Annotated in this window: 106 protein-coding genes; 52 read left to right on the top strand and 54 right to left on the bottom strand. The window is 71.2% G+C overall.

Features of this window, described 5'->3' with window-relative positions:
- Positions 1-123: 123 nt before the first annotated feature.
- Positions 124-1,050 (bottom strand): SGNH/GDSL hydrolase family protein, encoded by a 927-nt coding sequence (locus AB0H93_RS23445; RefSeq protein WP_358575176.1) that lies wholly within the window; start codon positions 1,048-1,050, stop codon positions 124-126.
- Positions 1,051-1,297: 247 nt separating this feature from the next.
- On the opposite strand from AB0H93_RS23445, the gene AB0H93_RS23440 reads away from it, so the two are divergent.
- The 3 genes from AB0H93_RS23440 (at position 1,298) to AB0H93_RS23430 (ending at position 5,075) form a co-directional block, all read left to right on the top strand.
- On the top strand, positions 1,298-2,665 hold the full coding sequence (locus AB0H93_RS23440) for a cystathionine beta-synthase (protein ID WP_358575174.1): 1,368 nt from the start codon (positions 1,298-1,300) through the stop codon (positions 2,663-2,665).
- Between the two features lie 102 nt (positions 2,666-2,767).
- Entirely contained in the window at positions 2,768-3,832 is a 1,065-nt protein-coding gene (locus AB0H93_RS23435; protein ID WP_358575172.1) for a hypothetical protein, read from the top strand.
- 103 nt (positions 3,833-3,935) lie between these two features.
- Positions 3,936-5,075: a cystathionine gamma-synthase gene (locus AB0H93_RS23430; RefSeq protein ID WP_358575171.1), complete on the top strand. Its 1,140-nt coding sequence runs from the start codon at positions 3,936-3,938 to the stop codon at positions 5,073-5,075.
- A 54-nt stretch (positions 5,076-5,129) separates the two neighbouring features.
- Here AB0H93_RS23430 and AB0H93_RS23425 read toward each other — a convergent pair whose 3' ends face one another.
- Positions 5,130-5,369 carry a hypothetical protein gene (locus tag AB0H93_RS23425; protein ID WP_358575170.1) on the bottom strand — a complete coding sequence of 80 codons (240 nt, stop codon included), beginning with the start codon at positions 5,367-5,369 and terminating at the stop codon, positions 5,130-5,132.
- Between the two features lie 237 nt (positions 5,370-5,606).
- On the opposite strand from AB0H93_RS23425, the gene ilvA reads away from it, so the two are divergent.
- Positions 5,607-6,818, top strand: coding sequence for a threonine ammonia-lyase (gene ilvA, locus AB0H93_RS23420; protein WP_358575168.1), 1,212 nt, complete (start codon positions 5,607-5,609; stop codon positions 6,816-6,818).
- Between the two features lie 153 nt (positions 6,819-6,971).
- Here ilvA and hppD read toward each other — a convergent pair whose 3' ends face one another.
- Entirely contained in the window at positions 6,972-8,180 is a 1,209-nt protein-coding gene (gene hppD, locus AB0H93_RS23415; protein ID WP_358575167.1) for a 4-hydroxyphenylpyruvate dioxygenase, read from the bottom strand.
- 153 nt (positions 8,181-8,333) lie between these two features.
- On the opposite strand from hppD, the gene AB0H93_RS23410 reads away from it, so the two are divergent.
- Positions 8,334-8,834 (top strand): Lrp/AsnC family transcriptional regulator, encoded by a 501-nt coding sequence (locus AB0H93_RS23410; RefSeq protein WP_358575165.1) that lies wholly within the window; start codon positions 8,334-8,336, stop codon positions 8,832-8,834.
- A 69-nt stretch (positions 8,835-8,903) separates the two neighbouring features.
- Here the strand turns inward: AB0H93_RS23410 and greA are convergent, their stop codons facing one another.
- Together greA and AB0H93_RS23400 are read right to left on the bottom strand one after the other, a co-directional pair.
- Positions 8,904-9,392, bottom strand: coding sequence for a transcription elongation factor GreA (gene greA, locus AB0H93_RS23405; protein ID WP_207954845.1), 489 nt, complete (start codon positions 9,390-9,392; stop codon positions 8,904-8,906).
- A 194-nt stretch (positions 9,393-9,586) separates the two neighbouring features.
- Positions 9,587-10,024: a DUF4307 domain-containing protein gene (locus AB0H93_RS23400; RefSeq protein WP_358575164.1), complete on the bottom strand. Its 438-nt coding sequence runs from the start codon at positions 10,022-10,024 to the stop codon at positions 9,587-9,589.
- Between the two features lie 200 nt (positions 10,025-10,224).
- Between AB0H93_RS23400 and mca the strand changes: the two genes are divergently transcribed.
- Together mca and AB0H93_RS23390 are read left to right on the top strand one after the other, a co-directional pair.
- Positions 10,225-11,106: a mycothiol conjugate amidase Mca gene (gene mca / locus AB0H93_RS23395; RefSeq protein ID WP_358575163.1), complete on the top strand. Its 882-nt coding sequence runs from the start codon at positions 10,225-10,227 to the stop codon at positions 11,104-11,106.
- Positions 11,103-11,417: a hypothetical protein gene (locus AB0H93_RS23390; protein ID WP_358575162.1), complete on the top strand. Its 315-nt coding sequence runs from the start codon at positions 11,103-11,105 to the stop codon at positions 11,415-11,417. Before mca ends, AB0H93_RS23390 begins: the two co-directional genes overlap by 4 nt.
- A 59-nt stretch (positions 11,418-11,476) precedes the next feature.
- Here the strand turns inward: AB0H93_RS23390 and eccCb are convergent, their stop codons facing one another.
- The 3 genes from eccCb to AB0H93_RS23375 form a co-directional block, all read right to left on the bottom strand.
- On the bottom strand, positions 11,477-14,116 hold the full coding sequence (gene eccCb, locus AB0H93_RS23385; protein ID WP_358575160.1) for a type VII secretion protein EccCb: 2,640 nt from the start codon (positions 14,114-14,116) through the stop codon (positions 11,477-11,479).
- Positions 14,117-14,358: 242 nt separating this feature from the next.
- Positions 14,359-15,744, bottom strand: coding sequence for a xylulokinase (xylB, locus tag AB0H93_RS23380; protein WP_358575159.1), 1,386 nt, complete (start codon positions 15,742-15,744; stop codon positions 14,359-14,361).
- A 67-nt stretch (positions 15,745-15,811) separates the two neighbouring features.
- Complete coding sequence (locus tag AB0H93_RS23375; protein WP_358575158.1) at positions 15,812-15,955, bottom strand: hypothetical protein; 144 nt, start codon at positions 15,953-15,955, stop codon at positions 15,812-15,814.
- Between the two features lie 270 nt (positions 15,956-16,225).
- On the opposite strand from AB0H93_RS23375, the gene AB0H93_RS23370 reads away from it, so the two are divergent.
- Complete coding sequence (locus AB0H93_RS23370) at positions 16,226-18,250, top strand: thioredoxin domain-containing protein (RefSeq protein ID WP_358575157.1); 2,025 nt, start codon at positions 16,226-16,228, stop codon at positions 18,248-18,250.
- A gap of 221 nt (positions 18,251-18,471) precedes the next feature.
- Positions 18,472-19,065 carry a hypothetical protein gene (locus AB0H93_RS23365; RefSeq protein WP_358575156.1) on the top strand — a complete coding sequence of 198 codons (594 nt, stop codon included), beginning with the start codon at positions 18,472-18,474 and terminating at the stop codon, positions 19,063-19,065.
- Between the two features lie 81 nt (positions 19,066-19,146).
- Here AB0H93_RS23365 and AB0H93_RS23360 read toward each other — a convergent pair whose 3' ends face one another.
- Complete coding sequence (locus AB0H93_RS23360; protein ID WP_328592445.1) at positions 19,147-19,824, bottom strand: hemolysin III family protein; 678 nt, start codon at positions 19,822-19,824, stop codon at positions 19,147-19,149.
- Between the two features lie 176 nt (positions 19,825-20,000).
- On the opposite strand from AB0H93_RS23360, the gene AB0H93_RS23355 reads away from it, so the two are divergent.
- A complete protein-coding gene (locus AB0H93_RS23355; RefSeq protein ID WP_132483056.1) occupies positions 20,001-20,777 on the top strand; it encodes an isoprenyl transferase in 777 nt (258 codons plus the stop codon).
- Between the two features lie 64 nt (positions 20,778-20,841).
- Here the strand turns inward: AB0H93_RS23355 and AB0H93_RS23350 are convergent, their stop codons facing one another.
- Together AB0H93_RS23350 and AB0H93_RS23345 are read right to left on the bottom strand one after the other, a co-directional pair.
- Positions 20,842-21,087, bottom strand: a complete 246-nt coding sequence (locus AB0H93_RS23350; RefSeq protein WP_358575154.1) for a hypothetical protein — start codon at positions 21,085-21,087, stop codon at positions 20,842-20,844.
- A gap of 311 nt (positions 21,088-21,398) precedes the next feature.
- Positions 21,399-21,644 carry a hypothetical protein gene (locus tag AB0H93_RS23345; RefSeq protein ID WP_358575153.1) on the bottom strand — a complete coding sequence of 82 codons (246 nt, stop codon included), beginning with the start codon at positions 21,642-21,644 and terminating at the stop codon, positions 21,399-21,401.
- Between the two features lie 259 nt (positions 21,645-21,903).
- On the opposite strand from AB0H93_RS23345, the gene AB0H93_RS23340 reads away from it, so the two are divergent.
- Positions 21,904-23,118: a DUF885 domain-containing protein gene (locus AB0H93_RS23340; protein ID WP_358575152.1), complete on the top strand. Its 1,215-nt coding sequence runs from the start codon at positions 21,904-21,906 to the stop codon at positions 23,116-23,118.
- Positions 23,119-23,578: 460 nt separating this feature from the next.
- The gene (locus AB0H93_RS23335) at positions 23,579-24,955 is read left to right on the top strand and encodes a PhoH family protein (protein ID WP_358575151.1); all 1,377 of its coding nucleotides are present in this window, start codon (positions 23,579-23,581) and stop codon (positions 24,953-24,955) included.
- Positions 24,956-24,997: 42 nt separating this feature from the next.
- Here the strand turns inward: AB0H93_RS23335 and AB0H93_RS23330 are convergent, their stop codons facing one another.
- The 3 genes from AB0H93_RS23330 to AB0H93_RS23320 form a co-directional block, all read right to left on the bottom strand.
- Complete coding sequence (locus tag AB0H93_RS23330; protein WP_358575149.1) at positions 24,998-26,437, bottom strand: GuaB1 family IMP dehydrogenase-related protein; 1,440 nt, start codon at positions 26,435-26,437, stop codon at positions 24,998-25,000.
- A gap of 275 nt (positions 26,438-26,712) precedes the next feature.
- Positions 26,713-27,126 (bottom strand): DUF4288 domain-containing protein, encoded by a 414-nt coding sequence (locus AB0H93_RS23325; protein ID WP_132483071.1) that lies wholly within the window; start codon positions 27,124-27,126, stop codon positions 26,713-26,715.
- Positions 27,127-27,138: 12 nt separating this feature from the next.
- Positions 27,139-28,653 (bottom strand): ATP-dependent DNA ligase, encoded by a 1,515-nt coding sequence (locus AB0H93_RS23320; protein ID WP_358575148.1) that lies wholly within the window; start codon positions 28,651-28,653, stop codon positions 27,139-27,141.
- A 139-nt stretch (positions 28,654-28,792) separates the two neighbouring features.
- Here AB0H93_RS23320 and AB0H93_RS23315 point away from each other — a divergent pair, with 139 nt between their 5' ends.
- Positions 28,793-30,616, top strand: coding sequence for a VWA domain-containing protein (locus tag AB0H93_RS23315; RefSeq protein ID WP_358575146.1), 1,824 nt, complete (start codon positions 28,793-28,795; stop codon positions 30,614-30,616).
- A 53-nt stretch (positions 30,617-30,669) separates the two neighbouring features.
- Here AB0H93_RS23315 and AB0H93_RS23310 read toward each other — a convergent pair whose 3' ends face one another.
- On the bottom strand, positions 30,670-32,064 hold the full coding sequence (locus AB0H93_RS23310; RefSeq protein ID WP_358575144.1) for a class II fumarate hydratase: 1,395 nt from the start codon (positions 32,062-32,064) through the stop codon (positions 30,670-30,672).
- A gap of 178 nt (positions 32,065-32,242) precedes the next feature.
- Positions 32,243-33,004 (bottom strand): serine protease, encoded by a 762-nt coding sequence (locus AB0H93_RS23305; RefSeq protein ID WP_358575255.1) that lies wholly within the window; start codon positions 33,002-33,004, stop codon positions 32,243-32,245.
- Positions 33,005-33,202: 198 nt separating this feature from the next.
- Here AB0H93_RS23305 and AB0H93_RS23300 point away from each other — a divergent pair, with 198 nt between their 5' ends.
- Complete coding sequence (locus AB0H93_RS23300) at positions 33,203-34,186, top strand: NAD(P)/FAD-dependent oxidoreductase (protein ID WP_358575143.1); 984 nt, start codon at positions 33,203-33,205, stop codon at positions 34,184-34,186.
- A 77-nt stretch (positions 34,187-34,263) separates the two neighbouring features.
- Here AB0H93_RS23300 and AB0H93_RS23295 read toward each other — a convergent pair whose 3' ends face one another.
- Positions 34,264-35,010, bottom strand: coding sequence for a serine protease (locus tag AB0H93_RS23295; protein ID WP_358575141.1), 747 nt, complete (start codon positions 35,008-35,010; stop codon positions 34,264-34,266).
- 211 nt (positions 35,011-35,221) lie between these two features.
- Entirely contained in the window at positions 35,222-36,256 is a 1,035-nt protein-coding gene (gene glpX, locus AB0H93_RS23290) for a class II fructose-bisphosphatase (RefSeq protein WP_358575140.1), read from the bottom strand.
- Positions 36,257-36,435: 179 nt separating this feature from the next.
- Between glpX and AB0H93_RS23285 the strand changes: the two genes are divergently transcribed.
- A complete protein-coding gene (locus tag AB0H93_RS23285; RefSeq protein ID WP_358575139.1) occupies positions 36,436-37,029 on the top strand; it encodes a DUF4245 domain-containing protein in 594 nt (197 codons plus the stop codon).
- A 166-nt stretch (positions 37,030-37,195) separates the two neighbouring features.
- Here AB0H93_RS23285 and AB0H93_RS23280 read toward each other — a convergent pair whose 3' ends face one another.
- The 4 genes from AB0H93_RS23280 to AB0H93_RS23265 all read right to left on the bottom strand — a co-directional run bounded on the left by AB0H93_RS23280 (position 37,196) and on the right by AB0H93_RS23265 (position 39,628).
- On the bottom strand, positions 37,196-37,450 hold the full coding sequence (locus tag AB0H93_RS23280) for an exodeoxyribonuclease VII small subunit (protein ID WP_358575138.1): 255 nt from the start codon (positions 37,448-37,450) through the stop codon (positions 37,196-37,198).
- Positions 37,447-37,866, bottom strand: coding sequence for a hypothetical protein (locus AB0H93_RS23275; RefSeq protein WP_358575137.1), 420 nt, complete (start codon positions 37,864-37,866; stop codon positions 37,447-37,449). The genes AB0H93_RS23280 and AB0H93_RS23275 overlap by 4 nt, the downstream gene beginning before the upstream one ends.
- 14 nt (positions 37,867-37,880) lie before the next feature.
- On the bottom strand, positions 37,881-39,107 hold the full coding sequence (gene xseA / locus AB0H93_RS23270; RefSeq protein WP_358575253.1) for an exodeoxyribonuclease VII large subunit: 1,227 nt from the start codon (positions 39,105-39,107) through the stop codon (positions 37,881-37,883).
- 74 nt (positions 39,108-39,181) lie between these two features.
- Entirely contained in the window at positions 39,182-39,628 is a 447-nt protein-coding gene (locus AB0H93_RS23265; RefSeq protein WP_358575135.1) for a lipid droplet-associated protein, read from the bottom strand.
- A gap of 119 nt (positions 39,629-39,747) precedes the next feature.
- Between AB0H93_RS23265 and AB0H93_RS23260 the strand changes: the two genes are divergently transcribed.
- The gene (locus AB0H93_RS23260; RefSeq protein WP_358575133.1) at positions 39,748-40,767 is read left to right on the top strand and encodes a 4-hydroxy-3-methylbut-2-enyl diphosphate reductase; all 1,020 of its coding nucleotides are present in this window, start codon (positions 39,748-39,750) and stop codon (positions 40,765-40,767) included.
- A 57-nt stretch (positions 40,768-40,824) separates the two neighbouring features.
- Here AB0H93_RS23260 and AB0H93_RS23255 read toward each other — a convergent pair whose 3' ends face one another.
- Positions 40,825-41,700, bottom strand: a complete 876-nt coding sequence (locus AB0H93_RS23255) for a DUF6542 domain-containing protein (RefSeq protein ID WP_358575132.1) — start codon at positions 41,698-41,700, stop codon at positions 40,825-40,827.
- 239 nt (positions 41,701-41,939) lie between these two features.
- Here AB0H93_RS23255 and AB0H93_RS23250 point away from each other — a divergent pair, with 239 nt between their 5' ends.
- The 4 genes from AB0H93_RS23250 (at position 41,940) to AB0H93_RS23235 (ending at position 48,334) form a co-directional block, all read left to right on the top strand.
- Entirely contained in the window at positions 41,940-43,532 is a 1,593-nt protein-coding gene (locus tag AB0H93_RS23250) for a sugar ABC transporter ATP-binding protein (protein WP_358575131.1), read from the top strand.
- Positions 43,529-44,557, top strand: coding sequence for an ABC transporter permease (locus tag AB0H93_RS23245; protein WP_358575130.1), 1,029 nt, complete (start codon positions 43,529-43,531; stop codon positions 44,555-44,557). Before AB0H93_RS23250 ends, AB0H93_RS23245 begins: the two co-directional genes overlap by 4 nt.
- 25 nt (positions 44,558-44,582) lie before the next feature.
- Positions 44,583-45,587 carry a substrate-binding domain-containing protein gene (locus AB0H93_RS23240; RefSeq protein WP_358575129.1) on the top strand — a complete coding sequence of 335 codons (1,005 nt, stop codon included), beginning with the start codon at positions 44,583-44,585 and terminating at the stop codon, positions 45,585-45,587.
- Between the two features lie 398 nt (positions 45,588-45,985).
- A complete protein-coding gene (locus tag AB0H93_RS23235) occupies positions 45,986-48,334 on the top strand; it encodes a DUF2961 domain-containing protein (protein ID WP_358575127.1) in 2,349 nt (782 codons plus the stop codon).
- Positions 48,335-48,401: 67 nt separating this feature from the next.
- On the opposite strand, the gene AB0H93_RS23230 is transcribed toward AB0H93_RS23235, so the two are convergent.
- The gene (locus AB0H93_RS23230; RefSeq protein ID WP_358575126.1) at positions 48,402-49,397 is read right to left on the bottom strand and encodes a LacI family DNA-binding transcriptional regulator; all 996 of its coding nucleotides are present in this window, start codon (positions 49,395-49,397) and stop codon (positions 48,402-48,404) included.
- Positions 49,398-49,635: 238 nt separating this feature from the next.
- On the opposite strand from AB0H93_RS23230, the gene AB0H93_RS23225 reads away from it, so the two are divergent.
- The 3 genes from AB0H93_RS23225 to AB0H93_RS23215 all read left to right on the top strand — a co-directional run bounded on the left by AB0H93_RS23225 (position 49,636) and on the right by AB0H93_RS23215 (position 53,792).
- Positions 49,636-51,051, top strand: a complete 1,416-nt coding sequence (locus AB0H93_RS23225) for an L-fucose/L-arabinose isomerase family protein (protein WP_358575125.1) — start codon at positions 49,636-49,638, stop codon at positions 51,049-51,051.
- A gap of 222 nt (positions 51,052-51,273) precedes the next feature.
- Entirely contained in the window at positions 51,274-52,773 is a 1,500-nt protein-coding gene (locus AB0H93_RS23220; RefSeq protein ID WP_358575123.1) for an FGGY-family carbohydrate kinase, read from the top strand.
- Positions 52,774-52,853: 80 nt separating this feature from the next.
- Positions 52,854-53,792, top strand: a complete 939-nt coding sequence (locus tag AB0H93_RS23215; protein WP_358575122.1) for an alpha/beta hydrolase — start codon at positions 52,854-52,856, stop codon at positions 53,790-53,792.
- 285 nt (positions 53,793-54,077) lie between these two features.
- Here AB0H93_RS23215 and AB0H93_RS23210 read toward each other — a convergent pair whose 3' ends face one another.
- Positions 54,078-55,064, bottom strand: a complete 987-nt coding sequence (locus AB0H93_RS23210; RefSeq protein WP_132483106.1) for a DNA recombination protein RmuC — start codon at positions 55,062-55,064, stop codon at positions 54,078-54,080.
- A 263-nt stretch (positions 55,065-55,327) separates the two neighbouring features.
- Here AB0H93_RS23210 and AB0H93_RS23205 point away from each other — a divergent pair, with 263 nt between their 5' ends.
- A complete protein-coding gene (locus tag AB0H93_RS23205; RefSeq protein ID WP_358575121.1) occupies positions 55,328-56,512 on the top strand; it encodes an exonuclease SbcCD subunit D in 1,185 nt (394 codons plus the stop codon).
- On the top strand, positions 56,509-59,460 hold the full coding sequence (locus tag AB0H93_RS23200; protein WP_358575120.1) for an SMC family ATPase: 2,952 nt from the start codon (positions 56,509-56,511) through the stop codon (positions 59,458-59,460). Before AB0H93_RS23205 ends, AB0H93_RS23200 begins: the two co-directional genes overlap by 4 nt.
- 470 nt (positions 59,461-59,930) lie before the next feature.
- Here the strand turns inward: AB0H93_RS23200 and AB0H93_RS23195 are convergent, their stop codons facing one another.
- Genes AB0H93_RS23195 through AB0H93_RS23175 form a run of 5 tightly spaced genes read right to left on the bottom strand, consistent with a single transcriptional unit; the run spans position 59,931 to position 64,817 of the window.
- Positions 59,931-60,428, bottom strand: coding sequence for a methylated-DNA--[protein]-cysteine S-methyltransferase (locus AB0H93_RS23195; protein WP_358575119.1), 498 nt, complete (start codon positions 60,426-60,428; stop codon positions 59,931-59,933).
- A gap of 31 nt (positions 60,429-60,459) precedes the next feature.
- Positions 60,460-61,938, bottom strand: a complete 1,479-nt coding sequence (locus AB0H93_RS23190; RefSeq protein ID WP_358575117.1) for an AlkA N-terminal domain-containing protein — start codon at positions 61,936-61,938, stop codon at positions 60,460-60,462.
- A 33-nt stretch (positions 61,939-61,971) separates the two neighbouring features.
- Positions 61,972-62,622 (bottom strand): response regulator transcription factor, encoded by a 651-nt coding sequence (locus AB0H93_RS23185; protein WP_358575115.1) that lies wholly within the window; start codon positions 62,620-62,622, stop codon positions 61,972-61,974.
- A gap of 58 nt (positions 62,623-62,680) precedes the next feature.
- Entirely contained in the window at positions 62,681-63,880 is a 1,200-nt protein-coding gene (locus tag AB0H93_RS23180) for a histidine kinase (RefSeq protein ID WP_358575114.1), read from the bottom strand.
- 7 nt (positions 63,881-63,887) lie between these two features.
- Positions 63,888-64,817 carry a hypothetical protein gene (locus AB0H93_RS23175; RefSeq protein ID WP_358575112.1) on the bottom strand — a complete coding sequence of 310 codons (930 nt, stop codon included), beginning with the start codon at positions 64,815-64,817 and terminating at the stop codon, positions 63,888-63,890.
- 153 nt (positions 64,818-64,970) lie between these two features.
- On the opposite strand from AB0H93_RS23175, the gene AB0H93_RS23170 reads away from it, so the two are divergent.
- From AB0H93_RS23170 to AB0H93_RS23160, 3 genes are all read left to right on the top strand, one after another.
- Complete coding sequence (locus AB0H93_RS23170) at positions 64,971-65,183, top strand: hypothetical protein (protein ID WP_358575111.1); 213 nt, start codon at positions 64,971-64,973, stop codon at positions 65,181-65,183.
- Between the two features lie 95 nt (positions 65,184-65,278).
- Complete coding sequence (gene ychF, locus AB0H93_RS23165) at positions 65,279-66,358, top strand: redox-regulated ATPase YchF (RefSeq protein ID WP_358575109.1); 1,080 nt, start codon at positions 65,279-65,281, stop codon at positions 66,356-66,358.
- 167 nt (positions 66,359-66,525) lie between these two features.
- A complete protein-coding gene (locus AB0H93_RS23160) occupies positions 66,526-66,951 on the top strand; it encodes a VOC family protein (RefSeq protein WP_358575107.1) in 426 nt (141 codons plus the stop codon).
- 110 nt (positions 66,952-67,061) lie between these two features.
- Here AB0H93_RS23160 and AB0H93_RS23155 read toward each other — a convergent pair whose 3' ends face one another.
- Together AB0H93_RS23155 and AB0H93_RS23150 are read right to left on the bottom strand one after the other, a co-directional pair.
- Positions 67,062-67,643 (bottom strand): Uma2 family endonuclease, encoded by a 582-nt coding sequence (locus tag AB0H93_RS23155; protein ID WP_358575106.1) that lies wholly within the window; start codon positions 67,641-67,643, stop codon positions 67,062-67,064.
- 68 nt (positions 67,644-67,711) lie between these two features.
- Positions 67,712-68,062: a MerR family transcriptional regulator gene (locus AB0H93_RS23150; protein WP_358575252.1), complete on the bottom strand. Its 351-nt coding sequence runs from the start codon at positions 68,060-68,062 to the stop codon at positions 67,712-67,714.
- A gap of 59 nt (positions 68,063-68,121) precedes the next feature.
- Between AB0H93_RS23150 and AB0H93_RS23145 the strand changes: the two genes are divergently transcribed.
- Positions 68,122-69,303, top strand: a complete 1,182-nt coding sequence (locus tag AB0H93_RS23145) for an MFS transporter (protein ID WP_358575105.1) — start codon at positions 68,122-68,124, stop codon at positions 69,301-69,303.
- Positions 69,287-70,036, top strand: coding sequence for an alpha/beta hydrolase (locus AB0H93_RS23140; protein WP_358575103.1), 750 nt, complete (start codon positions 69,287-69,289; stop codon positions 70,034-70,036). The genes AB0H93_RS23145 and AB0H93_RS23140 overlap by 17 nt, the downstream gene beginning before the upstream one ends.
- 45 nt (positions 70,037-70,081) lie before the next feature.
- Here AB0H93_RS23140 and AB0H93_RS23135 read toward each other — a convergent pair whose 3' ends face one another.
- The 3 genes from AB0H93_RS23135 to AB0H93_RS23125 all read right to left on the bottom strand — a co-directional run bounded on the left by AB0H93_RS23135 (position 70,082) and on the right by AB0H93_RS23125 (position 72,153).
- Positions 70,082-70,729 (bottom strand): DUF6461 domain-containing protein, encoded by a 648-nt coding sequence (locus AB0H93_RS23135; protein WP_358575102.1) that lies wholly within the window; start codon positions 70,727-70,729, stop codon positions 70,082-70,084.
- Between the two features lie 109 nt (positions 70,730-70,838).
- Positions 70,839-71,174 (bottom strand): hypothetical protein, encoded by a 336-nt coding sequence (locus AB0H93_RS23130; RefSeq protein WP_358575101.1) that lies wholly within the window; start codon positions 71,172-71,174, stop codon positions 70,839-70,841.
- Between the two features lie 43 nt (positions 71,175-71,217).
- Complete coding sequence (locus AB0H93_RS23125) at positions 71,218-72,153, bottom strand: NADP-dependent oxidoreductase (protein ID WP_358575100.1); 936 nt, start codon at positions 72,151-72,153, stop codon at positions 71,218-71,220.
- A gap of 106 nt (positions 72,154-72,259) precedes the next feature.
- Here AB0H93_RS23125 and AB0H93_RS23120 point away from each other — a divergent pair, with 106 nt between their 5' ends.
- Positions 72,260-72,655 (top strand): helix-turn-helix domain-containing protein, encoded by a 396-nt coding sequence (locus AB0H93_RS23120; RefSeq protein WP_358575099.1) that lies wholly within the window; start codon positions 72,260-72,262, stop codon positions 72,653-72,655.
- 213 nt (positions 72,656-72,868) lie between these two features.
- Positions 72,869-73,828, top strand: a complete 960-nt coding sequence (locus tag AB0H93_RS23115) for an FAD-dependent oxidoreductase (protein ID WP_358575098.1) — start codon at positions 72,869-72,871, stop codon at positions 73,826-73,828.
- A 5-nt stretch (positions 73,829-73,833) separates the two neighbouring features.
- Here AB0H93_RS23115 and AB0H93_RS23110 read toward each other — a convergent pair whose 3' ends face one another.
- The 7 genes from AB0H93_RS23110 to AB0H93_RS23080 form a co-directional block, all read right to left on the bottom strand.
- A complete protein-coding gene (locus tag AB0H93_RS23110) occupies positions 73,834-74,130 on the bottom strand; it encodes a 4a-hydroxytetrahydrobiopterin dehydratase (RefSeq protein WP_358575097.1) in 297 nt (98 codons plus the stop codon).
- Positions 74,131-74,179: 49 nt separating this feature from the next.
- Positions 74,180-74,590, bottom strand: a complete 411-nt coding sequence (locus tag AB0H93_RS23105) for a GNAT family N-acetyltransferase (protein ID WP_358575096.1) — start codon at positions 74,588-74,590, stop codon at positions 74,180-74,182.
- Between the two features lie 143 nt (positions 74,591-74,733).
- The gene (locus AB0H93_RS23100; RefSeq protein ID WP_358575095.1) at positions 74,734-75,843 is read right to left on the bottom strand and encodes a serine hydrolase domain-containing protein; all 1,110 of its coding nucleotides are present in this window, start codon (positions 75,841-75,843) and stop codon (positions 74,734-74,736) included.
- Positions 75,843-77,612 (bottom strand): ABC transporter ATP-binding protein, encoded by a 1,770-nt coding sequence (locus tag AB0H93_RS23095; RefSeq protein WP_358575094.1) that lies wholly within the window; start codon positions 77,610-77,612, stop codon positions 75,843-75,845. The genes AB0H93_RS23100 and AB0H93_RS23095 overlap by 1 nt, the downstream gene beginning before the upstream one ends.
- A gap of 112 nt (positions 77,613-77,724) precedes the next feature.
- The gene (locus tag AB0H93_RS23090; protein WP_358575092.1) at positions 77,725-78,627 is read right to left on the bottom strand and encodes an ABC transporter permease; all 903 of its coding nucleotides are present in this window, start codon (positions 78,625-78,627) and stop codon (positions 77,725-77,727) included.
- The gene (locus tag AB0H93_RS23085; protein WP_358575090.1) at positions 78,624-79,577 is read right to left on the bottom strand and encodes an ABC transporter permease; all 954 of its coding nucleotides are present in this window, start codon (positions 79,575-79,577) and stop codon (positions 78,624-78,626) included. The genes AB0H93_RS23090 and AB0H93_RS23085 overlap by 4 nt, the downstream gene beginning before the upstream one ends.
- Before the next feature lie 10 nt (positions 79,578-79,587).
- Positions 79,588-81,177, bottom strand: coding sequence for an ABC transporter substrate-binding protein (locus AB0H93_RS23080; protein ID WP_358575089.1), 1,590 nt, complete (start codon positions 81,175-81,177; stop codon positions 79,588-79,590).
- A gap of 691 nt (positions 81,178-81,868) precedes the next feature.
- Here AB0H93_RS23080 and AB0H93_RS23075 point away from each other — a divergent pair.
- From AB0H93_RS23075 to AB0H93_RS23065, 3 genes are all read left to right on the top strand, one after another.
- Positions 81,869-82,555, top strand: a complete 687-nt coding sequence (locus AB0H93_RS23075) for a response regulator transcription factor (RefSeq protein WP_358575088.1) — start codon at positions 81,869-81,871, stop codon at positions 82,553-82,555.
- Positions 82,555-83,928, top strand: a complete 1,374-nt coding sequence (locus AB0H93_RS23070; RefSeq protein ID WP_358575250.1) for a HAMP domain-containing sensor histidine kinase — start codon at positions 82,555-82,557, stop codon at positions 83,926-83,928. Before AB0H93_RS23075 ends, AB0H93_RS23070 begins: the two co-directional genes overlap by 1 nt.
- A gap of 150 nt (positions 83,929-84,078) precedes the next feature.
- A complete protein-coding gene (locus AB0H93_RS23065) occupies positions 84,079-84,927 on the top strand; it encodes an NUDIX domain-containing protein (protein ID WP_358575087.1) in 849 nt (282 codons plus the stop codon).
- 164 nt (positions 84,928-85,091) lie between these two features.
- On the opposite strand, the gene trpS is transcribed toward AB0H93_RS23065, so the two are convergent.
- Positions 85,092-86,057, bottom strand: a complete 966-nt coding sequence (trpS, locus tag AB0H93_RS23060; protein WP_358575086.1) for a tryptophan--tRNA ligase — start codon at positions 86,055-86,057, stop codon at positions 85,092-85,094.
- A 209-nt stretch (positions 86,058-86,266) separates the two neighbouring features.
- On the opposite strand from trpS, the gene AB0H93_RS23055 reads away from it, so the two are divergent.
- Positions 86,267-86,578 carry a YciI family protein gene (locus tag AB0H93_RS23055; protein ID WP_358575084.1) on the top strand — a complete coding sequence of 104 codons (312 nt, stop codon included), beginning with the start codon at positions 86,267-86,269 and terminating at the stop codon, positions 86,576-86,578.
- Between the two features lie 52 nt (positions 86,579-86,630).
- Here the strand turns inward: AB0H93_RS23055 and AB0H93_RS23050 are convergent, their stop codons facing one another.
- Complete coding sequence (locus AB0H93_RS23050; protein WP_358575082.1) at positions 86,631-86,828, bottom strand: hypothetical protein; 198 nt, start codon at positions 86,826-86,828, stop codon at positions 86,631-86,633.
- Positions 86,829-87,106: 278 nt separating this feature from the next.
- Between AB0H93_RS23050 and typA the strand changes: the two genes are divergently transcribed.
- The 7 genes from typA (at position 87,107) to dapC (ending at position 94,918) form a co-directional block, all read left to right on the top strand.
- Positions 87,107-89,026 carry a translational GTPase TypA gene (gene typA / locus AB0H93_RS23045; protein ID WP_358575081.1) on the top strand — a complete coding sequence of 640 codons (1,920 nt, stop codon included), beginning with the start codon at positions 87,107-87,109 and terminating at the stop codon, positions 89,024-89,026.
- Positions 89,027-89,360: 334 nt separating this feature from the next.
- Positions 89,361-91,112 carry an ABC transporter family substrate-binding protein gene (locus AB0H93_RS23040; protein WP_358575079.1) on the top strand — a complete coding sequence of 584 codons (1,752 nt, stop codon included), beginning with the start codon at positions 89,361-89,363 and terminating at the stop codon, positions 91,110-91,112.
- Between the two features lie 195 nt (positions 91,113-91,307).
- Entirely contained in the window at positions 91,308-92,219 is a 912-nt protein-coding gene (gene mshB, locus AB0H93_RS23035) for an N-acetyl-1-D-myo-inositol-2-amino-2-deoxy-alpha-D-glucopyranoside deacetylase (RefSeq protein ID WP_358575078.1), read from the top strand.
- Entirely contained in the window at positions 92,216-92,584 is a 369-nt protein-coding gene (locus tag AB0H93_RS23030; protein WP_132483156.1) for a hypothetical protein, read from the top strand. Before mshB ends, AB0H93_RS23030 begins: the two co-directional genes overlap by 4 nt.
- A complete protein-coding gene (locus tag AB0H93_RS23025) occupies positions 92,577-93,335 on the top strand; it encodes a hypothetical protein (protein WP_358575076.1) in 759 nt (252 codons plus the stop codon). Before AB0H93_RS23030 ends, AB0H93_RS23025 begins: the two co-directional genes overlap by 8 nt.
- 141 nt (positions 93,336-93,476) lie before the next feature.
- Positions 93,477-93,797, top strand: coding sequence for a ferredoxin (gene fdxA, locus AB0H93_RS23020; RefSeq protein WP_093273442.1), 321 nt, complete (start codon positions 93,477-93,479; stop codon positions 93,795-93,797).
- Positions 93,794-94,918, top strand: coding sequence for a succinyldiaminopimelate transaminase (gene dapC, locus AB0H93_RS23015; RefSeq protein ID WP_358575075.1), 1,125 nt, complete (start codon positions 93,794-93,796; stop codon positions 94,916-94,918). Before fdxA ends, dapC begins: the two co-directional genes overlap by 4 nt.
- A 96-nt stretch (positions 94,919-95,014) precedes the next feature.
- Here dapC and AB0H93_RS23010 read toward each other — a convergent pair whose 3' ends face one another.
- The 7 genes from AB0H93_RS23010 to AB0H93_RS22980 form a co-directional block, all read right to left on the bottom strand.
- The gene (locus tag AB0H93_RS23010) at positions 95,015-95,956 is read right to left on the bottom strand and encodes a CHAD domain-containing protein (RefSeq protein ID WP_358575074.1); all 942 of its coding nucleotides are present in this window, start codon (positions 95,954-95,956) and stop codon (positions 95,015-95,017) included.
- A gap of 113 nt (positions 95,957-96,069) precedes the next feature.
- Positions 96,070-97,056: a 2,3,4,5-tetrahydropyridine-2,6-dicarboxylate N-succinyltransferase gene (gene dapD / locus AB0H93_RS23005; RefSeq protein ID WP_358575072.1), complete on the bottom strand. Its 987-nt coding sequence runs from the start codon at positions 97,054-97,056 to the stop codon at positions 96,070-96,072.
- Between the two features lie 99 nt (positions 97,057-97,155).
- Entirely contained in the window at positions 97,156-97,593 is a 438-nt protein-coding gene (locus AB0H93_RS23000) for an LppA family lipoprotein (protein ID WP_358575070.1), read from the bottom strand.
- A 37-nt stretch (positions 97,594-97,630) separates the two neighbouring features.
- A complete protein-coding gene (locus tag AB0H93_RS22995; protein WP_358575069.1) occupies positions 97,631-99,250 on the bottom strand; it encodes an alpha/beta hydrolase in 1,620 nt (539 codons plus the stop codon).
- Between the two features lie 87 nt (positions 99,251-99,337).
- On the bottom strand, positions 99,338-99,868 hold the full coding sequence (locus AB0H93_RS22990; protein WP_358575067.1) for an LppA family lipoprotein: 531 nt from the start codon (positions 99,866-99,868) through the stop codon (positions 99,338-99,340).
- Positions 99,865-101,640 (bottom strand): alpha/beta hydrolase, encoded by a 1,776-nt coding sequence (locus tag AB0H93_RS22985; protein WP_358575066.1) that lies wholly within the window; start codon positions 101,638-101,640, stop codon positions 99,865-99,867. Before AB0H93_RS22985 ends, AB0H93_RS22990 begins: the two co-directional genes overlap by 4 nt.
- A gap of 8 nt (positions 101,641-101,648) precedes the next feature.
- A complete protein-coding gene (locus tag AB0H93_RS22980) occupies positions 101,649-101,954 on the bottom strand; it encodes a hypothetical protein (RefSeq protein WP_358575065.1) in 306 nt (101 codons plus the stop codon).
- Positions 101,955-102,089: 135 nt separating this feature from the next.
- Here AB0H93_RS22980 and dapE point away from each other — a divergent pair, with 135 nt between their 5' ends.
- On the top strand, positions 102,090-103,166 hold the full coding sequence (gene dapE, locus AB0H93_RS22975) for a succinyl-diaminopimelate desuccinylase (protein ID WP_358575063.1): 1,077 nt from the start codon (positions 102,090-102,092) through the stop codon (positions 103,164-103,166).
- A gap of 18 nt (positions 103,167-103,184) precedes the next feature.
- Here the strand turns inward: dapE and AB0H93_RS22970 are convergent, their stop codons facing one another.
- A complete protein-coding gene (locus AB0H93_RS22970; protein ID WP_358575062.1) occupies positions 103,185-104,171 on the bottom strand; it encodes an SPFH domain-containing protein in 987 nt (328 codons plus the stop codon).
- A gap of 235 nt (positions 104,172-104,406) precedes the next feature.
- On the opposite strand from AB0H93_RS22970, the gene AB0H93_RS22965 reads away from it, so the two are divergent.
- The 3 genes from AB0H93_RS22965 (at position 104,407) to folP (ending at position 106,719) form a co-directional block, all read left to right on the top strand.
- Complete coding sequence (locus AB0H93_RS22965; RefSeq protein WP_358575061.1) at positions 104,407-105,192, top strand: TIGR00730 family Rossman fold protein; 786 nt, start codon at positions 104,407-104,409, stop codon at positions 105,190-105,192.
- Complete coding sequence (locus tag AB0H93_RS22960) at positions 105,189-105,773, top strand: TIGR00730 family Rossman fold protein (RefSeq protein ID WP_358575060.1); 585 nt, start codon at positions 105,189-105,191, stop codon at positions 105,771-105,773. The genes AB0H93_RS22965 and AB0H93_RS22960 overlap by 4 nt, the downstream gene beginning before the upstream one ends.
- Positions 105,774-105,849: 76 nt before the next feature.
- Positions 105,850-106,719 carry a dihydropteroate synthase gene (folP, locus tag AB0H93_RS22955; RefSeq protein ID WP_358575059.1) on the top strand — a complete coding sequence of 290 codons (870 nt, stop codon included), beginning with the start codon at positions 105,850-105,852 and terminating at the stop codon, positions 106,717-106,719.
- 61 nt (positions 106,720-106,780) lie between these two features.
- Here folP and AB0H93_RS22950 read toward each other — a convergent pair whose 3' ends face one another.
- The gene (locus tag AB0H93_RS22950; RefSeq protein ID WP_358575058.1) at positions 106,781-107,113 is read right to left on the bottom strand and encodes a hypothetical protein; all 333 of its coding nucleotides are present in this window, start codon (positions 107,111-107,113) and stop codon (positions 106,781-106,783) included.
- A 204-nt stretch (positions 107,114-107,317) separates the two neighbouring features.
- Between AB0H93_RS22950 and AB0H93_RS22945 the strand changes: the two genes are divergently transcribed.
- The 3 genes from AB0H93_RS22945 to AB0H93_RS22935 are packed head-to-tail and all read left to right on the top strand — an operon-like array spanning position 107,318 to position 108,506.
- Positions 107,318-107,650: a helix-turn-helix transcriptional regulator gene (locus AB0H93_RS22945; RefSeq protein WP_093273407.1), complete on the top strand. Its 333-nt coding sequence runs from the start codon at positions 107,318-107,320 to the stop codon at positions 107,648-107,650.
- A 43-nt stretch (positions 107,651-107,693) separates the two neighbouring features.
- On the top strand, positions 107,694-108,044 hold the full coding sequence (locus AB0H93_RS22940; protein WP_358575057.1) for a DivIVA domain-containing protein: 351 nt from the start codon (positions 107,694-107,696) through the stop codon (positions 108,042-108,044).
- Between the two features lie 3 nt (positions 108,045-108,047).
- On the top strand, positions 108,048-108,506 hold the full coding sequence (locus AB0H93_RS22935; RefSeq protein WP_358575056.1) for an SRPBCC family protein: 459 nt from the start codon (positions 108,048-108,050) through the stop codon (positions 108,504-108,506).
- Between the two features lie 159 nt (positions 108,507-108,665).
- Here AB0H93_RS22935 and AB0H93_RS22930 read toward each other — a convergent pair whose 3' ends face one another.
- Complete coding sequence (locus AB0H93_RS22930) at positions 108,666-109,454, bottom strand: enoyl-CoA hydratase-related protein (protein ID WP_358575055.1); 789 nt, start codon at positions 109,452-109,454, stop codon at positions 108,666-108,668.
- Positions 109,455-109,836: 382 nt separating this feature from the next.
- On the opposite strand from AB0H93_RS22930, the gene AB0H93_RS22925 reads away from it, so the two are divergent.
- On the top strand, positions 109,837-110,004 hold the full coding sequence (locus AB0H93_RS22925) for a DUF3117 domain-containing protein (protein ID WP_009949794.1): 168 nt from the start codon (positions 109,837-109,839) through the stop codon (positions 110,002-110,004).
- Positions 110,005-110,321: 317 nt separating this feature from the next.
- Complete coding sequence (locus AB0H93_RS22920) at positions 110,322-111,902, top strand: leucyl aminopeptidase (protein WP_358575054.1); 1,581 nt, start codon at positions 110,322-110,324, stop codon at positions 111,900-111,902.
- Positions 111,903-112,258: the final 356 nt, after the last annotated feature.

Genomic DNA, 112,258 nt, shown 5'->3' with positions numbered 1-112,258 from the left:
CCGCCTCGGGGCGACATGGCCGTACCAAGCGGTCACTTTAGATCCGGTACCGCCATCTTCGCGGTGATGACGGTCACCGGGCAAGACCCAAACCGACCGGTCAGTACGCCGCTTCGGGTGAGCTCAGGAGTTCCCGCGCTGGTGCAGCCTGCGGTTGAGCCGGGCCACGATCCGGCTGGTCGGGCGGCGTGCCTCGGCCGCCTTCGACCTGGTCGGGGCGGGCGGCAGCGGGCCGCCCCGCCACTCGCCGATCACCGAGCACATCGCGGGCAGCAGGATCGCCGCCGCCGCCTCGTAACCCGCCGCCGAGGGGTGGAACCGGTCCGGGCTGAAGAACTCGCCCGGCCGCGCCAGGAACTCCGGCGACAGCAGGTCCGCCAGCGGCACCGCGCGCCCACCGGCCGACTCCACCACGCGCCGCTGCGCGCGGCCGAGCGCGAGGCTCCAGTGCCGCGCGATGGAACGCAGCGGCTGCGGGATCGGCCGGATCGCGCCCAGGTCCGGGCAGGTGCCGACGACGACCGCGATCTCCGCGTCGACCAGCCGCCGCACCGCGTCGCCGAGCAGCTCCGCGCAGGCCGACACCGGCAGCTTCGAGGTGACGTCGTTGGCCCCGATGATGATCAGCACCAGCTTCGGCGGGCGCAGCAGCGCGGCGTCCACCTGCGCGGCCAGCTCCTGCGACGTGGTGCCGACGATCGCGTGCGTGGTCAGCGCGACCGGCCGGTCGAGCTCCTCGGCCAGGCCGCGGGCCAGCCGCACCCCGGGCAGATCCGCCTGGAAGTCGACGCCGAGCCCCGCCGCGGCGGAGTCGCCGAGCACGGCGAACTCCAGCGGCTCGGAGCCGTCGGAGAGGTCACCGCGCGGCACCGGGCCGATGCCGCTGGGCAGGTGGATGCCGTCGGCGCGCAGGGGATCGTTGGCCGGTGGGCCGATCACCCGCCGCGCGTAGCCGGCCTGCCCGTTGAGCAGCCCGTACGCCGCGCCGGAAAGTCCGCCGGCGGTGCCCGCCGCCAGCAGTGCGAGCCGGAATGCCTTCGCCGCGATCATTCGGCCCTCCCTCACCAGTCCTGCGGCCGGGTCGCGGCCGCGCCAACGGGGATGGGGAATGGTCACCCACATCGCCCCGGATCCGCGCGCCGAACACGCCCGTCACTAGGCAAGACGCGGCGCGGACCGAAATCGTTCCCTGACGGTGTGTCGCGTTCCAGGTCCCTTGAGTTAGCCGGTGACCAGGCGATTAGGCTCGACGTCACACACCCGGCGAGCAGCAGTCACGAAGGATCGAGGACCGGACGTGGACTACGTCGAGCACGTCACCGAACTGGTGGGCAACACACCCCTGGTGCGGCTTAACGCGGTGGCCAGCGGGCAGACCCCGGTGCTGGCCAAGGTCGAGTACCTGAACCCCGGCGGCAGCGTGAAGGACCGCATCGCGCTGCGCATGATCGAGGCCGCCGAGGCATCCGGCGAACTGCGCCCCGGTGGCACGATCGTGGAGCCCACCTCCGGCAACACCGGCGTGGGCCTGGCGATGGTCGCCCAGCGCAAGGGCTACCGCTGCGTGTTCGTCTGCCCGGACAAGGTCAGCGAGGACAAGCGCAACGTCCTCAAGGCCTACGGCGCGGAGGTCGTGGTGTGCCCGACGGCGGTGCCGCCGGAGCACCCGGACTCCTACTACAACGTCTCCGACCGCCTGGTCCGGGAGATCGACGGCGCCTGGAAGCCGAACCAGTACGCCAACCCGGCCAACCCGGAGTCGCACGTGCACTCCACCGGCCCGGAGATCTGGGAGCAGACCGGCGGCAAGGTGACGCACTTCGTGGCGGGCATCGGCACCGGCGGCACCATCTCCGGCACCGGCTCGTACCTGAAGAAGGTCTCCGACGGCCGCGTGCAGGTCATCGGCGCCGACCCGGAGGGCTCGGTCTACTCCGGCGGCAACGGGCGGCCCTACCTGGTCGAGGGTGTCGGCGAGGACTTCTGGCCCACCACCTACGACCGGGACGTCTGCGACCGGATCATCGCGGTCTCCGACGCCGACTCGTTCGAGATGACCCGCCGGCTGGCCCGCGAGGAGGCGCTGCTGGTCGGCGGCTCCTGCGGGATGGCGGTCGCGGCGGCGCTGGAGCTCGCCGAGACGACCGGCCCGGACGACGTGATCGTCGTGCTGCTGCCCGACGGCGGGCGCGGCTACCTGACCAAGGTCTTCAACGACTCCTGGATGGCGTCCTACGGGTTCCTCTCGCCGGACCACGGCGGCGGTTCGGTCGGCGACGTGCTGCGCCGCAAGGACGGCACCATCCCGGACCTGGTGCACGTGCACCCGAGCGAAACCGTGGCCGACGCCGTCGCGATCCTCCGCGAGTTCGGCGTGTCGCAGATGCCCGTGGTCAGCGCGGAGCCGCCGATCATGGCCGCCGAGGTGGTCGGCGCGGTCAACGAGCGGGACCTGCTCGACGCGCTGTTCGCCGGCCGCGCGAACCTCGCGGACCGGGTGGAACTGCACATGTCGCCGCCGCTGCCGACCATCGGCGCGGGCGAGGAGATCAGCGCGGCGATGTCCGCGCTGGCCGGTGCCGACGGGGCCATGGTGTTGATCGACGGCAAGCCCGCGGGCGTGGTGACCCGGCAGGATGTGCTTGGATTCATCGCCGGCCGATGACGACTTGTTACGGAACGGCACTACGCTGCAGGTCGATCAGCTAGCGTGTGTGATCGCATGCCCCAGACTTCGCATTACGCCCCGAGGGAGTAGGACAACCCGATGAGCTCTCCGCAGCCGCCGGACGGCGGTCAGCAGGGTTCGGACCCCATCTCGAACCGGATGGACCCGCAGGACCCCAACCAGGCCGGCAGCGACGCGACGCAGGTCGTGAGGCCTGTCCAGCCGCAGGGCCAGCAGCCACCGTCCGACTCGACCCAGGTCGTGCCGCCGTCGATGCAGCCGCCGCAGCCGATGTACCAGCAGCCCGGCCTCGCCGGCCAGGGCGCTAGTGCCGAGACGACCGCGATGGTGCCGCCGTCGATGCAGCCGCCGCAGCCGATGTACCAGCAGCCGGGCACCCAGAGCCAGCCGGGCGGCTTCCCCTCGCAGCCGCAGGGCACGCCCAGCGGTGGCTTCCCGGCACCGCAGGCCCAGGGCGGCTTCGGCGCCCAGCCTCCGCAGGCCGGCTACGGCCAGCCCGCGGCCCAGGGGCAGGGCAGCAAGGGCCTGGCCCTGACCGCCGGTTGGGTCGCGACGGTCATCGGTGGCCTCGGTGTCATCTTCAACGTGATCGGCCTGATCAGCCTCGGTGCGGCGTACGCCTACCTGGAGACCAGCACCGCCGAGCTGGAGCAGTACAAGGAATACGGCATCGAGATGCCTGAGATCAGCCTCCCGCCGTACGGCCTGATGCTCACGCTCTACATCGGGTTCGTGATCGCCAGCCTCGTGCTGCTGGCCGGCGGGATCATGGTCATCCTCAAGAAGAACATCGGCCCGATCCTGGTCGTGGCCGCTTCGGGTCTGTACGCCATCTGCCAGCTGGTGACCCTCTTCACCGGCTTCGTCAGCGGCATCTCGATCGTCGGCACCATCGTGGGCATCCTGATCGCAGCCGCCATCGGTGTGCTGGCGTTCCTGCCGGGCACCCGGCAGTACATCGCCGCCGGTTCCGGCGTGCCGGCTCCGGCCGCCGCCGGTGGCTTCGGCCAGCCGGGCCAGCCCGGTCAGCCGGGTGGCTTCGGCCAGCCGGGCCAGCCGCAGCAGTTCGGCCAGCCGGGCCAGCAGCCGGGTGGCTTCCCGCCCGCCGGCGGGCAGCAGCCGCCGCAGCCCCCGCAGTGGTGACGCGCTGATCCACGGAAGCGGCCCCCGACCTGCCCGGGCGGGGGCCGTTTCGCATCGCGGACCCGAGTCGGCGGATCGGCCGCCGGGTCGTACGCTGCTCCACATGAGTGACGGCTTCGCCACCCGCGCGATTCACGCGGGCCAGGAGGCAGACCCGACGACCGGTTCGGTGATCGTGCCGATCCACGCCACGTCGACCTACGCGCAGGACGGCGTGGGCGGCATGCGCGGCGGCTACGAGTACTCCCGCACCGGCAATCCGACCCGCACCGCGCTGGAGGAATGTCTGGCCGCGCTGGAGGGGGGCCGGCACGGGCGCGCGTTCGCCTCGGGCATGGCGGCCACCGACGCGGTGCTGCGCGCCACCCTCAAGCCGGGCGACCACCTGGTCATCCCGGACGACGCCTACGGCGGCACGTTCCGGCTGGTGGACAAGGTGCTCACCGCCTGGGGCGTCGAGTACACGCCCGCCCCGGTGTCCGATGTGGACGCGGTGCGGGCGGCGATCCGGCCGAACACCAAGGTGATCTGGGTCGAGACGCCCACCAACCCGCTGCTCAACATCGGCGACATCGCCGCCCTGGCGCAGGTTTCCCGCGACGCCGGCACGAAGCTGGTCGTGGACAACACCTTCGCCTCGCCGTACCTGCAGCAGCCGCTGGAGCTCGGCGCGAACGTCGTGGTGCACTCGACCACCAAGTACCTGGGCGGGCACTCCGACGTGGTCGGCGGCGCGGTGATCACCTCCGACGACGAGCTCGCCGAGCAGGTCGCGTTCCTGCAGAACGGGGCGGGCGCGGTGCCCGGGCCGTTCGACGTGTTCCTGACGCTGCGCGGCATCAAGACCCTCGCGGTGCGGATGGAGCGGCACAGCGCCAACGCCGAGCGCATCGTCGCCGCGCTGACCGGCCACCCGAAGGTCTCGAAGGTGCTCTACCCGGGCCTGCCGGAGCACCCCGGCCACGAGGTGGCGGCGAAGCAGATGCGCCACTTCGGCGGGATGATCTCCTTCCTGCACGCCGACGGCGAGGAGGCGGCGCTGGAGGTCTGCTCGCGCACCCGGCTGTTCACCCTGGCCGAGTCGCTGGGCGGTGTGGAGTCGCTGATCGAGCACCCGGGCCGGATGACGCACGCGAGCACGGCCGGTTCGATGCTGCAGGTCCCGTCCGACCTGGTGCGGCTGTCGGTCGGCATCGAAGAGGCCGACGACCTGGTCGAGGACCTCCTCACGGCCCTCGGCTGACGACGAAGCACCTGGGGAGGCCGCGATTCCACGGGAATCGCGGCCTCCCCGGGTTCAGCGTTCGAGGGCCGGGTCGCCGCTGCCGAGCGGGCGGGTGTCGGCCGGTTGGCGGGGGTTGACCGGGAGGTCGTCCGGTTTCAGGCAGCCGCCGATCAGCTCCACCACGCCGTCGCGCGATCGGTAGGAGCCCGGTTCGTCGCAGCCGGACTGGAGCACCGCGAACACCGCCGCGCCGGACAGGGCCGCGGCCGTGACGAATCCGGTGACCAGCGGGAACGCGCCATTCGTTGGCATCAGCCGCGCCATGCTTCCTCCCGTGTGCAGCCCCGGCACCGACGTCGGGCAGCGGACCTCGCGACACCTGGCCGGTGTACGCCGATGATCGCTGATCGTTCGAATCCCCGCCGCGACAGCTCGCCCCCCAGCAGCCTTCGTCGCGGTGCCGTCCGGTTGCGGGTGACCGGCCGCTCCTCCGAGGGTACCGAACGTGTTACCCGGGTCGCCTGCGTTTCGCGGTGGCACGATTGGCCCATGCGGCTGGTCGATCTGGACCGAATCCGCGGCGCCGGCGAGCAGCTCGCCGGGATCGCGCGGCGCACGCCGCTGGAGCACTCCCGGGTGCTCGGCGAGCACTGCGGCGGCGAAGTCTTCCTGAAGTGCGAAAACCTCCAGCGCACCGGCTCGTTCAAGCTCCGCGGCGCCTACGTGCGGTTGCTGGCGTTGGACGAGGCGCGCCGGGCCGCCGGGGTCGTCGCGGCGAGCGCCGGGAACCACGCGCAGGGCGTTGCGCTCGCGGCATCGTTGCTCGGCATCCACGCCACGGTGTTCATGCCGGTGCGCGTGCCGCTGCCGAAGCTCGCGGCCACCAGGTCCTACGGCGCCGACGTCCGGCTGCACGGCGCGGTCCTGGAGGAGACGCTCGCCGCAGCCCGGGAGCACGCGAAGCAGACCGGGGCGGAGTTCATCCACCCCTACGACCATCCCGACATCGTCGCCGGTCAGGGCACCGTCGGGCTGGAGATCCTGGAGCAGCTGCCGGAGGTCCGCAGCATCGTGGTGCCCACCGGGGGCGGTGGGCTGGTCGCGGGCATCGCCGCGGCGGTGAAGGCGGAGCACCCGCACGTCAGGGTGCTCGCGGTGCAGGCCGAGCAGGCCGCGGCGTGGCCGGTTTCGCTGGCGGCGGGCAAACCGGTGCGGCTGGCCGAAACCCAGACGATGGCCGATGGGATCGCGGTCGGCGAGCCCGGCCCGGTGACGTTCGCGCACGTCGCGCAGCTGGTCGACGGGGTGCTGACGGTCAGCGAGGAGGCCCTGTCCAGGGCCCTGCTGCTGTGCCTGGAGCGGGCGAAGCTGGTGGCCGAGCCCGCCGGGGTCGCCTCGGTCGCGGCGCTGCTGGAGCACCCCGAGCAGGTCCGCTCGCCGACCGTGGCGGTGCTCTCCGGCGGCAACATCGACCCGCTGCTGCTGCTCCAGCTGATCCAGCACGGCATGGGCTCGGCGGGCCGCTACCTGTCGCTGCGGGTGCGGCTGCCGGATCGGCCCGGCTCGCTGGCGAGCCTGCTGGCGAAGCTGGGCGAGCTGTCGGCGAACGTCCTCGACATCGAGCACTCGCGGATCTCCGGCGCCCTTGGGCTGGGCGAGGTGGACGTGGAGATATCGCTGGAAACCCGCGGCCCCGAGCACCGCCACTACGTGGTCGAGGAGCTCGGGGCCGCGGGCTTCACCGTCGCCGCCGAAGGCTGACGCCCGGCCGTGGGTGCGGTGGGTTGGCCGGGCCGGCCTCCGGAGCGGCGTTCCGGCAGGTCCGCAGGCCGTGGGTCTATGGGGCGCGATGGCGGCACAAAGACTCACGGACCCGTGACCGGCGGAAACATCGAACCGTGGAATTCCGTGAGGTCAGAGGTTGCCGCGGCGTTCCTGTTCGCGCTCGATCGCTTCGAAGAGCGCCTTGAAGTTGCCCTTCCCGAAGCCCAGCGAACCGTGCCGCTCGATCAGCTCGTAGAACACCGTCGGCCGGTCGCCGATCGGCTTCGTGAAGATCTGCAGCAGGTAGCCGTCCTCGTCGCGGTCGACCAGGATGCCGTGCTCCTTCAGCGTCTCGATCGGCACCCGCACCTGGCCGATCCGCGCCCGCAGCTCCGGGTCGTCGTAGTAGGCGTCCGGGGTGTTCAGGAACTCCACGCCGGCGGCCCGCATCGCGGTGACGGTCTTGATGATGTCGCCGGTGGCCAGCGCGATGTGCTGGCAGCCGGAGCCCCGGTAGAACTCCAGGTACTCGTCGATCTGCGACTTGCGCTTGCCGACGGCCGGCTCGTTGAGCGGGAACTTGACCCGGTGGTTGCCGTTGGCCACCACCTTGCTCATCAGCGCCGAGTAGTCGGTGGCGATGTCGTCGCCGACGAACTCGGCCATGTTCACGAAGCCCATGACCCGGTTGTAGAACTCGACCCAGCTGTCCATCTGGCCGAGCTCGACGTTGCCGACGCAGTGGTCCACGGCCTGGAACAGCCGCTTGGGCGCGTCGGCGGGCTTGACGTAGCTGCCCTGCTGAACGACGTATCCGGGCAGGTAGGGGCCGGTGTAGCGGCTGCGGTCGAGCAGCGTGTGCCGCGTCTCGCCGTAGGTGGCGATGGCCGCCGTCCGGATCGTGCCGTGCTCGTCGGACACGTCGTGCGGCTCTTCGAGCACCGTGGCGCCCTGGGCACGGGCGTGCTCCACGCACTTGTCGACGTCGAGCACCTCCATCGCCAGGTCCACCACGCCGTCGCCGTGCCGGCGGTGGTGGTCGGCGAGCGGGCTGTCCGGGTCCACCGCGCCCTTCAGCACGAACCGGGCCGACCCGGACTTCAGCACGTAGGCCTTGTGGTCGCGGTTGCCGTGCTCGGGACCGGAGTAGGCGATCAGCTCCATGCCGAACGCGACCTGGTAGAACAGCGCGCTCTGGGTGGCGTTGCCGACGACGAACACCACTGCGTCGAGCGCCTTGACCGGGAACGGGTCCTTCGAATCGTCGTGTTCGACGAGGCCGACGAGGCGCTTCATCTGGTCGAACGTGACGTCGTCGAGCTGCTCGGTCTGGCTGCCGTGGTTGACGGTGCCGGTCACGATGTCCTCCCGTTGTTCGCCGAAGCGGTGACGAGGCTCAGCGTGCGCTGGGCAGGTCATCCTGAGCAACACTCGTTGATTTCGCTGCGCAACCTGTTCAGTATTCAAGCCGAACCGCTGGCTGGATTGGTCAACCTGAACAAGGGGTGTGACATGGCTCCCAATGCCGAGGGTCTGGACGCGTTGGACGCCAGGCTGCTGCTGTTGCTGTCCGACGAACCCCGCCTCGGGGTGCTGGAGTGCTCGCGGCGGCTCGGCGTGGCGCGCGGCACCGTGCAGGCGCGGATGGATCGGCTGGTGCAGCGCGGAGTCCTGCTGGGCTTCCCGCCGGAGCTCGACCTGGCGGCGATGGGCTACGGCCTGACGGCCTTCGCGGTGCTGGAGATCGCCCAGGGGCACCGGGGCCTGGTGGCGGATCAGCTGGGGGCGATCGACGAGGTGTGCGAGGTGCACGCGACGACGGGGCAGGGGGACCTGTTCGTGCGGATGGTCGCGCGCTCCAACGCCGACCTGCAGCGGGTCATCGACGAGATCGTCGGAGTGGCCGGGGTGCGGCGCACCTCGACCTCGATCGCCCTGTCCACGCCGGTCGCGCCGCGCGTCCGCCCACTGCTGGAGCGGCTGGCCGCCGAGGACGACCGGCCGGAGGCCTGAGGCCCGGCGGGCGAAAAACCGCGGGCGCCCCCTGGATCGGGGACGCCCGCGGTCGGAGTCGGTTCGAGCTCAGCCGGCGAAGGGCTCGGCCTTGACCAGGGTCACCGACATGGTGCCGCCGTTGGGGAGCTCGTACTCCCGGGTCTCGCCCTCCTTGGCGTCCAGCAGCGCGCGGCCCAGCGGCGAGTTCGGGGAGTAGACCTCCAGCTCGCCGTGCGCACCCTCCTCGCGGGTGGCCAACAGGAACTTCTCGGTCTCGTCCTCGCCGTCGTAGCGGACCGTCAGCACCGAGCCGGGCCGGGCGATGCCGGACTCGGTGGGCACGTCGCCGACCTTGGCGGTGCGCAGCAGTTCCTGCAGCTGGCGGATGCGGGCCTCGATCTGCCCCTGCTCCTCGCGGGCCGCGTGGTAGCCGCCGTTCTCCCGCAGGTCGCCTTCCTCGCGGGCCTCGTTGATCTTCGCGGCGATCGCCGGGCGGTTGGCCACGAGCTCGTCCAGCTCTCCCTTGAGCCGGTCGTAAGCATCCTGGGTCAGCCAGGTCACCTGGGTCTCGCTCACGGTCACCACTCCTCGTCGACTGCGGCCCGCGTTTCCCCACGGGCGAATTGCATTTCCGCGCCTTTGATTTCTCGGCCATTGGCCAAGTAACGGAAAAACACGGCCCGCGCGGGACCGTGCTGAAGTCGACAATAGCACGAAGCAACACACCCCGGGGCGGGATTTTCCCTGCACCCGGCGTGGTACGCCGGTGTTCACCCAGTTGGCCGTAGGTGGGTGGACAAATATTCAGGAACGTTGTAAGTGCAGCCGTACACCTCCCCCGTGCCCGCTGGGGCGGAGGTCCGCAGCACAGTCTCCTGTCTGGTGGTGCCGTCCGCAGGTTGGATCAGAACTTCTTTGCGACCGACTTCCACGCCGGATTTGGCGCGGGCGCGCACCACGCAGTCGGCGGGCCGCTGCGGCTCGTCGCGCTGCACTTCGAGCACGATGCGCACGGAGTGGTCGTCGATCGTTTCGAAGGCGATCTGCTTGCCTTCGATCGGCGCGCTGCCGAGGTTGCGGTAGCCCACGATCGCCACGCCCACCAGGGCGACCAGCACGACCGAGATCAGCGCCCAGCGGAGGGCCGGGCGCGGGCGCGTGCGAGCACGCGATCCGTACCGGTCCTGCGGGATCTGCTGGTTCGTCACCGGGGCTGGACGGCCTTTCGACTTCGGGCTTCGCCACCGCCCGCGGACGGGTGATGCGGGGGCTGGCGCCGAGCAAGTCGGACCCACCGGGAACAATGGGACCCGACATCCACGTTAAGTATCCCTGGGGTGTCCCGCGGCCTGTCAGCGGGGCCGTGTTCATGAGAGATGCTTGCAAAGCAGGAGGGGATTACCCGGCGATGGCGGACAAGCTGCGGCTGATGACGGTGCACGCGCACCCGGATGACGAGTCCAGCAAGGGTGCCGCGACGACCGCGCGTTACGTGGCCGATGGGCACGAAGTGATGGTTGTCACCTGCACCGGCGGTGAAGCGGGCAGCATCCTCAACCCGGCCATGGACCGGCCGGAGATCGTCGAGAACCTGACGGAGGTCCGCCGCGCGGAGATGGCCGAGGCGGCCAAGATCCTCGGCGTGCAGCACCGGTGGCTCGGCTTCGTCGACTCCGGGCTGCCGGAGGGCGACCCGCTGCCTCCGCTGCCGGACGGCGTCTTCGCGACCGTGCCGATGGAGGTCTCGACCCGCGAGCTGGTCAAGGTGGTGCGGGAGTTCCGCCCGCACGTCGTGATCACCTACGACGAGAACGGCGGCTACCCGCACCCGGACCACATCCGGTGCCACGAGATCTCGGTGGCGGCGTTCGACGCGGCCGGTGACCCCGACCTGTACCAGGACGCGGGCGAGCCGTGGCAGCCGCTGAAGCTGTACTACTCGCACGGCTTCTCCCGCAAGCGCATGCAGCTGTTCCACGAGGCGCTGCTGGCCAGGGGCATGGAGTCCCCGTACGGCGAGTGGCTGGCCAAGTGGGACTCGACCCGCCCCGATCCGGACGAGCGGGTCACCACGCGGGTCGAGTGCGGCGAGTACTTCGAGCAGCGCGACGACGCGCTGCGCGCCCACGCGACCCAGATCGACCCGACCAGCCGCTGGTTCGCTGTCCCGCTCGACATCCAGCGCGAGCTGTGGCCGACCGAGGACTACGAACTGGTGCGCTCGCTGGTCGATACCACGTTGCCGGAGGACGACCTGTTCTCCGGTGTGCAGGAGAAGGTATGCGCATGAGTGCCACGGAAGCGGTCACCTACGTGCTCGCGCAGACGCCCGTCCCCGTGACGCCGGACCCGGGCGGCCAGGGCGAGGACTTCGGCAAGTCCTCCCCGGTGGGGCTGGTGCTGCTGGTGGTGTTCGCCATCGCGGTGGTGTTCCTGATCCGCTCGATGACCAAGCACCTGAAGAAGGTGCCGGTGGTCTTCGACGAGCAGAAGGCCGCGGCGGCGGCCCCGGCGAGGGTGAAGCGAGCCGAAGCGGAGCCGGCGGAAGAACCCGAAGCCGGGCAGGGCGAGGCGAAGCCGGGCAAGGGCGAAGCCTCCTAGCGAGGCGAAGCAGGAGCGGGGCCATCCGGAGTGCCGGATGGCCCCGCTCGCTTTCCGGGTCAGGTTTCCAGCGGATGCGGGATCCAGGCCACGCGGAGCGCGATCTGCTGGTACTGCTGGTCGATCCGGGCGGTGAGCACCGCTTCGCCCGGCTCGCGGGGTTGATCGCCGCGCTCGCCCTTGAGGCTGGCCGGGCAGAGCGCGTCCTTGAGGACCAGCTTGGTCGCGCTGTTCGAGGCGAACGGGATGATCGTGTCGCTGTTGGTGTAGCGGTGGCCTTCGCACGCCAGGACCAGGTGCAGGCCGATCTCAGCGGCGTAGGGCAGCAGCTCCGACATCCCGCAGAGCTTGGCCAGTTCGCCGGTGAACAGGTCGTAGTCGTCGATGACGACGAACGCCTCCGGTCCGGACCAGTCCGGCTTCCCGGTGGCCGGGTCGGGCAGCCGCTTGCGCAGCGCGGCCACCGTGTCCCTGAGCGCGGACTCGGCTTCCTTCGGCGAGCGGATGTAGGCCAGCAGCAGGTCGTCCAGGTCCGTCAGGTGGTATTCGCGGCGGAAGTCGATGCACAGCACCATCGCCTGCTCTTTGGTGTAGGCATTGGAGATGCCGCGGAGCACCGTGCGAACCGCCGTGCTCCGCCCGGACTTCTCGCCGCCCATGATCAGCAGGTGGTGCTCGGCGCTGTTGGCCACCGAGCAGTGCACCGGCCTGCCGCTGCTGTCGAGGCCGAGCGGGATGGTGCCCGGTTCGGCGCTGGGGAGCTCGTCGTAGCCGACGATGGCGGGTAGTCGGCGAAGCTGTGGAGGTCGGTAACCGAACCAGGAATCGTCGATGCGCTTGACGAGCTCGCGGGTCTTCGCGTCGATGTCCTCCGGCAGGGGCTCGTCGGAACAGGCCGGTAGTTCGTCGCCCAGCACCGGGATGTTGATCGCGCAGCGGAGTCCGCTGCGGAGTCCGCAGCCGGGCTTGTCCGGCGGGACGGAGTCGGCGTGCTCGGGGGAGATCAGCGAGTCCCGCGGGTCCGCCAGCCGCAGCTCGATGCGGCCGCCCGCGAGGTCGCGCAGCTCGCGGGGCAGGTCGTCCCAGCGGTTGGCGGTGACGACCACGTGGATGGCGTAGGACAGGCCGCGCCGGGCGAGGCGCAGGACCCGATCGGCGAGGCCGGGGTGCTGGTGCACTTCGGGCCAGCCGTCGACGACGAGGAAGTGGTCGGTCGCGGCCTCGCCGAGCGGCTCTTCGCGGCGGCGCCGGCGGAACTCGTCGGCCGAGTCGACGCCGTGCTGCGCGAAGGACTTCTCCCGCTTGGCGAGCAGCGTTTCGAGTTCCTCGACGGCAAGTGCCACGAAGTCCGAGTCGTGGCTGGCGGTCACCACCCTGGTGTGCGGCAGGTCGCGCAGCGAGGCCAGACCGCCGCCGCCGAAGTCCAGGCAGCGGAAGCGGACTTCGGCCGGGGTGTGGGTGAGAGCCAAGGTCAGCAGGGTCGTTCGCACGGCGGTCGACTTGCCGCTGCGCGGGCGGCCGACGATCGCGAGGTTGCCATCCGAGCCGGCGAAGTCCAGCAGCAGCGGCTCGTGCCGGTGGTGGAAGGGGTTGTCGAGCACGCCGACCGGAACGCTCAGCGAAGTTTCCGGCTTGGCGTTGAAGCCCCGGTCCTCGGTGGCCTTCAGCGGCAGGTCGATTCCGGCCGGGGGTTCGCCCGGCGGCGGCAGGATGAGCTGCCGGGCCGGTGGGCCCTGGCCCCGGATCCGCTCGGCGAAGATCTGGGGAATCGTCTGGAAGTAGTCGCTCTGGGGCGTCCCGTGCGGCAGGTCGGTGTAGGCGGCGCGGAAGCGGAGCGGCTCCTGGCGCGGACGAGCCAGGTGTCCGTGGCCCGGGGAATCGGGCAGTTCGCGAGCGCGGCCGATGAGCTTGACCGCGTCCGCTTCGCTGGTCCGCAGCACGATGCGGGTCGAGGTTGCGCCCGCGAGCTCCGGGAGCTGCTCCGTCGAGGTCGCGGTGTAGACCAGCTTGATCCCCGAGCGCCGGTGGCGGACCAGCCGGTCGATGGTCGCCGCGAACCCGGGGCGGTCGCGCAGGACACCGGGCAGGTCGTCGATCGCGACCAGCAGCATCGGCATAGGCTCGGCATCGGACTCCGGCTGGAGGCGTTGGTAATCGGCGAAGTTCCCGACGTCCAACCGGTTGAACTGCTCGACCTGCCAGGCGAGCAGGCCGGCCAGCGCCTCGTCGAACCGCCGGCCGGTGAGGTCGTTCGAGCGCATCGGTTCGGCGAGCGCAGTGTGCGGGATCGGGTAGAGCGAGCGCCAGACCTGGTCGTCGTGCTCTCGGCTGATGCAGGCGAAGTTGACCGCGGCCGAGGAGTGCGTAGCGGCCAACCCGAACAGGATCGTGCGCAACAGCTCGGACTTCCCGGACCCGGCGGAGCCGAAAACGCCGACGCCGCTGCCGGTTTCCTTGAAGTCCAGGTGCACCGGCCGACCGTGGTCGTCAACGCCGATGGCGACCCGGAAGCGATCCTCGGAGCCGCGAGGCTGCCAGGCCTGGTCGAGCTTGGCCTGGGCCGGATCGCCGAATCCGACGAGGTCGAACAGGTTGATCGGTTCCTCGGTCTTCGCCGAGGTGCGGAGCACCTGCGTCGCTTCGGCGTTCGGAGCCGGCGGCGCGACCGGTCGCGGAGCGGGCGGCGGAGGCGGCGGCATGGGAGGCCGACCGGCGGGAGGGCCGGGCGGCATGCCGGGGTGCGGCGGCGGCATGGGGCGGTGAGGCGGCTGGAACGGCGGATGCCCTGGCTGCAAAGGAAACTCCCCCTGATCGATCACCTGCGCGCAAAGGCACCGTATCCGACTGGGCGACCGTCCTCGGCCGGACGAGCGGCTTCGCCATGACGTCGTGAGCGTTCATTCCGGTGAGAACCGGAATGAACGCTCACGAGCATTCCCGGTCAGGCGCCGTGGACCTGGGTGAATGCGGCGGTGTGCCGGTCTCGGATGCGGGCTCCCGCTTCCGGGTCGGTGACGTCGAGTTCCGCCGTTCCAGGTAGCAGCCACTCGGGCGGTTCCGGCGTTCCCGCCAGCGCCCATGCCGCCTGGCGGGCCGCGCCTCGGGCGACGTACTCCGCCGGTGCGGGCACCGTCACCGGCACGCCGAAGATCAGCGGCGCCGCAACCTGCACCGCCCGCGACTGGGCCGCGCCGCCGATGAGCAGCACCCTGCCCACCTCGACGCCGTCCGCGCGCAGCGCGTTGACGCCGGCCGCAAGCCCGCACAGCATTCCCTCCACTGCGGCCCGCGCGAGGTTCTCCAGTGTCATGTTGTCCCGCCGGAGCCCGGTGAGAGTTCCGGCGGCGTCCGGGAGGAACGGCGTGCGCTCGCCGTCCAGGTACGGCAGCAGCGCAAGGCCGCCCGCACCGGGCTCGGCCCGGCGCGCCAGCTCGTCGAACTCGGTCATCTCGACACCGAGCATCGCCGCCGTCGCGGTGAGCACCCGGGCCGCGTTGAGGGTGCACACCAGCGGCAGAAAACCGCCCGTCGCGTCGGCGAATCCGGCGATCTGGCCGGTCGGGTCCGCGCTCGGCCGATCCGCCCGGGCGAACACCGTGCCGCTCGTGCCCAGCGACACCACGACGTCGCCGGGCCTGACGTCCAGGCCCAGCGCGGCGCCCATGTTGTCGCCCGTTCCGGCCGACACCAGCTTGCCGTCCCGGGTGTGCCCGGCTGCTTCCGCCGGGCCGAGGACCCGCGGCGTTCGGGGCGTCCGGCCGCCGAAAGCGGTGGCCAGCACGTCCTCCCGGTAGCGGCCTTCGCGGGGCGACCAGTAGCCGGTGCCGGACGCGTCGCCGCGGTCGGTGACGAACTCGCCGGTCAGCCGCCAGGTCAGCCAGTCGTGCGGCAGCAGCACGTCGGTCACCCGGTCGGCCAGGTGCGGCTCGTGCTCGGCCAGCCACCGCAGCTTGCTGGCGGTGAAGCTGGCGACCGGCACCGAGCCGATCGCCTCCGCGCACGCCTGCGGCCCGCCGAGCTCCTCGGTCAGGTCGATCGCGGCCTGCGCGGAGCGGTTGTCGTTCCACAGCAGGGCGGGCCGCACCGGCACGCCCTGCTCGTCCAGCGCCACCATGCCGTGTTGCTGGGCCGCGATGCCGATGGCTGCGACGTCGTCGAGGAGGCCATCGGAAGCCTCGGCCAGCGCTCGCCGCCAGTCCTCCGGGTCGGCGACCGTGCCGTCCGGGTGCGGCGCGCGGCCCTCCCGCAGCACCGTTCCGGTGTCGGCGTCGCAGACCACGACCTTGGTGGACTGGGTGGAGGAGTCGATTCCGGCGACCAGGTTCATCGCGCCGCTCCCAGGTTGTCCACAGTGGAATTCCTTGCTCGCATCGTTTCCTCGGATGGTTCTGCCGTCACGGCGGGGGCATCGACACGAGCCGCACCTCGGTGCCGGAGGCGCGGATCGTGGCGAGTTCGTGCTCGGGCGTGGCGTCGTCGGTGGCGACGAGATGTCGCGGTGCAGTGGTCGAGCAGCGCAGGCAGGACGTACACGTCATCGAGCACGGCGCGGCCCGACGGCCGCACGGTTCCCATCGCTACTCCGGCGGGCGGGCGACGGCATCCACCGTGGTCTCGTCGCGCGTTCGCACAGCGCCGAGGCGCATGGTCGTCATCCGCCGCTCCTCAAGATCCGCGAGTGGCCGTAAGTATTAGCAGAGATGCCGTCGGTTGTAACACGTTTTGTGAGAAATCGGCGAGGTCGCGGCCGGGGCGTCCGCAGGGCGGGGCTGGGTGCGCCCGGTTCGGCGAAGTGGGAGGCTGGGCGCATGGCGAACCGGCTTGCGAACGCGACCAGCCCCTACTTGCTCCAGCACGCCGACAACCCGGTCGACTGGTGGCCCTGGTCGCCCGAGGCGTCCGCCGAGGCGCGGCGGCGGGACGTGCCGGTGCTGCTGTCCGTCGGCTACGCCGCCTGCCACTGGTGCCACGTGATGGCGCACGAGTCGTTCGAGGACCCGGAGATCGCGCGGGTGATGAACGAGCACTTCGTGAACATCAAGGTGGACCGCGAGGAACGGCCGGACATCGACGCGGTCTACATGGAGGCCACCCAGGCGATGACCGGGCAGGGCGGCTGGCCGATGACCTGCTTCCTCACCCCGGAAGGCGAACCCTTCCACTGCGGCACCTACTACCCGACGGCGCCCATGGGCGGCATGCCGTCGTTCGGCCAGCTGCTGGACGCCGTGGCGCAGGCATGGGAAGGCCGCGGCGAAGAGGTCCGGAAGGCCGCCGCCCGGGTGGTGGAGCAGCTGGCCGCGCAGCGCGCGCCGCTGCCGGAGTCCATTTTGGACGAAGAGGTGCTGGCCGGATCGGTCTCCCGGCTGCACGCGGAATTCGACGCGGCCCACGGCGGATTCGGCGGCGCGCCGAAGTTCCCGCCGTCGATGGTGCTGGAGTTCCTGCTGCGCCACCACGAACGGGTCGGCGTGCCGGACGGCGAGAACGCCGCGCTGGAACTGGCCGAAGCGACCTGCTCGGCGATGGCCCGCGGCGGCATCTACGACCAGCTGGCGGGCGGCTTCGCCCGCTACAGCGTCGACGCCGCGTGGGTGGTGCCGCACTTCGAGAAGATGTTGTACGACAACGCCTTGCTGCTCCGCGTGTACGCGCACCTCGCCAGGATCGGCAGCCCGCTCGGCGAGCGGGTCGCCCGCGAGACGGCCGAGTTCCTGCTGCACGACCTGCGAACGCCGGAAGGCGGCTTCGCGGCATCGCTGGACGCCGACACCGAAGGCGTCGAAGGGCTCACCTACGTGTGGACGCCGGACCAGCTGCGCGAGGTGCTCGGGCCGGTGGACGGGGACTGGGCGGCGGAGCTGTTCGAGGTGACCGAGACGGGCACCTTCGAGAACGGCGCATCGACGCTGCAGCTCAAGCAGGACCCGGACGACCACGCCCGCTGGCGCCGGGTGCGCGACAGCCTCCGCGAAGCGCGCGACCGGCGCCCGCAGCCGGGCAAGGACGACAAGGTCGTCACCGCCTGGAACGGCATGGCGATCACGGCGCTCGCCGAGGCCGCGGCGGCGCTCGACGAGCCGAGCTGGGTCGAGGCGGCGGCGCAGGCGGCGGATCTGCTGCTGGAGCGGCACTTCATCGACGGCAGGTTGCGGCGCACGTCCCGCGACGGCGTGGTCGGAACGGCCGCGGGGGTGCTGGAGGACTACGGCTGCTTCGCCGACGGGCTCCTCGCGCTGCACCAGGCGACCGCCGAGCCGCGATGGCTCGATGCGGCGTGCGAACTGCTGGACACGGCCCTGCAGCAGTTCGCCGACGCCGACCACCCGGGCATGTTCCACGACACGGCGGCCGACGCCGAGTCCCTCGTCCGGCGCCCCTCCGATCCCACCGACAACGCCAGCCCCTCCGGGGCCTCGGCGCTCGCCTCGGCCCTGCTCGCCGCTGCCGCGCTCGCCGGCGCGGACGCCGCCGGGCGCTACCGCGCGGCGGCGGAGCAGGCGCTCGGCCGCGCCGGGCTCCTCGCGCAGCGCGCTCCCCGCTTCGCGGGTCACTGGCTCAGCGTCGCCGAGGCTCGCGCACACGGCCCGCTGCAGGTCGCGGTGGTCGGCGAAGCCGACGACGCCGACCGCGCGGCGCTGATCGCCGCGGCGCGACGGCACGCCCCGGGCGGAGCCGTGGCGCTGGCGGGGGAGCCGGAGGCGACCCGGGTGCCGCTGCTGGCGGAGCGGCCGCTGGTCGGCGGAGCCGCGGCGGCGTACGTGTGCCGGGGCTACGTGTGCGACCGCCCGGTGACGACGACCGAGGACCTCGTCGATTCCCTCACCCGCTGAGCCATCGCGCCTGGCAGAAAGGCCGCGAACGGCCCGTTCACCTCGATGGATGAGGTGAACGGGCCGTTCGCTCGAGCCACCCGAAGCCGCCGCGCGCTGACCGGCCTGTTCGCTCCGTCCGCCTGCCCGCGGAAGGGTGCCCGGGTTTCGCCGCGAGCCGAACGACGGCCCTACCCACCTGCAATGTAAGCGTGTAATCCTGTAATCGGGAGGTGGGAGTCATGCATTCGAGATTCGGACGAACGGCTCGCGGCCGAGGCAGGGGCGGGCCGCCGTGGGCGGGCGGTGGCCGGCGCAGCGAGCCGCCGACCGCCGCCGACGCCACGGCGTGGTTCACCGGGCGGCTGCCCGAGGGTTGGTTCGCCGGCGGCCCGGCGGTCACCGTCGATCGCGAGGAGATCCTGGTGGTCGGCGAACTGCCGCCGGTGGACGGCGAGTTCGCCGACGACGCCGAGCGCGCCGCAGCGGAGAGCGGGCGGATCGCCCGGTTCCGCGAGGAGACCCGCGAAGAGCGGATCGAGATCGCCCGCCAGGCGGAGCACCGCTACGGGCGCAAGGTCGCCTGGGGCGCCAGCCTCGGCGGCACCGAGGAACTGTTCACCACGCTGTCCGTGCCGGTGATGACCAGGCTGCACCAGCCCGAGCGGATGGTGCTGGACACGCTGGTGGACGCCGGGGTCGCCCGGTCCCGGTCCGAGGCGCTGGCCTGGGCGGTGCGGCTGGTCGGCAGGCACACCGAGGACTGGCTGGGCGAATTGCGCGAGGCCCTGTCCAAGGTCGACGAGCTGCGCAACCGCGGCCCCGAGAGCGGCTGAGCAAGCGAAAGGGCCCGTGCGCACTTCGTGCTGCCATAGCGGCACGAAGTGCGCACGGGCCCTGACCTGGTGGAACGCGCGTCAGGCGTAGAGTGCGAGCCAGATCGCGATGTGGTGGCAGATCGCCGCCAGCGACACCGCCGAGTGGAAGAACTCGTGGTAGCCGAAGGTCTTCGGCCACGGGTCGGGCCACCGGGTCGCGTAGAAGATCGCGCCCGCCGTGTACATCAGCCCGCCGGCGATCAGCAGCACCAACGCCGCCACCCCGGCGTTCTGCAGCAGGTCGGGGAACACGAACACGGCGACCCAGCCGAGCGCGATGTAGACCGGCACGCCGACCCAGCGCGGCGCGTTGGGCCAGGCGAGCTTCAAGATCACGCCGCCCAGCGCCCCGCCCCAGACGACGGCGAGCACCACCGCGCCCGTCGTGGGCTGCATGGCCACCATCGCGAACGGGGTGTAGGTGCCCGCGATGAACAGGAAGATCATCGAGTGGTCGAGCCGCCGCATCCAGGTGCGCGCGCCGATCGTCTTCCAGGTCTTGCGGTGGTAGAGGGCGCTGACGCCGAACAGCCCCAGCACGGTCGCGACGTAGATGGAGGTGCCCACCGCGGCGGCGGCCGACACGGTCGAAGCGGCGAGGGCGATCAGCGTGGCACCGGCGGCGACGGACACCACCAGCGACCAGAAGTGGATCCAGCCGCGCATCCGCGGCTTGACGAATGCCGTCGGGCGGCGAGCGGTGAGGGCGCTAGTCACACCTCGAGGTTACGGGACCGTAGGTTCGGTGCGGAGACCTCGCACCCGCCCCTGTGATCGGAAGTGTCCAACGGCACTCGAAGGCGGGGTGTCGCGCATCCCGTCCGTGACCTGCGCGGCACGCTGAGCTGAGGTGGAGGCCACGGCCCGCCGGCATCCGCGTAGGCTCATCGGGCGTGGCGCTCAAGGTTCGGTTGAAAGAACTCATCTACGACGTCTACGAGCGGCGGCTGCGCCGCAAGCTCGACGGGGTGGAACACCCCAGGCACGTCGGCGTCATCCTGGACGGCAACCGCAGATGGGCCAAGGAAGCCGGCCTGGACGCCGCACACGGACACCGCGCCGGCGCCCGCAAGATCGCCGAACTGCTCGGCTGGTGCGATGAGGCCGAGGTCGAGGTCGTCACGCTGTGGCTGCTGTCCACCGACAACCTCAACCGCACGTCCGAAGAGCTGAACGCGCTGATGGAGATCATCGCCGGGGTGGTGGACGAGCTCACCGACCCGGCCACCCCGTGGCGGGTGCGGATCGTCGGCGCCCTCGACGTGCTGCCCACCGAGACCGCCGCCCGGCTGTCCGCGGCCGCCCTGCGGACCAAGGGCCGCACGGGCATGCAGGTCAACGTGGCGGTCGGCTACGGCGGGCGCCGGGAGATCGCCGACGCGGTTCGCAAGCTGCTGCAGCAGCACGCCGAAGCGGGCACCACGATCGAAGAGCTCGCCGAGGTGCTCACCGTCGACCACATCGCCGAGCACCTCTACACGTCCGGGCAACCCGACCCCGACCTGCTGATCCGCACGTCGGGGGAGCAGCGGCTGTCCGGCTTCATGCTGTGGCAGTCCGCGCACTCCGAGTTCTGGTTCACGGAGGCGTACTGGCCCGCCTTCCGCCGCGTCGACTTCACCCGCGCGCTCCGCGACTACGCGGTCCGGCACCGCCGCTTGGGCCGCTGACCCCGGGACGGCGAAAGGGCCAGGTCTCGCAGGACCTGGCCCTCCCGACGCGATTCGCCCTGGGTCAGTGGCCCTTGGGGTGGTCGACGATCGGGGCGTTGACGCAGTTGTTCAGCTGCGGCGACAGGATCGGCACGACGGCGCCTGCCACGGCGACGTTGTTCCCGCAGGCCTGGACCGGCAGGACGCTGACGTTGTTGTCGTTCAGGATGTTGATGCCGTCGTTGTCCGCGCTGTCGGCGTTGGCAACGGGGGCGAGGGCCAGCAGGCCGGCGGCGGCACCGGCGACGATCGCAGCCTTCTTCAGCACTTGGGTTCACTCTCCTTTGATTACCGCGGTATTCGGAGTTCACACCGGGGACTTCGGAAAGCCCGCGAGGTGGCCATCGAGTCTGGCGCGTTCCGGCAGAGAAGCTAACCCGGCGCGGGCCGGATTCCCAAACTCCGTAACACTATTGTGTGAACGCCAATCTCGTTTCCGCTCGTCGCGGCCCGGAATTCCGATGGCGAGCGGACTCCCGGCCCGTTTTCCGACGCGCAAAAAGGAGCGCCGGGGCAGGCCCGGCGCCCTTTTCGTCACCTAATTCCGCGTACCAGATCCAGGTGATCCGCCCCGCTGGCTCAGTAGCCCTTGGGGTGGTCGACGATCGGCGCGTTGACGCAGTTGTTCAGCTGCGGCGACAGGACCGGCACCACCGCACCGAGGACGGCGACGTTGTTGCCGCAGGCCTGAATCGGCAGGACGCTCAGGTTGTTGTCGTTCAGGATGTTGATGCCGTCGTTGTCCGCGCTGTCGGCGTAGGCGACGGGGGCCAGGGCCAGCAGGCCGGCGGCGGCACCGGCGACGATCGCTGCCTTCTTGAGCACTTGGGAACTCCTTGTTGGATGGGATGAAGAGCGCGATCGAATTCCCGGCTGCGCACCCCAATGTTCAGCCGGGGTGATGCGCTCGGCGTGAAAGGTATCCAGCCAAAGTGGAAAAACGACACCTTGTTAACACCATTGTGTGATCTTCAGGTGTCGCGACCGTCCTTTTCGTTGCGTCGGCAAATGCGCACGGTTTCGGCGGACGCGGAAACGGGGACCACCGTTCCGAGCTCGCGAGCGCGCGGCGTAGTGTCCGGATGTGGACTCCGAAGCGCTCGTGGCCGAATACGTGCTCCTCGGGCTCAGATTCGACCGGCTCGTCCAGGGATTCGTGGATTCCTACACCGGTGACCCGGCGCTGCGGCGGCGGGTGCAGAACGAGACGAGTCCCGACCCGGCCCGGCTGACCGCAGACGCGCGCAGGCTGCTCGCCGCGCTGCCGGAGTCCGGCCTGGCCGAATCGCGCCGCCGGTTCCTCGCCGCGCAGCTCACCGCGCTGGAGTGCTCCGGGCGCAAGCTGGCCGGCGAGCAGGTGCCGTTCCGGGCGGAGGTGGAGGCGTACTTCCAGGTCACGCCGGCGCTCGGCGATCAGGACGAGTACCGCGAGGCGCACCGCCTGCTGGCCGAGCTGCTGCCCGGCCGGGGCTCGATGCCCGCGCGCCTCGCCGCCGTCCGCAGCCGGGACGCGGTGCCCGCCGACCGGCTCAAGGTCTGCGTCCAGGCGCTTTCGAGCGCGCTGCGCGATCGCGTGCGCCGCCGCTTCGGCCTGCCGGTCCAGGAGGTCGTCGAGTACCAGATCGTGACCGACAAGCCCTGGAGCGGTTTCAACCACTACGTCGGCGACTACCGGTCGCGGGTGGCCGTGAACGCCGACGTCGGGCACCGGGCCGCGAACCTGCCGCAGCTCGTCGCGCACGAGTCCTACCCGGGCCACCACACCGAGCACTGCCGCAAGGAGGCCGGCCTGGCGATCCGGGACGCCCAGGCCGAGCACACGATCTTCCTGGTCAACACCCCGCAATGCCTTATGGCCGAAGGCCTCGCAGATCTGGGCCTGCAGGCGGTCGTGGGGCCGGGCTGGGGCCCGTGGGCGGCGGAGATCTTCGCGGACCTGGGCATCCGGATGGAAGGTGAGCTGTCGGAGCGGCTGGAGCTCGCGATGAGCCGCCTGCTGACGGTCCGCCAGGACGCCCTGCTGATGCTGCACGCCGACGGCGCGGACGAGGCGGAGGTTGCCGCGTACCTGCAGCGCTGGCTGCTGATGCCGGACCAGCGGGCGCGGCACCTCGTCCGGTTCATGCGCGATCCGCTGTGGCGCGCCTACACCACCACCTACGTCGAGGGCTACCGGCTGTTGCGGCGCTGGCTGGAGAACCGCCCGGCGGGCACATCGAGCGCCGATCGTTATCGCCGGTTGCTTGACGAACCGCTGGTGCCCGAGACCGTCCGGGCCGAGCTGGCGGCCCGCGTCTGAGCCGTTCACCCGGTGAAGATCACCCGAATGGCGTAGTCATGATCACGTGGCGTGCCGGATCCGCGCCGGGCCGCAGAGGTGTCCTGACCTGCTGCCGGACCCGGATCGACCTCGGCCCTGATCCGCCGGCGAATCCGTGACCTGGGCGAATCCCGTGCCATGTGAAGAAAAGTTGACCAATCGGCGAATCACCTGTGTGGCTGCCTGCCGAGACGCAATCCCGCCGGTAGCGTCGCTGATGACGGGCCGTTCCCAGTGCAAGTCCGAACGCGGCCCGTCCGGGAGGCCCTGATCGTGCCTGATGGCTGGAGCGGACGGTTACCACGTCCACCTTGGTCGCGAAGGGCCGGTGCCCGGCCCCTGCGGCCACGGCGGACTACCGGTCCGGCCGGGGCGCGACGGGGGCAGGCCCGGCCCGCCGACGAGCGGGTGTGCATGCCACGCCCGCGAGGGAGTAGCCGTGACCGCACGACGTTCCCAGCCCCAAGCGGAGATCCCAGCCCGTAGCGGCGAGTCCGCGAGCAGCGCGCAATCCGGTGACACCGAAATCCGCACCTACGTGCTGGACACCTCGGTGCTGCTGTCCGATCCGTGGGCGTTGTCCCGCTTCGCCGAGCACAACGTCGTGCTCCCGGTGGTGGTGATCGGCGAACTGGAGGGCAAACGCCACCACCCCGAACTCGGCTGGTTCGCCAGAGAAGCCCTCCGTGCCCTCGACGACCTGCGAATCCAGCACGGTCGGCTCGACGAGCCGGTTCCGGTCGGCGTGTCCGGCGGCAGCCTGCACGTCGAGTTGAACCACTCCGACCCGCAGGTGCTGCCGCCGGGGTTCCGCACGGACTCCAACGACGCCCGGATCCTGGCCTGTTCGCTGAACCTGGCCGCCGAGGGACACCGGGTCACGCTGGTGACCAAGGACATGCCGCTGCGGGTCAAGGCGGCGGCGGTCGCCCTGGACGCCGAGGAGTACCGCGCGCAGGACGTGGTGTCCTCGGGTTGGACCGGGATGGCCGACGTCGAGGTTCCGTCGGATTCGGTGGACGTCCTGTTCAAGGAAGGCCTCGCCGATCTCGACGAGGCCCGGGACCTGCCGCCGAACACCGGGGTGCGGCTGCTCTGCGGCTCGCAGAGCGCGCTGGGCCGGGTGACCGCGGACAAGCAGGTCCGGTTGGTGCGCGGCGACAGGGAGGCGTTCGGCCTGCACGGCCGCTCCGCGGAGCAGCGGATCGCCCTGGAGCTGCTGCTCGACCCGGAGGTCGGGATCGTGTCGCTGGGCGGCCGGGCCGGGACCGGAAAGTCCGCGCTCGCGTTGTGCGCGGGCCTGGAGTCGGTGCTGGAGCGGCAGCAGCACCGCAAGGTCGTGGTGTTCCGGCCGGTGTACGCGGTCGGCGGTCAGGAACTCGGCTACCTGCCGGGAACCGAGAACGAGAAGATGGCGCCGTGGGCGCAGGCGGTGTTCGACACCCTCGGCGCGCTGGCCAGCGAGAACGTGCTGGACGAGGTGATCGATCGCGGCATGCTGGAGGTCCTGCCGCTGACCCACATCCGCGGCCGGTCGCTGCACGACGCGTTCGTCATCGTCGACGAGGCGCAGTCCCTGGAACGCAACGTGCTGCTCACGGTGCTGTCCAGGCTGGGCGCGAACTCCCGGGTGGTCCTGACCCACGACGTCGCCCAGCGCGACAACCTCCGGGTGGGTCGCCACGACGGCATCGCGGCGGTGATCGAGAAGCTCAAGGGCCACCCCTTGTTCGCCCACGTGACCCTGACCCGCTCGGAGCGTTCTCCGATCGCGGCCCTGGTCACCGAACTCCTGGAAGGGGACTTCACGCCCTGATCACGAGGTGGGGCGCCGCTCGCCGAGCGGCGCCCCGCTCGATCACCAGCCGGCGGGCAGCGGCCTGCCCTCGGCGAAGCCGGCGGCGGACTGGATGCCGACCAGCGCGCGGTCGTAGAAGTCCTCCAGGCTGCGTGCGCCCGCGTAGGTGCAGGACGAGCGCAGGCCGGAGGTGATCTCGTCCAGCAGGTCCTCGACGCTCGGCCGCTGCGGGTCCAGCCGCATCCGCGAGCTGGAGATGCCCTCCTCGAACAGCGCCTTGCGGGCCTGGTCGAACGCGTTGTCGCTGCGGGTCCGGGCGGACACGGCGCGCTTCGACGCCATGCCGAAGGACTCCTTGTACGCCCGGCCGTGCTCGTCGCGCTGCAGGTCACCGGGCGATTCGTAGGTGCCCGCGAACCACGAGCCGACCATCACCGACGCCGCGCCGGCGGCCAGCGCCAACGCCACGTCGCGCGGGTGCCGGACGCCGCCGTCGGCCCAGACGTGCTTGCCGAGCCGCCGCGCCTCGGCGGCGCATTCGGCGACGGCGGAGAACTGCGGCCGGCCGACGCCGGTCATCATCCGCGTCGTGCACATCGCGCCCGGCCCGACACCGACCTTGATCACGTCGGCGCCCGCCTCGACGAGGTCGCGCACGCCGTCGGCGGTCACCACGTTCCCGGCCACCACCGGAACCCGCGGGCCGGCCGAGCGGACCGCCTGCAGCGCGGAGATCATCTTTTCCTGGTGGCCGTGCGCGGTGTCCACGACCAGCGTGTCGACCCCGGCCTCCAGCAGCGCGGACGTCTTCGCCGCGACGTCGCCGTTGACCCCGACCGCCGCCGCCACGCGCAGCCGGCCGGCGTCGTCCAGCGCCGGGGTGTAGATCTCGGCGCGCAGCGCGCCGCGGCTGGTCATGATCCCGGCCAGCCGACCGTCGGCGTCGACCGCGATCGCGACGTTGCGCGCGTGCTGGTCCAGCTGCTCGAACACCTCGCGGGGCTTGGTCTCCAGCGGCAGGACGACCGGGTGCCGGTCGGCGACCTCGCCGACCCGCGTGAACCGGTCGACGCCGGTGCAGGCCGCCTCGCCGACGACCCCGAGCGGCCGGTTGTCGTCGTCGACGACCACGACGGCACCGTGGGCGCGCTTGGGCAGGAGGTTGATGGCGTCGGCGACGGCGTCATCGGCGTGCAACACCAGCGGGGTGTCCCACACGGGGTGCCGCGCCTTGACCCAGGCGGTGATCTCGGCGACCGCGCTGGGGTCGACGTCCTGCGGCAGAACGACCAGGCCGCCGCGCCGGGCGACGGTCTCCGCCATCCGGCGGCCGGCCACGGCGGTCATGTTGGCGACCACGATCGGCAGGGTGGCGCCGGTCCCGTCGCTGGTGGCGAGGTCCACGTCGAAGCGGGACTCGACGCCGGAGCGCCGGGGCGCCAGGAAGACGTCGTCGTAGGTCAGGTCGGTGGAGGGCTGCTGCCCGTTCAAGAACTGCACGTTTCACCACCATACGGGGTCGGACGCCCCCAGTCGCCTCCCGAAGCCGGACGGCCCAATCTGTCTTCAGCCGTGCTCTGCTGGGGCGCGGAAGTACGCCGGGACCCCGGCCTCTGCGATTTCCGGGCCGGAATTCAAGATCCCCGGATTGGTTGACGGTTCTGGAGTTGATGTCCTGGCGGTTCCCATTGCCACACTCACCGTGGCTGCGTACCGAGGTACGTGGAAGTACGCCGGGACTCCCCGCCGGAGGCGGGACCCCGGCCTCTGCGTTTTCAGGCTTCTTCTTCCGTTAGGGGTTCGAAGGAGCTGTAGGCCTGGTAATTGCGGAAGAAGCGGCCGTAGAGTTCCGTGCCGTCGTCGAAGGTGGCGTCTTCGAGGGGTTTCACCTCGATGATCTGCTTCAGCTTCCAGGTGATCAGTTCGTGGTTCTCGTTCTGGTAGCTGGTCTCCTGCTGCTTGCCGTGCTCGACGGCCTTTTCCTTCGCCTCTTCTTCGGATTCCGCCTTGAGCAGCACGAAGGATTCCTCGTACAGCGGCTCGTGGTCGGCCGCGTCCGAGGTGGCCTCCAGGACCAGGACCGCGACGTAGTAGTCCAGCTCGACCGCGTCCGCCTGGAAGTCGCGCGGGCTGATGGTGCCCGGTCCGATGTTGATCGAGCCGATCTCGTCGAAGTCGTTGCCGCTCATGCCGTCAGGATCTCACCCGCCCGGCAGCATGGCGCGAACCGCCTCGATGCTGTCGGCCGACGCCGCGTCCTTGTCGGGCCGGTAACGCAGCACGCGGGCGAAGCGCAGCGCGACGCCGCCGGGGTAGCGGGTGCTGGTCTGCACGCCGTCGAGTTCGATCTCCACGACGAGTTCCGGCGCGATGTGGACGGTCCAGTCGTCGCGGTGGGACTCACGGCGCTGGAACTCCGCGGTCTGCCAGGCCAGCAGTTCGTCGGTGAGGCCCTTGAACGTCTTGCCGACCATGATCGGCGGGCCGCCGTCGGGATCCCGCGCGCCCAGGTGCAGGTTCGACAGGAAGCCGCGCCGCCGGCCGTGACCCCATTCGGCGGCGAGCACGATCAGGTCCAGGGTGTGCTCGGGCTTGACCTTCCGCCACGAGCGGCCGCGCCGTCCCGCCGCGTACGCCGAGTCCAGCGCCTTGACCATGACGCCTTCGTGCCCGGCGTCCAGCGCCTCGTCGAACAGCGCGGCCGCGCGATCCGCCGACGGCGACAGGGCCGCGGGGATCCGGTGCTGCGGCGCGACCCGTTCCAGCGCGTCGAGGCGCTGCCGCAGCGGCAGGTCGAGCAGGTCTTCGCCGTCGAGGTGCAGGCAGTCGAAGAAGTACGGGTGCAGCAGGAGATCGCGCGAGTTCTGGGCGCCGAACCGGCCCATCGTTTCCTGGAACGGCCTGGGGCGCCCGGCGTCGTCGAGCGCGAGCGTCTCACCGTCCAGCACCACCGGCCGGCAGTTCAGGCCGCGCACCAGCTCGACGAGTTCGGGCACGTTGCCGGTGATCTCGCGCAGCGTCCGGGTGTAGACGTGCACGTCCTCGCCGTCGCGGTGCACCTGGATGCGCGCACCGTCCAATTTGTACTCGACGCTGACCTCGCCGAGTTCGTCGAGCGCGGCGTCCAGGGTTTCCGCGGGCGAGGCCAGCATCGGCCGGACGGGCCGCCCCACCTCCAGGCGGAACTCGGCGAGCGCCGGTTCGCCGCCGCGCAGCGCGGCCTCGGCGGTCGCGGGCAGCCGGCCGGAGAGCATGAACGCCCGCCGCACCGCCTCGGTCGGCACCCCGGCCGCGGCGGCGATGGCCTCGATCATCACGCCCTCCAGCGCACCCTGCCGGAGCTCGCCGCCGAGGAGCCGCACCAGGAACTCCTGCTCGTCGGCGGGTGCCTTGCCGAGCAGCCCGGACAGCGCCTCGGTCCGGCGCTGACCGGAGCCGGCGCCACTGATCAGCCGCACCGCGCTGATCGCCGAGTCGACATCGATGATCGTCAGGGTGGGCTCGGGAGCCGGTTCGACGTCGAGCGCGGCCAGCGTGGACCAGCCGACGCCGGCCCGTCCGCCGGGCAGCTCACCGGCCAGCAACGCCGCCGCCGGGCGGACCTCCTCGGCGTCGAGCCGCGCGAGCAGCCCGGCGATCGCGGCGGTCTTCGCCTTGCGGGAACGCGTCGCCGAGACCTCGCGCGAGGTCGTCACCACATCCGCGAGCAGCACCATGCGCCCATGGTGCGCACGACCCCCGACAGCGCGCACCCGCGTCGCGGCGGACAGGCCCGTCCAGATCGGCTGGAACCCGATGTCCGCCATGTTCGTCCGAACGGGTGGTCGGGCCCCGACGAGCGAAGAGGTGGTCGCATTGCGCGGACTGGGAGTGCTGTGCGCGGCAGCGGTGGCCGCCGTTCCGCTGCTGCCGGCGACGGCGGTCGCGCAGGAGGCACCGCGGCCGGCGCCGGTGATGGTGTCGCTGGACGCCTCCGGGTCGATGACCGAGCAGCTCCCGACCGGCGGCACCCGGATGGACGCCGCCAAGCACGCGCTGAACTCCCTGGTCGACGGCCTGCCCGCGGACACTCAGCTGGGCCTGCAGGTCTACGGGACGCAGACCGGCAGCAGCGACGCCGAGAAGGCGCGGGGCTGCCAGGACATCGTCACCGCCCAGCCGGTCGGCCCGTTGAACGCCGCCGAGCTGAAGCGGAAGGTCGACGGGATCCGGCCGTCCGGGTACACGCCGATCGGGCAGGCGCTGCGCGCGGCGGCCGAAGCGTTGCCGAAGGAAGGTCCGCGCGCCATCGTGCTGATCTCCGACGGCCTCGACACGTGCGCGCCGCCGGACCCGTGCGAGGTCGCGAAGGAGCTCGACGCCGCCGGTGTGGACCTCAGCGTGCACACCGTGGGCTACCAGGTGGACGACCAAGCGCGGCAACAGCTTTCGTGCATCGCCGAAGCCACCGGCGGCACCTACACCGACACCGACGCGGGCACGCTGGAGCAGAAGCTGCCGACCGTGGTCGAGAGCGCCCGGCGCAGCTACGAGGTGCGGGGCACGCCGGTGACCGGCACCCCGTCACCGGGCAATGCGCCGGAGGTCCGCGCGGGCCAGTACGTCGACACCATCGCGCCGGCCGAGATCAAGCACTACCGCGTGAAAGTGCCGCAGGGCTTCACCGTGCACTTCGCGGGCAGTGCGATCGTCCCCAACGACGAGACCTCCGGCGCGCCGGACATCACGGCCAAGATCATGGACTGGAACGGCGAGACCTGCGCTCGTGGCTGGGAAGGCGTCGCCCTGTGGCGGGCGCACCTCACCGCGGCCGCGGAGTGGACCCAGGGCCAGGGCAAGGACTGCAAGGGTGCCGAAGAGGTCGTGCTGAGCCTCGAACGCTCCAACGACGCCGGGCGGACCACCGGCAAGCCCTGGAAGACCGAGTTGCTGATCGTCCTGGAGCCACCGGTGACCGGGAACGCGGGACCGCTCGGCGACCCGACCGCCGTGCCGTTCGCCGCACCGGGCGGCGCGGAGCAGCCGGTGACCGGCGGCGGGAGCTTCAACGACGCGCTGGAACTGCCCGGCAGCGGGGTCTACCTGGACACCCTGCACACCGGCGAGATGGCGACCTACAAGGTCAGGCTGAACTGGGGCGAGTCCCTGGCGGTCATGACCACCGCCGACAGCAACGCGGTCGACGGCGCGGCGGAACTGACCACCTCGGTGTTCGACTCGACGCGGACCCGCGACGACTCGTGGGAGAAGACCATCTTCCTGGCCCACGAGACCGAGACGTCGGAGGCGATCACCACTCCGCGGGTGCTCTACAACAACCGCACCACGAAGACCAAGGCCGATCACCTGCCGTCGGTGGCGGGCTGGTACTACATCACGCTCGAAGGCTCCAGCAGCCGGGAGCAGGGCGACATGCCGATCAGGCTCGCGGTCAGCAAGGTCGGCCAGCCGGCCGCCGGTCCGCAGTACGCGCAGGTCGGCAACCTGCCGGCGGCGCCGATCGCGGATGCCGGTGAGCCGGTCGGCGGTTCCGGGCTGGCGTCGCTGGAGGAGCAGGATTCCTCCGGCGTGCCGGTGTGGGCCTGGGCGGCGATCGCCGCCGTCGTGGTCCTCGGCGGCGGTGGCGCGGCGACGCTGATCCTGTTGCGGCGCAAGCAAAGCACGACGCCGCAGCAGTGATGCGGCCGTGAGCGGTCCGGGGCGCCCCGAACCGCTCACGGCTCACGACGAGATCAGCCGCCGTTGGCCATGCGGAGGACGTCGAGGGCTTCGTCCAGCTGCTCCAGGGTGAGCTTGCCCCCGTCGACGTGACCGCGTTCCAGGACCACCTCGCGGATCGTCTTGCGCTCCTTGAGCGCCTGCTTGGCGACCGCGGCCGCCTCCTCGTAGCCGATGTAGCGGTTCAGCGGCGTGACGATCGACGGCGAACCCTCGGCGTAGGCCCGGGCCTGCTCGACGTTGACCTGCACGCCCGCGAACACCTTGTCGGCCAGCAGCCGCGACACCGCGGCCAGCAGCCGCGCCGACTCCAGCACGTTGCGCGCGATCACCGGCAGCATCACGTTGAGCTGGAAGTTGCCCTGCGAACCGGCGAACGCCACCGCCGCGTCGTTGCCGATCACCTGCGCCACCACCTGCAGGGTGGCCTCCGGGATCACCGGGTTGACCTTGCCCGGCATGATCGACGAGCCCGGCTGCAGGTCCGGCAGCGCCAGCTCGGCCAGCCCGGTGCGCGGGCCGGAGCCCAGCCAGCGCAGGTCGTTGGCGATCTTGGTGAGGCTGACCGCGACGGTGCGCAGGTCGCCGGAGATCTCCACCACCGAGTCCTGCGCGGCCTGCGCCTCGAAGTGGTCGCGGGCCTCGGTCAGCGGCAGCCCGGTGACCTCCGCCAGCTCCGCGGCGACCGCGGCGCCGAACCCGGCCGGGGCGTTGAGGCCCGACCCGACGGCGGTGCCGCCGATCGCCAGCTCGCCGAGCCGCGGCAGGCCGCCCCGCAGCCGCTCGATCCCGTAGCGCACCTGCGAGGCCCACGCGCCGGCCTCCTGGGCCAGCGTGATCGGCACCGCGTCCATCAGGTGGGTGCGGCCGGACTTGACGATCTCGGTCCACTCCGCGGCGCGGCCCTCGATGGTCGTCGCGAGGTGGTCCAGCGCCGGGATGACGTCGGTGAGCACCGCCTCGGTGGCCGCGACGTGGATGGTCGTCGGGAACGTGTCGTTGGACGACTGCGAGGCGTTGACGTGGTCGTTGGGGTGCACGTCGCGGCCGAGCCGCCGGGACGCCAGGGTGGCGATGACCTCGTTGGCGTTCATGTTCGACGACGTGCCGGAGCCGGTCTGGAACACGTCGATCGGGAAGTGCGCGTCGTGGGCGCCCTCGGCGACCTCGTCGGCCGCGGCGGCGATGGCCTCGGCCACGTCGGCGTCCAGCACCCCGAGCCGGCCGTTGACGCGGGCCGCGGCGGCCTTCAGCAGGCCGAGCGCGCGGATCTGGGACCGTTCCAGGCCCCGGCCGGAGATCGGGAAGTTCTCGACGGCTCGCTGCGTCTGCGCGCGGTACAGGGCGTCGACGGGAACCCGCACCTCGCCCATCGTGTCGTGCTCGATCCGGTAATCCTGTTCAGCCATACCGAAAGTGTCCCGCTGGAAGGGCCTCCCGGTCAGCGTGGCCCGCCCCACTCGGCGGCCGATCTGTGGCCCGGAGCACCCGAACGTCCTCACTGGACCGATGAAGGTGCCGCATCTCGCAGCGCCGGGAAAGCACGAAGGGCACCTTCGAGGAAGGTGCCCTTCGCGTCGGAGAAGATCAGCCGATGGTGGCGGCGATCCAGTCCTTGTAGGCCGTCGCGTCGGTGTAGATCGACGGGGCTGTGCCGCAGACCGGGATCAGGCTGCCGAGGCGGCTGGTGACGCCGGTCAGCTTCCAGTCGCCGGGCTGGCCTTCGAGCTGCGGGCCGCCGGAGTCGCCGAAGCAGGCGTTGGCGAGCAGCTCGTTGCTGCCGGTGCAGATCTCGGTCGCGCCGTCGACCCCGCTCAGCGAGCACTGGCCGTCGGGGACGACCTTGGTCTCCAGCTCCTGCAGCTGCGCGGGCGGCTGGCCGCAGCCGCGGACCGGGCAGGTCACGCCCCAGCCGATGATGCGCGACGCGGTGCCGTCCGGGCCGGAGGCGTCGGCGATCTCGACGGGCGTCTGCGACACGGCGCGGTCCAGCTTCAGCAGCGCGATGTCGCCGTTGGGGTTCTTGGTGGCGTAGTCCGGGTGCACCACGATCTCGGCGACGCCGGCCTCGGTGCCGCCGGTGGTGTGGTCCTGGCTGCCGATCCGCAGGCCGAGGTCGGCGGGGGTGACGTCCTGCACGCAGTGCGCGGCGGTGAGCACCCACTGCTGGTCGATCAGGGAAGCCCCGCAGCTGTGGTTCCCGGCGCGCTGCAGCGACGCCATCCAGTCGTACTGCTCGGTCGCGTCGTGGCCGCCGACGATCAGCGCGCCCGGATCGTCCGCGGCGCTCGCGGTGGCGGGCAGCAGCCCGGTGCCCAGCGCGACGGCCGCGAGGCCGGCGAGCAGCATGGATTTCCTCTTCACGGGCAGTCCTCCCCGACGTGATCCCCTTTTTCGGTGAACGTAAGGGCGGGTCCGCCGAACGGGTACCGCCAACTGCGGAAGCGAGTTCGGCGTTCTGGTGCAGCGCTCGCCGTGATGCGGACATCACGGCGGAGATCCGGCTAGCCTGGGTGTGTCCACACGGTCGACGACGAGGTGGTGGGCATGACCGCGGTGTCGCATGAGGTCGATCTGCTGATCGTGGGCGCGGGTCCGACCGGTTTGTTCGCCGCCTACTACGCGGGATTCCGCGGGTTGTCGGTGGCGGTGGTCGACGCGCTGCCCGAGCCCGGCGGCCAGGTGACCGCGATGTATCCGGAGAAGATGATCTTCGACGTGGCCGGGTTCCCCGAGGTGCGCGGCCGCGATCTGGTTGCCGCGCTGGTGAAGCAGGCCGGTCAATACGACCCGGACTACCTGCTCGGCAGGCCCGCGACCGAGATGTCCGATGTGGATGGTGGGCTGCTCGTCGGGGTCGGCGGGGGAGAGGCGGTGCGCGCCGGCGCGGTGCTGGTCACCGCCGGGATCGGCGAGTTCACCCCGCGCCCGCTGCCCGTCGGCGGCGACTGGGTCGGTCGCGGCGTCGTGCACTTCATCCCGGAGCTGTCCGTGCACAGTGGACACGACGTGGTGGTGGTCGGCGGCGGCGATTCCGCGTTCGACTGGGCGCTGGCCCTGCACCCGGTGGCCCGCAGCGTGACCCTGGTGCACCGCCGGACCCGGTTCCGCGCGCATCCGGGCCTGGTCGCCAAGGTCGAGGACCTGGGCGTCCCGCTGATCACCCCGGCGGAGGTCGCGGAGGTCCGCGGCGACGACACCGGCGTGCGCGAGGTGGAGGTCGAGCTCGGCGACGGGCAGCGCCGGGTGCTGCCGGCGCAGACGGTGGTGGCCGCGCTGGGCTTCACCGCCGACCTGGGGCCGATCGAGGAGTGGGGCCTGGCGCTGGAGAAGCGCGCGATCCTGGTCGACAGCGCGATGCGGACCAGCCGGTCGCGGGTGTACGCGGCGGGCGACGTCGCGGCGTACCCGGGCAAGGTCAAGCTGATCGCCACCGGCTTCGGCGAGGCGGCCACGGCGGTCAACAACATCGCCGTGGAGCTCAACCCGGACGCCCACCTGTTCCCCGGCCACTCCTCGAACATGGGCTGACGAACACCAGGGCACGGCGCGGAATCGCGCCGTGCCCTGGTGAGTTCTCGGGTGGGGCGGTGCCACCCGAAGCCGGCTCAGCCGCCGGTGTTCTGGTTGACCCAGTCCGCGTAGGCGACGACGTCGGTGTAGATCGACGGGCCGGTGGCGCAGGTCGAGTCGCCGTTGCCGGACCGGCTGGTCGCGCCGATCAGCTCCCAGCTGCCCGGCGTGCCCTTGATCTGCGGGCCGCCCGAGTCGCCGTAGCAGGCGCCCGAGTTGCCGTTCGGGTTGTCGGTGCAGATCTCGCCCTGCCCGTCGATGCCCTGGCAGCCGGAGTCGTCGACGACCTGGGTGTCCAGCTCCTGCAGCACCTGCGGGGCCGGGCCGCAGCCGGGCTCGCCGCAGGTCTGGCCCCAGCCGATGATCCGCGTCGCGGTGCCCGCCGGGCCGGAGTCGGCGGCGATCTTGATCGGGGTGGCCTGCAGCTGGCGGTCGAGCTGCAGCACGGCGATGTCGCCGGAGGGGTGCGTCTGCACGTTGGTCACGTTGGCCTCTTCGCCACCGCTGGTGTGGTCGTTGCTGCCGACCCGGACGGTGAACTGGCCGCCGCCCTGCACGCAGTGCGCGGCGGTGACCACCCAGTCGGGCTTGATCAGCGAGCCGCCACAACCGTGCTGGCCCTGCTGCTGCAGCGACACCATGAACGAGTACTCCTCGGTGGCGTCGTGGCCGCCGACGATGTACGGGTTGACGTCGCTGGGTGCCGCCACCGCGGGCAGACCGAGTGCACCGATCGCGCCGACCGCGGTGATGGCTCCGATCAGAACCGAACGCTTCCGCATGTCCGTCGAATCCTCCCGTGTGTCCGGCACCACTGGCCGGGCTGGGCACAGACGGTAAGCGGAGCCATCCCATCGGCGTACCCACGAAGGGATGAGGCCGACAACGTCGAAAGCGGTGACCCGCGGTCGAAACCGCAGGTCACCGCTCGGAAAACGGCGTCATTCCGGGCAATCGGCGAGTTTTTGCCAATTTCCCGGTGGTGTCACCCGCTCAGGGCAGCAGCCCGTGCAGCGGGGTGTCGCTCTCGCCGAGGTCGACGTCGGCGTACTCGCGCAGCTTGGACAGCTTGTGCTGGCCCTCGATCACCCGGACCGTGCCGGACTTGGAGCGCATCACGATCGACTGCGTCGTGCACCGGTTGGCGCGGTAGTGCACGCCCTTGAGCAGCGCGCCGTCGGTGATGCCGGTGGCGCAGAAGAACATGTTGTCGCCGCGCACCAGGTCCGAAGTGGTCAGCACCTGGTTCACGTCGTGCCCGGCGTCGCGGAGCTTCGCCCGCTCGGCGTCGTCCCGCGGCCACAGCCGCGTCTGGATCTCGCCGCCGAGGCACTTCAGCGCGCAGGCGGCGATGATGCCCTCCGGGGTGCCGCCGATGCCCAGCAGCATGTCGACGCCGCTGCCCGGCCGAGCGGCCGCGATCGCGCCCGCCACGTCGCCGTCGGAGATGAACTGGATGCGCGCACCGGCCTCGCGGACGTCCTTGACGATCTGCTCGTGCCGCGGGCGGTCCAGGATGCACACCGTGACGTCGGAGACGTCGATGTGCTTGGCCTTGGCGACCCGGCGGATGTTCTCCGAGATCGGGGCGGTCAGGTCCACGACCCCGGCGGCCTCCGGCCCGACCGCCATCTTCTCCATGTAGAACACGGCGGACGGGTCGAACATGGTGCCGCGCTCGGACACCGCGAGCACCGCCAGCGCGTTCGGCATGCCCTTGCTGAGCAGCGTCGTCCCGTCGATCGGGTCGACCGCGACGTCGCAGTCCGGGCCTTCGCCGTTGCCGACCTGCTCGCCGTTGTAGAGCATCGGGGCTTCGTCCTTCTCGCCCTCGCCGATGACCACGACGCCCCGCATGGACACGGTCCCGATGAGCTTGCGCATCGCGTCCACCGCGGCGCCGTCGCCGGCGTTCTTGTCGCCGCGGCCGACCCAGCGCCCCGCGGCCATCGCCGCGGCCTCGGTCACGCGGACCAGTTCCATCGCCAGGTTGCGGTCCGGTGCTTCGCGGTGTCGTTCGGTGCTCATCGCGCCTCCCGGTGGTGAGCGGTTTTCAGGTTTCACTGCCCGAGGACGGCGGGATCCAGGCCCGCGCTCAGGCTCGTTGCCCCCGATCTTCGCAGATCGGCGGGCCCGTCGGAGCTCCCTCGTGGGGCAGCCCACTCCTGCTCGGCCGCCTGGCGGGCCGCTGGTCGGCCGGTGAGAGCATGGGTGTCGTGGCCGAACCCCGCAACCAGCAACCGCCCGCATCCCGTCCGCCCCGGACCGTGTCGGCGATGGTGTTCGCCCTGCTGCCGATGGTGCTGGTGGCCTTCGGGATCGCCGGGATGACGGGGCAGTGCTCGTTCAACCCGGGCGGCCCGTCGACCCAGGGCGGCCCGGTGCCGACGGTCGACGTGCCCGCCGAACTGCGGCGCGCGGCGGGGCGGGTGGACTTCCCGGTCCTCGAACCGAACCTGCCCGCGAACTGGCGGGCCAACGCGGCGAACGTGACCACGCTCGCCTCCCACGCGCAGGTCGTGCGGGTCGGGTGGCTGACCGGCGGCGGCCGGTACCTGCGCCTGGCGCAGTCGACGGCCACCGAGGACGAGCTGGTCGAGAGCGAGACGCGGCAGGCACCGCACGCCAGGGGCACGGTCGACGCCGCGGGGCAGCAGTGGGTGGTCTACGACAGCGTGCGCGGCGAGCAGGCCTGGGTGGCGGAGCGGGACGGAGTCCGGCTGCTGATCACCGGCAACGCCGACGAGACGGAGTTCCGAGCCCTCGCCGAAGCGGCCATCAACGCCCCGCCCGGAGCCTGACCGACTGCAGTTTCAATTGAAACTGCAGTCGGGCACGTGCCCAGTCCCGAGCGCAGTTTCAATTGAAACTGTTGCACCCTGTGGTGGTGTCCACTGGCGGAAAGTGCCCTGAAGTGTGCAGTTTCAATTGAAACTGCGTGCTGGGAGGGTGCGGCGAAGGCCTTGGTCAGTCCTGCTCGACGGCCGCCAGGGCTCGCTCCACGCGCTCGCGGGCTCCCGCCAGGTGGCGTTCGCAGACCGCCGCCAGGGCTTCGCCCCGTTCCCACAGCGACAGCGAGTCCTCCAGCGAGAGGCCGCCGGCCTCCAGCTGCTTGACCACCTCGGCCAGCTGGTCGCGGGCCTGCTCGTAGCCGAGCTCGGCGACCTCGGGGTGCTCGGCCACCGGGTCGAAGTGCTCGTCCTGCTGATCGTTCGCCGTCACGGGGTCGGACTCTCCACGTTGTTCTGCACGGACACCACCGCGGTGGCGATCGCCTGGTCGTAGCCGACGAACGCCTCCGCGAACTCGGCACCGTCGCCCTCGCGCACCGCGTCGTTGATGCGCAACTGCGCCTCCGCGACCCTACGTCGGTGCGCCGAAGCGGCCCACCACCCGGCCCCCACGTACCCGGAGGTGGCCTCGGCGAGCGCGCGCAGGCGCGACGGCAGGTCCTTGCGCTCGGCGGACTGGCAGCCGCCCAGCAGCGCGGCCCAGCAGCCGACCGCCGCGGCGTCCGCCGCCTCGGCGCAGCGGCGCACCTCGCCGGCCCCGTTCCGCAGCAGCGCCGAGCCGTCGGTCGCCGACCTCGCGACGCCGACGGTCAGGGGGAGGAACGATGGTTCCTGCTTCGGGTGCACGTTCTCAGTCCTGTTCAGCCTGCTCGGTCCGGTACGACTGCCTGGATCGCTCCGTCAACGACCCGCACCCGCAGCCGAGTTCCCGGTGGCGCCTCCTCGACCGATCGGAGGACGCCGTCCACGCCGTCCTCGACGCGCTGCACGATTGCGTATCCACGAGCCAGCGTGGCCGCCGGACCCAAGGTCGTCAAGCGAGATCGAGTCGCGGTCAGCGCGTGTCGCTCGGTGTTCAGCGCGGTGGTCATCGCGCGGCGGGTGCGGTCGCGCATCAGCTCGACCTGCTCGGCGCGCCGTTCCAGCGGTCCGATCGGGTCGGCCAGCACCGGGCGGCTGCGCAGCGCGTCGAGCAGCCGGCGCTCCCGGTCGACCCATCCGTGCAGCGCGCGGCGGGCGCGGTCGCGCAACTGGTGGATCCGCTGCGTCTCCTCGGCGACGTCCGGCACCACCCGCTTGCCCGCGCCGGTCGGCGTCGAGCAGCGCACGTCGGCGACGTGGTCCACCAGCGGCGAGTCCGGCTCGTGCCCGATGGCGCTGACCACCGGCGTGCGGCAGGCGGATACCGCGCGGCACAGCGCTTCGTCGGAGAACGGCAGCAGGTCTTCGACGCTGCCGCCGCCGCGCGCCAGCACGATCACGTCGACCTCCGGCATCCGGTCCAGCTCCTGCAGCGCCGTCAGGATCTGCGGCACCGCGGTCGAACCCTGCACGGCGACGTTGCGGACCTCGAACTGCACCGCGGGCCAGCGCAGCTGCGCGTTGGTCAGCACGTCGTGCTCGGCGGCCGAGGCGCGGCCGGTGATCAGCCCCACCCGGTTCGGCAGGAACGGCAGCGGCCGCTTGCGCGCCGGGTCGAACAGGCCCTCGGCCTTCAGCAGCTGGCGGAGCCGTTCGATGCGCGCCAGCAGTTCGCCGATGCCGACCGCGCGGATCTCGTCGACCCGCAGGCTCAGCGTGCCCCGGCCGACGAAGAACGTCGGCTCGCCGTGCACCACGACCCGGCTGCCGTCGGTCAGCGGCGGCTCCATCTTGCGCAGCATCGCGGCGGCGCAGGTGAGCGTCAGCGAGACGTCGGCGGACGGGTCGCGCAGCGTCAGGAACGCGGTGGCCGCGCCGGGGCGCAGCGAGATCTGGGTGATCTGCCCTTCCACCCAGATCGTGCCGAGCCGGTTGATCCAGTCGGCGATCTTGCGCGCCACGGTCCGTACCGGCCACGGCTCCTCGGGACTGGTCGGGGAACTCAGCGTCACTCCTCGGTGCTTCCCGGCCGCGGGGCCGGGGCCGCAGTCTCAGGCGAGACTGCCGGGGTCTTCTCGGGTCACTGGTTGCGCAGGCGGTCGAGGCGGTTGTGGAGCATGCGGACGAACTCCGGCCGCTGACCGTGCCGCTGCTCGTAGGCCAGCAGTTCGGCCAGCTCCGCCTCGGAGAACGAGCGGAGCCGACCCCGCAGCTGCGGCAGCGTCAGGTGATCGTAGTCGGGCAGCACCGACAGGTCTTCGGACAGCACGGCCGGCTCGGTCGGTTCGTCCTCGTCGAAGGTCGCCCAGGCGGGCTGCTCCTCCGGGGTGCGCAGCCCGGCGAGGGCCTCATCGCCCTTGATCGCCAGCTCGGTGATCTGCTGCTGGACCCGCATCGACGCCTGCAGCGCCTGGCTGGCCACGGTGACCGGCAGGCCGAGCAGGGTGGCCGGCAGCTGGCGGGCCTGCTCGACGGCGGTGGCGGCGAGCCCGGCGGCGATCCGCACCGGCAGGGGGAACGATGACATGCGCCCAGCCTGCCGCACTCGGGCCCGCGAAGCCATCGCCTCGTCGCACGACTGTGATCTGGAGCAGGCAGGCGACTGCGGGGCTGAGCGCCTCGGGTGCGGTCCGTACCCTTGGCGGTATGACGACCTCGCCCGAGGCCACTGACCTCGTTGACCAGGACGCCCGGCCGGCCAAGCGGGTCCTGCTGGCCAAGCCGCGTGGGTACTGCGCAGGTGTCGACCGCGCGGTGATCACCGTCGAGAAGGCACTGGAGACCTATGGCGCGCCGATCTACGTGCGCAAGGAGATCGTGCACAACCGGCACGTGGTGGAAACGCTGTCCGAGCGCGGCGTGATCTTCGTGGACGAGACCGACGAGGTGCCGGAGGGCGCGCTCGTGGTGTTCTCCGCGCACGGCGTGTCCCCGGCGGTGCACGCGGAAGCCGCGCAGCGCAACCTGCGCACCATCGATGCGACGTGCCCGCTGGTCACCAAGGTGCACAAGGAAGTCAACCGGTTCGCCCGCGAGGACTACGACATCCTGCTGATCGGCCACGAGGGGCACGAGGAGGTCGAGGGCACCGCAGGTGAGGCCCCGGACCGCGTGCAGCTGGTCGACAAGCCGGAGGACGTCGACAAGGTCGAGGTCCGCGACCCGAGCAAGGTCGTGTGGCTGTCGCAGACCACGCTCAGCGTGGACGAGACGATGGAGCGGGTCGACCAGCTCAAGGAGCGGTTCCCGGGTCTGCAGGCGCCGCCGAGCGACGACATCTGCTACGCGACCTCCAACCGGCAGTACGCGGTGAAGGCGATGGCGCCGGAGTGCGACCTGGTGATCGTCGTCGGCTCGCAGAACTCCTCGAACTCCAAGCGCCTGGTCGAGGTGGCGCTGCAGGCGGGCGCGTCCGACGCGCACCTCGTGGACTTCGCGAACCAGATCGACGAGGCCTGGCTGGACGGCGTCACCACGGTCGGCGTGACCAGCGGTGCGTCGGTGCCGGACGTGCTGGTGCTGCAGGTGCTGGACCACCTGGCCGAGCGCGGCTGGAACCAGGTGGACGAGGTCACCACGGCCAACGAGAAGATCAGCTTCGCGCTGCCGCGGGAGCTCCGCAAGGACCTCGACGAGAACCCGGACAAGCCCAAGGGCGTCCGCTGACCGAGTAGCGAAAAAGGGGCATCCGCGCTGCGCGGATGCCCCTTTTTCAGTCCCGGCTCACCCGAACTGCTCGTCCCGCCGCGGCCGCCGGGGTCGCCGGGGCGGCTCCCCCTGCGGCGGCTCCGCCGCTCGCGGCCGCCCGGGCGCCTGCCGCGGGGCTGCGCCCCGCCGCGGCGGCACCGCGCGCCCGTCGCGCTCCGGCCGCGGCTCGGCTCCGCGCGCCCTGCCGGGCGCGTCGCCTCGTGCCCGGCCGGGCGCATCGCCGCTGCGCGGCCGCCCGGGGGCCTGGGCCCGCCCGCGCTCCGCTTGGGCTCGCTGCGGGCGCGCTGCGTCGTCGCCGCGCGGTTTCCTGGTGCGTTCGCGCTCTTCGGGCCGCCGCTTCTTGACGTCTTCGGCCGGCTTCTTGCGCGACGGCGTGACGGGGCGGCGCTTCTTGGTCGCCGCGTCGCTGTCCGCGATCTCGGGGCGGGGCCGGGTCCGCTGGGTAACGAACATGCGGACGAGGCCGATGCCAAGGGAGACGATGGTGGCGCCCGCCATGATCGGGAAGCTGCTGATCAGCGGTCGCGCGATGGCGAGCGCCTTGGCGGTGATGCCGGCGCCCGCGGTGATCCCGCTGCCGGTGATCAGCACCAGCAGCGGCATGACGATGGTGAGCACGAGCGGCGGTTGGACCATCGGTCCGAACACGCTGCGGCGTTTGACCAGCAGCACGGCCAGCACGCAGCCGACGAAGAAGCACGCCTTGAACAGGATGTCAGGCTGCGACCAGAGCAGGACGTCGAGGATTGTTCCGACCGCGGTCGGGACGGCAGCCAGCAGCACGGCTCCCCAGAGCGGCACGCCCTTCGCCCCGAATGCGGAGCGCGTCGACCACTGGGAGGCGCCGCTGCTGGGGGGTGGGGCGCTCTGGCTATCGCGGATCGCGGTCACGAGTCCCAACGGTAACGGTCCAGTACCCCGGGCCGAGAGCCCTCTTCCGGAACTTGCGCGTTGATGCACGTTGGGTTACCTGCGACCCCCGCCGACGTGACCGCCATGTGATGTCGGTGCAGCCGAATGGATGCCCTGTCACTTGGGCGGGTGTGTGAACCTTGACACAGGTAGCGTGACCATTTTAGCGTCCGGGCAATCGTTTTCTCACGATTCGCGAGCGGCGTGACGGGGGTGCTATGAGCACGGCGCCACCGCTGGTCGAGATGACCGGCATCACCAAGCGCTATGGGGGCGTGCTCGCGTGCGACGGCGTGGACCTGGAAGTCCGCGCCGGCGAGGTGCACGCGCTGCTGGGCGAGAACGGCGCGGGCAAGAGCACGCTGATGAAGGTGCTCTCCGGCGACGTCGTCGATCACGCTGGGTCGATCTCGATCGAAGGCCGGGTGGTGCAGTTCGGCAAGCCGGCCGACGCGCAGCACGCCGGGGTCGCGATGATCCACCAGGAGCTCGACCTGGTGCCCGGGCTGAGCGTCGCCGAGAACCTCTACCTCGGCCGCGAGCTGCGCAACCGCTTCGGCGTGGTGGACCGCCGGAAGATGGCCGTGCGCACCCGCGAGCTGCTGCGCCGCACCGGCATCGACCTGGACCCGCTGCGGCCGGTCGGCGAGCTGCGCGTCGGCGAGCAGCAGCTGGTGACCATCGCCCGCGCCCTGTCGCTGGACGCGAAGGTGCTGATCATGGACGAGCCGACGTCGGCGCTGTCCAGCACGGAGGTCGAGCGGCTGTTCGCGGTGATCGCCGAGCTGCGCCGCGGCGGCACCGGCATCGTCTACATCTCGCACCGGATGGACGAGATCGGCCGGGTCGCCGACCGCGCCACCGTGTTGCGCAACGGCCGCAAGGTCGCGGAGTTCGACGCCCGGAAGCTGACCGCGGAGCAGGCCGCCGAGGCGATGGTGGGCCGTTCGGTGCAGACGATGTTCCGCGCCGAGAGCGGCGCCGTCGGCGAAGAGCTGCTGTCGGTGTCCGGGTTCGCCGTCCGCCCGCGCCGGCCGCGGGTGGGTCGCCGGGAACCCGACGGCATCGATCTGACCGTGCGTCGCGGGGAGATCGTCGGGCTGTGCGGGTTGCTCGGCTCAGGTCGCACCGAACTGCTGGAATCGCTGTTCGGTGCGGGGTCCTCCGGCACGTGGGAGGGGGAGGTGTCCCTCGACGGGCGCCCGGTGCGGCCGAGGGGTCCGCACCGCGCGTTGCGCGAGGGCATCGCCTTCGTGCCGGAGGACCGCAGGAGTTCCGGGCTGGTGCTGGAGCATTCGGTGCTGGCCAACACGGTCCTCTCGGTGCTGGACCGGCTCGGCGTGGCCGGGCTGGTGCGCCGCCGCGCCGAGGTGTCCGCCACCGAGCGCAGCGTGCAGCAGCTCAAGATCAAGCTCGGCCGGATCCTCGACCCGGTCGGCACCCTTTCCGGTGGAAATCAGCAGAAGGTCGTCTTCGGCCGGATGTTGCTGACGGAGCCGCGGTTGCTGCTGCTGGACGACCCGACCCGGGGCGTGGACATCGGCGCGAAGTCGGAGATCTACCAGCTGCTCGGCGAGATCGCGGGACGCGGCATCGGGGTGCTGCTGGCGTCCTCGGAGCTGCCGGAGCTGGTCGGCGTGTGCCACCGGGTGGTGGTGCTGCGCGCCGGCCGCAGCGTGGCCGAGTTCGACACCGCCGAGGTCGGCGAAGCGGAATTGCTGGCGGCCGCCATGGGCGAGGGCGTGGTGGCCGGCGGAGCCGGGCCGGTCGTCGGCACCGGGCGGCAGAGCACTGGGGGAGGAGCGCGGTGAGCAACCAGACGGAGGAACGGCCCGCGGAATCCGTCGCGCCGCGGCGGACGAGCGTCGTGGCCACGCTGTTCCGGTTCCAGAGCTTCTTCGGCCTGGTCGCGGTGTTCCTGGCGGCGGTGGTCTTCTCGCCCCGCAACGACGGGCAGATCCTGTTCCTGACCAGCGACAACCTGTTCAACATCGTGCGCGCGGTGTCCGAGATCGGGATCATCGCGATCGGGCTGACCTTCGTGATCCTGATCGGCGGCATCGACCTGTCGGTCGGCTCGGTGCTCGGGTTGGCGGCGGTGGGTTCGGCCGTGCTGATGGTCGAGGACGGCTACGGCGTCTGGGCCACCGTCGCGCTGGTGCTGCTCGCTGGCATCGTCTTCGGCCTGCTGCAGGGCACCGCCGTCGCGTTGCTCGGAGTGCAGGCCTTCATCGTCACCCTGGCTGGCCTGCAGATCGCGCGCGGCCTGGCGCGGATGTGGTCCGGCGGCGAGACGGTGCAGATCTCCTACGGCGACGGGCCGGGTCAGGCGCCGATGCTGTTCTCCCTGCTCGGGGAGCGCACCTTCGGTGGCGTGGTGCCGATCCCGGCGCTGATCTTCGCGGTGGTCGCCATCGTCGCGATCCTGTTCCTGCGCGGCAGCGCCTATTCCCGCCACCTCTACGCCATCGGCGGCAACGAGAAGGCGGCCCGGCTTTCCGGCGTGCCGGTGAACCGGGTCAAGATCATCGCCTTCGGCATCGCCGGGTTCTGCGCCGCGCTGGCCGGGATCGTGCACGCCGGCCAGCTCAACGCGGGCAGCCCGAACGACGGAATCGCTTACGAACTCGACGGAATCGCCGCCGTGGTGGTCGGCGGCACCAGCCTGGCCGGTGGCCGGGGCTCGGTGATCGGCACCATCGCCGGTGCGCTGCTGCTCGGCATCCTGAACAACATCCTCAGCCTCAACAGCGTCAACACCGACCTGCAACTGCTGATCAAGGGCCTGGTGATCGTCGCGGCGGCGGCGTTGCAGCGCCTGCGACCGACGTCCTGAAACCCCTCGTCCGGGAGGAAGCACGATGCGCAAGACAACGAAGTCCTTGATCGCAGTCACGTGCGCCGCGGCCGCGCTCGCCGCCGCCGGTTGCGGGACGACCAGCGAGAACACCGGGAAGGTGCAGGCGCAGGACCCGACCCAGCACTGCAAGGGGCCGAACGAGAAGTACACCATCGGCATGAGCCAGGCCAACCTCGCCGAGCCGTACCGGGTCCGGATGGACGACGACATCCGCAAGGCGGCCGAGAAGGTGCCGCAGTTCGAGGTGCAGTTCTCCGACGCGGCCAAGGACAACTCCAAGCAGATCAGCGACGTGGAGAACTTCCTCACCAAGCAGGTCGACCTGCTGATGATCTCGCCGAACGAGGCCGCGCCGCTGACCGACGTGGTGAAGAAGGCCTACAACAAGGGAATTCCGGTCGTGGTGCTGGACCGGAAGGTCGACGGCGACGCCTACACCACCTACATCGGCGCGGACAACGTCCAGATCGGCCGGCAGGCGGGCGAGTACTTCAAGAGCACGCTGCTGCCGGAGGGCGGCAAGATCGTGCAGATCAAGGGGCTGTCCGGGTCGACCCCGGCCGCGGAGCGGGAAAAGGGCTTCAAGGAAGGCATCCAGGGCTCGCAGATCGAGGTCGTGGCCACCGCCGACGGTGAGTGGGAGCGGTCGGTCGGGCAGCAGAAGATGGACGCGCTGCTCAAGGCGAACCCCGACATCAAGGCGGTCTACGCGCAGAACGACCCGATGGCCGAGGGCGCGTACCTGGCGGCCCAGGCGGCGGGCCGCAACGACCTGAAGTTCGTCGGCATCGACGGGCTGCCCATCCCGTCCGGTGGCATCAAGGCGGTCGAGGACGGCCGGCTGCAGGCGACCAACCTGTACCCGACCGGCGGTGCGGAAGCCGTGGAAGCGGCCAAGAAGCTGCTGATCGACTGCCAGCCGGTGGAGAAGGCGCAGACCCTGCAGACCGAGCTGGTCACCAAGGAGAACGCAGCCGAGGTCTACGCCCGGCTGAACCAGAGCTGACACCCGCGTCGTGAGTGGCCGTGGTCGCCGGGGCGGCCGCGGCCACTCACGACTGCGCGCTCGAAGCAATGCCCGGCGCTATTGCGAATGATCGCGATTTCCGAATAATTCCATTGCCGGTAAGACTTTTCTCGTGAAAATCCTAATACACCTGGATGGTGGTTGTCGGAGCTCGCAGGTCCGGCAACCATCTTATTGAGTGAATTCGCTTCGCGGATTCTTCGACACGCCCGTATCGGTTGGCTTCGCGGAGATCTCCTTCTTACGCTGCGCTCAATGCGAGAGTGATCTTTCACTCCCGGAGCCGGACGAAAATCCATTCAGTCGCGCACCACCATCGGAAACAGCGTTCGCCACCGTCCGCAGTGGATAGTGGCGCGCGGGGAGGGGCGAGCACGATGAGAGATCGCTCAGCAACGCCGCCGGGAAATGGTCGTCGGCGCGCCCGCCGGCTCGGCGCCTACCTCGGAATCGCATCGCTGGCCGCGGCCGCCGTGGTCGCGGACGCCGGATTCGGCCCGGTCCGCGCGGACGCGCAGCAGGCGGCGCCGGCCAGGGGACCGGTCGGCTGGGACACGTACCGGAACCTCGGTGCGACGGCCCAGCTGCGCGGCGACGAGAAGTCGTTCCAGGCCTCCAGCTTCGACCGCACCGGTGGGAACAACGACGGATTCCGGGGGACCTACTCCTGCCTGCGGATCACCGACCGCGGGTGCGTGATCGCCGAGCACGACGGCGCGGGGGAGATCACCTCGATCTGGTCAACCCGCGAACCCTGGGGCGACGTCACGGCGACCGGCAACATCGTGATCGAACTCGACGGCCGGGTGATCCTGAACGCGCCGCTGGTCGACGTGGTCAACGGGCGGGTGGGCGCGCCGTTCTCGTGGCCGCTGGTGGCCGGCGCCGGAGACGCCGCCGGTGGCGTCTTCATCAAGGTGCCGATGCCGTACCGCAAGTCGATGCGGGTGACCGTGCAGCACAACCCGTACTTCTACCACGTCTCCTACCGGGCGTTCCCCAACGCGGACGGCGTGCAGACCTTCAACCCGCACGATTCCGCCGGGGACGTGCTCGACCGGTTGCGCCGCTTCGGCGTCGCCGACCCGAAGCCCGCCGCCTCCGGCGCCACCCCGACCCGCAAGGACTTCGACCTGACGCCGGGTTCCTCGACCACGATCGCCCGGCTGACCGGGCCGCAGCAGATCTCCCAGCTCCGCGTGCGGCTGCCGCAGGTGGTGGGCAGCCCGCAGGCGGTCGACGACGGCTACGCCTTCGGGCAGGCCGGCGGCAGCCGGTTCACCATGCGCGTGGACCCGAACAACCAGGGCATCCGGCTGATCCGGCGGTACGACGCGCAGATCGCCGACCAGGTCGCCGACGTGTTCGTGGACGGCAGGCCGGTCGGGCAGTGGCGCGGCGGCCCGGCGCGGCCCGGCCAGTGGGGCGTGGAGTTCCTCGAGGTGCCCGCCGAGCTGACCGCGGGCAAGTCCGAGGTGCAGGTCTCCAGCCGCTTCGTGTCGTCCGCCCTGGACGTCAACGAGTTCCGCTACGACGTGCACAGCAAGGTGGGCGGCGAGTGGGTGCGCACCGACGTGCTCGACCTCGGGCCGGACCACCCCGGCGAGCAGAGCGCGCACGGCTACCGCATCGACAACGAGGTCTTCGCCCGGTCCAAGCTCATCGCCCGCTACCCCAACGATCCCGGCCAGGTCGCGGCCTCCGACGAGGTGCTGTCCACCGCCCGGATCCGCATCACCTTCGACGGGCAGACCACTGTGGACGCGCCGATCGGCGAGTTCTTCGGCACCGGGCTCGGCGAGTACGACGTGCGCAGCCTGATGACCTCGGTCGACCCGGGGCTGGACGGCTGGTACACGTCCTGGTGGCCGATGCCGTTCGCGCAGAACGCGGTGGTCGAGGTGGTCAACGGCGGCGGGATCCCGATCACCGGCGCGACCGCCGAGGTCACCAGCGCCCCGGCGGAGGTGGGCGGCAACACCGGGTACTTCCACGCCACCCACCTGCGGGGGAACACCGTGCCCGGGAGGGACTGGACGTTCCTGAACACCAGCGGAGCGGGCACCTTCTACGGCGTCACGCACACCATGCGCGGGCTGATCCCGCCGGGCGCGGCGGTGCGCAGCAACCAACCGCACTCCCTCGGCACGCGCGCCGCCGCGAACCAGCGCAACTACCTGGAGGGCGACGAGCGGTTCTACGTCGACGGCTCCGCCGAGCCGGCGTGGCACGGCACCGGTACCGAGGACTTCTACGAGTCCGGCTGGTACTTCCGGGACGGCACCACGTTCACGATGCCGCACGTCGGCAACCCGTCGCACGAGATCGGCGCCGACGGCTGCCGGTTCGACTGCACCGGCGCCTACCGGATCATGGTCAACGACGCGGTGCCGTTCCGCACCGGCCTGCGGGCGGGGATCGAGCACGGGCCGGTCAACGACGAGCCGGGCGATTACAGCTCGACGACGTACTGGTACGGCGGCCGCGTGCCGGGTCGCCAGCTGCCGATCGCACCGCCGGCGCCCGCCCGGCCGCCGGAGACGCAGCCGCCTGCCCCGTCGTCGCCGCCGGAGACCAGCACCCCGCCGTCGTCGACCGCCCCGCCGGAACCCGGGACTCCGGAGGTGGGCACCCCGGAGACCACCGGCCAGGACGACGGCGAACGGCCGGCGGACGTCCAGCAGGTGATGGACGAGGCCATCCGCCAGCACCAGCGCAACGGCTGAGCCCCGGACCGGGCGAACGGCCCGTTCACCTCCTGGCGAGGCGAATGGGCCGTTCGTCCTTCCTGCGTCACGGGCGGGTGCTGCTGCCCCGGGTGACCAGGTGCGCGGACAGGGTGGTGGTGGTCATGTCGGCGCGTTCCCCGCTGATCCGGTCCAGCAGCAGCTGGGCGGCGACCGCGCCCATGTCGTAGGCGGGCTGGGCGACGACCGTCAGCGGCGGGTCGATCAGCGTCGCCCACGGCGCGTCGTCGAAGGCGACCACGCCGATGTCCCGGCCGGGGCGCAGGCCCAGTTCGGCGCACGTCTCCAGCACGCCGACCGCCATCATGCTGTTCGCCACGAGGATCGCGTCCGGCGGATCGTCCTGGGTCAGCAGCGTTCGCGCCGCCTGCTTCGCCCCGGGCGCCTTGAACTCCGAGCGCCGCACCAGCGCCGCGGGGGCCGGCAGCTTCGCCGCGCGCAGCCCGTCCCGGTAGCCGGCGAGCCGGTCGTCCGCGGTCAGCACGCCGCTGGGGCCGGTGAGGCAGCCGATCCGCCGGTAGCCCTGCTCCGCCAGGTGCAGGGCCGCCTCCTTGGCGGCGAGCCTGCTGTCGACCAGCACCGTGTCGCCCGCCGAGTTCGGCAGCGGCCGGTCCACCGCCACCACCGGCGTGTTGTTGCGGCTGAGCAGCTCGGCGCTGTCGCCGCGCCCGGTCGGCGACAGCAGCACCCCGGCCACCCGCTCCTGGAGGGCGACATCGACGTACTCGCGTTCCTTGTCCGGTTCGTCATCGGAGTTGCACAGCACCACCGAGTAGCCGGCGGCGTGCGCCACGTCCTCGACGCCGCGGGCGATCGCGGTGAAGAACGGGTTCTCCACGTCGGAGATGATCAGGGCCAGCACCGCGGTCTCCTGCTTGCGCAGGTTGCGGGCCGGGCCGTTGGGCCGGTAGCCCAGCTCCGCGGCGGCCGCGAGCACCCGCGCGGCCAGCGCCGGATCGACGGTGCTCTTGCCGTTGAGCGCACGTGAAACGGTCGCAGTGGACACCCCGGCGCGGGTTGCCACATCACTGATCGTCGCCACGGCTCCTCCTAGTGTGCCCGCTAGCCGAGTGATGGCGGGCTACCTGCCTTGACAGCCCGTGTCATGCCAGAATAGCGTCCGAGAAAACGATTGCTCGCCGGTCTTCTCGGCAATTCCAGCGGCGGGCTTTCCCGGTCAGGCGATCCGCAGGGAGTTCACCGGTGGCGCCCACCGACGTGCTCCTCGCCGCCGGTTCTCCAGCAGTCAACGCCGCCTGTCAGTGAACTTGGGAGGAACTGTGGCTCGCATCGGCGTCGTCAGCATTTCCGACGGTCGTGACCACGTCCACGCCCGCATCGCGGATTTCATTCGGTCCAAACAGGATTCCCTGGTCCGGTCGCTGCAAGCCGCCGGGCACGACGTGGTGGTGGGCGACGACCTGGTCGCCACCAACGTGCTCGCCACCTCGGTGGCGCGCAAGGTGGCCGCGGCCGACGTCGACGTCACCGTCTTCTACTACTCGGTGTGGACGTTCCCGCACTTCACCATGCTCGCCGCGGACGCCACCCGCAGCCCGCTGGTGCTGGTGGCCAGCACCGACCCGACCGAGCCGGGCCTCGTCGGCATGCTCGCCGCGGGCGGCGCGCTGGACCAGATCGGCCGCCGCCACACCCGCGCCTGGGGTGCGCCGGACGACGCCGAGCTGGTCGAGAAGATCGGCGTGCACGCCAAGGCGTCCGCGGCGGTGCGGTCGCTGCGCGGGTCGACCTTCGGCCGGTTCGGCGGGCGTCCGATGGGCATGAACACCGCGGTGGCCAACACCGACCAGTGGATGCGCAAGTTCGGCATCGACGTGGAGGAGATCGACCAGTACGAGCTGGTCCTGCGCGCCGACAAGGCGGACGCTGCGGAGGCGAAGAAGGCGCGTGAGTGGATCGAGCAGCACGCGGCGGGCGTGCACTACGACGGCAAGAAGCTGACGCCGGAGCTGCTGGAGCGGCAGATCCGCTCCTACCAGGCGATCCGGGACATCATCGCGGAGCGCAACCTGGACTTCTCCGGCATCAAGGCGCAGCCGGAGCTGACCGAGAACTTCGCGACCATGGACGTCACCGAGGCGTTCCTGAACGACCCGTACGACTGGAACGGGCCGAAGGAGCCGCACGTGTGCGCCACCGAGGCAGACATGGACGGCGCGCTGACCATGCAGCTGTTCAAGGCCTTGGCAGGCACCCCGGTGCTGTTCGCCGACGTGCGGCACTACCACGCCGACCGGGACATCTGGGACCTGTGCAACTCCGGCCAGCACGCCACCTGGTACGCCGCCCGCAGCGACGACCCGGCGGAGAACCTGGCGAAGGTCAACTTCTACCCGGAGGTGTTCTTCTTCCCGGCCGGTGGCGCGTCGGTGCAGCACATCGCGGCCCCGGGGCAGATGACGCTGGGCCGGTTGACCCGCGAGGACGGCGAGTACCGCCTGCAGCTGATGCTCGGCGAGTTCGAGGCGTACGACGACGAGACCAACCAGGCGCTGGTGAACCAGTCGACGCCGGAGTGGCCGCACGCGTTCGCGCGGCTGGACGCGCCGGGCGAGGTGTTCCTGTCGAAGTTCGGCGCGAACCACATCCACGCGGTGCCCGGCGACCACCGGGCGGCCCTGCGCGCCGTGGCGGATCAGCTGGACGTCCGCCTCGACGAGTGGACCCGGGGCTGACAACATCCCCTTCCGGCGCAGTTTCAGTTGAAACCGCGGGCCTCCGGGGTGTCGGACCACGACACGCCGGAGGTTGTGGACAACTCCCGCAATCTCAATGGAAATCGGAGGTTCGATTTCCATTGAAATTGCGTACCGCACCGGGGTGGGACGGCCCGGGGGCGGTGCGGTCGGGGGTCTCCGGTGTTCCAGGCGTGCGAGTTGACGAGGAGGATCGCGCAGGTGGCCGAGAAGGTGTTGCTCGGGATCGACATCGGCACGGCGAGTTCCAAGGGGGTGCTGGTCGCCACCGACGGGCGCATCATCGCCCGCGCCAGCCGGCCGCACGAGACCTCCCACCCGCATCCGGGCTGGGTGGAGCACGACGCGGAATCGGTGTGGTGGGCGGACTTCCTGGAACTGGCCCGGGAGCTGGTTCCCGCCGCCGAAGGCCGGGAGATCGCCGGTCTCGGCGTCAGCGGGATCGGCCCCGTCCTGCTGCCCGCCGACGGCGACGGGAAACCCCTGCGGCCGGCCATCCTCTACGGCGTGGACACCCGCGCGACCGAGGAGATCGCGGAGCTCACCGAGGAGTTCGGCGCGGACGAGATCCTGCGCCGGGGCGGCTCGGCGCTGTCCAGCCAGGCCGTCGGGCCGAAGATCCGCTGGCTGGCCAAGCACGAGCCGGAGGTCTACGAGCGCACCGAGATGCTGCTGATGTGCAGCTCCTACCTGGTGCACCGGCTGACCGGCCGGTACGTGCTCGACCACCACTCGGCCAGCCAGTGCGATCCGCTCTACGACCTGCGGGCCCGCGACTGGTCGGCGGACTGGGCCCAGCGGGTCGCGCCGGGGCTGCCGCTGCCGGAGCTGGCGTGGCCGACCGAGGTCGTCGGGCGGGTCACCGCGCAGGCGGCGGCCGAGACCGGGCTGCCGGAAGGGCTGCCGGTCACCGCGGGCACCGTAGACGCCTGGGCCGAGGCCACCAGCGTCGGCGTGCGGGAGCCGGGCGACGTGATGCTGATGTACGGCACCACGATGTTCTTCGTCCAGGTGCTCACCGATCTGCAGCCGCACCAGGCGCTTTGGGGCACCTGCGGGGCGTTCCCCGACACGTACACGCTGGCCGCCGGGATGGCGACGTCGGGCGCGGTGACGCAATGGCTGCGCGGCCTCGTCGACGGCGATTTCGCCCAGCTCGTGGAGGAAGCGAGCAAGGTGCCCGCGGGCAGCCGCGGGTTGTTGCTGCTGCCGTACTTCGCCGGTGAGCGGACGCCGATCTTCGACCCGGACGCGCGCGGCATCCTGGCCGGGCTGACCACCAGCCACGGCCGCGCCGAGCTGTACCGGGCGGCGCTGGAGGGCATCGGTTTCGGGGTCCGCCACAATCTGGCCGCGATGGGCGAGGCGGGCGGCACGGCCCGGCGGCTGGTCGCCGTCGGCGGTGGCACCCAGGGCGGGTTGTGGACGCAGATCGTTTCCGACATCACCGGCCAGGAGCAGCAGATCCCGGCCGAGACGGTCGGCGCGGCGTACGGCGACGCGCTGCTCGCTGGCGTCGGCACCGGCACCGCCGTCGCCCCGGACGACTGGAACCCGGTGACGCGCACCGTCCGGCCGAACCCGGAGCACACCGAGCGCTACGACGCGTACTTCGGGCACTACCGGGACCTCTACGACTCCACGGTGCGGATCGCGCACTTCCTGGCAGGTGAACAGCGCGCCGCGGACGAGCGTGACTGATCACCGAATGACGCCCCACTGATCTTGTTAAGCTCAGGCATTCGGGTGAGCTGTCACGAGATCGGGGAGGCGCGGGGCGGATGGCGGTGACTCGGCGTGTCCTGGCGGCCTGTTTCGCCTTGGTGACGTTGGTCGCGGCCGGTTGCTCCCGGGAGTCGGACGCCGACGAAGCGCCACGGATCGACGCCGCCGGCCGCGACCTCGGCGCGGCCAGCGTGCAGCGAGGCCAGGTGTACGCGCAGCGCGACACCGGCGCGTTGAAGCTGGACCTGTTCCTGCCCGCGAAGCGCGAGACGCCGATCCCGCTGGTCGTGTACGTGCACGGCGGCGGCTGGGACGCCGGGGTTCGCGCGCTGGACGCCGATCCCGCCGCGCCGGAGGCGCTGACGGCGCAGCGCCTGCTGGAACACGGCTACGCGGTGGCCACAGTGGACTACCGGTTGACCGGGGCGGCGCAGTACCCGGCGCAGGTGGTCGACGTGGCGGATGCCGTGCGCTGGCTGCAGGGGCGGGCCGGGGAGTGGCAGCTGGACGCCGACCGGGTCGGGCTGTGGGGTTCCTCGGCCGGCGGCCACCTGGTGTCGCAGCTGGGCGCGCTGACCGGGGACCCGGACAAGCCGGGCGGCGGGCTGACCGGCGTCCGGGCGGTGGTGGACTGGTTCGGGCCGACCGACATGAGCGCCGAGGCCGAGGCGGCGCATCCGCAGATGCAGGAGTACGCGCGGCGGGTGATCAAGCAGCTGCTCGGCTGCATGCCGGTGGAGTGCCCGGCGCGGGCCGAGTCGGCGAGCCCGATCAAGAACATCTCCGGGGACGAGCCGCCGTTCCTGATCCAGCAGGGCACGGCGGATTCGCTGGTCCCGCTCGACCAGAGCCTCGACTTCGCGCGGGACCTGCGCAAGCTGGGCGTCACGGCGGAGATGCACCCGTACGAGGGCCTGGACCACGGCTTCGGCCGGGGCCCGCACAACACGCTGATCGTCGACACGGTCGCGGCCTTCGTCGAGACCCACGTCTGACCGGCCCTTCCGCACAGCGGAGCTCCTGTTCCGGCGGGCCCGGTCAGGTTGGTGTGCGGGCACGCGTGGGACGTGGCCGCCTGGGCTGAGTTCGCGCGCCACCTGTCAGGCGCCGGGCACCTACGGGATCAGCCGGGCGGAGCCCTTCTGGAACGGGCCCTGAGATCGGACGGCTCCTCCCGGGGCTCGTATGCGGCCGAGCGGTGACTTGTGCCCGCACCTGCGGTGATGGGTGCTTCGGGAGTTCGATCCAGCTCCAGGTCGAAGATGCGCCGGGGTGCGCGCTCAGAAGCGCTCGGTCTCCCGATCCCGGACGAGCGGCTGCGCCGCATCGAGCCCTTCCCGCGCTGGGAGCGAGCCGTTGACCAGGCCGTCTTCGTCGTGGCGGATGGTTCCGACGTCGCCGGAGCCCGCGGCTTCGGCCAGCGGCTGGACCGTGCTGCGGAACGATTCCAGCGCATCGAGCTCGCGGCGGCGGGCCGAGACGAAGCGCTGCAGGTGCGTGCTGGAGAGGTTCACCGCTTCCACCGCGTTGGACGCCGCGCGCTGGGCGCGGACCGAGTGGGCGCGCACCTGCTCGATGTCCTCGGCGATCGTGCGTTCTGTCGCGGCGAACATCGACGCCGACGCCAGCACCGCGAAACCCGTTGGCCCGCAGAGGAAGACCCGCTTGCCCAGCAGCCAGGTGAGCAGCTGCGGATCGGTGTCGAGGGCGGCGATCACGGCGGCGTCGGACGGCACGAACATGATCGAGCCGTAGATCGCGTCGGCCCACTTCTGGTAGCCCTTGCCCGCGAGTTCGGTGGCGCGGGAGCGGATGTTGCGGACGTGCACCCGCAGGGCGTCGGTGCGTTCTTCGGGGTCGTCGGTCTCCATCGCCTCGGCCCACACCGCGAGGCTCGCCTTGGCGTCCACCGGGACCTGGCGCCCGCCGCCCACGGACAGCACCATGTCGGGGCGCGCGGAGCCGCCGCCGGCGAGGTCGGTCTGCAGCGTGAAGTGGATGCCTTCGCGCAGCCCCAGCGACCGCGCGGTCTCCACGAGCACCTGCTCGCCGAGCTCGCCGCGGCCGGTGATGGAGGCGAACGCGACTTCGTAGCGCCGCAGCGCGGCCTGCTGCTCGGCGGTGCGGGCGCGCTCGGCCTCGACCATGCGCAGCGCCTCGTCGGCTCGGCGTGCACTGTCCGTGTACAGCCGCCAGATCAGCATCAGCGCTGCCGCGACCAACAGCGTCAGCACGACGACGATGGTGATCAGGACGCCGGTACCCACATGAGCTCCGTCCGGTAGTCGTAGTGGCAGCTCAAATGATGGCGGACCCGCCCGACAACATCACGCACAGCCACGCTGTGAACGCGCTGCCGACCGTCAGCTCTGTTTCCGCTGGTCAGGTGCCGTGAGCGTGTTGTGCCGCCATAGCGGCACGAAACGTGCACGGGCGCTGACCTGCGGAAAGCGGCCACGAGGTGCACGACACGCCGAAGCGGCGTGGGGGGTCTGCGAAGTCCGGCGGGGGCGTCGATAGCTTGGGGCTCATGCGAGTGCTGCACACCTCCGACTGGCACGTGGGACGGACGTTCCACGGCCGAGACCTGCTCGGAGATCAGGAGGCCGTCCTGGGCGGGCTGGCCGACCTGGTCGTCGAGGAACAGGTCGACGTCGTGGTGGTCGCAGGCGATCTCTACGACCGCGCGGTGCCGTCGGGTGAGGCGGTGCAGACCTGCGTCCGGGTGCTCGGCAGGATCCGCGAAGCGGGGGCCCAGCTGGTGGTCACCTCGGGCAACCACGACTCCGCCGCCCGGGTCGGCGCGTTCGCCGAGTTCGCCGCCGCCGGCGGCCTGCACCTGCGCACCCAGATCGCCCGGCTGCACGAGCCGGTGGTGATCGACGACCGGCACGGCCCGGTCGCCTTCTACGGCATCCCCTACCTCGAACCGGATCCGGCGCGCCACATCCTGCAGGCCCGCGCCGACGTGCCCGGGGCCAGCGCCGAGATCGAGTCGCGCGGCCACACGGCGGTGCTCACCGAAGCGATGAACCGGGTGCGCGCCGAACTGACCGAACGTCCACAGGGGACTCGTTCGGTGGTGCTGGCGCACGCCTTCGTCACCGGCGGCGACAGCAGCGATTCCGAGCGCACCATCGCGGTCGGCGGCGTCGAGCAGGTGCCGGGCTCGGTGTTCGACGGCGTCGACTACGTCGCGCTGGGGCATCTGCACGGCCCGCAGCGGCTCGCCGAGCACCTGCGCTATTCGGGCAGCCCGCTGGCCTACTCGTTCTCCGAAGCGGCGCACCGCAAATCGGTGTGGCTGGTCGATCTGGATGCGGACGGCCTGGCCGGCGTGGAGCGGCGCGAACTGCCGGTGCCCCGGCGGCTGGCGACGGTCCAGGGACTGCTGGAGGACCTGCTCGCCGAGCCGGAGCACGCCGAGTTGGAGGAGTGCTACCTCTCGGCGACGCTCACCGACGAGGTGCGCCCGCTGGAGGCGATGCGGCGGCTGCAGCAGCGCTTTCCGCACGCCGTGCACTTGGAGTGGAAACCGGCGACCGGCCGCGCGACAGCGCCGTTGCACTACGCCGAGATCGTGCGCGGCCGCGACGACCACGAGCTCGCCGCCAGGTTCGTGGCCGATTGCAGGGGCAGCGACCCCAACGATTCCGAACGCGCGCTGCTCAACGAGGCACTGCGCGCGGTCGCCGCGGCGGAGGGGGCGAAATGAGGCTGCACAGCCTGGAAGTCACCGCGTTCGGCCCGTACCGCGACCGCCAGGAGGTGGACTTCGACCGGCTCGGCGGCGACGGCCTGTTCCTGCTGCACGGCGACACCGGCGCGGGCAAGACGACGCTGCTGGATGCGGTCGCCTTCGCGCTCTACGGTTCGGTGCCGGGCGCGCGCGGCGAGGTCAAGCGGCTGCGCTGCGACACCGCGAAACCCGACACCATCACCAAGGTCGTGCTGGAGCTGACGGTGCAGGGGCAGCGGCTGCGGCTGGAGCGCAGCCCGGAGTACCAGCGGCCGAAGAAGCGCGGCGACGGCTACACCACGCAGCAGGCGAAGGCCTCGCTGACCTGGGTCGATGGTGCGCCCACCGAGCAGCCGCCGGAGGGCCTGACGCGCATCGACGAGGTCGGGCGCACGGTGCAACGCCTGCTGGGCATGACGGTCGACCAGTTCTTCCAGGTCGTGATGCTGCCGCAGGGCGAGTTCGCCAAGTTCCTGCGCTCGGACACCGCTGAGCGCGAGAAGCTGTTGGAGAAGCTGTTCGGCACCCAGCGGTTCGGTGAGGTCGAGCGCTGGTTCGTCGAACGCCGCCGGGAGCGCGGACGCGGCGTCGAGGAGCAGACGCAGCGGGTCCGCGAGCTCCTCGCGCGCGTCTCGCAGGTCTCGGGCGCGGAGCCGGATGCCGACGCGGACGAGCAGAACTGGTTGGAGGACATCGAAAAGCGGTCCCTTCGCGAGATGGAGGGCACGCGGGCCGAGCACTCCCGCCTGCGGCGCGAGCGGGAGGTGGCCGACGCGAAGCTGACCGAGCGCCGCGAGCTGGCCGAGAAGGTCCGCCGGGTGCGGCAGGCGAACGCGACCCTCGCCGCGATCGGCGAGCAGCAGGACCAGCACGACGCTTGGCGCGCGGAGCGGGAAGCGGCGCAACGCGCCGTCCCGGTGCTCGCGGCCCGGAATGCCGTGCTGCGGGCGGAGCAGGAGTGCGACAAAGCACGGGCTGCGGTAGCCGCTGCGGCCGCGAGCTGCGAGCTGGACGCCGAAACACCGCTGGCCGAACTGCGTTCGCTCGCGGGCACCAGGCGGGAGGAAGCGGGTGGTCTCGCGCACCTGATCCCCGAGGCGCAGCAACAGGAAACCGACCGGCAGAAGCTCGCCTCCCTCGCCGATCGGCTGGCAGCGGACGAGACCCTGGAAACCGAGCTCGTCGGGCAGCAGGCCACCCTGCCCGACCGCATCGGCGCCGCGCGGCAGCAGGTCGAAGACGCGAAGCACGCGGAGCTGCGACTGGAAACCGTGCAGGCGCGCGGCACCGAGGTCGCCGCGCTGCTGCGGACCGCGCGCGAACTGCCCGGCGCGCAAAAGGAACTCGCGTCGGCGACGGCCCGCGCGCAGCAGGCCATCGACGCACACCAGCAGGCTCGCGACCTGCTGCAAGATCTCCGGGCCCGCAGGCTCGCCGGGATGGCCGCCGAACTCGCGGCCCGGCTCTCGCCCGGCGAGCCGTGCCCGGTCTGCGGCTCGGCGGAACACCCCGCGCCCGGCGAACCGGTCGACGCCCCGGTGCGAGCCGAGGACGAGGACAACGCCCAAACCGAGGAGCAGCGCGCCGCCGCCCGGCGGGAAAAGGCCACGGCAGAAGCGCAACGAGCCCAACAGCACCTCGACAACCTGGCGGAACGCCTCGGCGATCACACCGAGGCGGACCTCGCCGCCGAACTCGCCGAGCTCAGGGCCGAGCGCGACGCGCTCCAGAAAACCGCCGCGGAACTACCGCAACGCACCAAGAACCTGGCTGAGCTCGAAGAATCCACCGAGCACCTTAACGAGCAGCTGTCGAAGGTGCGAACCAGAGTCGCGGCGGCTCGCAGCGAACAGGCATCGCTTGCGACCACAGTGGACGAACGAGAGGTCAGGCTGCGCGAAGGGCGCGCCGACTTCCCGAGCATCGCCGACCGGCGAACGCACCTGCTGGACATCGCCGCCCGCCTCGAACAACTCGCAGCAGCCCGGACGAGCAGGGACGACGCCGAACACCGCCTCGCCGAACAGGAAACCGCCCTGGCCGAAGCCGCCACCGCGGCGGGCTTCGACAACGCGGCAGCCGCGCTGGCGGCCGAACGCGGCGACGACCGGATCGCCCAGCTCGCCGAGGCACTCGCCGAGGTCGAAGAACGCGCCGCAGGCGCCCGCGCAGCGCTGGCCAGCGCGGAGCTGTTCGGCGTGGACGCAGACGCCGAGGTGGGCCTCGAAGAGGCCACCGAGGCCGCGGTCGTAGCCCGCGAAGCGGCGGAGCGCTCGGCTGCGTTGGCGCATCGCGCCGAGCAGCGGCAGCGCGACATCGCGCAGCTCGCGGAGCGGCTGCGCGGAGCGTGGGCGGAGCTCGGGCCGGCGTTGGCGGAGCACGCCGAGCTGGAGGCGTTGGCGGACGTGGTCAACGGACGCGGGCAGAACGCGCGGAAGATGTCGCTGCGCGCGTACGTGCTGGCCGCGCGGTTGGAGGAGGTGGCCATCGCGGCCACCCGGCGGCTGCAGCGGATGAGCGGCGGCCGGTACTCGTTCGTGCATTCCGATGCGGCCGGGGCGCGGGGCACCCGTGGCGGGCTCGGACTGGACGTGCTCGACGACTACTCCGGGAAGGTCCGGCCCGCGAAGACGCTCTCCGGCGGCGAGTCGTTCCTCGCCTCGCTTTCGCTGGCGCTCGGGCTGGCCGATGTGGTCGCCGCCGAGACCGGCGGCGCGCTGCTGGACACGTTGTTCATCGACGAGGGATTCGGAACGCTCGACGCCGACACCCTCGACCTGGTGATGGACACCCTCGACGACCTGCGGGCGGGCGGCCGGGTCGTCGGCCTCGTGTCCCACGTCGAGGAGATGCGCCAACGGATCTCGGTGCGCCTCCGGGTCCGCAAGTCCCGCGACGGCTCCACCCTGGAACTCCAGACCTGACCGTCCCGGGCACCCCCCGGGTTCAGGCGAAATTGGGACCGCGCTCTTCGCCGCCCCTGTACCGGCCGGTTGGCGGTTTCAATTGAAACCGCCAACCGGTGATTCGGCCAGTCCCGGCTCGACCCGTCGTCCTGGCTGAGCACACCAGTCCACAGCCAAGTGCGCGGACCTCGCTGCGCGAGGCGACTATCCATATTGGACGATTTCGCTCTCGCGCCGGACGGCTTCTTCGGGGCGTTTCGGGGGACTCCGGCCAATTTCGCCCCGCGGCATCCGGTGCTGGTCCCGGTGGCGATTTCGCGCGAAATCACCACCCCGTCCCCACGCGTAGCGACGATTTCGCGCGAAATCGTCGCGCGCTCGTGCCCGTTCCGGAGCGACCCGTGGGCGAGATCGGAGATGCGCAACTCCCGGGTGCCTGAGGGGGTGAGTTTCCAATTTCAGGCAAAATTGGAAACCTTCTGGGCCGGTCAGGCGGTGGTCTCGTGGGCGAGGAGCCAGCGCTTGGCCGGGAGACCCCAGCGGAAGCCGCCCAGGGAGCCGTCGCTGCGCAGCACTCGGTGGCACGGCACGAACAGCGCCGCCGCGTTGCGGGCGCAGGCCGCTGCCGCCGCTCGGAACGCTTGGGGGCGGCCCGCCAGCGCGGCTAGTTCCGAGTAGCTCACGGGTTCACCGGCCGGGACCTTCCGCAGCACCTGCCAGGCGTGTTCGAGGAACTCCCCGGAGCGCTGCCGCACCGGAATCGCGTCGACCGCGCGCAGGTCGCCGGCGTGGTAGTCGCGGATCGCGCGGGTGACCGCGCCGAGATCCGCTGCTTCGCGCGGTGCTTCGGGCAGGAGCTCGCGGGACACCAGCGGCACGAGCTCGTCCAGGCGGGCCGTCCAGCCGGAGGCGAGGACGGCACCGTCGGCGTCGACCACGGCGGTGAACGGACCGGCCGGAGTGTCCTCAGTGGACCACGTGATCATGCTTCTCTCCAATGTTTCTGCGGCGGCCGGGTCACGAAGCGAGCTGCAACTGCGGCGTGCCGCTGGCCGCCGCCTCCCACAGGAGCACTCCGGCGTAGGAGCGCCATGGGCTCCAGCGCCGTGCATGCGCTTCGATCGCTGCCGGGTCTTCGGACAGCCCGAGGATCCCCGCGCCTCGTCGCAGCGCGAGATCACCGGTCAGCAGCACATCGGGCGAGCCCAGCACGCGCATGGCGACGTAGCTCGACGTCCACGGGCCGATGCCGCAGATGCTCTCCAGGTCTTCCCGAAGCTCGGCTTCGTCTCGTCCGGTGTGCAGCGCGAGGCTTCCGTCGGCGACGGCTGTCGCGACAGCGCGGACGGTTTCCGCCCGTCGCCGCGGCCCGGGCAGGACCTCCAGCGCTCGCTCCGCGAGGGCCTCCGGCGTCGGGAAGAGCGTCGTCACCGCACCTTCCGGGTGGGCCAGCGGCTCGCCCAGCGCGGTGACGAGCCGCTCCGTCGTCTTGCGCGCCGCCGCCACCGAGATCTGCTGGCCGATCACGGCGCGGACCAGGACCTCCAGCCCGTCGACGCTGCCCGGCACCCGAACCCCGGGCGTCTGCGCGACGGCCGGCCGCAGCGCCGGGTCGGCGCCGAGCGCTTCGCCGATCGCGGCCGGGTCGGCGTCGAGGTCGAGCAGGCGCCGAAGCCGGGACACCGCGCTGCCGAGATCGCGCAGGTCCGTGAGCCGCAGCGTGCACGCGACGTACTTCTCGTGCGGTCGGAGCGTGGCGATCCCGGTGCCGTACGGCAGGCGCAGCGCACGCGTGTAGTGGTCCGGCCCGGCATCTTCCAGGCCGGACAGCGCTCGTTCGCCGAGGAACCGCAGCACGCCGGCCACATCGCAGGGAGCCCGGAACGGCAGGCGCAGCTGGACGGCACCGGCGCTGCCGCGGACCTCGCTGCGCCGCTGCGCGCGGCCGCGCATCTCCGTCGGGGTCACGCCGAAGACCTCGCGCAGCGTGTCGTTGAACTGGCGCAGGCTGGAGAAACCGGCGGCGAACGCCACGTCGCCGAACGGGATCGTGGTGGTCTCGATCAGGATCCGCGCCGAATGCGCGCGGTGCGCCCGCGCCAGCCCGAGCGGCCCGGCGCCGAGTTCGGCGGTGAGCACCCTGGTCAGGTGGCGTTCCGAGTAGCCGAGCTGGTCGGCGAGCCCGCGCACGCCGCAGCGGTCCACGACGCCGTCGCTGATCAGCCGCATGGCGCGGCCGGCGAGATCGGCGCGCAGGTTCCACTCCGGCGACCCCGGCACGGCGTCCGGCAGGCATCGGCGGCAGGCCCGGAAGCCGGCGGCTTGCGCGGCGGCGGCCGTCGGGAAGAACAGGCTGTTGTCGGGCTTGGGCGTGCGTGCCGGGCACGACGGGCGGCAGTAGATGCGCGTGGTGCGCACGGCGTGGATGAAGCAGCCGTCGAAACGTGCGTCGCGTGAGGCCACGGCCCGGAGCGCTTCCTCTGTTCCCACCAACATGTCTTCGATGGTGCCAGCGGGCCGGAGCCGGTACTAGCGGGAATCGGACACGCTGATGAAGCCCGATTCGTAGGCGAACACGACCGCTTGCGTGCGGTCCCGGGCGCCGAGTTTCGCCAGCACGTTGCCGACGTGGGTCTTGACGGTCTGCACGCCGATGAACAGCTCGGCGGCGATCTCGCCGTTGGACATCCCGCGCGCCACCAGGCGGAGGACCTCGGCTTCCCGCTCGGTGAGCTCGACCTGCGGGCGGCTCGCGCGGTGTGGCGCGGCAAGCCGGCGGATCGCGGCCGGGAACAGCAGCGATTCGCCGCGCGCAGCGATCCGGATGGCCTGCACGAGGTCCTCGGGCTGGCAGCGCTTGAGCAGGAACCCGGTCGCGCCGGCGCGCAGCGCGCCGTAGACGTGATCGTCGTGCTCGAAGGTGGTGATCACGACGATGCGCGGCGGCTCCGGCACCGAATCCAGGATCGCGGTGGTGGCCTGGATCCCGTCGACGCCGGGCATCCGGACGTCCATCAGCACGACGTCCGGCCGCAGCCGCCGCACCAGCGGGACGACCTCGGCGCCATCGGCGGCCTCCCCGACGACGGTCAGGTCGGGCTCGGCATCGATGAGGGCCCGCAGCCCGGAACGGATCAGCGGCTCGTCGTCGACGACCAGCACGGTCGTGGCTTCGCTCACGCCGCCGAGCGTATTGCGCCGCGGCCCGCCACGGGCGTGACCCGGCACGGACAGTGGTTTACCAGGGGAGACGGACGTGGAGCCGCCAGTTGTCGCCGTGCGCGGCGCCTTCGGCGTGGCCGCCGAGGGCCTTCGCTCGGCGCTTGATGCCGCTCAGGCCCAAGCCGTGACCCGGGGTTGACGCCGAGCCCAGGGGGTTGGTGATCTCCAGCTCCAGTGCGCCGGTGGCGATGGTGATCCGCACCGCGGCCTCCGCCCGGCCCGCGTGGCGCAAGGCGTTGGAGAGGCCCTCGCGCACCGCGCGGTAGGTCTCGCGACCCACCTGCGGCGGGACCGAGCTCGGGTCGCCCCGGACTTCGAGACGCACCGCCAGACCGGCCAGCTCGGTGGAGCGGACCAGGCCGTCGAGGTCGGCCAGGTCCGGGTCGTCCGAAGTGGAGGATCGCAGGCTGCCCAGCGCGCGATCCAGGTCGGCGAGCGCGGTTCGCGTCGAATCCGCGATCACCGCGAGCGCCTCCCGGGCGAAGACGGGGTCGCTGTCCAGCACCCGGTTCGCCGCACTCGCTTGCAGCGCAACGACGTTCAGCACGTGTCCGACCGAGTCGTGCAGCTCGGAGGCGATCCGGTTCCGCTCGGACAGCTCCTCGACCTGCCGCCGCAACCGCTCGTGCTCGGACGGGCCCAGCAATGCCGGAGCGAGTCGGGCCAGCGCCGCGCCGACCGCCGCGACCAGGTGGAAACCCGCGACGATCAGGCCCGCGCCGACCAGCGGTGCCCACCACTGCCCGATGCCGAGCGCCCGGTACAGCGGGATGCCGGTGAGCTCGGGCGGCAGGTTCAGCAGCGGGTCGGCGAGCAGGATCAGGATGAACGGCGGCACGATCAGCGTCAGCAGGCCGACGCCGGAGCCGAGCGCCAGGTGGACGGCGAGCCAGCAGACGGTCCGCCACCGGTCCGGCCAGGCGACGGCGGTGCTCGTTTCCGGCAGCCCGAGCAGCGCCTTCGCGGCGGCTCCCGACAGCGACCGCGTCGCCGGCAGCAACCCGGTGGTTACCACGGCGAGCACGACGAACGCGCCCTGCGCGATCCCGACCACGACAGGCGGCAGGCCGGGTCCGATGCCGGGACCCAGCAGCGGCCCGAGCACCAGCCCGGCCACCGCCAGGTACGGGACGGCCAGGACGGCCCCGAGGATCAGGTGCACCCACCGGCGGTACGTGGCTCGCGCGGTGAACGGTCTGATCAGGCGGGACGGCATGGCCACATCATCCCCGCGCGACCGGCACGCGAGCGCAGGTTCCGCAAGGCTTGCGGCGCGTCGCCCGCTGGTACAGGTAGACGGACGGCCCGAGCACCAGCGCCCAGAACATCCAGCTCACGTAGAACAGCGCCCCGGGCCAGTAGTGCATCCCGGCGATCGGGTTTTCCGACGACGTGCCGGAGATCAGGTCGCCGATCACGTCGGCGAAGCCGGTCGGACCCATCGTGAAGAGCAGCCCGGCACCGAACCAGCCGCCGAAGAGCAGCAGTCCGCGCGGAGTCGGGCGCCCCGCCAGGCCGGGGACCCATCGCGGCCAGATCCGCCCCCACCGGTGCACGAGGGCCAGCGAGAGCACGATGCCGACCAGCGCGGCGGGCACGACCAGCCATCCGCTGGTGAACCCGTCCCTGGCCGGGTCCGGGTAGTCCAGCCCGATCGTGCCGCCCAGCGCCCAGTTGGTCTTGATCACCGGATAGGGCAGCGCGAACAGGACCCCGAGGTATCCGAGCCACGGCGGCGGTGGTGCGGCCGGGCCGCCGCAGCGGACGCAAACCCCGGCGAGCGCCCGGACCCGCAGGACAGTCGCGCGGAACAGCAGGATCGCGCTCGTCAGCGCGAAGGCGCGGGTGGCGAACAGCGGCCAGTCCGGAGCGAAGCCCATCAGCCCGAACAGCCGCAACAGGTCGAACAGGATGCCGCCGGATGCCCAGAGCAGCAGCAGCACGGCCGCGCCGTTGATCGCGACGATCGCGCGGCGGGCTCGCAGCGGCGACATCAGCAGTGCTGCGCCGAGCACGCCGGCCGCTGCGGCCAGCGGTGTCGCCCAGCTCGGCAGCTCGAAGAGGATGCGGCTGCGCGGCAGGAAGTGCCGCGATTCGAAGGCGAGGAAGGTCAGGACCGACGCGATCAGCGCCGCCCGGTTCGGCTTGAGCATCTGTGCTCCTCTGGTGGCTCGGCTGAACTCACCGGCAATGCTCGGGATCTCGCGGCCCGCGAACCTCCCGCCCGGGCTGGGTCGGCCTCCCTCGCGCGGGGGATTTCGATCTAGGTGGGTGCATTTTGCGCGTTTCATCCCTATCGTCGCGGCATGGCTCATTCGAAGATCAGCACCAGGCGTGGCTTCAAGGTCCTCGGCGCCGCTGCGGGCGCCGCGCTCGCCCTCGTGGTCACGGCCGGGTGCAACGACCCGGCGCCTGCCCCGGAGCAGCAGCAGGAGCAGCAGCAGGACGGCGACGACCAGCAGCAGGGCGACCAGCAGGACGGCGGCGACCAGCAGGGCGGCGAGCAGGACGACGACTGACGACGCGGGGCGCGGGTGCACCCCGGCTGTGCATCCGCGCACCCCCGCGCGACCGGCCCCGATGCCGCCGCGAGCGAGCACCTAGACTTCGGGGTGTGAGTCTCACCCTCGGAATCGTCGGGCTGCCCAACGTCGGCAAGTCCACCCTGTTCAACGCGTTGACCAGCAACGACGCCCTCGCGGCGAACTACCCGTTCGCCACCATCGAGCCGAACGTCGGTGTGGTGCCGCTGCCGGACGAGCGGCTGGACAAGCTCGCCGAGGTCTTCAGCTCGGCGAAGACGGTGCCCGCCACGGTGTCGTTCGTCGACATCGCGGGCCTGGTCAAGGGCGCATCCGAGGGGCAGGGGCTGGGCAACAAGTTCCTCGCCAACATCCGCGAGGCCGACGCGATCTGCCAGGTCATCCGCGTCTTCGACGACCCCGACGTGGTGCACGTCGACGGCCGGGTGGACCCGTCCAGCGACATCGAGACGATCAACACCGAGCTGATCCTGGCCGACCTGCAGACCCTGGACAAGGCGCTGCCGCGGCTGGAGAAGGAAGCCCGCACCCACAAGGACAAGCGGCCGGCCCTGGAGATCGCCCAGCAGGCCAAGGAGATCCTCGACTCCGGCCAGACCCTGTTCGCCGCGGGCCTGGGCAAGGACACGCCGGACCTGCGCGAGCTCAACCTGCTGACCACCAAGCCGTTCCTCTACGTGTTCAACGCGGACGAGGGTGTGCTGGCGGACGAGGCGAAGCAGAAGGAACTGCGCGACCTGGTCGCGCCCGGCGACGCGGTGTTCCTGGACGCCAAGGTCGAGGCGGAGCTCAAGGAGCTGGACGAGGAGTCCCAGCGTGAGCTGCTGGAATCGATTGGCCAGGCGGAGCCGGGCCTGAACGCGCTGGCCCGCGCGGGCTTCCACACGCTGGGCCTGCAGACCTACCTGACGGCCGGGCCGAAGGAGGCGCGGGCCTGGACGATCCGCCAGGGCTGGACGGCACCGCAGGCGGCCGGGGTGATCCACACCGACTTCGAGCGCGGCTTCATCAAGGCGGAGATCGTCTCCTTCGACGACCTGATCGCGGCGGGCACGATGGCGGAGGCCAAGTCGGCGGGCAAGGTCCGCATGGAGGGCAAGGACTACATCATGACCGACGGCGACGTCGTGGAGTTCCGCTTCAACGTCTGATCGGCGACGTTTCCGCTGGTAGTCGACTCACAGCAGATCGGCGTTCGGCACCGGTCGAACGCCGGCCCACGAAGCCGCGAAGGGCCGGGCTTGGTCTCCGCACAGGAGTCCCAAGCCCGGCCCTTCTGCGATTGCCCGGGGCGATCGAGCCAGTGCCCCACCGAGCTGTGCCGGTCCACTGGTGGTGGGGCTTCCATTCGTCCAAGCCAGACGGCGAGCGTGGCAACGATGCTGTGGTGATGATCAGGAGAATCCTTCCCTACGCTGACGGAGGCGATCTCGCCGCGTCGCGCGACTTCTACGTCGAGGTGCTCGGATTCGAGGTCGCGATGGAAGATCCCGTCCTCGGTCTGCGGTCGCCGGACAACCCCACGGCTCAAGTCCTCGTCCCGCCACGCGGAATGGAGGATCCCGCGCCGCGCTTCGGGATCGACGTTGGAGAACCGGCGGCAGTTGATGCAGCGCACATCGAGGCGGTCCGCCGCGGTCTGCGCATCGTCTATCCGCTCACCGACGAGCCGTGGGGCGTGCGTCGCTTCTTCGTGGAGGACCCCAGCGGCACGGTGGTCAACGTGCTCGCGCACCTACCCTGACCCGGCGGTAGCCATCTGCGGCCCCGCAGCTCCAGCGGCAGTGGGCGTGGATCTCCGCCATGGCGTGATCTCGTGAACCCCTTCGAACTCGAACAACGCCGAGCCGAATGCTAGTGGGAGCGGCGTGGGGTGAGCCGATCAAGGTCGACGCTGATTTCGAACGGCACTGGCCGCTGGAGGGTGCCGCGGAAGATGCCTGCCGGGGCGTAGATGCCGGTCGGCCCGTCGAGTTCGTAGGCGTGCACTGCCGCTGATGCGTCCTCGTCCTCGACGTACCAGTAGTGCTGGATGCCCGCGTCGGCGTACTTGCGCAGCTTGACCGTTCGGTCGCGATGTGCCGACTCGGGCGAGACGCCCTCCACCACTAGCAACACGTCCTGCGGCTCGTACCAGGTCCGGTCCGGGTCGAACGGTGCCGTGGTGACCAGCAGGTCGGGCTCGGGCCTGTTACGCGCGTCGAGCCGGATCGTCATCTCCCGCTCGACCTCGATGCCGGCGGGGGCTTGGCGGGAAAGCTCTACGGTCAGGCCGGTGACGAGACGGCCGTGCCAGGAGCGCTGCGGGATCGTCCTGAAGACGAGGGCTCCGTCGATCAGCTCGGTGTGCCGCGGTGCTTCGGGGAGGCGGTCCAGATCCTCTGCGAACCAGCCTTCAGCACGCGGTGGGCGCATCCAGCCGGACAGCGCTGTCATGCGTCAACGGTAGCGAGTCGGCGCGGGCGAGCCCACGAGCTGCATGGGTGGGGACCGGCGCCCGGGGCCTACCGCTCGGTGGCTACGAGGTAGGTGGCGAGGGCCGTTCTGGTTTGCTGGAGGCACGTCAGGCGGTCGTCTATCGCCGCCAGTTGGGTTCGGAGGGTGGCCACGAGGTTCGGGCACGGTTCGAGGACCGGTAGCTCGCCCCTCGCGCAGGGCAGGACCGTGCGGATCATCTCCGTGTTCAGACCCGCCGCCAGCAGGTTCCGGATCTGCGCGACGACCGTCACCGCTTCCTCGCGGTAGTAGCGGTAGCCGCTCGGCGCTCGTTCCGAGGTGAGCAGGCCCTGTTGTTCGTAGTAGCGCAGCCGGCGCTGGCTGACGCCGCTCCGGCGGGACAGCTCGCCGATCTTCATGAGATCCGGCTCACGCGTCGTTGACTCTGACATCACTGTCAAACTCTAGCGTCGGTGGCATGCGAAGTCAGCGGAGTGGGTGGGCCCTGGTGGCGCTGATGGCCTGCGTGTTCGCCGTGGGATCCGCCGAGTACGCGGTGATCGGCGTCCTGCCGGACATCGCGGCGGACCTGCGCGTGTCGGTCGGTACGACGGGCCTGCTCGTCACCGGCTACGCGCTGACGGTCGCGCTGGCCGGGCCGGTGGTCACCGCCGCGACCACGCGGCTGCCGCGGAAAGCGCTGCTCGTCGGCCTGATCGTCGTGTTCACCGCGGGCAACGTGCTGGCTGCGGTCGCCGGCGCCTTCGGGCTGGTGATGATCGCTCGGGTGCTCGCGGCGCTCGTGCACTCGACCTTCTTCGCCGTCGGTCTGGTGCAGGCCGTGTCGGTGGTGGGCGAGGAGCGCCGCGGTTGGGCGATTGCGGTGGTGAGCGCCGGGCTCAACCTGGCGACCGTGCTCGGCGCGCCGCTGGGCACGTTCATCGGCCACGAGCTCGGTTGGCGCGCCACGTTCTGGGCGATCGCCGCGGTGAGCCTGGTCGCCACGGTGGTCGTCGCGGTCGCCGTGCCGTCGTCGCGGGCGGCCGGGAGCTCTTCGGTGCGGGCGGAGATCAGGGCGCTGGGCAGTCGCGAGGTGCTCGTGATCGTCGTGGTCACCGTGCTCACGCAGATCGCCCTCTTCACGCCGTACACCTACATCGCCACGATCCTCACCGGCGTCTCCGGTTTCGGGGCCGGGGCGGTGGCCTGGCTGCTGATGGCGTTCGGCGTGGGCGGGCTGCTGGGGAACCTGGTGGGCGGCCGGTTGGCGGACCTGCGGCCGTGGGGTTCGGTTCGCGGGCTGCTCGCCGGAATGGCCGTCGTGCTCGGGGTTTTCGGCCTGGTCGTGCGGGATCCGGTGGCCGCGGCGGTGGGGGTGTTCGTGCTCGGGGCGGTGAGCTGCGCGCTGATCCCGGCGTTGCAGGCCCGGGCGTTCGCTGCGGCAGCGGGCGCGCCGACCCTGACGGTCGCCGTGAACACGTCGGCGTTCAACCTCGGCAACGCCGGCGGTGCGTGGATCGGTGGCCGGGTGCTCGACGGCGGTGCTGGGCCGTACTGGCTCATCGGGATCGGAATTTTCGCCGCGCTGGCCGCGTTGTCGGTCACCGGCGTTCGGCGAACGGTTGATGTGAAAGGAAAAATCGATGTCTCTGTCCGTTGAGGTGCGTGGTTCCGGGCCCGGGCTGTTGCTGGCCCACGGCGCGGGTGGTTCGGCCGCGGCGAACTTCCCGTTCATCGACGAGCTCGCCGGGAAGCGCACGGTCGTCGCGCCAGACTACCCCGGCTCGGGCGGCACGCCGAAGGCCGAGCAGCCGCTCGAACTGGACCGGCTCGTCGACGAGGTCGTCGCGTCGGCGGTCGACGCGGGCGTGGAAACCTTTGGCGTGCTGGGCTATTCGATGGGCACGACGGTCGCCGTCCGGGCGGCCGTGCGATACCCGGAGCGGGTCACGTCGCTGGTGCTCACTGCCGGATTCGCCGCCGCCGACCGGCACTTCCGGCTCAACCTGGACCTCTGGCAGCAGCTGCTCGACGGCCCGGACCGGGACGCGCTCGCGCGATTCGTGCTGCTGAACTGCTTCAGCCCGGCGGCGCTGAACTCCATCGACGACTGGGACGAGGTGTTCCGAGGCACCGCCGACGGCGTGCCGGTCGGCACCGGCGACCACCTCGACCTGCTGCGCACCGTCGACGTCCGCGCCGACCTGCCGAAGATCTCCGTGCCGACGCTGGTCGTCGCGACCACCCGGGACACCCTGGTGTCGCCGCACAACTCCGGCGAGCTCGCCGCGAAGATCCCCGGCGCGCGGCTGGTCGAGGTCGACTCCGGGCACCTCATCGGCGCGGAGAACCCGAAACCGTGGCTCGCGGCGATCCAGGACTTCCTGAGCTGAGCCTCGCTCTGACCGCAGTTCGGCGACCCGGCCACTTGCGCGGGGTCAGCCGAACGGTGTGGCCAATAGCGGGATTCGACGCAGGTCTTCGACCGTGCAGCGCAGGTCGGCGAGAGCGCAGATAGCGCGCATGCAGATGTCGTAGTCGGGTTCGCCAGGATCGAGGTAGTCGTGTTCGACGGTGCCGGCCGCTTCGAACGCTGCGCGCAGTTCGGCCGGCATGCCGGGCAGATCCTTCTCCAGGTCGAGGTCGTCGACGTTGATCCAGGCAAGCTCCTTCCCGTCGACGGCGTAGGTGAGGCTGGCGTCGGCGTTGATGGAGAACATGCTCGTGGCCGCTACGCGACCGTTGGCGGACAGGGCGGTTGTGTCATCGTCGCCGACGGTGTACCCCGCGTCGTCGTACACGAATGTCCACGCACCGATGCGTCCTGCCAGCAGCGTCGCACCGGCGCCGGGTTCGGCGGCGAGGGCCGCGGCCGGGAGGGAGGTCCACTCGTCCGGCTTGCTTCCGGGCAGCTCGCACGGCCGGAACAACCGGGGTTTGGCGCCCAGCGCTTCCAGCGCGTCCGCAGGTTCGAGGTCGCGGACCACGTGCACGGCGTGGTTCGGGTCGTCGCTGGCCAACTCGGTGATCCAGATGGGTACCCCCTCTCCGTCGAGCGTGTCCGGCGGAAATCCGGGCGTTGGCATGTGACCTCGTTTCCTGGCCTCGTGCGTGGTACCGCCAGTTATTCTCGTGCGCGCCGCCGGAGCCACCAAGAGACGAAGGGGCAGAGTCGGATGGCCAGGGGATTCCCTTTCAACTGCGGAGCAAGGAATCTTTGATCGCGATCCTCGGGTGAACCCTGACATCCACTTCTCCGGACAGGTCCTCGGACTCGAACTCCGCGATGAGGTGTGTTTCTCGGTTCTCCGCTCGGATGCTCAGAGCGGTTGCGCCTTCGCGGAAGAAGTGCCACAGAACGTCGTCACCTTGGCGCCACTCGAACCGGATGGAGTTCTCGTGCTGATCGAAGCTGAGCCTGAGGGTTCCGTTCTCGGTCTCGAACTCGGCCCCCTGAATCCAAGGCTCTTCCAAGACTTCGGGCGCTTCGCCGAACTGATCGAGAAAATCCTGTTCGCCGGGGGTCTTCACGGTCTGCACAGTATTGCGCAGGAAGGCACTCGCTCCGGACTGCTCACGGCACCAGCACGAGGCGGCCGCGGAGACCGCCGCGCGCGAGCCGCTCGTGGGCTTCGACGACCCGGTCCAACGGCATGGCCTCGGCGACCCGCAAGGTGATCGTGCCGGACTCCGCCAGCGCGACCAGCTCCGCGAGGCCCTTCCCATCGGCCCGGATCCAGTGGTTGAAGACATGAGTGCCGCGCAGCGGGCGCGGCTCCGCGCCGCCGACGAGCGCCGCGAACGCTCCGCCCGAGCGGACGGCGTCCAGTGCTTCTGCGCCGAGGGCTGCGGCGTCGATCGCTGCGTCCGCGCCGCCGGGCACCAGTCGGCGAACGGCCTCGCCCAGGCGGGCGCCACGCGGCACGAACACCTCCGCACCCAGCTTCCGGACCAGCGTCTCGTCCTGTGCCGAGGCCGTTGCGACCACTCGCAGGCCGCGAGCCGCTGCGAGCTCCACGGCGAAGCCGCCGACCGCCCCGGCAGCCCCGGTGACCAGCAGGGTCTGGCCCGGATCCAGGGCGAGCGCGTCGAGGGCTTGGGTGGCGGTGAGCCCGCTGAGCGGCAGCGTTGCGGCTTCCACCAGGCCGATGCCCACAGGCGCGTGTGCGAGCGCGTCCGCATCGAGCACGACGTGGTCGGCCTGGGTGCCCAGCGGCACGTCCAGCCGGTCCGACATGCCGATCACGCGGTCGCCTGGCCGGAATCGGGTGACCTCGTCGCCGGTGGCCTCGACGACTCCGGCGGCGTCCCAGCCGATCCCGACGACCTCGCGCGCCGGGAGCAGGCCCCGATCGGTGAGCGCACCGGTTCGGGTGGCCAGGTCGACCGGGTTGACCGTGGCCGCCTCCACCCGGATCAGGACCTGCCGCGGCCCGGCCTCGGGCACGGCCACATCCGCGATCTCCAGCACTTCGGTTCCGCCGAACGCGCGGATGACGACTGCTCGCATGGGGTTCTCCTGGTTCCTTCGCGTCTTGATGACGAACTTAAGGAGAGCTACTCTCTGTCGGGAAGTACGCACTTCAAGGTGCGTATCGCACGCAGACGGGAGTGCTGTGGCCACGCAGACCGCCGCGCAGAGGCGAGCAGAAGCCCGAACCGCGTACGACGCGTACCTCGCCGAGTGCCCGGCCCGGCAGCTGCTCGACCGCATCAGCGACAAGTGGGTGAGCCTCGTGCTCAACGCGCTCGCGGTCGGCCCGCAGCGCTACAGCGACCTGTCGCGCACGATCGCCGGCGTCAGCCAGAAGATGCTCACCCAGACCCTGCGGAACCTCGAACGGGACGGGCTCGTGTCCCGCGCCGTGACTCCCTCGGTCCCGGTTCGCGTCGACTACGCGCTCACCGGGCTGGGGGAGAGCCTGCTGCCGGTGGTGCAGGCGGCCAAGGCCTGGGCGGAATCCCACATCGACGAGATCCACGCGGCCCGCGCCGCCTACGACAACCGCTGAACAACCCCGTTGACCAGCGCGAACCGGGGGGCTCGAAGTGTCCTCCGGTCCCAGGAAGTCCTCTGTGGAGCGAGGCGGCGCCGTGCCGGTTCGATCGGCGAGCCCTTCTTCCGGCTCGCGATGCAGTTCGGTCGAGTTCCGGCCGCTGACGCCTGAGCCGGGCGGCAACTTCGAGGCCGTCGAGTTCGTCGGTTGACTGCTAGCGTGTCGAAGATGACCGCAGATCCGGTGCTGGTGATCGGCGCGGGCGTGCAGGGCCTGACGACCGGGGTCGTCCTCGCCGAGGCGGGCCGGCGCGTGCGCATCCGCACCGCCGACCGGCCGCAGGACACCACTTCCGCGGTCGCGGGCGCGATGTGGGGCCCGGCGATGCTGCGGCCCGCCGACCGGGTGTTGTACTGGGTGACCAGGTCCCACGCCGAGTTCACCGCGCTCGCCCGCGACGAGGGCTCCGGCGTGCACCTGGCCGCGGGGCGGATGGCGGCGCGGTTCGACCTCGGGGACTCGGTCCCGCCCGAGGCGAGGCTGATCCCCGACCTGCGCCCCTGCACACCCGAGGAACTGCCGGACGGGTTCGTCAGCGGCTACCGCGCGACCGTGCCGCTGATCGACATGCCGCGCTACCTCGACCACCTGGTCGCCCGGTTCCGCGACGCCGGCGGTGACCTGCAGCTCAGCCCCGTCCCGACGCTGGCCGAGGCGGTCGCCGAATCCGCGACGGTGGTCAACTGCACCGGCGTCGGCGCGCGGGAACTCGTCGGCGACCCCGGCGTTCACCCGGTGCGCGGCCAGCACGTCGTGGTGCGCAACCCGGGGATCGACGAGTACTTCATCGAGCTCAGCGACTCCGCCGAGTTCACCTCGTACATGCCGCACGGCGACCGCGTCGTGCTCGGCGGCGTCGCAGGCGAACAGGACTGGAGCTGCAGGCCCCGCCGCGAGGACAGCGAGGGCATCCGGCGCCGGTGCGCCGCGGTGGAGCCGCGGCTGGCCGACGCCGAAGTGCTCGCGGAACTGGTCGGGCTGCGGCCCGGCCGGGAATCGGTGCGGGTGGAGGTCGAGCACTACGAAGGCGCGCGGATCATCCACAACTACGGCCACGGCGGTTGCGGCGTCGCGTTGTCCTGGGGATGCGCCTTCGAGGCCGCCGACCTCGCCGAAGAGATCGGCTGAGCCGCTCAGGACCTGAGCTGCTCCACGACGTTGTCGATCTCCTGGGCGAGCGACGTGTCGTTGGCCGTGATGCCGCCCTTCGAGTGCGTGGTGCAGTAGAACGTCACGGTGCGCCAGCGGATGTCCATGTCCGGGTGGTGGTTCTCGCTCTCGGCGATCTCGGCGATCCGGTTCACCGCCTGGATCGCCTGCGGGAAGTTGCCGAACTCGACGGTGCGGGTCAGCTTGACGCCGGACTGGGTCCACTCCGGCAGGTGCTGGAGCGCTTCGGTGACCTGGGTATCGGTGAGCAGTTCCGTCATACCGACATGGTGGAGGTTCGGCGCGCCGACCTCCACCCGGCGCCGCTCACTAGACGCGTCGCGGACGCTCCAAGTAGGTGTTGTCCGGGTCGGTGAAGCCGTAGCCGCGGTATAGGCCGTGCGCGTCGTCGGTGTGCAGCATCCAGCGGAAATCGCGGCCGGGGCCGTCCTCGATCATGCCCTGCACCAGGGCCTTGCCGATGCCGTGGCCGCGCGCCTCCGGGAGGACGAACACGTCGGCCAGGTACGCCATGCCCACCCCGTCGGAGAACGCTCGTGCGAAGCCGATCAGCCCGCCGTCGGGCTTCCGGTAGGCGCCGACGACGCGCCAGGCCAGGTCGATCTGCTTGTCGAGATCCGCCCGCTTGCGCCACTTGCCCCAATACGCCTGCGTGGAAAGGAATTCCCACACCGCGTCGCGATCGACCCTGGCCCGCGAATCGTCCACCTCGAACTCCATGCCCCGAGCGTATCGGCCCGGCCAACCGATTTAGCCGGACAGCTGCGGGGGCCGTGCCGCTTGGGGTGGCGTTTTCGCGCGAAACGGCGGCTGGTAGGCGTGGCGCGCGCCCGTTTCGCGCGAAAGCGGCGCGCGACCAAGCCCTACAGGCAGGCGTGCAGCGCGGTCAGGAGGCGGTGCGAACGGTCGTCGAAACCCTCCGTTCGCATCAGGCACGGGCTGAAGGCGAACGCCACGCCCAGGCGCGGCCAGCAGCCGAACAGCGAACCGCCCGCCCCGCTGTGGCCGAACCCCGTGGCCTCCGGGCCATAGGTCTCGATCGAGTCCTGCAGCTCGTAGCCCAGGCCGAAGGCCAGCGGCCGGCCGGTGCCCGGATCGGTGCCCCGGCTCTCCTCGCGGCGGATCCGGTCGAGCGTCCGGCCGCCGACGAGCTCGCCGGTCACCAGCGCCGAGTACACCGCGGCCATGCCGCGAGCGGACGCCATCGCACCGCCGCCCGGGCTGCCCCCGACCCACCACGCCGGGGTGTTCCAGGGCGCGTCATCGCCCAGCAGCGTGGGCGGATTCCCGTAGACCTTGTCGCGGTAGGCCAGGGCCTCCGGCGTGTTCAGCCGGTTCGCCACCTGGTAGTCGGCCGCCCGCCAGCGCCGCCCGGTGCGCGGCCACTCGGACTCGGGCAGCCCCAGCCAGAAGTCGGCCGGAACCCGCTCCGCGACCTCGGCGCGCAGGTACTCGCCGACCTCCCGCCCGTCGACCCGCCGGATCAGCTCCGCCGCCAGCCAGCCGAAGGTCAGCGCGTGGTAGGCGGTGGTCGTCCCGACCGGCCACAGTGGAGCCTGCGCGGCCAGCAGCTCGGCCATCGCCCGGTTGTCCATCGCCGCCTCGCGGGTGACCGGCTTCGCCGGGTACGGCAACCCCACCGAGTGCGAGAGCAGCTGCCTGACCAGGACGTCCTGCTTGCCCGCCGCGCCGAACTCCGGCCAGTACCGGACCACCGGCGCGTCCGGGTCGAGCGCGCCGCCGTCGACCAGCAGGGCGACGCCGGTGGCGACGATGCCCTTGGTGCCGGAGAACACCGGCATCAGGGTGTCGGTCGTCATCGGCTCGGTGGCCGCCTGGTCGCGGTGCCCGGCCTGCAGGTCGAGGATCTGCTCGCCGTCGCGGAAGACGGCGAACGCCGCACCCGCCGCATCGGCCGCCACCACCTCGGCGAACGCCTCGGCAACCCGCTCGAAACCCGCTGCGACCGACATCAGTTCTTCGCCTCCAGCTGGAAGTTGGGCGCGTCGCTCAACAGCGACCGGGTGTAGTCGTGCTGCGGCGCGGCGAACAGCTCCTCGGCCGGCGCCTGCTCGACGATGCGCCCGTTCTGCAGGATCGCGACCCGCTGCGCGATGTTGCGCACCAGCGCGATGTTGTGCGTGACGAACACCAGCGCCAGCCCCATCTTCTCCCGCAGGTCCCGGAGCAGGTCGACGATCGCCGACTGCACCGAGACATCCAGCGCGGAGGTGATCTCGTCGCAGATCAGCACCTCGGGCCGGGTGACCAGGGCGCGCGCGATCGCCACCCGCTGCCGCTCGCCGCCGCTGAGCTGATCGGGGTAGCGCTCGGCGATGTCCGGCCGCAGCGCGGCGAGCTCCAGCGCCTCGATGACCCGCTCCGACGTGCTCTTGCCGCCGGAATCCCCGCCGAGCACCGAGATCGGCTGCGCCACCAGGTCGCGGACCCGGCGTCGCGGGTTCAGCGACTCGTACGGGTTCTGGAACACGTACTGCACCTGTCGCCGCTGCTCGCGGGTGCGCTTGCCGCTGCCGGCCGCCAACTCCTCGCCGTGCAGCAGCACCGAGCCCTCGTGCTTCGGGTGCAGGCCGGCCAGGCAGCGCGAGAGCGTGGTCTTGCCGCTGCCCGACTCGCCCAGCAGCGCGAGGCAAGAACCCGGCGACACGCTCAGCGAAACGTCTTGCAGCACCGGGGAATCGGTGTACCAGGCCCGGATGTTGCGGATCTCGAGAACCGGTTCCGCCTCGGCCGGAACGGATTCCGACGCGCGAGCCGGTGCCACGAGACGTCTGGAACGCGGCTGCAGGCAGCGGATTTCGTGGCCGGGCGAGACCTCTTGCACCGCCGGAACCTCGGCGCGGCACTCGTCGGTCGCGACGGCGCAGCGCGGCGCGAACGCGCAGCCGTCCGGGCGGCTCAGCGGCGACGGCGCTTGGCCGTCGATGGCCTGCATCGCCCGCTCGCCGTCCAGGTCCGGCACCGCGAGCACCAGGCCTGCCGTGTAGTGGTGGCGCGGCTCGTTCAGCACCTCGGCGGTCGGGCCGGTCTCCACGATCCGACCCGAGTACATCACCGCGATGCGGTCGGCCAGCTCCGCGACCACCGCCATGTCGTGCGAGATGTACACGCCCGCCGTCCCGTGCCGCTCGCACATCTCGCGGATCGTGGTCAGCACCCGCTTCTGGGTGGTCACGTCCAGGCCCGTGGTCGGCTCGTCCAGCACCACGACCTCCGGGCGGCCGACGAAGGCCATCGCGATCGCGATGCGCTGCTGCTGACCGCCGGAGAGCTGGTGCGGATACCGGCTCAGGAACTCGTCGTCATCGGGCAGCGCGACCTCGGTCAGGACCTGCTTGATCCGCCGCTTCGCCGCTTCACCGGAGACGTCGTGTACACCCTCCGCGAGCTGCGTGTGCAGGCGCAGCGCCGGGTTCAACGCCGAGCCCGGCGACTGCGGGATGTACGCGACCCGGCGGCCGCGCAGCGCGGCGGCCCGCTTCGGCGGCAGCGCGGTGAGATCGGTGTCGCCGACGAGGATGCGGCCGTCGGCGATCCGGGTGCCGCGCTTGCAGTAGCGCAGCATCGCCAGGCCGAGGGTGGTCTTGCCGGAGCCGGATTCACCGATCAGGCCGAGGATCTCGCCCGGCGCCAGGGTGAAGCTCACGTCGGCGACGATGGCGGCTTCCGAGGGCACGCCCCGGATCTCCAGTCCGGTGGCGTCCAGAGCAGCGGCGGTCATCGGCACCCCCAACGGGTCGGCGGCAGGTCGTGGTCCGGGATCTCCCGCAATTTCAATGGAAATCGGACCTTCGATTTCAATGGAAATTGCGGATCACAGGTCTGCGGTGGCATCAGCGGGCCTTCTCGATTCCCCGGTCGACGCCCGCGACCGAGCGCGCCAGGCCGTCCGCCACCAGGTTGGTGCCGATCGTCAGCACCGCGATGGCGATCACCGGCAGCGCCACCGCCCACGGCTGCACCGTCAGCGCGATCCGGTTCTCGTTGATCATCAGGCCCCAGTCCGCCGTCGGCGGCTGCAGGCCCAGGCCCAGGAAGCTCAGCCCGGCGACCAGGCCGATCGAGTAGTTCAGCCGCAGCCCGAGCTCCACCAGCACGGTGCCGGTGACGTTCGGCAGGATCTCGCCGAGCAGGATGCGAACCCGGGACAGCCCGATCGCCTCCGCCGACTTGACGAAGTCGCGTTCGGCGACCGAAAGCGTCGCCGCCCGCACCACGCGCATCACCCGCGGCAGGTGGCTGCCGCCGACGACCAGTACCAGCAGCCACAGCTCCGGGCCGACGACGCTGACGAACAGCAGCGCCAGCACCACCTGCGGGAAGGCCAGCGCGATGTCGCCGAAGCGCATCAGCACCTCGTCCAACCAGCCGCGCCGGTAGCCGGCGTACATGCCCAGCAGCGAGCCGAGCCCGACGCCGAGCAGCGTGGCCAGCACCGCCAGCACCAGCAGCGTCTGTCCACCGTGGAGGAACCGGGTGAGCACGTCGCGGCCCAGGTTGTCGGTGCCGAACCACGAGGTCGCCGTCGGATCGGAGAACGGCGTGTCCACGAACTCGGTGGCACCGTGCGGCGCGAGCAGCGGCCCGACGATCGCGGTCAGCACCACCAGGATCGACAGCGCCAGGCCGATCTTGGTGCGCGGCAGGCGCAGCGCCGCCCGCCACGCGCCGACCGCGCGCGGCACGGCCGGGGCGGGAGTCGCTCGGGTTTCCTCGGTCTGCGCAGTCGTGGTCATCGCGCGGCGGACCTCACCTTCGGATTGGCGGCCAGACTCACCACATCGGCCAGCAGATTCACGACGATGTACACGGCGGCGATGGCCAGGGTCAGCGTCTGCACCACCGGCAGGTCGCGGTTGTTCACCGCGTCCACCAGCGCGAACCCGATACCGGGGAAGCGGAACAGGAACTCGACGATGACCACGCCACCGGCCAGCCACGCCAGCTGCAGCGCGATCACCTGGGCCACCGGGCCGATCGAGTTCGGCAGCGCGTGCCGCAGGATCACCGTGCGCTCCGGCAGCCCCTTCAACCGGGCCTGCTGCACGAACTCGCTCTCCAGCACCTCGATCATGGTCGCCCGCATGATGCGCACGATGTACGGCGAAACCGCGAGCACCATCGTCAGCGTCGGCAGCACCAGCTGCGTAGGATCGCTCCAGGCCGAACCCGTGCCGGTCATGACGTACACGGCAGGCAGCAGGTTGAGCATCCCGGTGGAGAAGACCAGCACCAGCACGATGCCGACCACGAACTCCGGCAGCGAGGCCAGCACCAGGCTGACCACCGAGGTCGCGTGGTCGAAGGCCTTGTCGCGGAGCAGCGCGCTGTAGGTGCCGACCAGGATGGACAGCGGCACGCTGATCGCCGTGGCGCACAGCATCAGCGCCAGCGAGTTGTTCAGCCGCGAGCCCAGCAGCTCGGCCACCGGCATGCCGTTGGCGTAGGACGTGCCGAGGTCGAGCCGGAAGATGTTGCCCAGCCACGAGAAGTACTGCACCCACATCGGCTCGTCGAGGTGCAGCTGCGCGCGCAGCGCGGCCAGCCGCTCCGGAGTCGCCTCGCGGCCCAGGATGGCGCGGGCGGCGTCCCCGGGCAGTGCCTGGGTGGCGAGGAAGACCACCACCGACACGGCCCACAGGATGACCACGCCGAGCAGGATTCGCTTGACCAGCATTCGATTCATCGGTCCGCCCTCACTTCGCCAGCCACGCGTGGCGGAAACCGTAGGAGCTCAACGGTGCGCCGCTCTTGTCCGGTTCGAGCCCGACGACCCGGACGCTGTGCGCGTCCAGCTGGTTCGGGAAGCCCCAGATGATGTATCCGCCGCTCTCCCACTCGATCTGCTGGGCGCGCGCGACGAGCTCCCTGCGGCGCGCCGGATCGGTGGTGGCCCGAGCCTGGTACACCAGATCGTTGAATTCCGGGTGGTTCCAGTGGGTCTCGTTGTACGGCGAGTCGGGCAGGCTGCCGGAACCCGCCTGCGCCAGGAAGTTCCGGGTGAACCAGTAGTCCTGCGCGAAGTCCCAGGACAGGTACATGTCGCCGAAGAACTCGCCGGAATCGACCCGGCGGATGTTGACGGTGATCCCGGCGTCGGCGGCCTGCTGGGCGAACACCTGCGCCGCCTCCACCACACCGGCCGCGACCGGCGACGTCACCAGCTCCACGGTCAGGTTCTCCCGGCCCGCCTCGCGCAGCAGCTGGCGGGCCTTGGCCACGTCGCGGCCCCGTTGCGGCAGCGCCGAGTTGTACAGCGGATCCGCCGGCGAGTAGATGTCGTTGCCGATCGTGCCGTGGCCGCCGAGCACCTGCTTGATCATCTGCTCGCGGTCCACGACGAGCCGGAACGCCTGCCGCACCCGGACGTCGTCGAACGGCGGCCGGTCCACCCGCATGGTGAACGGCACCCACGAGCCGGTCTGGGATTCCAGCAGCCGGAGGTTCGGGTCGGCGTCCAGCACCCGCAGCAGCCCCAGCGGCACCTGGTCGATGGCGTCGACCTGGCCGCCGAGCAGCGCGTTGATGCGGGCCGTGTCGTCCGGGAAGTCGATGATCACGACCTCGTCCACGTACGGCTCGCCGTCGCGCCAGTAGTTGCGGTTCTTGGTGAACAGGCTCTGCTGGCCGGGTTCGAAGGAGTCGTAGGCGAACGGGCCGCAGCCGACCGGCCGGTTCGGGTCGTAGCCGACCGGGACGATGCCGTTGGCGTACTCGGCGAACTGGTCGGGCAGCGTGACGTCCGGGCGGGACAGCGTCAGCCGGACGGTCCGCTGGTCCAGTGCCTGCATGGCGTTGAGGTCCAGCGAGCTCAGCCCCACGGCGCCGTTCTTCGGGTCCGCCGGGTCGGCGATCCGGCGGAGGGTGTGGATCACGTCCTCGGCGGCGAGGGTCTTGCCGTTGTGGAACTCGACGCCCTCGCGCAGCCGGATGGTCCAGGTCAGCGCCTGCGGATCGGACTCGACGGATTCAGCCAGCGCGGGCTGGATCTGGTAGTCGGAGTCGAACCGGAGCAGCGTGTCGTAGAGCTGGAAGATGCGTGCCTGGTCCGGGTGGGTCACGGTGGCGTGCGCGTCCAGGGTGTCCTTGCTGGACCCGCCGACGATGCCGACCCGCAGCCGACCGCCGTACTGCGGCGGACCGGAGGGGATCGGTGCCTTTCGCACTGCGCCGCCCGCGCACCCGCTGACGATGGCGCCCGCGCCCACTGCGCCGGCACCCACCGCGACGTACCGGAGGAAGTCGCGACGACTGGGGCCGGCGTTCGACTGTCCTCTGCTCGGCATCCGGCGGAACCTCCTGTGTCTCGCGGGGCGCGCGGCACCCGTCGGCGCGGACTGGCGCCGGTGATGCGGCCGCTGGGGCGGCGCTGGAGCCTCTCGACAGCACCCCGCTGGCGTTGCGTTTCGACCTTCGACTGATTGATCAGTCAATCGATCGCATCGACCCTTGCCGACGCGGTGGAGGCTGTCAAGCCGTCATGTGCTGGGGCGATATGTCAAGACCCGGGTCGTCGGTGACGGTCCAAACGTTGCCGGCTCTTGCTACTTTCGCAACGCTTGATCATGTCGTCGAACCGCGTTTGGCCATGGGTTTCGCCGGTGCCGGCGGCCCCGGAGAGCGCCTCGGACACGTCGGGGACGACGTTTTTCGCAGGTGGTTCTCCCGGCGTTAGCCGTCCGGTCGGATGGCGACCAGCATCACAATGCGCCGGGTTCGGTCCATCACCCGGTGCGGCCGATCGGATCCGGGCGGTGATCGCGGGAATCGGTCGTTCCCGTCATTCCCACCGGTTCGGTTTCCGTGATCGATTCGTTTTGTCGGCTTCGGTGAGCCGTCGACCGCAACCGCGCGGGCGATCGGCAGCGGCGCCCCAAGCCGGTCCGAGGCTGAGATCCACCTGAGAAAGAAGCTCTCAACTGAGAACCGACTGAGATTTCCCTGCCGCCGTGGCCGGCGGATCGGCATGCTTGGGCCATGGTGCCGCGGGTGTTGGTGGTGGACGACGAGCCGGGAGTTCGTGCCGCGCTGCGCCGCGGGCTGTCCGCCGAGGGCATGGACGTGACCATCGCGGCCGACGGCATCGATGCCCTGCGCCTGGCCCTGACCGGTGCCTTCGACGTCGTGGTGCTGGACGTGATGCTGCCCGGCCTGTCCGGTTACCGGGTGCTGGAGCGGATGCGCGCCGACGACGTGACCACGCCGGTGTTGTTGATCTCGGCGAAGAACGGCGAGGTCGACCAGGCCGACGGGCTGGATCTCGGTGCGGACGGTTACCTGGTCAAACCCTTCTCCTTCCTGGTGCTGGTCGCGCAGGTGCGCGCGTTGCTGCGGCGGCGCGAAACCGCCGGGCGGCAGGTGAGCCTGCGGGTCGGCGATCTGGAGATCGACCGCGCCGCCCGCGAGGTGCGCTGGGCGGGCGAGTCGATCGCCCTCTCGCCGAGGGAGTACGGACTGCTGGTCGCGCTGGCCAGCCACCCGGAGGCCGTGGTGCCCAAGGACGACCTGCTGCGCATGGTCTGGGGCGAGGAGCAGTTCGTCACCCGCAACGTCGTCGAGGTCTACGTCGGTTACCTGCGCCGCAAGCTCGCCGCGGCCGGCGCCGGGGAACTGGTGCAGACCGTGCGCGGTCAGGGCTACCGGGTCTGCGCCGAACCGGCATGATGATGCGCCTTCGCAGGTGGTGGCACCGCCGCACCATCCAGTTCCGCACCAGCGTGGTGGCCGCCGTCGTGGCGTTGATCGGACTCGGCGTGGTCGCGCATGTGAGCACCGGCGTCGTCAGCTGGCTGCTGATCGACTCCGTAGATGCCGACCTGCAGCGCACCGCCACCGCGACTGCGAACCGGCTTGCCGCCGGCGCCTCGCCTGCCGCCGTCGCCGCCCCCGACATCCGGGTGCTGGACACCTCGGGCGCTCCGCTGGACGGGCTGCCCGAGTCGAGCCTGCACGGCTGGCAGATCGACGAGCTGCGCGCCGGCGACGGCGTGATCGACTTCGAGCCGCCCGCCGAACTGCACCGGTGGCGCGGCGTCGTCGTGCCCGATCCGACCGGTCGCCCGCTGCTCGTCGCGACCGGGGCACGACTGGTCGGGTTCACCGACACCGCGGGCAAGACCGGCCGGCTGCTCGGCTTCGGCTCGATCCTCGCCGCCGCGCTCGTCGGGCTCGCCACCTGGCTCGTGGTGCGCCGCTCGCTGCGCCCGGTCGAACGGATGCGGATCGCCGCCGCCGGGCTGCCGGAGGGCGAGCGGCTGCCGGTGCCCGCAGCCGTCGACGAGATCCGCGCCCTCGCCGAGGAGCTCAACACGATGCTCGCCCGCCGCGACGCCGACACGGAACGGCTGCGGCGGTTCACCGGCGACGCCGCGCACGAGCTGCGCAACCCGGTCGCGTCGATCCGCGCTCAGGCCGAGGTCGCCGTGATGCACCCGGACCCGGAGCTCGCCCACGAGACCCTGCAGGACATCGCGCACGAGGCGCAGCGCCTGTCGGTGCTGGTGGAGAGCCTGCTCGCGTTGGCGAGGGCCGAGCGCGGCACGGTCGCCCCGGGGCAGCCGGTCGACATCGGCACGGCGGTGCGGGCCGCCGCCAACCGGCTCGAGCTGCCGGGCTCGCCCGGCCTCGGACCGCGGATCGAGGTCGAGGTCCCGGCCCGGCCGGTGCTGGTCCTCGCCGATCCGGCGGAGCTGTCGACGGTGCTGGACAACATCGTCGGCAACGCGCTGCGCTACACGCGCACCCTGGTGCGGGTCTCCGTTTTCGCTGATGGCATGGGCTCCTCCGGGGTGGGTTGGGTGCGGTTGGTGGTGGACGACGACGGGCCTGGGATCCCGGTCGAGCACCGCGAGCGGGTGTTCGACCGGTTCCACCGGGTCGAATCGGACCGGGCGCGCAGCACCGGCGGAGCCGGGCTCGGACTTGCCCTCGCAGCCGAGGCGGTGCGCCGTCGCGGCGGAACGGTCCGCGCCGCGGAGTCGCCGGACGGCGGCGCTCGCGTCGTGGCGCGCTGGCCTCGGTACGCGGCCGACAGCTGAGCGGACGCACCCCGCGGCGGTGCCGATCGCGGAAACCGTCGGCGCTCGGATGCCGCCGCGACGCGGTCGTGCTCGTCACGCTCCCCGTCGGTGCCGCCTCCGGCCAGGCGGTGGTGGTTGACCCGACCGGGTGGGGCAAGATGTCTGCACGTGTCGGTTTTGCGGAGCACGGGACTGATCGAGGCGCCGGTGGCCACGGTGGGCGCCGCACTGCGGCACACCCGGACCGCCGAGGTCGGACTCGCGCTCTTGGGCGTCAGCGGCCGCGCCGCCACCCGTCCGGCCGCGTTGCTCGTGCCCGGCGATGAGATCGTCTTCCACACCAAGATCGCCCGCCTTCCCGTCGATCTGACCACTCGAGTCGTGCGCGCCGATGCCGACGCGATGAGTTCCGTGCTGATCTCCGGCCCGCTGCCGGAGTTGCGCCACGAGTCGGTGCTCGCCGAGGTCGGCCCCCGGACGCTGCTCACCGACTCGTTGCACTGGACGACGCCGTTCGGTCCGTTGGGGCGGCTCGTCGACGTCGCCGTCGTCCGCCGGTTCGCGTTGGACGTGCTGGCCGCGCGCATCGCCGGCGTGCGGGAACTCGCCGAATCCTGGGCGACCCGCCCGATCGTCGTCGGCGCCGCAATCGTCCACAAGGGACGATTGCTGGCGCAGCAACGCAGCTACCCCGCCCCGGACGCGGGCCGCTGGGAACTGCCCGGCGGCCGGGTCGAGCCGGGCGAGGACGAATCCGCCGCGGTCGTCCGGGAATGCCGGGAAGAGCTCGCCGTCGAAGTCCGCCCGACCGGTCGCGTCGGCACGGACGTCCCGCTCAGCAACGGCATGCTCCTGCGCATCCACGCGGCCGAACTCGCCGACCCGACGGCGACCCCGAAAGCCGTGGAGCACAGCGAAGTCCGCTGGGTGGAGGCGGACGAACTGGCCGGGCTCGACTGGCTCGACGCCGACCGGGTCCTCGTCCACTCCCTCCGAAACCTGCTGGCCGGAACCTAGTCAGGGCGCCGGTGGCGGTGTTGGTCTCAATCGCAGTACTCATGGGTCCAGGCTGCCGGTGCTGATCGGCTGTTCGCCAGGTGATCCACTCGAACTGGTGAACGAATGCGCAGGTGGCACGGGGTGTCCGCGGCCAGGTCGCGGGCACCCCGTGCTCTGGCGGATCAGCGCAGGCCGGTCACGCGCAACGCGGCCTGCAGCCTCGGCTGCGCCCGCTCGCTCGCCCGCTTCGCCCCGTGCGCTCGGATGCGGTCCAGCTCCGCCGCGTCCTCCAGCAGCTCCCGGGCGCGTTCGCGCACCGGTCGCAGCTCCTCGATCACGGCGTCGGCCACCGCCTCCTTGAGCTCCGCGTAGGTGCTCGCCGATTCCGTTGCGGCGTAAGGGCTCGTGTCGTTGCAGGCGGCGAGGATCTCCAGGAGGTTCGCCACCCCCGGCCGGCCGGCCGGGTCGTACCGCACCTCGTCGAGGCCGTCGGTGACCGCGCGGCGGAACTTGCGACGGATGACGTCGGGCTCGTCGAGCACGAAGACCACGCCGGGGGACTGCTGGTTGGACTTCTCCATCTTGCGCGTCGGGTCGGCGAGGTCCCGGATCCGCGCCGCCGTCTTGGGCACCACGGCTTCCGGGACGGCGAACACGTCGCCGTAGTTGGCGTTGAACCGGCGGGCGAGCGTGCGCGCCAGCTCGACGTGCTGGTCCTGGTCGCTGCCGACCGGCACCTCGGTGGCGCCCTGCAGCAGGATGTCGGCGGCCATCAGCACCGGGTAGGTCAGCAGGCCCACCCGCACCGACTCCTGCCCGGCACCCCGCTCCTTGAACTGGACCATCCGGGCGGCTTCGCCGTAGGAGCAGGTGCATTCCAAGATCCAGTTCAGCGTCCCCAGCTCGCCCGCCAGATCCGACTGCACGAACAGCGAATCCGGGTCGATGCCCGCCGCGAGCAGCACCGCGAACTGCTCGCGGGTGAGCGCGCGCAGCCGCTGCGGCCGGTGCGACGTGGTCATGGCGTGCAGGTCGGAGACGAAGAACAGGTCCGCAGGTTCGCGCTCGGCGGCCCACCGCCGCACGGCGCCGAGGTAGTTGCCCAGCTGGACGTGGCCGGACGGGGTGATCCCGGACAGGCGGGTCATTGGTCTCTCCTGGGGTCCTGGGCCGCTGCCACCCGGATCGACCTCGCACCGCTCGGCCGCCCGGAGGGGCGGCCGATGGTCTGCGTGTCAGTGCACGACGATGCTGGGCCGCCCTCGGACGGCCCACCACATGTTCGACATCACGCGCACGCGGCAATGTTACCGCTTGGTGATCGGCAGCGGTCAAGTGGAAGGGCTACCGTGAAAGAATGTTTGTAGTGCTGCTGCAATACACCGCGCCAGAATCGGATATCGACGGCCAACTGGTAGATCACTACGAATGGGTAACCCAGCATTACGATGCCGGTGACTTCATCGCCGCCGGCCATCGCCACCCGCGCAGCGGCGGAGTGATCATCGCCAGGGCGATGTCTCGCGGCAGGCTCGACGCGATCCTCGCGACGGACCCGTTCGCGCTGCACAAGCTGGCTCGTTACGAAGTCATCGAGTTCGCCGCGCTGCGGACGATCCCCGAGTTGGCGAAGTACGCCGACCCGCTGTCCACGGCCGCCCACAAGTAGCTCCGAGGACGTCTCGCAACCGCGGCGGGTGCCGCGGTCAGATCAATTCGCGCTATTTCTTCTTTGCCGCTTTCTTGACCTTCTTTTGCGTTTTCTTGACCTCTTCCGCCTTGGTTTCGCGCAGCAGGTCGCGCAGTACCACGATGGGGCAGCTCTTGCAGGGCGGTCGCGACCGACAGCATTTCTTCTTGACCTTGATGGTGCCTTTGCCCACGGTTTGTTCTTTCGGTGCCGAGACGGGGTTGGGCACAGGCTAGGCGAACCTAACCTGAAATGGCGAACTTGATGTTGGGCACCGGCCCCGGGTGTTGCGCTGAGCACGCGGCGGCCGGTCCCGCACGAGGTTGCACTACCCTGGGAGGAGCCGCGCGTCGACGTGCGCGCCTCCGCCCCGGGGTGGTGGCGCCCGATCAGCTCCGCAGCTGCGGCGCAGTGGAGCCGCGGCACGGTGCCTTGCGGATCGTCCCGCACCCGGACCAAGTCGACGAACCCCGCCGCGCCCATCTGCGCCGATCCAGGAGTACCCGCGTGTCCGCCACCAGCGTCGCCGCCCCCATTCGCAGTGATCTGCGCAACGTCGCCATCGTTGCCCACGTCGACCACGGCAAGACCACCCTGGTGGATGCCATGCTGCGGCAGTCCGGCGCCTTCTCCGAGCGCGCCGAGCTCGTCGACCGCGTGATGGACTCCAACGACCTGGAGCGCGAGAAGGGCATCACGATCCTCGCGAAGAACACCGCGGTCCGCCGGGAGACCGACGCCGGCCCGGTGACCATCAACGTGGTGGACACCCCCGGTCACGCCGACTTCGGCGGTGAGGTCGAGCGCGCCCTGTCGATGGTGGACGGGGTGCTGCTGCTGGTGGACGCCAGCGAGGGCCCGCTGCCGCAGACCCGGTTCGTGCTGCGCAAGACGCTGGCCGCCGGGCTGCCGGTGATCCTGGTCGTGAACAAGGTCGACCGCCCGGACGCCCGCTGCGCCGAGGTCGTCGAGGAGGCCCACGACCTGCTGCTGGAACTGGCCAGCGAGCTCGACGGCGAGGTCGAGCTCGACATGGAGGCGATCCTGGACCTGCCGGTCGTCTACGCCTCCGCGCGGGCCGGCCGGGCGTCGCTGGCCCAGCCGGTGGACGGCGGTCTGCCCGACGAGGAAGACCTCAGCGCGCTGTTCGAGGTCCTGCTCAAGCACGTGCCCGCGCCGACCGCGGACACCGAGGCCCCGCTGCGCGCGCTGGTGACGAACCTCGACGCGTCCTCCTTCCTCGGCCGGATCGCGCTGTGCCGGATCCACTCCGGCACCTTGCGCAAGGGCCAGACCGTCGGCTGGTGCCGCGCCGACGGCACCGTCGAGAAGGTCCGGCTGACCGAGCTGCTGATCACCGAGAACCTCGACCGGGTGCCGTGCAGCGAGGCGTCCGCGGGCGACCTGGTCGCCATCGCCGGTATCCCGGACATCACCATCGGCGACACCCTCGCCGACCCCGACGCCCCGGAGCCGCTGCCCCGGATCACCGTCGACGACCCGGCGATCTCGATGACCATCGGCGTCAACACCTCGCCGCTGACCGGCCGCAACGGCGGCACCAAGGTCACCGCGCGGCAGGTCAAGAACCGGCTGGACGCCGAGCTGATCGGCAACGTCAGCATGAAGGTGCTGCCCACCGAGCGGCCGGACGCCTGGGAGGTGCAGGGCCGCGGCGAGCTGGCGCTGGCCATCCTGGTGGAGACCATGCGCCGGGAAGGTTTCGAGCTCACCGTCGGCAAGCCGCAGGTGGTCACCCGGACCATCGACGGCCAGCTGTGCGAGCCGTTCGAGCGGCTGACCATCGACTCCCCCGAGGAGCACCTCGGCGCGGTCACCCAGCTGCTGGCCGGGCGCAAGGGCCGGATGGAGACCATGGACGGGCACGGCACCGGCCGCATCAAGCTGGAGTACGTGGTCCCGGCCCGCGGCCTGATCGGGTTCCGCACCGAGTTCCTCACCGAGACCCGCGGCACCGGCATCGCCAACCACGTCTTCGAGGGCTACTTCCCGTGGGTGGGCGAGCTGCGCACCCGGCACACCGGCTCGCTGGTGGCCGACCGGGCGGGCTCGGCGACGACCTACGCGCTGATCCAGCTGGCCGACCGCGGCAGCTTCTTCGTGGAGCCGGGCAACGAGGTCTACGAGGGCATGGTGGTCGGGGAGAACCCGCGCGCCGAGGACCTCGACGTGAACATCACCAAGGAGAAGAAGCTCACCAACATGCGGTCCTCCACCGCGGACGAGCTGGAGCGGCTGGCCAAGCCGCGGACGCTCGCGCTGGAGGAGGCGCTGGAGTTCTGCTCCGGCGACGAGTGCGTCGAGGTCGGCCCGTCGGCGATCCGGGTGCGCAAGACGGTCCTGGACAGCACGACCCGCGCCCGCGAGCGCTCCCGCGCCAAGGCCCGCGACAACGGCGTCAACTGAGAACGCTGTTTCCAGTCCACCTTGCGTGGCGGTGCGGGTAGCGGAACCCCAGAGGCCTTCTCGTTGTGGGATTTCCGACACGTGCGGTGGTCTCGGTGGCGGCTCGAACATCGGCCGCCGCCGAGTCCGCTCGCGCTCGTCCCCGGCGTGACCGGGGATTTCGCCGAATCGCGCGCAGCGCGGGCCGTCGGCTAGCACACTGGGCCGTGACCCCGGTGTCGATCATTTCGGCGACGGCAGGAACCATGGAGGGCTCTCGCGCGTCTTCCGCACGTGCGAGCCGCCCCGGGTGGGCCGGGGTGTTCGGGGGAGCAGACGTGAGGGGAGGTCCGGCGTGTCTCAGGGTCGACGCCGCCCACTGGCAGTGGTCTCCCTGCTGCTGACGACCGTCAGCGTGGTGGCTGCCTGCACGAATGCGCCCCCGCCGCCGCTGGTGCCGCAACCGCAAACCCCGACGCAGGCCCCGCCGACCAGCGCGCCGCCGACGCAGCCGATGCCGGTGGAGGTCGTCGTCGGTGTCGACGAGCTCGAGGGCGGGTTCAACCCGCACACCCTCGCCGACCTGTCGCCGACGAGTTCGGCGCTGGCCAGCCTGATGCTGCCGTCGGTGTTCCGCCCGGGGGCCGACGGCCACCTGCAGCTGGACGGCACGCTGATGGAATCGGCCGAGCTGGTGCCGGACGCGGAGAAGTTCACCGTCCGCTACCGGATCCGGCGGGAGGCCAACTGGTCCGACGGCGCGCCGATCGCCGCCGAGGACTTCGTCTACCTGTGGGAGCAGCTGCGTTCCCAGCCCGGCGTGTCCGATCCGGCCGGCTACCAGCTGATCGACGACGTCGCGTCGCGGCAGGGTGGCAAGACGGTCGACGTGACCTTCGCCAAGCCGTTCCCCGGCTGGCAGACGCTGTTCAACAACCTGCTGCCCGCGCACCTGCTCAGGGACGCGCCGCGCGGCTGGGCGACGGTGCTCGACGACGGCTACCCGGCCTCCGGCGGCCCGTTCGCGATCCGGCAGATCGACCTGGACCGCGGCGAGATCATCCTGGAGCGCAACGACCGCTACTGGGGTCCGCCCGCGCAGTCGGACCGGATCGTGCTGCGCGCGCTCGACAGGGCGCGTCAGGTCGAGGCGTTGCGCAGCGGAGACAGCCACCTCGCCGTGTTCGGCGCGGACCGGGGCACCATGCAGTCGCTGCGGGACCTCGGCGACGCGGTGCAGCTGATCACCGTGCCTCGCCCGGCCACCATGGAGGTGCTGCTGCGGCACGACAGCCGCGAGCTGGCGGACGTCAAGGTGCGCCGGGCGGTTCTCGCGGCCCTCGACCGGCCCGCGCTGGTCGAGGCGGGCACGGGTGGCGGGCCCGCGGATCAGCTGCAGGCGCACGCCCAGGTGCTCGCCCCGTCCGAGCGCGGCTACACGCCGACCGAACAGGGGTTGCCGAACCGGCCCGATCCCGCGCAGGTCGAGCGGCTGCTCGGCGAGGCCGGTTACCACCGCAGCGGCGGCGCGTGGCTGCGGGACGGGCGACCGCTGAACCTCGTCATCGCGGCGCCGTTCGAGCACGAGTCCTACATCCGGGTCGCCGAGGCGGCCGCGCAGCAGCTGCGGGAGCAGGGGATCCAGGCGACCGTGGTGACGCCGACCGGCGATCAGCTGTTCGGCGAGATGCTGTCGGCCAATCCGCGGTCCGGGGAATCCGGCGGGGCGGGTTCGGTGGACATGGCGATCGCGCCTCGTCCGGCCGGCGGCGATCCGGCGGCGATGATGGCCTCCTCGTACGGCTGCCCGGGCGTGGCCGCGGACAGCGAGAAGCCTTTCCCGTACAACGACGCCGGCTTCTGCGACGAGCTGCTGCAGCCGACGATCGACGCGGCGCTGACCGGGCAGGTGCCGTTCCCGGAGGCCTCGGCGGTCGTCGAGCCGGTGCTGTGGCGCGACGCTGTCGCGCTCCCGCTGTACCAGCAGGCCCAGGTGATGGCGCTGCGCCGGGAGGCCACCGGGGTCGAGGCCGGCAACGGCCTGGCCGGGCCGTTCTCGACCGCTGCCAAGTGGATCGGAACGCCTGCCGATAACGACGGCTATTAATTCCCGCGGCGTGGCCACCCAGCGGACATGCTGTCGCTGAGCTGCGAGAACGTCGGTCCGTTCGGCTCGCGGGCGGGTCGGAGCCGGGTGGTTGCCGCGATCGGGGTGCGCCGTTCGCGGCGCGCCGATTCGGGCGTTCGGGGTAATGCGGCTACCGTGCGCAGTGTGGTGTGCGCCGCAGATTAGTCTGGACCGGTGACGCTGACGGCCCCACCGAGGTTGCTGCTGGTACACGCGCACCCAGACGACGAAACCCTCTGGACCGGCGGGACGATCGCCCGCTACGCCGCTCGTGGCGTGCAGGTGGTGGTGGTGACCTGCACCCTCGGCGAGGAGGGCGAGGTCATCCCCGAGAGCCTGCGCGGCCTGGCTTCGGACCAGGCCGACCAGCTCGGCGGCTATCGCGTCGGCGAGCTGCGCTCGGCCTGCGCCGCGCTGCGGGTGGCCGATCACCGGTTCCTCGGCGGCATCGGCCGCTGGCGCGACTCGGGGATGCTCTGGGAGCAGCCCGGTCAGGCGGGCGCGCTGCCCGACGCGCACCCGCGCGCCTTCGCCGTCGGTGACCTGCAGGAGCAGACCGATGCGCTGGAAGCCGTGCTGCGGGACGTGAAGCCGCAGGTCGTCGTGAGCTACGCGGCCGACGGTGGCTACGGCCATCCGGACCACGTCCGCGCCCACGAGGTGACCGTCGCGGCGGCCGCGAAGGTTCCCGAGGTCCAGCGGGTGTTCTACGCGGTCCCGTCCCGCGACGAGCTCGCGAAGGGGCTCGCCGGGCTGGCGGAGGCCGCGGACATGCCCTTCGAGCTGCCCGAACCGCACGAGCTGGCCAGCGTCGAGGACGAATCGATCACCACGGTCGTCGACGTCTCCGAGCACCTGCCGGCGAAGATCAGCGCCCTGCGAGCGCACGGCACGCAGGTGAAGGTGTGGCTGGATCAGTGGCACAACGGCGAGGGCGTGGCGGCGTACGCGCTGTCCAACGGCGTCGCGCAGCCGATCGTGACGACCGAGCACTACGTGCTGGCGACGGGTGATCCGCAGGGCTGCCAGGCCGATCTCTTCGGCGGGCTCGGGGTGAGCGGAACCGAGCCGGTGGGCGACCGTTGACCGCTCGCGACCGCGTGCTGCTCGGTTTTCTGCTGCTCAATGCCCTTCTGCTGGCCTTGATCGAGCTGTTGTTCCTCCCGTCCTACATCGGCTCCGTGCAGTTCCCGGTCACCGCCGCGCTGGCGGTGGTGACCACGCCGCTGCTGGTGGCCGAGGCCGCGCGGATCTCGCCGCGGCGCCGGATCGCCGGGGCCCCGTTGCTGGTGTGGTTCGCGACGGTTTTCGTGTTCGGCCTGTTCGGGCCGGGCGGCGACATAGTGCTGCTCAACGACTGGCGCGCCCTGCTGCTGATCGGTGGCGGCGCCCTGCCCAGCGCGATGATGCTTGGAATCGTGCTGGGCAAGAACGCGAAGCGACATGGCTGAGGTGCTGACCGACGAGCGGATCGCGGCGGTGCTGCGGCCGTTCGTGCGGGCGACCGCGCCTGTGCTGGACGCGCTGCGGGAGTCCGATCCGCTGCGGCTGCGCGGTCGGTCCGGCGATCTCGACGCCGACGGGGCGTTGCGGAAGGTCCTGCGGCAGCTGGACGGGATGCAGGTGCCGGGAAGTTCCGCGTGGGACGCGATGTCCGTCGAGCAGCGCTGCGACTGGTGGGCCTCCCGGGTCGGGCGGTTCCTCGCGCTGGTCGCCGGGCTGCCCCGGTTCGGCGGCGTCATCACCTCGCGGCTGCCGATCCGCAACGCGCTGGGCATCACCGGCCAGGGCCTGGTGCTGTGCGCCATCGCCGCCGAGCACGGCGTGACCGATCGGGCCGTCAAGGTGCAGCTGATCGCCGAGGTGCTGCTGGGGCGCGAGTTGTCGGACGAGCTGGCGGCCGGGCGCGCCGAGGACGACGAGCGGGTCTCGGAGCTCACCGAGGACCTCGACGCCGCGCGGCGCGAGCACGGCCGGGCGACGCCGAAGGCCGTCGTGCGCACGGTGTGGCGAATGGCACGTGCGCTGTGGGAGATCGATTCGGAACTCGACAAGCGGCCGCAGGGCCGCTTCTACCACGAGTTGATCGGCAGCGTCCCGGTCGTCGGCGTCGTGGGCGGCTACCTGGGAGAAAGATCTGCCCTGCGCAAGGTGGGGCGGTTCGGCGCGCAATGGTTGCGGCGCAATGGTTTACGGCGTTAACCCCGGCGTCGTAGAGTCGGTCCGGCTCTCGCGCTGTGGGACCAGTTACGTGTCCAGGGTGGGTACGAGAGATACTGTCAGCAGTCGCCTCAGGAGGTTCCTGAGCGCGATTAGGACAACGCTTCGAGCAGGAGAGCAACCGTGACCTACGTGATCGCCGAGCCCTGCGTCGACGTGCTCGACAAGGCATGCATCGAGGAATGCCCTGTCGATTGCATCTACGAGGGCGGGCGGATGCTCTACATCCACCCCGATGAGTGCGTCGACTGCGGTGCCTGCGAACCGGTCTGCCCGGTGGAGGCCATCTACTACGAGGACGACGTGCCGGAGGAGTGGGCCGCTTACACCAAGGCGAACGTGGACTTCTTCGACGAGCTCGGCTCGCCGGGTGGTGCGGCGAAGGTGGGCAAGGTCAACAAGGACGTCGAGCCCGTCACCAGCCTGCCCCCGCAGGGCGAATGAGTTCCGCGACCGGCCCAGGTGCTGCGGTGCCCGGGCTTCGGGGCCCGCAGCTGCCGGACTTCCCGTGGGATTCGCTGGCGGCCCAGACCGAGACGGCCCGGTCGCACCCGGACGGCATCGTCAACCTGTCGGTCGGCACGCCGGTCGACCCGGTGCCGGAGGACCTGCGGCGGGCCCTGTCGGCGGTGGCCGATCAGCCGGGCTACCCGGCCACGCACGGAACCCCGGAGCTCCGGGAGGCCGCCGTCGCCTCGATGGAGCGGCGCTACGGCGTTTTCGGCCTGGAGCCGGACGCGGTGGTGCCGACCATCGGTTCGAAGGAACTGGTGGCCTGGTTGCCGACGCTGCTCGGCGTCCGGCCCGGTGACCTCGTCGCGATCCCGGAGCTGGCGTACCCGACCTACGAGGTCGGCGCGAAGATCGCCGGCGCCGAGGTGGTCCGGCTCGCGCCCGGCGAGCTGCCGCCGGCCGGTACCCGGCTGCTGTGGCTGAACTCCCCGTCCAATCCGACCGGCCGGGTGCTGGACGCCCAGCAGCTCGCCGACTCGGTGCGGGCGGCGCGGGAGCTCGGCGCGGTCGTCGCCTCGGACGAGTGCTACCTCGCGCTCGGGTGGGACGCCGAGCCGGTTTCGGTGCTGCACCCCTCGGTGAGCTCCGACTTCCGCGGCGTGCTCGCCGTGCACTCGCTTTCGAAGTCCTCGAACCTGGCGGGGTATCGCGCCGGGTTCTTCACCGGTGATCCGGATCTGGTGCGGGGCCTGCTGGAGCTGCGCAAGCACGCCGGGATGATCGTCCCGCGGCCGGTGCAGGAGGCGATCACCGCCGCGCTGAGCGACGATGCGCACGTGGGCGTGCAGCGCGAGCTCTACGCGGCGCGGCGGGCGGTGTTGCGGCCCGCGCTGGAGGCGGCGGGGTTCCGCATCGAGCACTCGCAGGCGGGCCTGTACCTGTGGGCGACCCGCGGCGACGATGCTTGGCAGACGGTGGATTGGTTGGCGCAGCGGGGAATTCTCGTGGCGCCGGGCACCTTCTACGGCCCGGCGGGGGAGCGCCACGTCCGCATCGCCCTGACCGCGTCGGACGAGCGCATCGCCGCGGCCGCCAAGCGCCTGAGCGAGTGATCCGGCCACCGGACCGCTATCGCTGGTAAAGGCCCGTGATCGGTTTGGGGTGCTAGAGCGCCCCAAACCGCTCACGGGCTTTTGCCTGGGAAACCTTCAGATCTCAGCGGCTGCGGCGTCGAGCGCTTCCCACGCCGGCCACCACTGGGCGCGGCGCTCCGCTTTGCGCGCCTGCTCCCGCTCCACCAAGCGGCCCGCCACGAACGCGACCGCGGCGTCGACGTTCTCGCCGAAGCCGCGCAGGAGGCCGCGAACGCGTTCTTCGGCCACGCAGGCGTCCTGGTGCTCTCCGAGCACGTCCTGGAACTGCTTCGCCGCCTTGATCAGCTGCTGCATCGGCTTGCCGAACGCCGGTTGCGCCAGTTCCGCCGTGTAGCGCACTCGCTTGCCCCGGATGCGCAGCGCGTGCAGCTCGTCGTCGGCGGGCGTTTCTGGCAGCCGCGCAACGGATTTCCGGACCTTGCGGAACTGGCCGAGGACCAGCCTGCGCAACTCGCGTTCGGTGTCCGCATCGGACTCCGGCGTCGGCAGTCCGGCGCGGAGCGAGTCCGAGATCGAGCGGAGCAGGGCGAGGTAGCGGTCGCTGTCCAGCGCCGCGAGCATCTCCACCCTGGCCAGGCCGTGCTCGGCCTCCAGGCCGGAGATCAGCCGGGCCGCCGCGGCGCGTTCGTCGGCCGGGAGATCGGCGCTCTCCGCGCGCAGCCGCTCCAGCAGCACGTCGAGATCGCGAACCGGGCCGAGGGCCCTGCCCAGCCAGCCCAGCTCCGCGCGCAACGGCTCCGACCAGTCCCGGTCCAGGAACCGCCGACCCGACAGCAGCATCGCCCGCATCCGGCGCACCGAGACCCGCATCTGGTGCAGTTCCTCGGGATCTTCGCCCTGCCGGGTGCCGGGGTCGTGCGAGATCAGGGCGCGCAGCCGGGCGTCCAGCCCGGCCCTGATGTGCTCGGCGAGCGGTGCCCGCCGGTCAGCCGTGCGGGGCTCGGCGGGCAGGTCGACGACGCCCGTGAGGTCTCGTCGTTGCCAGCTGATGGCCATTGCTCATGATAAAACCGGCCGCCCCGGCCGCCGCCTCGTCCATCCAGCGGATCCCGCCCGCAGGAAGCACGAAGGGCACCCCCGGCCGGAGGTGCCCTTCGCCTTGCCTCGGGTCAGTCGTTGGCGTGCAGCGCCGCGTTCAGCTCGACCTTGCCGCCGGTCCGGGCGGTGACCTCGATCGTGCCGGTGGTGGAGTTGCGGCGGTACAGCAGGCCGTCCGAGCCGGACAGCTCCAGCGCCTTGGTGATGGTGCCGTCCGGCAGCGTCACCTTCGTGCCCGCCGTGATGTACAGGCCCGCCTCCACGACGCAGTCGTCGCCCAGCGAGATGCCCACCCCGCCGTTGGCGCCGATCAGGCAGCGCTCGCCGATGGAGATGACCTCCTTGCCGCCGCCGGAGAGGGTGCCCATGATCGAGCCGCCGCCCCCGACGTCCGAGCCGTCGCCGACGACGACGCCCGCCGAGATCCGGCCCTCCACCATCGACGCGCCCAGCGTGCCGGCGTTGAAGTTGACGAAGCCCTCGTGCATCACGGTGGTGCCGCTGGCGAGGTGCGCGCCCAGCCGGACCCGGTCGGCGTCGCCGATGCGGACCCCGGACGGCACGACGTAGTCGACCATGCGCGGGAACTTGTCGACGCTGTAGACGGTGACCGGGCCGCGCGCCCGCAGCCGCAGCCGGGTCGCCTCGAAGCCCTCCACCGGGCACGGGCCGTGGTTGGTCCACACGACGTTGGCGAGCAGGCCGAACATGCCGTCCAGGGTCTGACCGTGCGGGCGGACCAGGCGGTGCGACAGCAGGTGCAGGCGCAGGTAGATGTCGTGCGCGTCGACCGCTTCGTCGGAGAGGCGGCCGATCTCGGTGCGCACCGCGACGACCTCGACGCCGCGGGCCTCGTCCCGCCCGAGCAGGGCGGCCCCGGCCTCGCCGAGGGACTCGGCCGCCTCCTCGGCGGACAGCCGCGTGCTGCCGGACCGGCCCGGCTCGCCGAGCTTGACGGTCGGGAACCAGGTGTCCAGCACCGTGCCGTCGTCGGTCACGGTGGCCAGGCCGACGCCGTGGGCGCCCGTGGTCTGCGGGTCGGGAGACTGTGCACTCATACCCGAAACGGTAATCGGCGCAGGTGGCGGCGGCCCGCAGGGGTGGCCGCCACGGGTGCCGCCGACCGGGTGCCGCGCCGTTTTCGCGCGAGAACGGCGTCAGCCCTTGGCGGCGGCCAGCAGGTGGCAGCCGGTGGTGATCATCAGGACCGTGTTGGCGGCGGTGCCGAACTGGTAGACCGCGCCGTACTGGTCGTTGCCGATGATCTCGTGGTCGCCGCTGCGGTTCACGATGATTTCGGGCTCGTCGAAGCCGTACTCGGCGGTGATCTCCTGGACGATCTCCACCGCGAGCGACCACTCCGAGTCGGGCAGGTTGCCCGGCGCCCGCCACGACTCCAGCACCCGGCTCTCCGCCTCGTGGACGTCCGGGAACTCGGTGCAGCCGGCCCGGCTGACCGGGTCCGACACCGCCCACTTCAGCGGCCCGACCTCGATGTTGAGCCGGTCCAGCAGCCGCTGCTGCATCTGTTCGTAGCGCTCGCTGATCTCCTCGATGCTGGGGCGCTGGCGGAGCAGGTTGCGCGGGTCGTCCACGATTCCCCCGTACGGTCGGGTGCTGGCGGCGGTCGCCTCAGGAGATCATGCCGGAGATCACGTCGCCGATCCCGCGGCCGCCGTCCTTGACCGCCCGATCCGGCAGTCCGGCGACCACCGTGCTCATGTTGTACTGGCTCGTGCTGTCCGGCGCGAAGTAGCTGCTGTGGCCTTCGACACCCTTGCCGTGCTCGGATTCCTTCGCGGACAGGCCCGTCATCCCGTCCAGGTGGCTGGGGTCGCCGCCGAAGCGACCCAGGTCGGCCACCCAGTCGTTCTTCGCCTCGATCCGGTACGAGTGCCCGGCCGGTACGTTGAGGTCCTCGACGTCGTCGGTGCCCACTCCTGGCGAGCCGGAGAACACCGCGTCGTCGACGCCGTGGCCCTGCTCCTGCATCGCGTAGCCGGTGATCGTGGAGCCGTAGGAGTGGCCGATCGCGGTCAGGTGCGGGTCGTCGTCCCGCGAGGCGTTGATGCCCTCGCAGAAGGAGGCGAGCTTCTTGCCGCCGTCCTCCGCCAGCTTGGCGGTGGCCACCGAGCGGTCCAGGTCGGTGACCTCGCTCCGCTGCGGGAACTCGGTGCCCACCCAGGTGACCGCGGCGACCTTGCCGCCGTCGCCGTGCCGGTCGCTCTCGAACTGGGCCTGCCTGCGCAGCTGGTCCATCTGCTTGTCGGCGTTGAGCGAGCCGTCGACGGTGGTGTTCATGCCCGGCGTGTACACCGAGACGTGGTCGGCGGTGTCCACATTGCCCACGGCGACCGCCGCCTTCGCCCGTTCGCCACCGGTGTCGAGCAGCAGCAGCTGGCGGTCGCCGCGCGCCAGCATCTGCTCCACCGCGGCGATCGACTTGAGCTTGGCGTCGACCTTCGCGAGCTCCTCTTCCTCGTCGCCGGAAACGCCGCCCTCACGCAGCTCGTCCTTGCGGGCCTGCAGCGCGGATCGCTCGCCGGCGATGCGGGCGCGGTTGGCCTTGTCCCGGACTTCGGCCGGGATGCCGTCGCGGTTGCCGAGCCAGGCGGGCGGATTCTTGGTGTACGCCTCGCGTTCGGCGTCCGACAACGACTTCCACCACTTGGCGTTCTCCGACGGGCCGCCGTCCTCGGGGGCCTTGGCGGCCATGGTCTGCGCCGGGGCGGCGCCGGGCTGGATCTCGTCCTGTTCCGCCGCGGTCAGCGTCTTGGCCAGTTCGGCGTCGGTGCGCTCGGCGTCGTCGAGGATCGATTCGACCGCCGCGGCCAGCTCGTCGCGGGCGCGCAGCCGCTGCTGCTTGACCCGCTCGATCTCCTCGGCGGGCACGTCCTGCGGCGGTGCGGCGTCGCGGATGCCGCCGTCCTCGGTGATCTCGAAGCCGTTGGCGCGCGCCTGGTGCTCCGTCGCGTCGAGCCGCTTCTTGATCTGCTCCACCTCTTCGGCTGCCTTGCCGACGGCGTCGCGGACGCCGTCGACTTCGGCGACCAGCCGGTGCAGGTCCTTGCCGAGCTCGGCGTGCCGCTTGGCGGAGCTCTCCGCCGCCTCGCCCGTCCAGCCCTCCGGGTTGCGCGCGGCATGGAGGTCGTCGTCGAGCCCGACCAGCTCGTCGCGGCGCTTGCCGAGGGTGCGGAAAACCTCCTCCAGCGCATCGGGTTTCCAGCGACGCACGTCGGCGAACGACACCATGGAGCGGTCTTTGCCTTTCGAAGCGAGAGATCACGCGGCCGCCGGCCGCAAGCCCGGTGGACTCGTGGCCGGCGGCCGCGGGCGGGATCAGCCCTTGGCGGACTGGAGGAGGTGGCAGCCGGTGCGCAGGCTCAGGATCGTGTTCACCTTGGTGCCGAACTGCAGCTGCGCGCCGAACTCGTCGCGCATCTCGACCTTGTGGTCGCCGGGCCGGTTGACCACGATCTCCAGCTCCTTGAAGCCGTACTCCTTGGTCACGTCGATCCCGATCTGCTGGGCCCGCTCCCACTGGGTGTCCGGGATGTTGCCCTCGTAGGCCCAGGTGTCCAGGCTGTGCTGTTCGGCGCCGTCGACGTGCGAGAGCTCCTTGCCCTGGCAGGCGGCCTGGCCGGGGTCGCCCTTGTTGATCCACGGCGTCGCCAGGCCGAGGTCGGCGGAGAGCCGGTCCCGCAGCTTCTGCTGCATCTCCTCGTAGCGGGCGGTGATCTCCTCCATGGACGGTCGCTGCCGCAACATGCTGAGCGGGTCTGCCACGTTTCCCCCGTCGGACGGTTCGGGTCCGCTCGCGCAACCGGCGGCGAGCAGACCGCAGAGGACGAACAGGACGAGCTTTCTCATGAGAAGAAGTCCTTGATGCCGGACACCGTTTTCTCACCCAGGTCCTTGGCACCGGACACCGTCTTCTCGCCGAAGTCGTAGATCGCGGAGCCGGCTTCCTGGGCCTGGTGCGGGACGTAGGAGATCACATCCCCGACGCCGTTGGTCTTGCCCTCCACGGTGTTGTCCGGGAGGCCCGCGACCACCGAGGCCATGTTGTGCTGGCTGGTGGTCTCGGTGTCCAGGTAGTCGCTGTGGCCCTCGACGCCCTTGCCCTCGTTCGACTTCTCGGTGGACAGGTCCTTGAAGCCGTCCATGTGGGACGGGTCGCCGCCGAACCGGGCGAAGTCCGCGACCTGGTCGTTCTTGGCCTCCAGCCGGTAGGCGTGGCCCTCGGGGACGTGCAGGTCCTCGATGTCGTTGGTGCCGATGCCGGGGGAGCCGAAGATGATCGCGTCGTCGACGCCGTGGCCGCCGCCCTGCAGGGCGTAGCCGGTGGTGGTGGAGCCGTAGGAGTGGCCGATCGCGGTCAGGTGCGGGTCGGTGTCCCGGGACTCGTTGATGCCCTTGTAGAAGTTGTTCAGCTTCTCGCCGCCTTCCTGGGCGGAGTTGGAGCTGATCACCGAGTCGCCGAACACGTCCGTGTCCTCGGACTTCTGCGGGGCTTCGTAGCCGAGCCAGGCGACCGCGGCGACGCTGTCGTCCTTGCCGTTGCGGAGGAGCTCGGCCTTCGACTCCTTGACCAGTTCCTGCATCTTCGAGTCGTAGTTTCCGAGGCTGCCCTGGACGGTGGTCCCGTAGCCGGGCGTGTACACCGAGACGTGGTCGGCGGTGTCGACGTTGCCCACCCCGACGGCGGCCTTCATCCGCTCGCCGCTGCTGTCGAGGACCAGCAGCTGGCGCGGCGGGTCCTCCTTGGCGATGGTCTTCTCGACCTCGTCCAGCGATTTGATCTTGTCGTTGACCTGCTGGAGTTTTTCCTTCTCGTCCTCGGAAACGCCGCCCTGCTCCAGCTGCCTCTTCTGCTGTTCGAGGTCGTTGCGCACGTCGTCGATGCGGCCGCGGTTGGCCTCGTCGCGGACCTCGGCGGGGATGCCGTCGCGGTTGCCCAGCCATTCGGGCGGGTTCTCCCGCAGCGCCGCGCGCTGCTCGTCGGACAGCGACTTCCACCATTCCGCCGCCGCCTTCGGCGAATCGTCCTTCGGCTTCCCGGCGGAGGCGGCGAGGGCCTGGATGTCGTCGGTGTTCGCGGCGTCGGCCAGGGAGTCGCCCTTGCCTGGCTCGATCTTGTCCTGCTCCGCGGAGGTCAGCGCCTTGGCGAGCTCGGCGTCGGCCTGCTCGGCGTCGTCGAGGATCTTCTCGATCGTCTCGACGAGCTTGTCGCGGACCTGGATGCGCTGCTGCTTGACCTGCTCCAGCTGGTCTTCCGGCACGTCCTGGGGCGGCTTGACGTCGCGGACGCCGCCTTCCTCGGTGATCTCGAAGCCGTTGGCCTGCGCCTCGTGGTCGGCCTGCTGGATCTGCTGCTTGATCCTGGCGACGTCGTCGGCCGCCGCGGCCACCGCGACCCGCACGGTGGCGACCTCGGCCACCAGCGAGCGCATGTCCGACACCAGCTTCTCGTGCTGCTTCGCGGAGCCGTCGGCGGCTTCGCCGCTCCAGCCCTCCGGATTCTTCGCGCCGTCCAGCTCGTCCTGCAGGTTGACGAGGTCGTCGCGGCGTTTTCCGAGGTCGTTGTGGACGGCGTCGAGGCCCTCCGGCTTCCAGCGGCGCACGTCGGCGAAGGACACCATGTTGCCGCCTACCTCCCGGCCTGCGTGCCGACGCGGTCGATGTCCGCCGCGCTCGACTCGTCGGACTGCTGGTACCCGTCGGCGCTCGCGGTCAGCGATTCGCCGTGCTGCGCGGCGGCCTGGCTCCAGGACTTGATCGCCTTGTCCCAGCTCTGCGCGACCTGCTTCGACGCCCCCTCGGACTTGCCGCCGGGCATCGCCTCGGAGATGTCCTCGGCCGGCGGCCCCAGCTTCACCTGCCCGGCCTGCTCGCCCGCCGACTTCGCGCTCGCGCCGGCCTTCCTGAGCGCATCGGGATTGACCGTGTAGTCCATGCCCACCTCCAGCGGCGGAAGCCTAGCGCGATGATCACGGCTTGGACGGCGGTTGCGCGGATCCGTTTCCCACCTGTTCACAGGACTGAACCGCTGGTCCCGCCGCTATCCGGGCGTCCGGGTAGCCTCCGGGGCGTGACTGCGCCGTTGGATCTCACCGCTGACCCCGTCGAACTCACCGCCGCGCTGGTGGACATCCCCAGCGTCTCCGGCGGGGAGAAGGCCATCGCCGATGCGGTGGAGCAGGCGTTGCGCGACCAGGCGCCGCACCTCGAAGTGGTGCGCAACGGCGACGCCGTGCTGGCGCGCACGAACCTCGGGCGGGACTCGCGAGTGGTGCTCGCCGGGCACCTGGACACCGTGCCGATCAACGACAACCTCCCGGTGCGGCGCACCGGTTCGGGCGCCGAGGAGGTCCTGCACGGCTGCGGCACGGTCGACATGAAGGGCGGCGACGCGGTCATGCTGCACCTCGCCGCGACGCTCCCGGAACCGCGGCACGACCTGACGTTCGTGTTCTACGACTGCGAAGAGGTGGAAGCCGAGCGCAACGGCCTGAACCGGATCGAGCGGGAGCTGCCGGAGTGGCTGGCCGGCGATCTGGCGGTGGTGTGCGAGCCCTCGAACGCCGCGATCGAGGCGGGCTGCCAGGGCACGATGCGGGTGGAGGTGCGCACCACCGGCGCCCGCGCGCACACGGCCCGCGCGTGGATGGGCGTCAACGCGATCCACGCCGCGCAGCCGGTGCTGCAGCGGCTGGTCGAGTACACGCCGCGCAACCCGGTGATCGACGGCCTGCAGTTCCGCGAGGGTCTGCAGGCGGTGCGGATCGAGGGCGGCGTCGCGGGCAACGTGGTGCCGGACTCGTGCGTGGTGACGGTGAACCACCGGTTCGCCCCGGACAAGTCGCTGGCGGAGGCCGAAGCACACCTGCGCGAGGTCTTCGACGGCTTCGAGGTCGTGGTGACCGACGGCGCCCAGGGCGCCTTGCCCGGACTGACCTCGCCGGCGGCGGCGCAGCTGGTCGAAGCGTCGGGGTCGGAGCCGGTCGCGAAGCTCGGCTGGACCGACGTGGCGCGGTTCGCGGCCCGAGGCCTCCCGGCGGTGAACTTCGGCCCGGGCTCGCCGACCCTCGCGCACACGAAGCAGGAGCACGTGGCGACCGCGGAGATCCGCCGCTGCGCCGACGTCCTCCGCCGCTTCTTCGCCTGAAGCCCGCGCTACGCGCGGTCAGGCGATGCCCAGCATCGACTCCTCGTCGCTGTCCGCGCTCTCCGAGCGCTCCGCGGCGCGCGGCCTCCTGCCGTCGGCGGCCGTGCCCTCACGCTGCCGCGGCAGCTCCGCCGCCGGCTCCGATGCGGGGAGCTTCGCTGCTTCGCGCTCCGCGTCGGTGAGTTCCGCTGCTTCGTGCGCCGCGTCGGGGAGCTCCGCCGGCTTTGCGCTCGGGGCTTCGCCCGTCGCGCCGATGCGCTTCGCGGTGTCGACGAACTGGAGGAGTTCGACCGGGAACGGCAGCACCAGGGTCGAGTTCTTCTCCGCCGCCACCTCGACGACCGTTTCCAGCAGGCGGAGCTGGAGCGCGGCCGGGGTGTCGGCCATGACGTGGGCCGCGTCGGCGAGCTTGCGGGACGCCTGGAACTCGCCGTCCGCCGAGATGACTCGCGAACGCCGCTCGCGTTCCGCTTCGGCCTGGCGGGCGATCGAGCGCTTCATGGATTCCGGCAGCGAGACGTCCTTGATCTCCACCCGGTCGATGTGCACGCCCCAGCCCAGCGCCGGGCTGTCGATCATCAGCTCCAGGCCCTGGTTGAGCCGTTCGCGGTTGGACAGCAGGTCGTCCAGGTCGCTCTTGCCGATGATCGAACGCAGCGAAGTCTGCGCGACCTGTCCCATGGCGAAGAGGTAGTCCTCGACGTTGACGATCGCGCGCGCCGGGTCCTCGACCTTGAAGTACACGACCGCGTCAACCCGGACGGTCACGTTGTCGCGGGTGATGCCCTCCTGGGCGGGCACCGGCATGGTGACGATCTGCAGGTTGACCTTCCGCATCCGGTCCATCACCGGGACGATCGTGGTCAGCCCGGGTCCGCGGGTCAGCTCCTGCAGGCGGCCGAAGCGGAACACCACGCCGCGTTCGTACTGCTTGATGACCTTGACGCTCGCGGCGACGTAGACAACACCCAGGGCGATGATGAGGATCAGCAGTTCGATGAGCATGGCTGGCTCCCGGGCTCGACTTCTGGCCTTGCCCGGCGACCCGTCTCCGGCGCCTGCGTAGATCGGGTGATCTGCGTGGTGTGCACGGCCGGCATCGCCGGCACCACTAGATCTTTTCTTCGTATCGTACGCCGCCGCACGCTCGTGTGAATCCCTCGTGAACAGGCATTTCCCCGCTCGGCGCGGTGGCCGGGCAGGCGCCGGGGGCCGAGGGCCCGTGCGTACTCTCGACCACATGACGATCGAAGGCCCGTGGGGCGAGCCGAACGGCTCGGAGCGCCCCCAGGAGAAGCAACGCGGACCCGTGGTGCTGCGCCGGTCGAGGTTGCGCGAACCCACCACCACCGACCAGCGGCTGCTGGACTCGCGCGGCCCGTCGGACTGGGTGCACACCGATCCGTGGCGGGTGATGCGCATCCAGTCCGAGTTCGTGGAGGGCTTCGGCGCGCTCGCCGAGGTGCCGCGCGCGGTGACCGTGTTCGGTTCGGCGCGGACGCCGCGGGAGCACCCGGAGTACGCCACCGGCGTCGAGCTCGGCGCGGCGCTGGCGAAGATCGGTTGCGCGGTGATCACCGGCGGCGGCCCGGGCGCGATGGAGGCCGTCAACCGCGGCGCGTCGGAGGCCGGTGGGCTGTCCATCGGGCTCGGCATCGAGCTGCCGTTCGAGCAGGGCCTCAACCCGTGGGTGGATCTCGGCGTCAACTTCCGCTACTTCTTCGTCCGCAAGACGATGTTCATCAAGTACGCGCAGGCGTTCGTCTGCCTGCCCGGTGGCTTCGGCACCATGGACGAGCTGTTCGAGTCGCTGACCCTGGTGCAGACCAAGAAGGTCACCAAGTTCCCGGTGGTGCTGTTCGGCAAGTCCTACTGGCAGGGCCTGTACGACTGGATCCGCGACAGCATGCACGCCGCGGGCAAGATCGGCGACAAGGACCTCGCGCTGCTGCACCTCACCGACGACATCGACGACGCGGTCAGCATCGTGCAGGAGGCGTACGAGGCGTGGGAGGCCACTCATTGAGCAGCGTTGAGCCCGAGGAGACCACTGTGGACGTCGCCGTCTGCGTCTACTGCGCATCGCGCCCGGTGCCGCAACAACACCTGGACCTGGCGGCGGAGGTGGGCACCAAGATCGCCAAGCGGGGCTGGTCGCTGGTCTCCGGTGGCGGGCGCGTGTCGATGATGGGCGAGGTCGCCCGGGCGACGCGGGCCGGCGGCGGCCGGACCGTCGGCGTCATCCCGCGCGCCCTGGTGGACCTCGAGGTCGCCGACACCGATGCCGACGAGCTGCTGGTCGTGGACACGATGCGGGAGCGCAAGGGCCTGATGGACGCGCACGCGACGGCGTTCCTCGCGCTGCCCGGCGGCATCGGCACCTGCGAGGAGCTGTTCGAGATCTGGACCGCCCGCTACATCGGCATGCACGCCAAGCCGGTCGTGCTGCTCGACCCGGACGGCCACTACCGCGGCCTGCTGGACTGGCTGCACGGCCTGGTGGACACCGGATTCGCCACCCGGCACTCGCTGGACGCGCTCACGGTGGCCACCGACGTCGACGAGGCGCTCGACGCCTGCGCCGCAAGCCGGGAACCGGGTGCCTGAGGTTCCGCCACTCGCACCACAACGCAAGCCGGTCCGTGTACCTCCAACGGCCGATGGCGTGCCAGGATCTGGGGTTGTGCAGGCTCTCCGGTTCCGCGACAAGGACATGCCCCAAGACCGACCGCTGGTGATGGCGATCGTCAACCGCACCCGCGACTCGTTCTTCGACCGGGGGCGGACCTTCGCCGCCGATGCGGCCACCGCCGCCGTGGACCGGGCCGTCGCCGACGGCGCGGACATCATCGACATCGGCGGGGTCCGCGCCGGGGCGCAGGGCGAGACGGTGGACGCCGCCGAGGAGATCGAGCGGGTGGTGCCGTTCGTCGCCGCGGTCCGGGAACGCCACCCGGACCTGGTGATCAGCGTCGACACCTGGCGGCACGACGTGGCCCGGCAGGTGTGCGAGGCCGGGGCGGACCTGCTCAACGACACCTGGGCGGGCGCCGATCCGCTGCTCGCCGAGGTGGCGGCCGAGTTCGGCGTCGGCGTGGTGTGCTCGCACACCGGCGGCCTGCCGCCGCGCACCGACCCGTACCGGCCCCGCTACGCCGACGTGGTCGCCGAGGTGACGGCCGAACTCGTCGAGCGGGCCGAGCGGATGGTGCGGCTCGGGGTGCCCGCGCACGGCGTGCTGATCGACCCGACCCACGACTTCGGCAAGAACACCTGGCACGGCCTGGCGCTGCTGCGGCGGGTCGGCGAGCTGGTGGCCACCGGTTGGCCGGTGCTGATGGCGTTGTCCAACAAGGACTTCATCGGCGAGACGCTGGGCGCGGAGGTGACGGAGCGCCTGGAGGGCACGCTGGCGGCCACCGCGATCGCGGCCTGGGGCGGCGCCCGGATCTTCCGCGCGCACCACGTGCTGGAGACCCGCCGGACGGTCGAGATGGTCGCGGCCATCGCGGGCACCCACCCGCCGGACCAGGTCCTCCGCGCCCTCGCCTGAGGCTTCGTGAGCGCTCGATCCGGTAAGAACCGGCATCAGCGCTCACGAGGCGGTGAGCGGTTCAGAGGTTGCCGACGGCCCGATTGAGCAGTTGGGTGAGGATCGCGATCGGCACGTCCGGGCGGACCTCCCGGAGCACCGGGACCAGCCGCAGCCACCGGGACTGGACGCGCGGCGGGCTCGGCGGCGTCCTGGCCAGCTCGTCGACGAGCTCCTCCAGCCGCCACTGCGCCTCGTCCCGCTCCATGCTCGCCTCCGGGTGCTGGTCGATCACGTCGACGAGCATCGCGAGGTACGAGCGGAGTTGGTCGAGGGCCTGCTGCCGCGGGGCGAAGGTCGTCTCGGCGTCGAGTCGCGAAGCACCGGTGGTTTCCTGGGCGCTGTCGTTGGACACGGCAATCGGCTCCTGATCGCTCGCCCGGTACGTCCGACACCGCAGTGTGGCGGGAATCGAGTGCTGTCAACGGATTTTCGGGTTTGCGCCACCCGAACGGCGCACTGTGATGGACGTCATTCGGAGTCCGGATCGCGAAAGGACCTAGGTCCTCTTGCGCAAGGCCGGTGACAGTGGTCGCAAATGACCGTAGAGTCGCTACTTGTGAAGGCTGATGCGCTCCGCGGCCACCTGGACGCCCTGCTGCTGGCCACGCTCGACGGCAGGGCCTTGCATGGTTACGCGATCATCGAGGCGCTGCAGGAACGCAGTGGCGGCGCCCTTGATCTGCCCACCGGGACCGTATATCCGGCGCTGCGCAGACTGGAGCGCGCCGGCTACGTGCAGAGCACCTGGAGCACCGTCGGCGGGCGGCAGCGCCGTACCTACCGCCTGACCCAGACCGGCGTGCAGACGCTGCAGAACGAGCGCCGCGCCTGGCGCGAGTTCACCTCCGCCATCGAGGGCGTGCTCGAGGCCGCGCCCGCCAAGACCTGACCGTGGCCGCGGCGGTTCGCCGTTCGTGCCACGATTGACGACCGTGGCTAGTGCGCTCATCTACCTGTTCGTGGTGCTCGCGGTCGCTGCGGTGGCCTACCTGCTGGCTTCGCTGGTCTTCGGCCGCGGCGAGCAGCTCGCGCCGCTGCCGCCGGGCTCGACCCCGACCCGCCTGCCCCCGGCCGACATCGAGGGCGCCGACGTGCGCGCGTTGCGGTTCCAGCAGGTCCTCCGCGGCTACAAGGCGTCGGAGGTGGACTGGGCGCTGGAGCGCCTCGCCGGGGAACTCGACGAACTGCACGGCCGGATCGCGGTCCTGGAGCGGCAGCTCGACGCCGCGGGCGAGCAGCTGCAGGAGGCCCGGGCCGGGCGTCCCGACGAGCCGGAGGGCTGACCGGTGCGCCCGGTCGAGCTGCGGCTGAGCGTGCCGGTCGAGGCGCCGCCCGAGGTGGTGTGGGCAGCGGCGACGGACTGGGCGCGGCAGGGCGAGTGGATGCTGGGCACCGAGGTGCACGCGCTCGGCGGCCCCGACGGGCCCGGCGCGCAGCTGGTGGCGGTCACCGGCTTCCGTGGGTTCGGCGTCGTGGACCGGATGGAGATCGTCGAATGGCGGCCGCCGCAGACCTGCCGGGTGCGCCACCACGGACGGCTGATCGTCGGCGACGGCGGGTTTGACGTGGTCCGGTGCGGCAATGCGGCGTCGACGTTCTTGTGGTGGGAACGGCTGGTGCTGCCGCCCGGCGGCGCGCTGGTCTGGCCGGTGGTGCGGCCGGCCTTCGTCTGGGGCATGCGCCGGTCGCTGACTGCTTTCGCGGCGTTCTGCCGCGGCTATTCGGGCGGCGGGGAAACCGGCTGATTCGGTGCCGAGGCCTTCACGTACCTCAGCCCCACGACGTGCTGTGCACCACCGGGCCTTGCCACCTGTCGGCGCGCAGGCTGACGTTTCCGCTGGTCATGGGTCGTGAGTGTGTTGGAGCGCTGAAGCAGCCCAAAACACTCACGACCCAGGGGTGCCTCAGTGGCCGGTGAAGTGGGGGGTTCGCTTCTCGACGAACGCCGCGACGGCCTCCCGGTGGTCGGCCGTCGCCCCGGCCTCCGCCTGCGCTCCCGCCTCCACGGCGAGCGCCTCGGCCAGGCCCTCGGCGGCCGCCGCCAGCATCGCCTCCTTGATCCGGGCGTAGGCGCTGGTCGGCCCGGCCGCCATCCGCTTGGCCAGCTCGGTGGCCGCCGCGACGGCGTCACCGGCGTCGACGACCCGGTTCACCATGCCGATCCGCATCGCCTCCTCGGCGGCCACCGGCTCGGCCAGCAGCAGCAGTTCCATCGCCCGGCCGTAGCCGATCAGCCTCGGCAGCGTCCACGACGCGCCGGAGTCCGTCGACAGCCCGACGTTGGCGAAGGCCATCAGGAACTTCGCGTTCGTCGAGGCCACCCGCAGATCGCACGCGTAGGCCAGCGACGCGCCCGCCCCGGCGGCGGTGCCGTTGACCGCGGCGATCACCGGCTTCGGCATGCTCGTCACGGCCCGGATGATCGGGTTGTAGTGCTCTTCGACCGTGTTCAGCGGCGCCGGGTCGCCGGAGTTCAGCAGCGCGACGTGCTCCTTGAGGTCCTGGCCCGCGCAGAACGCCTTCCCCGCGCCGGTGATCACCAGGGCGCGCACCGAGTCGTCGGCGGCGGCCTCCCGCAGCGCGGTGATCAGGGCCTGCTTGAGCTCGACGTCGAGCGAGTTGAACGACTCGGGGCGGTTCAGCGTGAGCAGGCGCACACCTGCGGTGTCCTCGGTCAGCAGCACGTCGGTCACTTCGCACTCCTCTTCCTGCGGTCCGTTGTGGCGGGTCGCGAGATCGCCGCTCGACTTTCCAAAGTGGACTCCGGGGGTCGCGCGAAGTCCCGAGTAGACAGTGTTGTGGCTGGTCGCCCGGGTAGTGGTCGAGCGCCGCGGGGACCATTCCGGCGCCGGGCGCGGACCGTCGGCCCAGAGGCGCCGACGGTCGCGCCGGAATGCACCGGAACAGCCCGCACGGGACGTGAGTCTGCCAGCCCCCGCGGGCATTCGACCAGCGCACGGGCGACACGAGTTGATCGGTTCGGTTTCGTCCCCGCCTCGGGATGGGGGAGAATGGGGGAGGACCCGAGCTGGTTGTGGCGACCAGCGGGGGAAGAGTTCACGGAGGGAGCACGCTATGGCGGCCATGAAGCCCCGGACCGGTGACGGTCCCCTCGAGGTGACTAAGGAGGGACGCGGCATCGTGATGCGCGTCCCGCTTGAGGGTGGTGGGCGGCTCGTCGTCGAGATGTCGGTCGAGGAGGCCAAGAACCTGGGCGACGCCCTGGAGTCGGCCACCGGCTGAGGCCGCCGGCCGGCGGTCGGGGTAGCGGCGCTGCCCCCAACGCCCGAGGCGACAACGCAATCGAGTCGACGACGAGTGGCGAGCTTCTTCGCCGCGGTCGGGCCCCGGTGCCATGGGTGGCACCGGGGCCGTCGTCGATGGCAGGCAAGTCCTCGCCCCGCCCCCGTGATCGTCCGGGGGCCTTCGTTCGGGCGCGCATCGTGACCGGACGTGCGAGGACGGTAACTTCTACAGCTGTCGTTGAACTCGTTCCGGTTCAGCCGTTTCGAGGGCAGGCAGTCGAATGCGCGCGGCCAGCCGTGCAGGAAGGTCTTCTCGTGTCCGGTTCTTCAGTGTTCCGCTCCGCCCAGCCGGTCCGCGACGCGGACCCGGCGCTGCCCGCCATCCCGACGTCACTGGTCGAAGTGGACGTCGTGCGGCAGTGGCGGGACGGCGTGCCGGGCGCGGTCGCGGTCTTCGACGGCGAGTCGGGCCCGGACCTGGCGGCGGCAGCCGAACCGTTCGATGTGGACATCGCGGTGCTGCAGGCCGTAGGCGCTACCTCGTCGGCCGGTGACGTCCGCGCGCTGCCCCTGCCGTCGGGTGGCGTCGGCTGGGTCGTGGGTGTCGGCTCGGGCGAGCCGGTGAAGTGGCGCAGCGCCGGAGCGGCGCTCGCACGCGCGCTGCGCGCGAGGCTGGACCAGGCGGCGGAGTCCGACGACGAGGTCGGCGACCTCGGGGACGCCTCCGACGCGGACTACCTCCAGATCCGGCTGCCCGACGACGTCGACGGCGAAGCGGTTTCAGCGCTGACGCTGGGCTTGGCGCTGGGCGGCTACCGGTTCCGGGTGACCGCCAAGCCGACCCCGCCGCGGCTGCGGAAGGTCTTGCTGGTGGCGCCGGAAGGCGCCGACGTGGCGGCGCTGGACGAGCAGGTCCGGCGCACCCGCGAGCTGGCGGCGGCCACCGCGCTGGCCCGCGATCTCGCCAACGCTCCCTCGAACATCAAGGACCCGGCCTGGTTCACCGGCGTCGCCGCCGAGCTGGCCGCCGACGTGCCGGACCTGACCGCCGTGGTGCGGGATGAGAAGTGGCTGACCGACAACGGTTTCGGCGGGATCCTCGCGGTCGGCGGCGGTTCGTCGCGGCCGCCCCGGCTGCTGGAGCTGACCTACCGGCCGAAGGACGTCGAGGGCCCGCACCTGGTGCTGGTCGGCAAGGGCATCACCTTCGACACCGGCGGCATCTCGATCAAGCCCGCTGAGGGCATGCACCTGATGCGCACCGACATGTCCGGCGGCGCGGCGGTGATCGGCGCGCTGCTGACCATCGCCCGGCTGGAGCTGCCGGTCCGGGTGACCGGCCTGGTGCCGTCGGCGGAGAACCACGTGTCCGGCAGCGCGTACCGGCCCGGCGACATCGTCCGGCACTACGGCGGCACCACGACCGAGGTCGGCAACACCGACGCCGAGGGCCGCATGGTGCTCGCCGACGCACTCGCCTACGCGGTGGACCGGCTGGAGCCGGACCTGCTGGTGGACGTCGCGACGCTGACCGGCGCGATGAAGGTCGCCCTGGGCCTGCGCACCGGCGGGCTGTTCGCCACCGACGGCGAGCTGGCCGACCGCGTCCGGGAGGCCGGGCAGCGGGTCGGCGAGGCCTGGTGGCGGATGCCGCTGCTGGAGGACCACGCGGAAGACGTGAAGGGCCGGCTCGCGGACGTGAAGCAGACGCCGCCTGGGCCCGGCGGCATCACGGCGGCGCTGTTCCTGCGCGAGTTCACGGGGGGCCTGCCGTGGGCGCACCTGGACATCGCGGGCCCGGCCCGGGCGGACAAGGACTACGCGGAGGTGGTGTCGGGAGGCACGGGCTTCGCGGCCCGAAGCCTCGTAGCCCTCGCCGCAAGCTTCTCGAACTGATCCCCCGAACGATCCCCTCGAACGATGCCCTCAGAGGATCTCTTCGAAGCGATCTCCTCGAAGTGATCTCCTCGGAGTGATCTCCTCGAAGTGATCTCCTCGAAGTGATCTCCTCGGAGTGATCTCCTCAGAGGATCTCTTCGGAGTGATCTCTTCGGGGTGATCGCTCGTTGCGGTGAGTGGTTCCGCAGTTTCAATTGAAACTGCGGAACCACGGCGTGTCGGGCCACGACACACCGACGGCTGTGGACTACTTCCGCAATTTCAATGAGCCTTTTTCATCCTGATCTTTGCGGGTCAGGGCTGGTGGGGTGTGTCGTTGCGGGTGAAATGGTGAAGCTCCTGGTAGATGGATC

The sequence above is a fragment of the Saccharopolyspora sp. NPDC050642 genome, from assembly GCF_040654735.1.
Lineage (GTDB): Bacteria > Actinomycetota > Actinomycetes > Mycobacteriales > Pseudonocardiaceae > Saccharopolyspora > Saccharopolyspora elongata.
This window is presented reverse-complemented; position numbering and strand designations above follow the sequence as displayed.

Excerpts from the sequence above, each read along its gene's own strand:
- AB0H93_RS23025 (WP_358575076.1), top strand. The coding sequence starts at position 92,577 with ATGGCTGAGGTGCTGACCGACGAGCGGATCGCGGCGGTGCTGCGGCCG.
- AB0H93_RS23055 (WP_358575084.1), top strand. The coding sequence starts at position 86,267 with ATGTTTGTAGTGCTGCTGCAATACACCGCGCCAGAATCGGATATCGAC.
- AB0H93_RS23180 (WP_358575114.1), bottom strand. The coding sequence starts at position 63,880 with ATGCCGTCCCGCCTGATCAGACCGTTCACCGCGCGAGCCACGTACCGC.
- AB0H93_RS23320 (WP_358575148.1), bottom strand. The coding sequence starts at position 28,653 with ATGGTGCTGCTCGCGGATGTGGTGACGACCTCGCGCGAGGTCTCGGCG.
- AB0H93_RS23150 (WP_358575252.1), bottom strand. The coding sequence starts at position 68,062 with ATGAAGATCGGCGAGCTGTCCCGCCGGAGCGGCGTCAGCCAGCGCCGG.
- AB0H93_RS23215 (WP_358575122.1), top strand. The coding sequence starts at position 52,854 with ATGGCGGTGACTCGGCGTGTCCTGGCGGCCTGTTTCGCCTTGGTGACG.
- AB0H93_RS23155 (WP_358575106.1), bottom strand. The coding sequence starts at position 67,643 with ATGACAGCGCTGTCCGGCTGGATGCGCCCACCGCGTGCTGAAGGCTGG.
- AB0H93_RS23265 (WP_358575135.1), bottom strand. The coding sequence starts at position 39,628 with ATGTCATCGTTCCCCCTGCCGGTGCGGATCGCCGCCGGGCTCGCCGCC.
- AB0H93_RS23285 (WP_358575139.1), top strand. The coding sequence starts at position 36,436 with ATGGGTGTCGTGGCCGAACCCCGCAACCAGCAACCGCCCGCATCCCGT.
- AB0H93_RS23145 (WP_358575105.1), top strand. The coding sequence starts at position 68,122 with ATGCGAAGTCAGCGGAGTGGGTGGGCCCTGGTGGCGCTGATGGCCTGC.
- AB0H93_RS23125 (WP_358575100.1), bottom strand. The coding sequence starts at position 72,153 with ATGCGAGCAGTCGTCATCCGCGCGTTCGGCGGAACCGAAGTGCTGGAG.
- AB0H93_RS23095 (WP_358575094.1), bottom strand. The coding sequence starts at position 77,612 with ATGACCGCCGCTGCTCTGGACGCCACCGGACTGGAGATCCGGGGCGTG.
- AB0H93_RS23235 (WP_358575127.1), top strand. The coding sequence starts at position 45,986 with ATGAGAGATCGCTCAGCAACGCCGCCGGGAAATGGTCGTCGGCGCGCC.
- AB0H93_RS23170 (WP_358575111.1), top strand. The coding sequence starts at position 64,971 with ATGGCTCATTCGAAGATCAGCACCAGGCGTGGCTTCAAGGTCCTCGGC.
- AB0H93_RS23085 (WP_358575090.1), bottom strand. The coding sequence starts at position 79,577 with ATGAATCGAATGCTGGTCAAGCGAATCCTGCTCGGCGTGGTCATCCTG.
- mca (WP_358575163.1), top strand. The coding sequence starts at position 10,225 with ATGGCGGACAAGCTGCGGCTGATGACGGTGCACGCGCACCCGGATGAC.
- dapD (WP_358575072.1), bottom strand. The coding sequence starts at position 97,056 with ATGAGTGCACAGTCTCCCGACCCGCAGACCACGGGCGCCCACGGCGTC.
- AB0H93_RS22970 (WP_358575062.1), bottom strand. The coding sequence starts at position 104,171 with ATGCTCATCGAACTGCTGATCCTCATCATCGCCCTGGGTGTTGTCTAC.
- AB0H93_RS23175 (WP_358575112.1), bottom strand. The coding sequence starts at position 64,817 with ATGCTCAAGCCGAACCGGGCGGCGCTGATCGCGTCGGTCCTGACCTTC.
- AB0H93_RS23110 (WP_358575097.1), bottom strand. The coding sequence starts at position 74,130 with ATGACGGAACTGCTCACCGATACCCAGGTCACCGAAGCGCTCCAGCAC.
- AB0H93_RS23090 (WP_358575092.1), bottom strand. The coding sequence starts at position 78,627 with ATGACCACGACTGCGCAGACCGAGGAAACCCGAGCGACTCCCGCCCCG.
- AB0H93_RS23410 (WP_358575165.1), top strand. The coding sequence starts at position 8,334 with ATGGCTCCCAATGCCGAGGGTCTGGACGCGTTGGACGCCAGGCTGCTG.
- AB0H93_RS23435 (WP_358575172.1), top strand. The coding sequence starts at position 2,768 with ATGAGCTCTCCGCAGCCGCCGGACGGCGGTCAGCAGGGTTCGGACCCC.
- eccCb (WP_358575160.1), bottom strand. The coding sequence starts at position 14,116 with ATGCCGCCGCCTCCGCCGCCCGCTCCGCGACCGGTCGCGCCGCCGGCT.
- AB0H93_RS23135 (WP_358575102.1), bottom strand. The coding sequence starts at position 70,729 with ATGCCAACGCCCGGATTTCCGCCGGACACGCTCGACGGAGAGGGGGTA.
- AB0H93_RS22980 (WP_358575065.1), bottom strand. The coding sequence starts at position 101,954 with ATGGACTACACGGTCAATCCCGATGCGCTCAGGAAGGCCGGCGCGAGC.
- AB0H93_RS23105 (WP_358575096.1), bottom strand. The coding sequence starts at position 74,590 with ATGGAGTTCGAGGTGGACGATTCGCGGGCCAGGGTCGATCGCGACGCG.
- AB0H93_RS23365 (WP_358575156.1), top strand. The coding sequence starts at position 18,472 with ATGCATTCGAGATTCGGACGAACGGCTCGCGGCCGAGGCAGGGGCGGG.
- AB0H93_RS23375 (WP_358575158.1), bottom strand. The coding sequence starts at position 15,955 with ATGACGTGTACGTCCTGCCTGCGCTGCTCGACCACTGCACCGCGACAT.
- AB0H93_RS23115 (WP_358575098.1), top strand. The coding sequence starts at position 72,869 with ATGACCGCAGATCCGGTGCTGGTGATCGGCGCGGGCGTGCAGGGCCTG.
- AB0H93_RS22990 (WP_358575067.1), bottom strand. The coding sequence starts at position 99,868 with ATGAGAAAGCTCGTCCTGTTCGTCCTCTGCGGTCTGCTCGCCGCCGGT.
- AB0H93_RS23070 (WP_358575250.1), top strand. The coding sequence starts at position 82,555 with ATGATGCGCCTTCGCAGGTGGTGGCACCGCCGCACCATCCAGTTCCGC.
- AB0H93_RS23445 (WP_358575176.1), bottom strand. The coding sequence starts at position 1,050 with ATGATCGCGGCGAAGGCATTCCGGCTCGCACTGCTGGCGGCGGGCACC.
- glpX (WP_358575140.1), bottom strand. The coding sequence starts at position 36,256 with ATGAGCACCGAACGACACCGCGAAGCACCGGACCGCAACCTGGCGATG.
- AB0H93_RS23140 (WP_358575103.1), top strand. The coding sequence starts at position 69,287 with ATGTCTCTGTCCGTTGAGGTGCGTGGTTCCGGGCCCGGGCTGTTGCTG.
- AB0H93_RS22985 (WP_358575066.1), bottom strand. The coding sequence starts at position 101,640 with ATGGTGTCCTTCGCCGACGTGCGCCGCTGGAAGCCGGAGGGCCTCGAC.
- AB0H93_RS23190 (WP_358575117.1), bottom strand. The coding sequence starts at position 61,938 with ATGTTGGTGGGAACAGAGGAAGCGCTCCGGGCCGTGGCCTCACGCGAC.
- AB0H93_RS23305 (WP_358575255.1), bottom strand. The coding sequence starts at position 33,004 with ATGCTGCTCGCCGGCCTCGCGGCCGTCGCGCTGGGCACCGGGCTGCTG.
- AB0H93_RS23260 (WP_358575133.1), top strand. The coding sequence starts at position 39,748 with ATGACGACCTCGCCCGAGGCCACTGACCTCGTTGACCAGGACGCCCGG.
- AB0H93_RS23430 (WP_358575171.1), top strand. The coding sequence starts at position 3,936 with ATGAGTGACGGCTTCGCCACCCGCGCGATTCACGCGGGCCAGGAGGCA.
- AB0H93_RS22925 (WP_009949794.1), top strand. The coding sequence starts at position 109,837 with ATGGCGGCCATGAAGCCCCGGACCGGTGACGGTCCCCTCGAGGTGACT.
- AB0H93_RS23295 (WP_358575141.1), bottom strand. The coding sequence starts at position 35,010 with ATGCGGAAGCGTTCGGTTCTGATCGGAGCCATCACCGCGGTCGGCGCG.
- ilvA (WP_358575168.1), top strand. The coding sequence starts at position 5,607 with ATGCGGCTGGTCGATCTGGACCGAATCCGCGGCGCCGGCGAGCAGCTC.
- AB0H93_RS23325 (WP_132483071.1), bottom strand. The coding sequence starts at position 27,126 with ATGAGCGGCAACGACTTCGACGAGATCGGCTCGATCAACATCGGACCG.
- AB0H93_RS23080 (WP_358575089.1), bottom strand. The coding sequence starts at position 81,177 with ATGCCGAGCAGAGGACAGTCGAACGCCGGCCCCAGTCGTCGCGACTTC.
- AB0H93_RS23205 (WP_358575121.1), top strand. The coding sequence starts at position 55,328 with ATGCGAGTGCTGCACACCTCCGACTGGCACGTGGGACGGACGTTCCAC.
- AB0H93_RS23310 (WP_358575144.1), bottom strand. The coding sequence starts at position 32,064 with ATGGCTGAACAGGATTACCGGATCGAGCACGACACGATGGGCGAGGTG.
- dapC (WP_358575075.1), top strand. The coding sequence starts at position 93,794 with ATGAGTTCCGCGACCGGCCCAGGTGCTGCGGTGCCCGGGCTTCGGGGC.
- AB0H93_RS22995 (WP_358575069.1), bottom strand. The coding sequence starts at position 99,250 with ATGGTGTCGTTCGCCGACGTGCGTCGCTGGAAACCCGATGCGCTGGAG.
- AB0H93_RS23370 (WP_358575157.1), top strand. The coding sequence starts at position 16,226 with ATGGCGAACCGGCTTGCGAACGCGACCAGCCCCTACTTGCTCCAGCAC.
- trpS (WP_358575086.1), bottom strand. The coding sequence starts at position 86,057 with ATGACCCGCCTGTCCGGGATCACCCCGTCCGGCCACGTCCAGCTGGGC.
- AB0H93_RS23425 (WP_358575170.1), bottom strand. The coding sequence starts at position 5,369 with ATGCCAACGAATGGCGCGTTCCCGCTGGTCACCGGATTCGTCACGGCC.
- AB0H93_RS23390 (WP_358575162.1), top strand. The coding sequence starts at position 11,103 with ATGAGTGCCACGGAAGCGGTCACCTACGTGCTCGCGCAGACGCCCGTC.
- AB0H93_RS23300 (WP_358575143.1), top strand. The coding sequence starts at position 33,203 with ATGACCGCGGTGTCGCATGAGGTCGATCTGCTGATCGTGGGCGCGGGT.
- AB0H93_RS23250 (WP_358575131.1), top strand. The coding sequence starts at position 41,940 with ATGAGCACGGCGCCACCGCTGGTCGAGATGACCGGCATCACCAAGCGC.
- AB0H93_RS23240 (WP_358575129.1), top strand. The coding sequence starts at position 44,583 with ATGCGCAAGACAACGAAGTCCTTGATCGCAGTCACGTGCGCCGCGGCC.
- AB0H93_RS23100 (WP_358575095.1), bottom strand. The coding sequence starts at position 75,843 with ATGTCGGTCGCAGCGGGTTTCGAGCGGGTTGCCGAGGCGTTCGCCGAG.
- AB0H93_RS23200 (WP_358575120.1), top strand. The coding sequence starts at position 56,509 with ATGAGGCTGCACAGCCTGGAAGTCACCGCGTTCGGCCCGTACCGCGAC.
- xylB (WP_358575159.1), bottom strand. The coding sequence starts at position 15,744 with ATGAACCTGGTCGCCGGAATCGACTCCTCCACCCAGTCCACCAAGGTC.
- AB0H93_RS22965 (WP_358575061.1), top strand. The coding sequence starts at position 104,407 with ATGACGATCGAAGGCCCGTGGGGCGAGCCGAACGGCTCGGAGCGCCCC.
- AB0H93_RS23075 (WP_358575088.1), top strand. The coding sequence starts at position 81,869 with ATGGTGCCGCGGGTGTTGGTGGTGGACGACGAGCCGGGAGTTCGTGCC.
- AB0H93_RS23195 (WP_358575119.1), bottom strand. The coding sequence starts at position 60,428 with ATGATCACGTGGTCCACTGAGGACACTCCGGCCGGTCCGTTCACCGCC.
- AB0H93_RS23010 (WP_358575074.1), bottom strand. The coding sequence starts at position 95,956 with ATGGCCATCAGCTGGCAACGACGAGACCTCACGGGCGTCGTCGACCTG.